Source organism: Streptomyces fuscichromogenes (assembly GCF_014645815.1).
GTDB classification, from domain to species: Bacteria; Actinomycetota; Actinomycetes; order Streptomycetales; family Streptomycetaceae; genus Streptomyces; species Streptomyces fuscichromogenes.
In genome coordinates this window covers 1-87,812 of sequence record NZ_BMML01000033.1, presented here as the reverse complement: position 1 = coordinate 87,812, position 87,812 = coordinate 1, and the positions used below count along the sequence as shown (strand labels likewise).

Below are 87,812 nucleotides of genomic sequence, written 5' to 3'. Positions count from 1 at the left end.
TGCGGCGGCCCCCTCGGCGGGTGCGGGCTGGTTACTGGGTGTGCTTGGCGTAGACGGCGTTCAGATCGTGGGCGATCGCCCGCAGTTTCTGAACGTCTCCCTTCTTCAGCGCTTTCTTCCCGAGCGTCTGAATCAGCATCACCAGAAAGTAGAAAGCCCCGAGATCCTCGCCGTGAATTCGGACGAGTCTGTCTCGCTGGCCGACCAGGTGCTGATGGGAGCGATGCGCCGTGATTTCGGACCGGAGAAGCGGGCGGCCGCTCACGCGGATTCCCGGTTCCGTCCGAGGTCGTAAATGGACGCAGGACCACTATAGCCGCGCCCGGGGGCCTGCTGTCCACCCTGCGGAGAAGAATTCTGCGCCGCCTGGATCTGCGGATTCTTCTTCCGTGCCTTTTCGAGCGCCTTTTGCTGCCGCTCGCCGGGGAGCTTATTGACCTTGTCGGCGAATTCGTTGCGCTTGTAGGCGGTGGTCTCCAGACCCTGCGTCAGGCCGTCCAGGTTCTTCTGCACGGCTTTCAGGGCCTTTTCGACCGGCTGCGCGCGCAGCTTGGCGTGGTACCAGCGGTCACCGTCCACGTGGGTGCCGCGCAGGTGCACGCGGGTCTCACGGGCCAGCAGCTCCAGGTTGTCACCGATCTCCAGCAGGACCCGCTGAACATCGGCCAGGTATCGGGCGGTCGCCTCCGGGCTCTGCGCCACATCGCGCAGAGGGTGGTGGTTCGTCGGGTCGGTGCTGTTCACGGTAGGGATTCCTCCTGGTGTACTGGGGGATCTGCGACTGCTTCCGGCAGCCGCAGCGAGGGCCAGCCCAATTCGGATGGGCTGGCCCTCACTGGCGTGTGCCGGACGGCGGGTCAGGCGCGCAGGTGCTTGTCCGCGTCCTCGGGACGCAGCAGGCCGGCCTCCTTGAGCAGCCGGACGGCGCGGGGCTGGTTGACGGACAGCTCCGTACGGACGCGGCTGATGTTGACGTAGCCGTCCGTCTCACGCGGCAGCGTCCGTACGAGCGGGAGCAGTTCGGCGTCCGTACGGGGCGCGGTCGCCGTACCGGTACGCCCGGCGGGGACCGACTGGGACGGGGCCGTACGGGCGGTGACCGTACTGGTACGCGTCCCGCCGCCGTGTCCGGCCGCGCTCGTACGGACGACGCCCGGCGTACTAGTACGCGCCGCCCCCGGCGGGGCCGCCTGTACACCGCCCGTACGGCCACTGTTCGCGCCGGTCACAGCCGCATTCGCGGTCGCCGGGGCGGCGGTGTGCGGGCCGCCGTGTACAGGCTGCGTACCGGCCGGGCCGGAGGCTGTACGGGCGGGCGCCGTACCGGCCGCAGCCGCGTACGAGTGCGCCCCGGACGGTGCCGTACGGGCGGGCGCGGTGCCGTCCGTACGGGCCGCTGTACCGGTCCGCCCGTCCGTCCGTACGGGCGCGCCCGTACCGTCGTGGCCGTCCGTACCGGCGTCGTGCATGAGCGAGTGGACGCGCCAGATGACGGCCACGAAGATCGTCACCACGAACGTGGTGAGCGGCCACGGTGCCGCGTGGCCCGGCTGGACGATCCCGGACTGCTCGGTCAGGTGGTACGTGATGTTCGCCGATGCCATCAGCAGCAGCGCCCACGGGATGTCCTTCTTGGTGCGGAACGCGGTGACGCAGTAGACGTCGATGCTGATCGGCAGGAGCGGGGCGACATAGGGGTGGATGCCGACCATGTGCGCCAGCTCGTACTCGCCGGACGCGGCGAGACCGATCCCGGCGAGCAGAGCAATCCACGGGGCCGTCTTCCAGCCCGCGCGGCCGATCCGGCGGTGCCAGCCGCTCCAGCGGGACGACTCCCGCCGCGCCTCCCGGAGTTCGTCCAGGAGCCGGCGGGCCCGGGCTTCGTCGGCCTGCGCCCGCTCGGCGAGCGCGTCGGCCTTCTTCTTCGCATCGCCGACGATGCGGGCGGCTTCCTTCTCCGCGGTCTCGCGCAGCCGGTCGGTGACGGTGGCGGCCTCCCGCTGGAGGCGGGCGCGCTGGTCGTCGCACGCCGCCCGGAGCTTGGCAAGGTCGGCGTCCAGCGCGGCCCGCTTGCCCGTGGCCTCCCGGTCGAACGCCTCGCCCATCTCGCGCAGCTGCTCGCGCAGTTCAGCGCGGGCCCGCTCCGCCTCGCCGTGCACCGCGGTGACGGCCTGGTCGGCCTCACGGCGGCGGGTGTCGGCGGCGCGGGCCGCGTCGGCGTACAGCGTCTCGGCTTCCGTGCGGCGGGCGTCGTAGGCGGCGGCCGCCGCCTCGGCGAGCTGCGCGGCCCGGGCACGGGCCTGGTCGGCCTCCGCCTGCGCGGCGGCCGACAGCTGCTCCGCCTGCTCGTGCGCCCGGGCGACGATCTGCCCGGCCTCCGTACGGCGCCGTTCCACCAGGGCGCCGAGCTCGGCGAGGTCGGCCTCCACCACCCGGCGCAGCTCGGCAACCTGCGCGCGGGCCATGTCGTGGTCGGCGGCGGCCTGCCCGGTCAGGTCGGCCACCTGCGTGCGCGCCTCGGCGAGGATCACGGTGGCGCGGTCGCGGGCCTCGGAAAGGATCCGGTCGGCGTCGCCGCGTCGGGCGGCGGCGTCCTGGTCGGCCCGGTCCCGCAGCGCGGTGGCCTGCTGGCCGGCCGTGGCCCGGAGTTCGGCGGCGTCCCGGCCGGCGTCGGCCGTGATGCCGGCCGCGCGCGCTTCGGCGTCGGCGAGCATCGCGGCGACGCGGTCGTGGGTGTCGGCGACGGCGCGGGCGGCGCGGGCTTCGGCCTCCGTCTGGAGGTCGGCGGCCTGCTCGCGGGCGGCGTCGATGATGTCGGCGGCCCGGTCCCGGGTGTCCGCGGCGAGCACCGTCTGCGGCGCGGCCTGGTCGGTCGCGGGGACGGCGGGCGGCGCGGCAGCGGTCGTCTTCCTCGGGGTGGGGGGCCTCTTGGTACGGGTCCTGGCGGCCACGCCGCCTCCTTCCTGGTCGGGTGCCGCCCGTGCGGGCGGCCGGGGTGAGGGGAGTTCAGGCCTCGGTCGGCCGGTGCGGGGCGACGATCTGCCCGTCGGGCAGCAGGTCGCCGGTGTCGTCGAACACGACGATGTCGTTGCACAGCAGGCTCCAGCCCTGCTCCGGGTGGGAGACGACCACGGCGGCGGCCTCCCGGTCCGGGCTGTCCGCCGTCGGACACAGCACGGAGTGCCGGCACAACGAGCGGGGCAGGCGCGCGGTCGGGACGGGAACGGTGGGGGCGAGGGTGAGCATCAGTGCCTCCCGGCGGGGGTTCGGTCGCGCGGCTGCGCGGCTCCCCTGGACACCGCACCGCCCGGCCCCGCGGTGTTCGGCGGGAGCCGGGCGGTGCGGGTCAGGCAACCGGCAGAGGGGACTGATCAGTCGAACCGGAAGCCCTCGGGGATCTCTCCGGCCCGCAGTTCCGCAGCCATTTCGCGGTACTCCCTCGCGTGGCCCCGGGCGGACTCGGCGGCGCGGGCGGCGCACGCCTGGATGTTCGGCGAGTTGTCCGGGTCGGCAGCGGCCTGGTCGCCGGAGACGGCCGCTCGGTCCGAGCGCGGCGCGGCGACGTTCTCCAGGTAGTCAGCCTCTTGGTTCATGCGGGCGCGGGTGATCCGGGCCATGAGCGGGTCCTCCTAGTTGTCAGGTGCGCGGGCTGCGCGGCTCCCCTGGACAGCGCCCGGCCCAGACCACCGGGGGAGTGGGGCCGGGCCGGGCGGGTCAGGCAGTCGGCAGACGTGGGATCAGCCAGGGAAACCGGACAGGCGACCGACCTTGGCCACGTGCGCGTCCTGCTGCGCGACCAGGCGTCGTGTCCGTTCCTGGAGTGGCACGGAGGTGTTCCAGTCGCTGAACCAGGTGTTGCTGTACTGGTCCGCCGACACGATGTGCCAGTCGCCGGCGTCGGGGCAGCCAGCCCTGGCGAGTGCGGCGGCATGGCCCAAATCGGCGTAGAGATGCTGGTCGTGGACCCGGGCGATCTCCTCGGCCCGCTCGTCGAACGCGACGGCGGCCTCGCTGGTGCGGTCCTGCGCGTCAACCAGCCGAGAGAGGGCGGACGGCCATTCCTTGGCGGCCTCCGGAGTGCGCAGATAGGAGTAGGCCGCCTCAAGCGCCTTCAGCTCACGCTCGTAGGTCCGCCACCGGTCGGGAGCGTTGCCCACGACCGCCTTCAGGTCCGCGACGTGCGCCGCGTCCCTCCATTCGCCACGAGCCGCTTCGATCAGGTCACCCATGATGGTGCGGGCCGCAGTCCGCACCAGGTGCTCCGTGGGGTCGTCCGACTGGGACGCGAAGCGCAGCTTGGGGTCGTCGTAGAACGACTGGGGCGTGGTCGGCTTGTTCTCACGGCCGGTGAACGGTGCGAACTCGAAGGACAGGCCGTTGTACGGGCGCGGGCCGATCTTCCGCAGGTACGGCGGCAGGTGGGGCGACAGGCGCGCGAACACCTCGCGCAGTTCGTCGCCCTCGATGGTGATGGTGGTCCCGAGGGACATGTCGGCTCCCTGATCGCGTAAGGGGGTTGCGGCCTGCAGCGGTGCGGATGCGGTGTCCGCAGCCGGTCGCCGGGGCGGCGGCGCAACGGCCGACGCCGGATGCGGCACTCCGGACTCGTCCAGAGGAACGCGCAGGGGGATAGTGCGAGAGGCCATGAATACCTCCTGGTAGGTCAGCGGTCGCGCGGCTGCGCGGCTCCCCTGGATGCCGCCCGGACCGGCGACCACGGGGGCCGGGCCGGGCGGGTCAGGCAGTCGGCAGAGATGGCGGTGCCGGACTGGCAGATCCGTCAACTCCGTAGTGGGCGCGGGCGGTTGGAGCTGGGGTGCGGTGTCGGCGCGGGTGGATGTCGGCGACGTGGTGTCCCGCGTCCCACGCGGCAGCGGCCGCGCAAAGGGCGGTGGTCATCAGCCGGCGGGCGAGGGGGTGAGCCGGGCCGACCCGAGCGACGGCCCGGGCCGCGCGGTGCTGCGCGGCCCGGGCTGCACGTATGAGATCGCTCATCCACGCGGGCGGTTCTCGCTGCGCTTGTTCTCCTCAGCGACCCTGCGGGACAGTTCGGCGCGCTCTTCGTCGGTGAGGGGCAGGACGGCGGCCCTCAGCTGGTGTCGCATCACGCGGACCCCGATCCCTTGCAGCTGTCGCAGCGCACCCAGTTCTGCCGGGTGACGCCGCCACTGCTGGTGGTCTCGGTGTGACCACCGCTGCCCTGGCACGCGCCACAGGACTGCTCGTCCCGAACCTCGGCGAGGCGGGCCCGCATCTCGGCGACGGTACGCGGGGCGCGCCTCCTGGCGGGGATCCGCGTGTCCTGCGAGCGGACCACGACCGGGAGGTGCTCGCCCAGCCGACGGTCGGCGTCCGAGGCTGCCGGAGCGGGGCGGGTGCGTGTCATGCTGTCGATCACAGGGACTCCTCTCATGAGTTCCTGTACTGGCGGCCCGGAGCTCTGACCTTCCGGGCCGCCGCCTGTGACTGGCCGGACGGCCAGCCACGGCCCGTCTCCCACCCCCACCCGCCGTGGGGCGGGAGACGGGAGGCGGACCGTGGCGGATCGTCAGGCCGCCGACGCGAACGACGACGGGGTCTTGCCCTCGCGGACCAGGTGGTCCGACGTCGTCCACACGTCACCGACCGCGTACGGCTCCGTATCCGGACGCAGCACATTGCGGATGATCACCGCCCACCGCGCACTCCGCTTCAGCAGGCCACTCGCGCACTCGGAGTCGCGGACCACCGCGAGGACCTCGTACGCGCCGGTGCTGTTCTGGTAGAGCGCACCCGCGGTCCGCGGGCCGATCTCGGCATCGACGCTGGCAGGCCGGGAGATGAAGGTCGGCAGGGCTGTCATGCTGGGCATACGGGTCGTCCTCTCACGAAGGGTTGACCTGCGACAGGACCCCCGGGGCGGCCACCCCGGGGGTCCATCGCGTGAGTGCGTCCTGCGCACTCCGCCGACCACCAGACCCGCGGTGAAGCGGGCCGGTTGACGACGGGCAGCACAGGCTGCGGATCAGCGCTCCTGCTTCCGACGCTCGTCCAGTTCGTCCAGAACCTGGTTGATCTCACCGTGTGGTCCTGTCCGACCTGCCAGCGCGCCTCACCCCACTCCCCGGCGATCTGACCCATGGCCTTCAGGGAGGTCTCCAGTTGCTCGGTAGTGAGTCGGTCGTAACGGCTCATCTGCGTCCCTTCGTCGGCAAGGGGAAGGCGTGCGTCCTGCACACCTCGCCGACGACCGCACTCCAGCACCTGGCGGGCGCGATCGACGACGAGCAGCGCAGGGCTGCGAAGGTGCAGAGTTGCTTAGGCCGTGGCCCGACGGGCGCGGTTACGGGCCGCGCGGCGTTTCATGGCGCGGCGCTCGTCCTCCGACAGGCCGCCCCAGACGCCGGAGTCCTGACCGGACTCGAACGCCCACTGCAGGCACTGGTCCATCACCGGGCACCGGCGGCAGACCGACTTGGCCTCCTCGATCTGCAGCAGCGCGGGACCGGTGTTGCCGATCGGGAAGAACAGTTCGGGGTCTTCGTTTCGGCACACTGCGTTGTGACGCCAGTCCATGTGATTCCTCCGTGAAGTCAACAAGGAGTGCTGGCCAACAGGTCTGCCAGCACGGGGAGTTGGGGTTGCTGCTGAGCCCGCTCGGTCGGATGGGGGGGCGGGCACGAGGTGATCTCCGGCCCCGTCGGGCGCAAGGGCTGCGCCGGAGGGGGCTGACCTTCCTCGCGCCCGCCCTCCATACAGCGGAAGTGCTACTCAGCTCGGCTGACGAGGCACCTGATCTGCTTCGCGAAGGACGGTTCCGTCGACGGCTCGACGGTCCAGCCGTCGGTGAGCACGTCGAGAATGCCCAGTCCCCGGCCGGACTCCGCTTCGGAACTGTCCAGCGCGGTCTCACCGCGGTTCGGCTGCTGCGGAACGGTGTCGTGGACGATCACCACGATGCCCGGTTGAGCGACGTACACCTCGACGACCAGCGCAACGGCTTCAGTCGAGTTGCTCGCGCGGACCGCGTTGCCCATCAGCTCGGACACCACCAGCTCAGCGGCCTCGGCAAGGCCCCTGTTGGTGCCGTGCATCGACGGCACCTCCCGGGTCAGCGCGCGCACACCGCTCACGGCCTCCCGGGACGCCGTCAGGTCGGCGCGGAAGCCACGTTCGTACTCGTGCACCACCAGGCCTGGTACCAGGGCGGAACGCGAGGGCCTTTCGTCTACCGCCACGGCGTGGAGGGTGCCGGTGCCGTAGACGGTGGCGTTCACCGCCTCCCGCCCCTCTGGTCCGCCTCGCGGGCCCGGCGCAGCGCCTCGTCTTCCTGGCTCGGGTTCTCGTCCCCCTGCGCACTGATCGGCCCTCGGGATGTCATGATGTTCTTCAGCAAGGTCGTTCTTCCTCTCACCTGAGATGGCGGACGATCGGGAACGGCCCCGGGATGCGCCCCGGGGCCGTTTCGTTGTTCGGTGTTCGGTTGTCACGACTGGGTTGGCCTCCCCTGGCGGAGGCCAACCCAGCGGGACTGCTGACCTGGGAAGGTCCTGCTGCCCCCTGCCATCGCCGCTCGTCACGCGGGCGGCGATCACAGGTAACGCAGGTCGCATGGTGCGCGTGGATCAGTCGGGGAGGTTCTCGCACTGTCGGTAGGCGTCCTGAGCCTGCACGAGGTGGTACAGGATCGGTTCAGTGCCGGGTTCGACGAATTCCATGAAGCCCCTCCGTGTCAGCCGAGAAGTGGACCGGTTCCAGCGGAACGCTGGTGTGATCGTTCGGGGAGTTGGTACCCACCGGACGCTGCTCACGGACCCTGTCGGTACGCCGAACCGCGGGCGCTACGCGCCGCCAGTCCGACCCCCGCCGCCGGGCAAGGCGACGATCGCGGTCACGCTCCCAGCTCTGCTCTTCCTTCTGATCGCGGATCTGCTGACGCTCCACGTCCTCGCGGGTCTGCTCCGTCCACGCCTTCCGTTCGGCCAGCTCGTAGCCCATCGGGCAGAACTGGCCCCGCCGGCAGTCAGCACAGCCGACACGGTGCCGGGCGACCGCCTGCCGCGCACGCTCAAGCGCCTCCAACCCCGCCCGGCCAGCCTCGTGTTGGGCCAAGACCACAGGCATCCGGCACTTCTTGCCACCCGAGCAGATCTTGCAGTCGACCTGGTGCCGGGCGACCGCCTGCCGCGCACGCTCAAGCGGCGCCGTCTGCCCCGTGTACGCCAAACGGTGAATCGGCTGCCCCGCCGGCGGAGTCGGCTTGCTGAACTGCTGCGCACTCCGACGGGCACCAGCCTCAAGCGCGCCCTCGACCAGCGCGGCACCCCACTCCTCGACGGTCATGTCGAAGACGATGCGCCGCGCGCTCCCTAAGCACCGCTTCCCGGGCTCCGGGTAATGCGGAGTGAGGACCCTACGACGGATCGAGTGCCATTCCTCGCACGCCGGGCACTTCAGCGTCGGGACTTCCCCGTCACGGAGGTTCACGTGCTGGGGTCGGAAGCTGCTGAGCCGGTACGGGGGGAGCGTGCTGATACGCAAGGCGGGCTCCTTGGCGGGGGAGTGACGTGGGCTGCGTTCCCTGCCGACCAGGAGCCGTCAGCGGAAGTCCGCTGGTCGGATCGTGGAGGACAGGCAGCGCAACTGCTGTCTGTGCTGCCCTGCTCTGGCCCACCGGGGGACATCGTGTCGGCTCTGTGGCCGGTCACCCCGGTGCCGCATGTAAGCGACGGCGAGCAGGCTGCGCTATGTGGTTGGTCGTACATCGGGATCAGAACTCGCGTCCGTTCCCTAGCGGCCCCGCCTACGGCGGATCCGGGCGGAGGTCCGGCCACGAGTCGACGCCAACTCAGCGCGTCGAGACGGGAGCCCGGTTCTCCCACTTCGATATCGAAGCTGCGTCCAGTAGAGGGTATGCTCACTATCGAAGTCAATAGCTTCGATATCGAAATACGCCCGAGGGGTCACAGATCAGCGACCGAGGCCCACCACGACGCTGGCGCCTGACATCGAGGCGCCTAGGATCGCTAGCGAGGTGAGGAGTCCTATGGCGGATGAATCGGGCGACGAGCAGCCCAAGTACCTGCAGATCGCTGACGCCCTGAAGGCAGCAATCGAGCTGGGCACGTATGGCCCTGGGGCCCGGTTGCCGGGGGAAAACGTCCTCGCGCCGCAGTACAGCGTGTCCCCGATGACCGCTCGCCGAGCACTCCGCATGCTCACGAGCCAAGGACTCGCCGAGTCCCGGAAGGGCGCCGGCTTCTTCGTCCAGGCCTTCCAACCCATCCGGCGACGAGGCATTCAACGCCTCGCGCGGGACCAGTGGGGGAGCGGCAAATCCATCTGGACCGCCGACGAGAGCCGCCCGTTGGACGTCGATCAAGTAACCGTCGAAGAGCTCATCCCACCGGCTCACATCCAACGCATGCTGGAGCTGGGAAATGGGGAAACAGCCTGCGCACGGTCGCGGCGCTACACGCTCGACAGACGTCCCGTCATGATCGCTACGTCGTACCTGCCGTACAGCCTTGTGGCGGGGTCGGCGATCACTCAGGCAGACACCGGACCGGGCGGGGTGTACTCGCGACTCGCCGATCTTGGGCACCCGCCCGTGCACTTCCGCGAGGAGATTCGCGGCCTTCTGCCCACGAGCCAAGAAGCAGCAGCCCTTGAAATGTCCCTTGAGCGGCCTGTCCTCAAGATCTGCAGGACGGCGTTCGCCACTGACCAACGCGCAGTCGAGGTGAACGAGATGACACTCGATTCGGCTTCGTACGTCCTCGACTACGAGTTCGACGCCTGACGACATGGGGGCTACCGACCGATCGCTGAATGGCTGGTTACGTCACCAAACAGCTTCCGGGGCAAGGACTGTGAGCGAGATGCCACCGCGTAGCAGTGGTGTGGACTCAGCGTGGCAATACGGCCTCGTCCGCCTGGTCAAGGACCGTCTGGGAGGTGTGTAGTGATCGCTGTGGATCGGTGGACAGGTGAAGAGGGACTGCTGCTGCGGTCGGTGAAACGCCAGTCCGTCCGCGAGTTCGCCGAAACGCTCGGCATCAGCCCCCGGACGGTCTCTCACTGGCGGGAGAACCCCACGCGCGAGTGCCGTCCGGCAATGGCCCAGATCCTCGACGCGGCACTTGCCCGGTCCACGCCAGAAGAGCAGGAGTCGTTCCGCCTCCGGCTGGCGGCAATGCGAGGTGAAACGGCTAGTAGCGCAGGGATTGAGATAGCCCAGCCAGCGCCATGCACTGTTGTCTCGTACAAATTCCTGCCGGTGTACCTGGGCGAGCGACTTGGCCCGCTTTACGCTGCCGGCGCTCCCCGACCGTCGGGACCCGGAGGCCTTGAGCAGCGTGTTCTGTCCGGGGAGCATCGGACAGCCCACGCCTCCACAGTCCACGTCTTCGCATGCGGGATCGCGTTGGCGCTCCTGGAAGAGCATCAACGCGTCGACTCTCTAACCGAATTGGCGCTATGGCGTTACCGGTCCTATCTGACGGACCGGGCCTGGGCCGGTCAGCGTATGACGCACTTGTTGGAGCAGCACATCTCCGCCGGGAAGGCCGTCAATCCGTCACCGGATCCGGAGTACGTCCTGTCCGTATACGAGTTGCGTGACCACTCGTGGACGAAGGCCGGGCTCGATCCGGCCTTGCAGTTGCTGACCACGCCGTCGGTCCTCGTCAACCGGCAAGACCCGGAGAACATCAGGCCTCTCGGAGCTGGTGTTGAGGACGCGAAGTTCCGCGACGGCTGGGAGCACCCGGAAGCGGTGGCGTTTGACGGCGGTGCTTCTAGGGGTGTGGCTGGTTGGTCTGGGGTTTCCTACCACCCGAAACCCGACGAACGTGCCCTGACCACGAGCCAGATCCTTGCCCTGGAGTTGGACGTACAGGCGCTGTGGGCGCTGTCGTCACACATCCTGAGCATGATCGAAGAAGGGCAGGACCCGGTGATGCCCCCGGCGTTCGGGTGGCGCTTCCTGCGCGGCGCGTACGTCCGGCTGACGACCGCGAGGCCGACGGAGACCGCTCAGCATCGGGTGATGCGCGAGGCGATCCTGGCCACGAGTGAACTCCCTGATCGGCTCCGCGCCGCCCAGGATGCACTGCGAGACAGTAACCCATAACTGACATATGGAAGGCGGACTGGGTGGAACCTCGTTCGACAGCGCTGCTGGTCATCGACGTTCAGCAGGGCTTCGTCAACCGGCACAGCCGTGGTGTTCTTCCCGCGATCGCGCGGCTCGTTGAGGGCTGGCGCGCAGCGGGCGCGCCCGTGGTGTTCACCCTGTTCCACAACGCACCCGGTTCTCCGTACGAAACGATCACCGGCTGGACTCGACTACGCTCTCCCGAGGAGCAGGCTCTCGCCGCCGAGCTCGCTCCGTTCGCCGATACCGCGGCCGCCATCATCGACAAGGACCAGGCATCCGTATTCACGCCCGCGGGCGCCCAGCTCATTCGGGACGCGGGGTGGACCGACCTGGTGCTGTGCGGCATCGACACGGACGCGTGTGTGTACGACTCGGCCCGAGACGCCTATCACCACGGGTTCCGGCCGTGGATCGTCACTGACGCCTGCGCATCCACGGGAGGGCCCCAGTACCACGACGCGGCGCTGCTAATGGCAGCCCGAAACATCGGCACGGATCACTTGCTCACCAGTGACGTCGTCCTGTCACGAATCCACGGAGCACCAGGAGCGCTGTCGTGAACACACGGTCATGCGACACGGATGTACTCGTGGTCGGCGCGGGCCCAGCCGGGGTGGCGGCCGCGGTCATGGCGGCGAGCCTCAACTTGCGGACCATGGTCATCGAGGCTGGCCCGGTGGGCGGCAAACTACACCGAATAGGCGCCCTGGAGAACGTCCCGGGCAGCTGGTCGACCGGACCCCAGCTCGCCGAGGCCCTGGCCTCGGACCTTGACCGCCTGGAGAAAGCCGGACGATGCACGGTCGTCCAGGGCCTCGCCGCGAAGGTGGGCGGGCATGACCACCGGGCCGAACTCACCCTCGCCGACGGACGTGTGCTCACCTCGAAGCTCATCGTGGTCGCCACGGGCGTGAGCGACCTGGTGCCGCCCGACGCAACGTGGATCACCGCTACCGCCGAGCTCTCCGCTCCACCGCTCTGGCGCGCCGCGCCGCAGGACCTCACCGCGCGTACATACGTCCTCGGCGCTGATCGTCCGCTCGGAACCTGGCTACGCTCTCACCCGAATGTCAGGACAACGCTGCACGTACTGTGCCCACCGTCCGACGCATACAAGGCGACCGAAATCGAGGCCGACGGCCGCGTACGGCTCGTGCCGATCTCACACGCCGCAATTACCAAGCCCACGTACGGCGGCGGCTGGACGATCGAGGTGGAAGAACACGATGGGACCAAGACCATCTACGCCGCCACGTCGGTGCTCAACAACCTCGGCAACAAGCCGGCAGCTGTGACCGGTCTGGTGTCCGGCGACGACGGCTACTGCCCGCCCGACAGGCAACACCGGCGCATCCGGATCGCCGGCGACCTCCGGTCCGCGCGTTATCAGCGCATCGCTACCGCACACGGTTCGGGCGCCGAAGCTGTGCTCGCCTACTACTACGACATCTCTCTTTCGGGCGGAGGTGGGATTCGATGACCCTCCGGCGGCGCTCGGTACCACGGTGCCCTCGCCGGCGGCGGTCAGCTCGTGCCTGCGGCGAACGGAGCCAGCAGGTGACCCTGCGCAGTTCGGCGCGGTTCAGGTTCCTGCATAGCGGGACCGGTTGGCCGAAGAGCGTCCAGGGCGGCGTGGAGCGTGCGCGAGTCACGGTTCCACCGCTTGGGCGCAATCAGCTTGAGCCGCGGTGCATCAGCCGGGGACATGACCTGGCTCATGCAGTCGACGACCGGGATGAGGCCGAGGTTGTGTGTGAAGAGCAAGACAGGCTTCTTCGCGACCAACGATCGGAGTTCGAGACGGGCAACCGGGCCGAGGACGTGAACGCGACTGCCGAGTCGTTTGGGGCGTCCGATGACGACGAGGCCGTCGAGTTGATCTGCGAGCGTGTCCCAGTCGTACGCGGATTCCCCAAACGCCGACCGGTAGTGAAGGAGATCCACGCCAACGGGCAGGTCCTCGGTGATGCGCGCGAGCCATCGCTCCCAGTTGGAGTCGTTGACCGTCTTGGGGCTAGCACTGATGTAGACACGGAGCGGCGTAGCGGGGCGCCGGTCGGCGGCGAGGCGATCCATGGCCGCGATGTAGCGGCGCTGCTGCTCAGGACGAGCGAAGGTCTCCACGTCGAGGGGATCGGCCGGCCTGGGCTTCTGCGTCGCATGCATACCGCTCATCATGCCCGGGCGTTGGGCCATGCGTGGAGCAGGGCTGGTGAGCGAGGGGGGGCTGGCGCCCCGTCAGGAGTCCTTTGTCTGTGGGCGACACGAGAGGTACCGGGGTGTCGTTGCGGGATCTCTGAGGGGTAGCGTGTCCCTGAATAAGATCCATATGGACATGGTTAAGCCCCGCGAGGCTGCACTCCGGGGCACGGCCGCAGACCTATCCAGGGAAGGTCTCGACGTGATGAAGGGTACCCGTACCCTCCGACAGGCACACACCAAGGCACCCGCCGTGGCAGCGACGGATCGTACGTCGCTCCGGTCAGGCGCCTTCTTTACCTTCCCGCGCCGATCCGGCTGCGGGCGCACCTCTGCCCCACAAGGGGGCGAGATGGAGTAGTTGCGATGGGCGGCGCCCGCGAGGCGGGCCTTTTAGCCGCCGGGACGCCCGGCCACCCAGGTGATTCACAGTCACCCCGGCTGATGGCGTCCCATCTGCCACCGGGCGGGCTTAGCAGGCCCTCCCGAAGGAGTCGACCAGGCAGTTAGCAGCTGTCCGGTCGGGTCGAACTCGGTTCTGCCCAGAACCAGCGCCAAAGGCGCCTTTTTCATGCCTCCAGATCCATCCAGGAAGGCACGACCTATGTTGCAGCATGCTGCTGCTCTTTGTCAGCCCATCCATGCCCGATTGGCGCATTTTGCGCCGTCTTCCCGGTCACACTTTCCCAAGCAAGCGCCCACTCCGCCACGTGAGCGGACCAGCGCGACGCCCTGTACTCGCCTCTTCGGGGTGTCAACGTGAGCGCCGTTGCAGCGCCGGCCACTATGCCGACGGCGTTCATCGACGGTTCCGTGGTCGACGCTCCGGTGCTTCCCCCGCGGCGGGATGGTCTGCGGTTGCTGTCGGGCGAGGGGCAACCGGGGAGCGGGGGCCTGGACGACGCGCTGAGGCTGGGGCGGAGCATGCGCCTGCGGCTGCGGGCCGCGGTTCTGGCGCTGCTGGCGGACCCGTCGATCGCTGGGCTCAAGGACGCGCCGAAACTTGCGGCGGTGGTGCTGTACGCGAAGTCGCGGGCGCCTCGCGGTCGTGAGGACGACAACCAGTCGTCGATCTGGGGTGCGGAGCTCGGCAGGTGGCTGGGTGTTACGGAGTCCACGGTCCACCACAAGGTGCTGCCTCCGTTGCGCGGTTCGGACGGGCTGCACACGAGGGTGGTGACGGACGCGAAGGGGCACCCGACCGGGCTTGACTGCCTGATCATGCCGCTGTGGAGGGCCCGTAAGAGGGGTGGGAGCACGGATCCGCTGGCGTTGTCGAAGGCGGAGCTGGCGGTACTGCTGCGCCTGATCGAGGCGTTGTTCGGGCCGGGCTGGACGCCGAAGGACCGGGAGCCGGTCCCGGCCGGGCTGCTGGCCGGTCGTACGGGCAAGGGGGCGGCGACCGACCGGCTCGGGCTGCTGCTGATGGTGTTGAGCACGCGGGCGTCGGGCTGGCTGCAGTTGTGCGGTGGCTCGGTGCGGAAGAAGGAGGGGCGCGGGGCGGCGACGCTGTCCCGGCTGCTGGGGTGCTCGCCGTCGGGGGCGCGGAAGGTCCTGGCCCGGCTGACGGCGGCCGGTGTCGTCGCCCGGGAGCGCAAGGCGACGGTGACGCGGATGAACGGCCGTGGGCGGGTCATGCTGCTGCCGATCGCCCGTGCGTACGGCCGGGTCCTGGTCCCTGTTGAGGATTCCCAAGCCCCCGAGGCTGGCTTTTCGCAGCGTCCCGATGGTGCAGTCGGAGATCATGCTCCCGGCCAGGGTGCCGATGCCCTTGGCGCATCTGGGGTTTGTGGTGCGAAGGCGGCCCAAGGGGCTGGAAATCCGGAGCGTCCCGATGATGCAGAGCTCCACGCAGACCACGCTTCTGGGGTTACTCACGGCTCTTATCCGCAGGTCTCTGGTGGTTTTCCCGGCGAAGGCGGTGGGGGTGAAGACCGTCGGCCGGAGCGCGTGTGTGCGCGAGAGAACCAGGTCGTGGACGGCGAGGATGCTCCTGCCGAGTCGGTGTTGCCGGTAGCGGAGGTTGGCCCGCTTCGCGGGGAAAAGCCTGGTGAGTCCGCGGTCGATGAGCAGAGTGGGCAGCGTCCTGCCCGGATCCAGGCCGGTGACCGACCCGAGGCCGTGGGACGTGGAAAGACGCGGCAGCAGGGGAGGGTGGACCTCCCTGATGATCTTGGTGTGCGGGTGGCTCTGGGGCCGGTCTCATGGCTGTGGGCGGGGCTCAGCAACTGGCAGCAGGACCGGGTCGTGGCGGCCGTGGAGGCAGAGCTGAAGCGGCTGAAGAACCTGCTGATGTATTCGGAGGGCGCGCCACGGTTGCTGGCCGACCGGCTCACCGACCGGCTGGAAGAGGTCGGCGGCGAGGCCCGAGTGACCAGTCCCTTCGGCTGGATCACCCGGCGGGGCCTGGTGCAGCGGCAGGCCTGCTCGGACGGGCGCTGCGACGACGGGATCCGGCTGGACACCGGCGGCGACTGCGAGAACTGCGGCAACGTGATCCACATCCGCCGCGCTCGCCGGGCGCGAGTCGCGGCCGGCGTCGACCGGGAACTGCCCGGGCTCGGTGTGGCGGAACGCCGCCAGGTCGTCGAGGACCGGATGCGCGAGCACGCTGCGGCGGAGGCGGAGGACTTCGTGTGGCGGCGTGAGCAGGCCCGCGCGGAGCAGGCCCGGCGGGAGACGGCCCGTGCGGCTGCCCGGGAGCGGGCGGAACTCGAACGCCAGGAGGAGGCGGCGGCCGACGCGGTCCGGCAGGCACTGTCGTGTGTGGGCTGCGGTCAGCAGCGGTCGGCGGGACTCTGCGAGGCGTGCGGATACCGGCGCCGGACCGAGGCAGCGATCACGGAGGCCGAGCTGGTCGTGGCGACCTGGGCAGCCGACCCGACCGACCAGGGCGACGTCGCTGCGGTGGCCACTCATGTCCGCGCCACGCTGGACGCCGGCATCGAGGTCGCCCTCCAGCAGTTCCTGGAGCTGATGGAACCAGGCGAACTGGAGGCGGACCCGGTCGCGGCGGCGTCCGTGCTCGCCTTCAACGCCCTCCAGGCCGTGCAGCAGGCCCTGCCGGAGTACCGCAGCAGCGCCCTCGGCCAGCTGGGCAACACTCCGGAGGCCGACGCGGAAGCCCGCCGGGCGTACAAGACCGAGCAGAAACGTCGCTGGTTCCGGCACAACCCGAATGGTGCGGACGCCATCGCCGCCGCGACGAAGGCCGCGGACGCCGCGCGGGAGCGCACTGCCGAGTACCTGCTGGCCACGCGGCTGGAGCAGCTACGCGCGCGGAGGACAGATCGCACCGCGACGGCCGTGCCTGCGCCGTGGTCGGCCCGGCTGGCCGGGCTCGCGGCCCGGCCCCTCAACGGCGTCCAGTCCGGGGCGGTGATCGCGTGACCAGTGAGCTGAGCGGGGTCGACCTCGCGCGCCAGACCCTAGCCGCGGCCCCAGGAGGCGGCGACGAAGAACGTCGGCAGCACCCAGAAGGAAGCCGAAGCGGTCCCGGACGCACGTGGTGCGGCGCGATGGACGGGAGCCGCTCGGCTCACCGCCACGGTCACCGGGTTCCAGATCGCCGCGATGCGGGAGCCCAGCCGCCACGCCTTCCCCGAGACCGAGACCGCGCAGACGACGGGCCGGCCGTGATCAAACAGGCCCGTGCCCAGCGCCGTCGCCAGGCCGCGGCAGCCGAGGCCGCCGCCCCGCGCCGGGCCCGGAAGGAACGCGCGGCCCGGACGGCTGGGACGTCGCCCCGCTGCCCCGCCACCGTGGCTGCTCGTCTCCGCGCTGGTAGGACATGGCGGTGCCCCGAGCCAGTGCGGCGCTTCGTACGACACCTGGTGTCTCTGAGAGGGGGCGGCTGCGCTCCGCTCTGAGTTGCTTCGAATGACATTGCGTCGATCGACTAAACGTTCTTGCCCTCTCGACACATGTATAGGTGTACGCGTTTTCAGGGCAGAGGCAGAGAGGGTAACTGGGAGATGTGGACGGAGCTGGGGCTGGATGGTCCCACCTGGCCCGCCGTGGGCGCTGTCCTGCTGTTAGGCAGAGTGCTGAGGCTGTTGGTGGAGCTGGCTCGGCGCAGGACCCTCGTCGACGTCACGACGCGCGCGCCGGCCGGAACGCAGGTAGTCCAGGGCGGTGGTTCGGGCGGGCCTGCCATGTGGATCAGTGTGGGGAGCGGCACCTCGGCCGTTTCCGGGAGCGAGGAGTCCGGGTGAGCCGTATCCCACCGACGCACCAGGCGGAGGTCGCCTCGTTGTACTTGGAGGTCGGCCGTGAACTGACGGAATACGCGGGCCGGCTGCTGGGCAGTTCCCATACCGCCTCCGATGTCGCTCAGGAGGCGTTCGAGGGGGCGGCGATCCGTTGGGGGAGGCTCAGGTCTCTGGACCGGCAGGCCCAGCGGGCTTGGCTGTTCCGGTTTGCCAAGCTCAAGGTATTCGAGAAATGGCGTTCTGCGGGGCGCCGAGCTCCGCTTCCGGATATCCCGGATTCTCCTTCGGAATTTGATACATCGCGGACCGCCGCAGCAAATGTGCTGCTGGAGCGGTGCTGGGATGCCATAGCCGCATTACCGCCCACGCGGCGGCGTGTTGCGCTGCTGCGGTGGCAGGGCGACTGGACGGTCCGCGAGATCGCCGCGCATCTTGGCATGACCACGGGCACGGTACGAGTCCACCTGCACGGGGCACGCAAAGTGCTCCTCGAAAAGTTCGGGACAGAGATCCTTTTTCCATCCGATTGGTGGGAGTCGCTCCAGGAGGAGGTGCCCAGTGAGCAGCGCTGACAGGCCCCATGACCAGCTTTGCCCTTCCGAGGGGGTGGCGTACGACATGATCACTGTGGAGGAGCTCCTCCGCCAGCTTGATCGCGTCGCTCCGTCAAAGCCGGGCTACGACCAGGAGGGCCTGGACCGGTTGATGGCCTGGATGGCGGAGGACGACCCGGATGATCACGATGTGGCCGAGGTCGAGACAGGCGCGCGCAGCTATGAGAGTCCGACGACCGGCAAGATCCTCATCGTGGGAGAGCGGGCAGGATCTGCCGAGTTCATCAAAAAGGTCTGCGAATTCAGTGCACCGACGGAATTCGTGGTATCGGAGCAGCAGTTGGCGATCAACGCGTTCTTCGGCCGGATCACGCTGTCGGAGTCCCTCCACTTGTACAACATCGCCCCGCCCGACTCCGTTGCTCCGCCAGTGTGGGACGTTCTCAGGAAGGGCGCGGTAGGGGCCGTAGTGCTGGCCGATCCGCGGCGCCTGGTGGACTGCCACGACGCGCTGGACTATCTCGACGGGTGCGGCATGCCGTATGTTCTGGCCCTGCGCGGCAGTCCGGGAATTTGCCCCTACGATCTCGCTGAGATCCGTGAGGCGCTGCAGCTGGCGGGAGATGTCCCCGTCCTGTTCTGGGAGCCCGACCGGAAGGTCAGCGCCGCATCTGCCCTCATTGCCCTGGTGGAAGCCGCGTTGGAGCAAAGCAGAGCTGCAGCCTCAGCAGGGGACATGGCTTTCGATGAAGAGCTCGCTGCCCTGACTCTGCTGGCACAGCTGGAATCACACCTGAAGCCGACGCCGACATAGATCCGCTCCCGAAACCAGGCGGTCGGTGCCGGAATCGTGACCGTCCCGGGCGCCACGGCCGGCGCGCGGATGCCGGGGCAGCGTGGGCGGCGGCGGTGGTGGCGATCAGAGCGAGGGGCGCGAACAGCGCGGGTGCGTCGGGTGCGGGCGAGACGCACGTCGGGTCTCCGTTTCGAAGGTCACGAACAGGGTTGTGACCTTCGTAGCGGCCCCGATGGGGCTATGCCGGCCGGTCGGGTACGGGTTCACCTGACCGGCTAAGAAGTCACATCTCCACGGGGACCGGCGCCTGTCTCCGCGAGTTCCGGCACAACGCCTGTCCCCTCGGTTCTACCGGCGGTAGAATCGGCCGCATGAGCAAGCCGACCAGCATCAAGACCAGCGAGGAAGTACGCGACCGGCTGCGCGTTCTCGCTGACGAGCGCGGCACCAGCATCACGGAGTTGCTGGAGGAACTCGCCGCCCGCGAGCTCACGGCAGCCGAGCGGGAGCAGCGGGCTGTCGAGGCGGCCCGGGAGCTCGGGATCGAGTACACCGACCAGGTCCAGCAGGCCGGCCAGGACGCCTGGGCGAGGATCCGCGCTCATCAGGGCGACGCCGCCGCATGAACCTGACGGCTGTACTGGACCACACCGCTCTGGCCGCACTGTTCCGCGCCGACCCTTTCTTCACCGGCCTCTACATCGAGGCCTCGCGCGGCACCGGCCGAGTGATCATCCCGTCCCTGTCGGTACTAGCTGCGGAGCGGCAGATTGCCGGGGCGGGCAAGCATGCGGCGTCCTTGCGGTTCGCGGACAACGTGCCGTTCACCGCGGCGCATGCGGTGGACGCCCTGGAGTGGGGACACGTCGACTGGCCGGTGGCGCACGCTGCGGCGATCGCCTGGCAGGCCGTGAAGGCGGGGGACCCGCTCACGGTGCTGTCGCTGAACCCCGAACTGTACGCGGGCACCGGCATCACGCCGCTGAACCCAGCCTGACCTGGCCTGACAGCCGGTCCACCTCGTGATCTGGAGGGACTCGCGCGTGACCGAGGATGCCATGGTCACCATCGCTGAGTCCCTGACCGATGCTGTCGCCGCACCGGGGGAACGACCGGTCGTGGAGCGTCTGGACTCGATCGAACGGGTCCTGGTCGCTCTCGCCCGCGCGCAGGGCATCCACCCGGACGCCGTCTGAGCCTGCGGACCTGGAGCGCCAATTCGACGACCCGGCCGGCCACGTCCACCCAGGAGCCGCGGAGTGACCGTGCGCGTCGACGAGTCCTGGATCCGGGAAGTCGCCGAACGGGCCAGCCACCGCGATCCGGGCATGGACGACTACGGCGTTCCGCTCGCGGCCGTCGCCCGTCACGGCGGCGAGTTCTTCGACCGCCCCTACGCGCACGCCGCGGCGCTGCTGCACACACCCTGGGGCGCTGACGGTGGCTGGAGCGCCCCAACCTCACCGTCGCGTGCGCGGTGGCCATCATGTACCTCGTGGCGTCGAACATCCCGGTCGACCCCACCCGCGAACAGTTCTCAGCGCTGGCACGCGAACGGAACAGACCGCGCTGCACCGCCGAACAGATCGCCGTCCTCCTGCGCACCTGCAAGCCCTGACTCACTGTCCGGGCAGCTGTCCCAGGGCGTTCACGCTGACGTCGGGCCAATGCGAAGGAGTTCGTGACGGGCGGTGACCAGAGTGCGCCATCGCTGCCGGACGGCTGGCTCGCCATCGATCCACCGCGTGCCAGACGGATGAGCGGGAGCCGCGCCGGCCATGAAGGCGGCGATGTCGCTGTAGTAGGCGAAGTCGCCGCCGCGGGTGTTCTCGCGCAGCCGGGTGATCGTCGTGGCCGCCTGGTCCTGGTCGCCGCGGACGGCGTGGTGGAAGGCGAGGGCGAGGTCCAGGGCGAGTTCGAGGTAGGTCACGCCCGCCGTGCGGATCTCGGCGCGCAGTACCTGGGCGTGGTCGTCGACGTCGGCGTCGGTGCGGCCGGCGTCACGGGCGAGCGCCGCGATATGGGTGATGAGGGTGGTGGCGCGCAGGTCCACGCCGGCCAGGAGCTGTTCGGCGAGGGCGAGTTCGTCGTCGGCGACGGCCGGGTTGGTGAAGGCCAGGGCGAAGGCGCGGTGGGCCTGGCTGTTGCCGCGTTCACCGGTGACGCCGTGCTGTTCGGCTTCGTCGCGTGCGGCGGCGTACGCGGCGGCGGCGCGGTCCATGTTCCCGTGGGGCCACCAGATGTCGCCTTCGACGCGGTGGTGGCGGCCTTCCCAGCCCAGGGTGCGGGCGGTGGCTAGCGCGGTGGGGAAGTCGCCGGCCATCCGGGCGAGGTGGGCGAGTCCGCGGCGGGCGGCGGGGGCGAGGCGGCCCTGGCCGTCGGCGACAGCCTGCATGCCCGTGCGGGAGGCCGGGCTGTCCCCGAGGTCGCGGTGGGCTTTGGCCCGGTAGTACAGGGCCATGTGCTGCAGGTCGTCCGGGAGCAGACGGCTGTCGATGACGGTGGTGAGGCGGGCGACGGTGTGGGAGCGGTGCTGGTGCTGGCGGCGGGCGAGCGCGCTGAGGAGTTCGACCAGGGCGTCGGCGGCCGTGTCCAGGCCCGTGTGGTCGGTGTCGGGCGGGGCGAGGGGTTCCCACACGGAGTCGCCGACGTAAGCCCAGGCCGCTTCGGTGAGCCAGCCGAGGTCCAGGCGGTGGTCGCGGGCCAGGCGTAGGCCCTGGCGCAGGCAGGCCACCAGCAGCAGCCGGTCCGGGCCGGAAGCGGCCTGGTGCTGTTCGCCCAGGGCGGTGAAGGCCCGCTGGGCGGCCTGCTGCCAGTCGTGTTCGGTCCAGCGGTCGTCGGTGGTGTCGTCGGCGTTGCGGACGGCGGACCGGATCAGGCCGTGGAGGTGGAAGGGCCACAGGCCGAAGGGGTTTTCGCGGATGAAGGGCCGCTCGGTCAGCCGTTGGGCGGGTGCTTCGTGGGCGAGGCCGGCGGCGCGCGTGGCGAGGGGGACGTCGAAGGCGTCCAGCAGGCTGACCGAGCGCAGGGTGTGCCGTTCGTCGGCGGTGAGGTCGGACAGCGTGCGGGAGATCAGAGCGGGGAAGTCGTGGTCGAAGTCGCCCGGCTGCGGGGTGCGGCCGCCGCGGCGCAGGTCCAGGAACCGGGCGACGGACAGATCGAGGTACAGGGGCAGGCCGTGCGAGCGCGCGGTGATGACCTGCCGGACCGCTTCGCCGATGAGGGGCCGGCCGTCGCGGGTGAGGCGCCGGGCGAGGTAGTCGTCGCAGTCCTCGGGGGAGAAGTCGCCGATCAGCACCTGCCGTGACGCGTCGGCGCCGGTGGGGGTGCGGGCCGCGGGTACGGTCGTGTGGACGAGTCCGGGCCAGGCGGCGGGCCCGGTGTAGTCGAGCTGGCCCTGCAGGGCCGGATCGGCCCACTGCAGGCGGGAGCGCCCGGTGATCACCCAGAAGGCGTTCGGCAGCAGCCACACCGTCCGCTGGATCAGCCGCTCCAGATCACGGCGGGTGCGGTCGCCGATGTCCTCGAACGTGTCGAGCAGGATCACCGGCACGACCCTCTTGCCCTCGGGGATCCGGGCGAGCTCCCACGCCAGCAGGTGCGGGTAGAAGGACAGGGCGTCCAGGTCGGGTTCGGCCTCCAGCAGGTCCGCCAGCCGGGCGCAGCCCGCCAGGGCCCGCACGGTCCGGCGGTGTTCGCGCAGCGCGCCGATGAGGGCGCCGGTGACCTGGCCGACGACCGAGCCGACGGTGCCGGGCAGCATGAGCGCCTGGGCGACGTCGGCGAGCGCGGACTGCATCTGCTGCGGCAGCGCCTGCCCGAACCTGAAGCCGAGCCCGCCGCGGCGCAGGTACTCCTCCAGCGGCTCGCCGGGGTGGTTGACCTCCCAGTACCGGCGCAGCGCCAGATCGAACGCGGGCAGCGGGCGCCCGATCCTGGTGAGCGCGGCCCGGATCGTCAGCACGATCTGCTCGAAGTCGGTGCCGGCCGAGCGGGCGAGGTCGATGCGCACGGGCAGGATCCGGTCGGCCGGCCAGCCCGGCGCGCCCCACTGGGAGGGGCGGCGGCCGACGTCGGCGAGCGCCGCCTCCAGCGTCCTGGACAGGGTGGTCTTGCCGATGCCGCCGACGCCGTGGAAGACGAGCACGTGACTCCGGGGCTCCTCAAGGTCCTCGGGGTCGAAACCGGGGGCACCGACGTGGAGGAGGTGCTGGGTGAGCGCAGCTGCGACCGCCTCCCACTGCGCGGACCGGTTCGTGAACGCCTCTGCGGCCTGCACGCTGCGGTCGTTCGTGCTGAACAGCGCCCTCAGGTCCCGATCCTGGCCTGCCACATCCACCCCCGAAAGATGATCACTCGCAGGTCAACCTATGCCCGCCCTAACGGATTTGGGGAGCCCGCCTCGCTGCCACGGCCCGGCCGGGCGACGGATTCAGGCCTACCCGCGGCCCGCAGCGCCGCGGCGGCACCGAACCGGGCAGACGGGACGGGAGGACAATGACCCATCCGATCAAGATCAGAACAATGAGGGGTTTTCCATGCCCGGTACACCGGATCAGCCCGATTTCTCCGGCCTGGGCGGGGGCGAGGATCAGCATGCGGCCGACATCGTGCGCGAGGTAGTGCACTGGTACACCGAGCAGATCGCTGCCGAGCGGCGGGCCCCGCTGCCCGATGAGGAGCGCCTCGCGCAGCTGACGGCGGGCCGTACGGCCGCCTACCAGGACCTGCAGCGTCTGGAGAACGCCGACGCGGCGGAGGAGGACCGCCTTGCTGCGCTCTATGCGGCGCGGCTGAGGGAGCTGGAGTCGTAGACCGTCCGCGGCAGGGGCAGCAGCCGCATATCCGGGCGGTGCGCGGCGATCCGCAGCCGCTGGAACCCGGCGGGCATCAGGGGGCGGGCCAGGGCGACGATGCCGTCCAGTTCGTCGCGGTGCTGAGGCAGGGCCATGCGCAGTCCTTGGTAGAGCTGGATGAAGTGGGCGGCTTCCTGCTCGGTGTAGGGGCGCTGCCGTTCGGCGGCCAGCGCCCATGAGACCCGGCCGGGTGCGGCGGGCTGCTCCTGACGCAGCAGGGCGTGGCCGTCGCGGCGGATCACCGTCACCGCAGTGATGGCCGGATGGGTTTCGGCGGCCGCCGTCAGGTCGGCGACGGCCCGGTAACAACGGTCGTGCCCGGCGCGGGTGGTGAACCGTCCGGTGATGCCAGCTTGCATGGCCCGGGCGTAGCGCAGGGCGGTGGCCAGGCGGCTGTCCGCTTCCCGCACGGCCAGCACCACCAACTCCACCTGGTAGCCGAACCGGGAGCAGGCAAGGGCGCTGTCGAGGACATCGTCCGCGCCGCCCGGGGCGGACTCGATGAGCAGGTCGCCGCGCCGCGTTCGCACGTACTCTTCCGCCTGAGCGAACCACGCTTTGTAGTCGGCTCGGATGGCCGCGCCGGCACCCCGGGGATCCTGACGGAGCATCTGCCGGTAGTCCGGATGCGCGGCCTTGAAGTCGTCACCGACCAGCCTGGTCGTACCGGACCGCATCACACGCCGGACCATCCTGGCGGCCAGCAGCTTGCCCGCCCCGGGCTGGCCGATCACGTATACGGCGCGCGGATCGTCCCGGGGCGTAACGTTCGCCAGGACCGTCGGCGTGATCAGTTCGTCGAAGATCCACCGGTGCTCAGATGACGACAGCCGGTGGTAAGCGACCCCGGGCGGCACCGCGACGGGCTGGGCGATGCGACGGACCGGCTCGGACCAGGCGGCCGCACGCTCGCTATCGCGCTGCACCGCCAGGCGCCGGTCCTCACCCGCCAGTTCGGCATGCACCCGCCGGTCGGTGCGGGCGAGAGCGCGGCGGAAGAGGGCGGTCTCGGGCGCGGTCCACGGCCGCGCCCGCTCCGCCATCACCACCCGCTCCGCAGCTGGCCGATGCCGCCAGCTACCGTCGGAGGCGCGTTCGTTGGAGTAGAGAACGGAGCCGTCGCGCCGTACGACGGTGACACGGTCGGCGAGCTGCTCGGTCTCGATGACGGCCAGCGTGGAGAGCAGGCCCGTCGCGCACGTGTCGTGGTTCTCCCACGACACGTACCGGCCGCCGCCGGCAGCGGCCTCGGCGAGGAAGCGGTCCACGATGCCGAGCTGGCTCAGCGCCTGAGGGACGGCCAGCACCACCACCTCGATCCGGTGGCCGACCGCCCGGTAGGCGCGGGAGGAGGCGCGGAAGTCATCCGGATCGGCGAGCGCCGACTCCACCACGGCGTCGAAACCCATCTCGCGGACGTGGGCTTCGACGGCGGCCTGCCACCGCGCGGTGTCCGGGCGTACCAAGGCTCCGGCCGTACGGACGTCGGCCGGCAAAACGTCGGCGTAGTGACGGTGGAGCGGCTTGTACAGGTCGCGGCGGACCCGTACTGCGCCACCGCGTCGGTCCAGTACCGCCTGGACGAGGTCGGCGATCCCCGTCTTCCCCGCGCCAGGCTGCCCGGCGACGACGACCACGACGGGCCGGGCCTGTGCGACGGCGCTTCGAGTCGCAGCCGGGAGGATCAGCTGGTGCAGCGCATCGAAGCTTTCCTGCTCGGACAGCATGACTAAACCGGTGCCCTTCCTGCCACCCGTCGGCCACCTGGGCGGCCCCGCTATCCAGCACACGGTCGGCTTGAATTCCTACATCTTCGGGATGCGTTCACGAACCAGGCGAGAGCAGCCCTTCGTCCCTCGCCCAAGGGCCTGCGGCTACTGCACGTTGCGTGACTCAAGCTCGCGGCGCAGAGCGTCGAGCGTAGGCCCAGGACGGCCGTCGTCCTCCACATGCCACAGCGTCCATCCGTTGATCACGTTGCCGGTCACGGCCTCGGCCGCTTTGGACGGTGAGGGGAACGGGGCGGAATGTCCGTCGACCACCAACTGACCGTCGGGTGTCACCACAGCCCGCCCGGATCGATTGGCCCGGCGCTGATAGAACCTCAGCACAGTGCCCGCCTTCAGCAGCTGCGCCTTCATGAGATCAGCAAGCGGGCCATGCGGGACCACAGGCCTGCCTGCTGGTGAGGCTGACGGGTTCGCAGCGCCGAGGGTGAGCGTGACGTGGACGGTGTCATCACCGCTCGCGCTCGTCAAATGAGCGATGACGGCTGGATCGAAGTTGATGCTGAGCGTAGGCATGCGGCCTCCCGGGGCAGTAGGTCCGACCACCCGAACCACTCGACTGACTTCGACCATATGCTATCCAGGAGACTTAGTTTGCCTTCAGTGCTCAGTGATTCAGGAGACAGCTGTTTCAGACGCCACGCCGGCCAGACCGACGTCGCCGACTACCGTGCCGACCTCCCTGGCGGAACCCTGCACGTATTCGTTGCAGCCGAGGGCGCCATGGCTCCGACCGGCCCCGCCATCATCACCTCCACGGGCACGATCCGGCTCGCCGACACCGGAGAGGCCGTCGGCTGACGCGAGCAGCGGAAACGGCGCGGTCCTTCGGCCTACTCCAGCGAGCCGTCCCGCTGACGCCTGACACCGCTGATCAGGGCGTTCTGACAAACCTCGCGCGACGGCACACCTACGTGGCGGGCGGCGCCTGGTCGCGGAGTTGTTGCACGGCGTCGCTGATCCGGCGGGCCCGGATCGCCCGCTGCTTCGCGGCGGTCGCCGTACGGATCGCCGTCCGAGCGGTGGAGAACGGGGTACCGGTCACACGGATCCAGTAGTCAGTGTCGTTGTACTCACTGTCGGGTGCGTAGCAGTGCGCGGCGCGGTGCGTTGTCTCGTGTCTCGCCGACAGGAGTGCCGTCGTAGCCGTGGCTGTGCCAGGCGCAGCACCAGCGACACCAGACGCGGAGGCTGTGTCCGTGGGCGTGAGATTTCAGGAAGCCGGGAAGGACGGGAGTTCCGTTACTCGGACGGGCCATCAGTTCTCCGCGTGTCGTGGGTCGTGGAACATGCCCGGCGGCAGTGTCCACCCGAGTGCGGTTCGCACCAAACGGCGCGGTCAGGGCAGATCCGGAACGTACAGGCCGGCCGCCCGGCCGATCTGCAGCACGTCCATCGCCGGCTGCAGCGGAGACGGCTTCCAGCCCGTCACCTCCTGAATGAAGCCTCCCTTGTCGCCCGCCGTGGCGTTCCACCCGCGGTCCATGACCGGTAGCCGAACCCAGTTGACCGGCTCCCCAGTCTCGGCGTTGACGGGCGTCTTGTAGTGCGTGAGGAAGTCCTCGGGCTCGTAGGGGCCGAGCGTCTTGACCATCTCGGGATCCTCCGGCAGGGACCGGACGTGCGGCGCCGCTTCAAAGATGCCGTCGAAGGAGGGGGTGGTGACGGTCCACAGGATGGTGACCTCACCCGGCCGATACAGCTGGGGCCACTGCTCGTGAGCCTTGTTCCACACCTTGTCCACCCACAGCCGCCACAGCTCGTGCGCGCTGATCTCTTCGGGCAGGTAGTCGTCGGTGAGGGACGAGTAGTTCGGCTCGGCGTAGAGAACGAGTTCCTCGGTCTGGGTGTGCCCATATCGGCCGATGATCGTCCACTTGGTACCGGACGGGTAGGGCTTCACGGTGGTCCTGGTGGAAGGCATGAGGGCAGTGTGCCGGGCAGTGACCGGGCAGAGCGCCCAGTTTGCACGAAAGGCCACCTACCGGGTAGAACGTGCCGCAGGCATCCTGACGGGGCTGCTGTATGTCCGCGTCCTCAACTCCCCGCGGCACCCAGGTCATGAGATGGCACACCTAGGGCTCAAGTTCCCGGTGGCTGCGGCAGCTGCTTGTCGATCCAGACCTTGGCCTTGCGCCGTTCGCTACCCGAGAGCGAGCTCCCGGCTGCGCTGGCAGCTACCGTCAGTTTTTTGATCAGTCGGCGTTCCTCTGTGACGTCGGCTGCGCCATTGAGCTGGAGGAGGATGCTTCGGACCTCCCGTAGCGCTGCCCGCCGTGACGCCGGGGCCGAGAATAGGAACGCGACCGTGGAGGTCAGCGATCTCCGTCGTCCTCAGCGGAGCAGCGAGCCCGATCGAGGCTACGGTTCGACGAGCTGTCCCGTCTGGGTGGTCTTGCACTGGTAGAGGAAGAACGGGCCGCCGAGCTGGGAGAGCACGGTGGGGTGTTCGGTGAGCGCGAGGACCTGCCGTCGGAAGCACCAGCCCGTTCCGTACCGCGAGGCCGGTACGGCCGCGGGGTTGGTCTCCCATTCGGCAAGGTGCTGGACCAGGGCGGCGAGCGCCTCCTCGTCCTGCACCGTGGTGGCCGGGGACGCGGGAACCTCTCGTAGCACCGCGACAATGGTGTGCACGGTCTGAGTGCTGAGCCAGGTCGTCGGTTTTCCGTCGGCGGCGCTGGTGCGCAGCCGCACGACGGTGTTCTCCAGCGGATCCGCCTTCCACGGCTTGCTGTTCGACAGGGCGGGATCTGCGGTCAGCCATTCCAGCAGCAGGCCGCACTCGATCCCGTTGAGACCGACGCCGTCACCGGCGAAGAGGGCGTGGAAGAAGCGCAGCAGCACGTCGCGGCGGCGCGGCTGCCGGCGTCGCTGCACGAGACAGTGCCAGCACAGCCAGCCCATCGGGACATAGGGGAGCTCGTCCGGTGACGGCATCCGTCCGATCAGGTCACCGACGTCGTATCCGTCCGCGCACAGTCCGCAGGCACCCGCGCTGCTGGCCGGCTTGACCGATCGGGGCCGCGGGAGCTGGGCGATACCAGCTGGCCGGTCCACTCGGGTGACGCGTTGTAGGCGGGCGCGATAAGCGGCCTTGCCCTCCTGCTCGCACACACGGAGTTCCCGAAGTACTTCCCGTAGGTCGTGGTCGTCGGTGTCGGACAGGCGGGGGAGGTTCACCAGCTTGAGGAGACGGCCCCGGAGGGCCTGTGGGTCTTCACCGACGGTCGCGGACAGCGCGTCGGCTGCCTGGTCCACCTGCTCGCGCAGCCGGGGCCCGGCCAGTTCCGCCTCGTTGCCGCGGGGGAGAACTTCCTCGACTCCGAACAGGGTCATCAGCTGGGTCCGTCTCTCTGCGCGGGCTCTTCGCCCACACCCTGCACCTGCTGCCCGGTGGCCGTTCGGCGTCGCCACTCATTCGGGGGAGCAGCATTCACCCAGATGGCGCAACGTGGCATCGCGCTCCGAACCGCCGGGGCTTGAGGTGTTGGATGGGCGTGCGTCGCTGGGAACGGACAGGTCGCGTTCGGCAAGGATCCGGGCGCGGGCACGGGAATGAGGGCCGAAGGCCCAGGCCGCCGACCAGGGCCCGGATGGACAGAGGCGGGCTGCGTATTTCCGGCCAGGGAAGCAGTGTCCCAAGGCAGGAAGCGGGGAGGGGCGGCCTGCCGGAACCAGCAGCGCGGTGCCGCTGTGTGCCGTTCGTGCTCGTGCCGCAGTGTCGGGGGTGATGTGACAACTTCTCGCCAATCAGACCGACTTGGGTTAGCTGTAGATTCCGAAGCGGTACGCTGTAGATATCTACAGCGCTACAGCGGGAAAGGACACAACACACCTCGTGTACACGCTGCGCCCCTTGGCCAACGGCCTGCGAACCGACCACCCCGTCCCCGACCTGCCGTTCGTCGACGACTCCCACATCCCCCTCGAAGACCCCCGCGAGCTCGAAGCAGTCGGCCGCAACCGCGGCGGCGGCATGTGGGGCCGCTACGACCTCGAACGCTCCGCCGGCGGCTGGCGCGCCTTCACCACCGACCCCCTGCGCAGCGAGTTCGCCTGGTGCGTGCGCTACCACCCCGACCACGGCCGGACGGTGGTGCTCGTGCGCGACGAGGACGCGAGCGAACTGCACGCCGAATGGCACGGCGGCCCGCTCCTGTTCCGGGCCGGCGGCTACTGGTGGGACGGCGCCACCTGGTACCGGCCCGGCCAGGTCTGGGACGCGGCCGACGAGGACTTCGTCCGCACACCCGTCCCGGCGGCGCGCGCCGTCACCGCCGACCAGCTTCTGGACGGCACCGCCGACCCGGACGCCGGACGCCTGCTGAAGGTCGTCCCCTTCGACCCGGACGCCTCCCTCTCCGGACGGTGGACCGACCACCTCGCCCTGTGGGCGAAGCACCGCGCCGACCACGGTGACGACTTCCCCCTCGACCAGTGCGTGCTCCAGGTCTCCGCGCCCGAACTCGCCGCCGACCAGCTGCTGGGCGTCACCGAGTTCGCGGGCCTGGCCGGCATCGCCGCCTCCACCCTGCGCTCGTACGCCTCCCGCGGCGAAGGCAATGTCCCCCTGCCCCAGGCCACGCTCAGCGGACGCAGCGCCTGGTCCCGCCCGGTCGCCCAGGACTGGGTCACCCAGCGCAGCCGGGAGAACGTCGCCTCCGCCGTGGCCGGGCCCGACCCCGAGGCGCTCCCCGCCGGCGTGAGTGACTTGCGTGAACGCCTCACTGCCGCGTTCCAGAGCCTGCTGTGGGGACGCCCGCAGACCCGCAAGCGCTGGGTGCTGCGCCACCGCAACGAGCCGGACGTCCGGGAGATCTCGAACGACCTCGCCCTGCACGTGGCCACGCGCCTGGACGACATCATCCCCACCGAGCACCTGGCCGTCACCGTCCGTCACGCCGTCCTCGACGAACTGGCCGAACAGCACGGCTGGGACACCGACGAAGGCGACGACCGCACGCACCATTACGCCCTGACCACCCCCGTCGCCAAGACCCTGGACTGGCTCATCCGCCATCACCCGGACTACGGCCAATACACCCTCGGTGACATCGTCCGCGAGGCCCAGAACCGCCTCGACATCCCTCGCGACGCCGTTGCCGACGCGCTGCTGCGCTCCCTGTCGATGGACGGCAACCTCGACCACGCCAGCCTCACCAAGTATCTGGACCTGGCCCTGCCTCCGGAAAAGACCCGCTGACAAGGGAGCGTCGGCAAGACCCCAGTTGCCCGCACGAACCCCCGTGACGGCCTACGCAGACAGCGAGTCCGACACCCGCAACCGACAAGGAGGATCCCGTGCTTGACCGGTTCGCCATCGACGACGGCCTGCACCTGCCGAGGATCGTCATCAGCGAAGACGCATCCGCCGCCGCGGGCGGCGACGCCCGGTTCCGGGCGGACTGCTCCTGCGGCCGGATGCCGCCCCATCCGGCAGGCACCCGCGACCAGGCCCTCGCCGCCCACATCGCTCACGTCAGCACGCGCACCGGCCCCTCCAAGGGGCCGGAGTGGCTGCCGCTCGACGCCCGCGTGATCCTGCTGCTTCTGGGCTGTATGGCCCTGTGGGCCGGTTCCTACACCGGATCCCTCGCACTGACCGACGCCATGCACCTGACCGGCGTCGGTGCTGCCGGCATACGGATCGGCGGAGTCCTGACGGGATTTGCTGCGGCCGGCTGTCTCATGGTCGCCGTCCGGCACTACATCGCACCCACACGCGCCTGACCAATGCGGTGCCCGACGCCATCGGGAGGGGCGTCGGGCACCGCTTCGACCGTAGTCACACCCTCCCATGCAGCGTTGAATTGATTTCAAGGAGTAGGCGGCAACTTGCTCCGCACCACCTCACCCGCCTCCCCTCGGAGGCCGACAGGAGGAGCCATGACCTGGTACCTGTGGATGCTGCTCGGCGTCGTCGTCTATGTCGGAGTCAGCTACTACCTCACCGAATCGCTGATCGCGCTCAAGCCCAAGCCCCCGGAGGCCTGTTCCTGGTGCACCAGCACCTCCGGGCACACGGTCACCGGCCATTCGTACGCGACCTGCCGCGGCTCCGCCGCCGCCCAACGTGCCGAGGAACAACGCCGCGCCGACCTGAAGTCCGAGAAGGAGCGGCGCACCGAAGCGTCCCAGCAGCGGGCCGCGCACGACGAGGCCGAACGCGCTCGGCAGGCCGGCAAGCTGCGGATGCTCCAGATCGGGACCATCACCACCCGGACCGGGTCACGCCGGAACGAGATCCACATCACCGGATGGGGGTTCGATGCCCTCTCGGGGCCCTGCAGCGGCCCCAGCGGCGGTGCCTTCGAGCCCTACAGCGGCACCGGGGCGCCCGAGAGGACCTGCGGCTGGACCGTCCAGGAGCTCCATGCGATCGCCCACGGGGGTGCCTGCCGGTGCGATGTCGCACGCCTCACTCAACGGTGAGGTGGCTGCCGCCGTTGGGGTCAAGGTCTCCTCTTCCCGGCGGCGCCGTCACCGCTGCACCACGGGTGCCTGCGCCTGATGGCCACGGCCTTGAACCGTGTCCGCTTTGACCCCTTGGACCGCCTGCCGCCGGCACTGCCCGGTGGCGCGGACGCCTCGCTGCGTACTGACGAGCTACTCGTTCGGCAGGCGGTGTTCGCGACTCCGGCGGGTGATGAAGGACCGCAGGTTGCTGTTCGGGCGGGTGTAGACGTACCGGCGCGCGGCGCAGATCTGCAGCGTGTTCAGCTCGTCGACCTCGGCGGGGGAGGCCTGCAGATACTCCGGCTGCGGGCCGGTGGACAGCACGTACCCGGGGCCGATCGGCAGGACGACCGAGTGCGCGTCGCCGATGGCCATGTTGTACGAGAGCCTCGGTCCGTCGCGGCGCACGGTCAGGGCCGGGTTGTCGCCGATGAGGAACTCGCCCTGTCGGGGCCGCAGGATCTGCACGGCATGGTTGGCCAAGAGGCTGCGGGCCTTCGCGAACGCGGCCTCGATGCGGACGCGGAACAGCGCGCCGCTCTCGTATGCGTCGGCCATGGGCTGCAGGACGCGTTCGGCGTGCAGCGCCAGGCCCTCGCGGCCGGTGACGATCAGGCCGGTCCTCTCCCACACGGCCTGCTGCAGCAGGACCTGGTCCTCGTCGAGGAACCGGCGCAAGCGTTCCTCGTAGAAGGCGCGGAAGATGACCTTGTGCAGGTCGCGGTAGTGCTGCGAGCGCACCCAGTGCAGGGCGATCGCATCCTGCAGCAGGGCGACTGTTTCCGGTTCGTCCAGGGCGGTGCCCGCGGCGACCGAGGCAAAGGCCTCGGGCAGGTGCTGTTCGACCTGTTTCCACACCTGTTCGATGGATGCGGAGGCGTAGGGGACGAAGTCCTCGATCCAGCCGACCCCGCGCGGCGTGCGGGCCTTGGGCACGCGCTGCGGATTTCGCAGGTCGTACGGCCGGACGTGGAGGCCGGCGGTGTGCCGGATGGGCGTGGCGAACTGGGCGAGCAGCACCTGGGAGATGAGGTGCTGCCGTTTGATCGGCGCGTCGGACTCGGAGGCGAGTTCGGCGATGCGGGTCATGTCATCGCGTCCCGCAGGCGGCAGTTGTGCAACCACGACCCAATGGTCCCAGAGTGCCTGGTGCCGCCGCCTGCCCATTTGCGAGGCGGTCGAAGGCCGCCGACGCCAGCCGGGGGAAAGGGGTTGACCCCCACCCGATAGAGAGTATTATTGATTTTAGAATCCAAGCGGCAACTTGGTTCGCGCCAACTCAACTCGCCTCCGTCAAGGGGATCGCATGACCACCAAGCCGGTCAGCACCGAACAGTCCACTCCTTCCACCCCTCTCGCCCCCGGGGACCTGATCTTCGTCTACAGCGGTCCCCGCTGCGGCCTGGTCACGCGCCTGGAGGGCTGGGCGCTCAGCCTCCTGGAGATGCACTTCGGCGACGGGCCCGAGGCCACCCGCCAGCGCAGGGTCGCGGTCTTCCGCGACGCCGCCGGGAACCTCGACATCAGCGCCTTCGTCACGCCCTTCGCCGCCGCCGCATCGGCCTGGCACCTCGTCAGCCCGGACAAGCGCATCGTCAACGGCGGCCCGCGCGGCCGTCACAGCGAACTGCCCTCCCAGACCCCGGAAGAGCTTGAAGCCATCCGCGACTCCGGCCGCTACGAGTCGCACATCGGCGCCGTCCCCGTCTACGGCATCCCGGACACCGCGCTGCGCTCCCCGTCCGCCGACACCGACTGGGTGCCGGACGAAACGCCCCGCGAGGACGTCTTCCGCGCGTCGCGCGGCGGCCTGTACCGCTGGTTTGACCTGGAGGCGGCCCCCAGCGAGCCCGCCGACAAGCCGGCCCGGGCCACCACCAAGGCCGCCAAGGCCGGTGACAGCCCGTACGAGAAGGCCCTCGCGGCCGCCAGGAAGGCAGGCGCCAGCCACGCCGTCGACGCCGGCGTCATGGCCCTGTTCTGCGCGGACACCCTGCAGATCCTCCTCGGGGCCCTCTCGCCCCGGCTGGTCTGGGAGGGAGCCCAGCGCCGCGGGCTGTCCGCCGCCGCCCTGGTGAGCCTGTGCGCCAGCGACCCCCAGGCGGTCTGCGACCTCCAGTGGACGACCGACTGACGCCGTCCGGGACGAACCCCGCCAGATCCGTCAGCACTTCCGAGCACGAACCAACCCGCCCCGGCCGCCCGGCCGGGGCGGCCCCACGGCTCCTGCGAGGCGATCACGATGACCACCACAACCACCACGACCCCGCACGCCGGCCGACCGGAGCGGCCGACCCTCAAGGCGACCCCCCTCGCCCTCGCGCGGACGCGCCGTCCCGCCAGCGCCACCTACCGCCTGTCGGCCTGGTACGACGAGCACCACATCCGCGAGAACGCCGCCGCCTTCCTCACCCGCACCGAGGTCGAAGCGACGATCCGCCGCTACCTCCAGGTCAAGCAGGACAGCGAGCCCCTGCGGCACACCACCGCCGACCAGCTGACCCGCGCGCAGTGGCAGGCCATGTGGGACGCGGACGACGAACTGAGCCACCTCTACCGCAAGCTCGACCTCACCTGCGCCTTGATCTACCTGCCGGACGCCTACCGGCCCGAGCACCTCGACCACCTCGCCGAGGCCTACCGGGCGGGCAAGATCCTGCCGGGTCCGCGCCAGCCGGTGCCGATGCCGGGCGGCCTGCTCGTCGAGCGCCACAACAGCGTTGGTGCCACTCTCCTGCCGCTGTCACGGATCCGGGCCGGCGAACGCGTCGAGGCCACGGTGACGATCGCGGCGGTACGGCGGTACGGCAACCACGTCCGTCTGCTGCTGGAGAGCTGGGACGGCGAGACGGCACACGCCCGGGTGGACGCCCGCCGCTTCACAGCGGCCGAGGAACTGCTCGGCCGCGCGCTCAAGGTCGGCGACGAGGTCCTGGTCCGCGGCTACGCCGAGCAGGATCCCGCCCTGCGTGCCGGCGTCAGGAGCGTCGACATCTGCTCGGTCCGGACCGAGGGCTGAAGGCCGGCCCAGCTCATCCCTCATCAGCCCGTCCACAGGAAAGGAAGACAAGCATGACCCACCAGGTCATAACGGTTCCGAAGATCGAGGTGGCCCGCTATGCGGCACCCCGCGTCACCATCACGCCGGTGACGGATGTGATCTCCGCGGAGCCGATCCCCGGCCGGCCAAAGCCCGGCCACTACCAGGGGGTGCTGCTGAACATCAGGACCGGTGAGCTGCAGTTCCACGAGTCGACGGCGCACCTGGAGCCGTGGAACAAGGCCTGGACGGCCATCAACGACGTGCCGCACCAGGTCTGGTCGCGGTGGAACCCGGGAGCCCTCTTCCAGTCCACCGGGCCCCACCAGTGGTTCGAGCCGGTCCCCGAGTTACTGTCGTGGACGATCGACTCCGGCATCCCGGAGTGGCCCTACCTGAATGCTGCGGCCGCCAACGCCCTGCTGGAGGAAGTAGCGCCGGTCTCGCAGGAACTGCTGGGCAGCCTGTTCGACGGCGGCGGCGACCTCGACTGGTCTGCGCAATCCGCCCGTGCCGGCCGCAACATGAAGCGTCTTTTCTCCCGCAGCCGGAAGGCCGCCGGGTCCGAGACCGACGCCGACCTGGTCGACTTCTTTGAGATCGTGGCCCGCTTCCCGCAGGTCTACCAGCCCGAGATGCTGTGCCGCCCGTTGGACAAGCTCGCTGAGGAATGCGAGTGGCCGACCCGGTACCTGGGCGTCAACGAGGACTGGCACGGGGAGATCAGGTCGGAGTTCGGGAAGCCGTACAGCGACGGGAGCGGCATCGGGCTGCAGGTCCTGGGGGTGCGGTCCTGGTACCGGACGATCCTCATGAACGGCGATCCGCGGCCGCTGAAGGAGTTCGAGGTCTGGGACGGTGAACATGACCGGCTGACCGGCAGCAGGATCACCTCCACCTCCACGGACACTCAGGTGGACGCGTGGGTCGAAAACGAGGAGGAGAACGCCGCACGCCACGGCTGGCGCCTGCTGAACGTGCAGGAGGCCGCCTACCAGTACCGGGAGCAACTGCGCTCCCGGGACTGGGACCGCCTGGCGGTGGTCGGCGCCGACATCGCCGCTCTGGAAGAGGACACCGTTCCGCACGCGGAGAAGCAGCTGGAGACGAGGTGTGCCGAGCGCACCCAGCTGGTCGCCGCGGCAATCAGCTGGGGCTGCAGCGACAGCGAGGTCGCCATCCGCGCCCGGGTACCGCGGTTGGCGGTGCGTCAGCTCCGAGAAGGGACCGGTCCGCTGACTGGCCAACTGAAGTAGAGCGTGTCCGGGACTGCCGTCACAGCCCCGGACACCAGATCACCCTCCAACGAGAGCGGCCGGCATCCGTGATACGGGTGCCGGCCGCTCCCATGCCGAACATGTGCCTCGAAGGCCTGTCCCATCAGGCTTCCGCCGCGGCGACCGCCGCACGGAATTCCTGCGTCATCAGGGCCACCGAGCCGCGCTCGACCGGCGCTTCATCCGACTCGCCCCACGCTTTGGCCAGCGCCGCACCCATACGCTGCTCCATCGCCGCGTCGATCACCGGCCGGTACTCCTCGGGGACGTCCCTGGTGTCCTGGATGGCGACCATTGTGCCGAAGCGGGTGCCGATCCACCCGATCGTGGTGACCTTCCATCCGAGCTGACGTGCCGCCTTGCGCATCGCGGCCCTGATCAGTTCAACCCCGCCCAGGCCGACGGCCTCCTCATCGTCGAGGTTCACCTGGTACGAGCCGCCGTAGCCGCCGGTATCCTCGGGACAAGAACGGCGCAGCAACGGGACGAGGGCCTCGGCCATCGCGGTGCAGCGACGGTCCTTCGCGTAGGAAGCCATCTCGGCATCGTAGAGCCGCACCTGTGTCCCGGGCCGCCGTACGGGGGACTGCTCACTCCAAGAGGTGGCGCCGCCGAGGGTGGCTTCCGCGCCTGCCGTCAGACGGGTTCCAGCAGGTCGACGACCGAGAGCCCGGTCTCCCCGTTGACGAGTTGGAGAGCGACCTCGGCCCGGGCCGCGAGGTCGAGGGGATCGAGGTCCTCGGCGTACGCCGCGTGCACGATGCGGTCCAAGCCCGCGCCGACCAGCGGTGCAGCGGTGCGCAGCGAGGCCTCCAGGGCCACGCCCTGGGTGGCGCCGCCGTGCAGGATGATGTTCCGGGTGCGGTACAGACGCCGCAGCGCGATCCGGAAGGCGCCGGCGACATCGCCCAGCACCGGGCGGGGATCCTGCACCAGGTCGGCCATCCGCTGGGCCGCGGGACGGTCGCTGTACTTCGTCGGCGCCCGGGTGAAGTCCAGAGCGGAGGCCCCGCCCGCCCGTAGCGCGTCGGCGACGACACGGGCGCGTTCCTGGTTCGTGGTGCAGGCGGCGATGCTCCGGCCGAGATCGTCCTGAGTGCGGGGCTTGTGCCGGTGAGCGAGGGCGGTGAGTTCGGCCCGGGGCCACGAGCAGGCGATGACGGCCGCCATGCGGTCGGCCGCTACGGCTTTCCCGGACCGCTCGCCGTCCCCCTTGGGGTCGTCCGGGTGGGTCAGCAGCGATTCGATGGCGGCCCAGGCGCCGGCGACGGCTGGGGCCATCGGGCCTCGGTTGACCGCGGCCGCGAGCTCCAGGGCGTCGTCGATCCGGCTGCGGGTGCCCGCGACCTGGTAAAGGTGCCCCTCGTTGACCAAGGTCAACACGTCGGCGCCCCGTGCCGGGGGTTCGAGCGGGATGGCCTCCGCATGCCCGGCGACCCAGATGTAGGGGAGGGGCGCGACTCCGCCTCGGTCCTTGCGCAGGAACTGGGAACGGGCGGTCATCCGCTCCAGCATCTGCCGGGCCTGTTCGGCGGCGCTGAAGGCGTCCAGCGCGTTGAACCGGTAGACGAACCCGCCTCCGGGCCGGACGCCGGCGGTGTCATGGCCGTGTTCACGGAGCCAGGCGATGACCTTGCCCTTGTCGTACCAGTGTTCCAGCGGTTCAGCGAGATCCCGCCGCGGCACCTTCTCCAGCGCCACCAGCACCTCGTACCCGCGGGCCGGCGTCCGCGCGAGCGCGGCAGCGCTGTCCGCTATGTCCGCCGTGGTGGCACGCGCGTCGTAGAGATCTTTCGCCCAGGCCTTGAGGAAACTCGCGCTGTAGCCCAGGTCAAGAAGGTGGGAGGCCACCGTGCGGGAGTACCGCTCCGGCTTCGTACGTTCCTCGACGGGAACGTTGACCGCCACGGCCCACCGCTCCAGGTAGCCGACCCGGACGTGCCCGATGATCTCCTTGAGGCGGCGTCGCGCGGGGCTGGGATCCGGCAGTGCGTTCTTCAGCAGGCCGGTGAGCTCTTTGCGCAGGTCCCTGTCTCCGAGGCCCCGGTCGGGCCCGACCAGCGCGTTGAGCTGGATGCGCTGCCAGTCGCACGCGGTCTGCGACAGCACCCCGTGTGCCTGCCAGTACCCGGCCTCGAAGAGCTCTTCGAGGGCCAGGACCGAACCTATGTCCCACAGACGGCGCGCCCATGGTGTGCCCTCGTCGGTGAAAAAGTCCGACATACGGGCCAGCACGTGCCGCGCGTACGGATCAGATGGAGGAGCGGAGGCCATCGCAGCACCCTAGCCGAGCCCACCGGAAAGAACTCGGCCGACCGCGATCACGTGATACTGTCATCACAGACTTAAAGGGGCACCCGCCGTTCAACGGCCGCTGCCCCTTTCTTCTTGCCCGAACGCCTTCGGCTGGAGCCGATCCCACTGGTACCGTCGCTCGTATGGACCAGAACGGACAGGTGCCGCCCTTCGAGCCGGAAGAGTACGAGCGCGTCGAGGCGGCCGCCCACATCGTCGGCAAGTCCCCCGAGGACTTCGTCCGTGACGCGGCGCTCGCCGCCGCCGCCGACCCGTTCATCAAGGCGCTCGGTCAGGCACGCGACCGTGTCCCGCAGCTCGCCGAGGTCTTCGCCTCCCAAGACGCTCCCGCAGCTGGCACCAGCACGGCATCGTGGCCTGACCCGGCTCCGCTGAGCAGCCGCGACCTGCACGACGTCCGTCACGGTCACGCCGCGTGACCCGGTTCCTCACCCCGCAAGAGCTTCTACAGATCGCACAGACCCTCCCAGGCGACCCGGCCTGTCTCGACCTGGGCATCCTGGATGCCGTCTGCGCCCGGGTCCAGGCCCACTACATGGGCCGCGACGTGTACGCCAGCGACTGGCTCAAGGCCGCGGCCATGCTGGAGACGATCGCGCTCCACGAACCGCTCGAAGCGAAGAACGAGTTTTTCGCCTGGCTGGTCGCCGAGGCGTTCCTCAACACCAACGGCATCGTCCTGCACTACGAGCCGGAGGAGGCTCTCGCGCTCGTCATGCGGGCCAAGCACAAGGGTGCCCGGGTGCAGGAGATCGCCGCGCAGCTGCGCAGCTGGTCGACAAGCTGAGGATTCCCGCCCGCGGCGGCCGGCCACTATTCGTCTTCGACCGGTACCTCGAAGGTGATGGCCTGCTCGTTGTCCGCTTTCTCTGCGGCGCTCAGCCGTTCGATCTTGTACTTCTCGTTCAGGACTTTCGCCTTCAGCCCCCAGGACAGCGCACGTGCCCGCATCCCGTTGTCCCCGGTGACCACAGTGACCGGAGCCGGGGCGATGGCCTGCTGCAGAAGGCAGGCGCGGGCGACGATCTCATCGTCGTTGTTCGGGAGCCGCACGTGCCCGGGCTCGTCCAGTAGGACGTCGACGACGGTCTCCCCGTTGTTGACGACGGCACGGCCGGCCGTCTCGATCTGGGCGAGCGTCTGCTCCAGGAGCGCGAAGACTGCACGGGCCCGCTTCCGGACGCCGGTGTCGTGGGTGTCGTACGACTTCTTGTCGATCTCGTCGATCACGACGTGCGGGATCATCACCGACGTACCCGGGCCGAAGAGCCGATGCCAGGGAATCTTGTCGAAGCGCATGCAGTGCAGCAGGTCGTTGGTGTCCAGGACCACCGTTCGTACCCGGTGCCCGGTGAACCGGTCCTGTACGCGGCGCAGTTCATTGGCCATTTCGGTGAAGTAGGTGCGCAGGTCGTTCAGTTCGGTGTTGATCAAGAATGTCCACCGGTCCGGAGTGAACTGGCCGTGCACGATGGCGTTGTAGCGCTCCCCGCGTAGCCGCGCGGCTACGGCCTGGTCGGCGAACGTCTCCAGGAGCTCGGCCGCGGCCTGAGCGGTCCATTGGTCGTACTGGCGTACCACCGGGATGATGGCTATCTCCCAGGCCTTTGCTTCGTCACTCTCCAAGTCCCGCACAACGGGCACGTGCCTGGGGATATACGGGACAGCGTTCTGAACGTCGGTGAGCCCATGCCAGGTCAAGCTTTCTAGCAGCTTGACCGCCTGATCGCAGGTGGCGCCGGGCCTCAACAACATGCAGTGCTCCTCACGGTATGGCCGTCCGCAACCGAACGGACCTGAGCTTAGGCTCCGTTTGGCGGAGACGCTCTGAGCCATCACGGCAGCCGACCCGTGAGACGCCAGCACGGCCTGCCCACACCGCGCGCCGTCCGCTCACGCCACGCCACCGCCAGACCACTATCCTGCTCGGCCCGGTTCTTCTGGTCCGTTGTGGTCAGGAAGTCCTCGTTGTGCTGAGGACGATGGCCTGATGGGCGCGCTGGGAGAAGCCGGCGACTCGGGGGTCGCGACGCCATGGCCCCATGGTGCGTACGACATCGCTGAGATAGTCGGCGGCGCGGGCGGAGCGCACGCTGCTGAGGATGACGATCGCTCGCTGTCCGTCGGCGAGAGCCCGGTCCAGTTCGCCGCGCTGGATGTGGGCAGTGGCTACTAGGGTCATGCGCAGGCCGACGGAGCGGGTGAAGTCGGTCGCGGACATGGGTGTGGCGCGCTCGTTCCACCGCAGAGCGGCGTCGGGCAGGTTCAGGTCGCGGTGGATCTCGACGGCGTCGGCACTCATCCGGGCCGGCGTGTAGTAGCGGATCCATGAGGGCTCGTTCCCGGGGACGGTGTCCGCACGTTCGAGGAGCCGTTCGGAGTGGGCGAGGGCGGCCGCGGCGGAACGGCGGTCCCCGAGGCGGGCGTGCGCGCGGGCCTCGATCAGCTTGGCGAACGCGAGGACTCGGGGGGCCGCCTTGTGGCGGGCGCGCTCGAAAGCGCCCTGCGCCATGTCCACGGCCGCGTCGGGGTAGCCGCGCAGGGTCGTCTGGAGGGCCAAGTTGGTCAGGACGTGGCAGCCCACATTCATGCTGCCTGCGGCTTTCGCCATCCGCAGGGCCTGGATGAAGTGGCGTTGAGCGAGGGCATGGTGCCCCATGTCGAGTGCGCTCCACCCGGCGACGCGCGCGAGTTCGGCGGTGCCGGCGTACAGTTCCCGGCCCACGGCGTCGGTGTAGCCGCCGTGCAGGAGGGGGACGGCGCGCTCGCGCAGGATGCGGTCGACCTGGGAGGCCTCGCGGGTGCCTCCGCCGTACCGGGAGTCCTGGCGCTGCGCGTGGGCGGCGGCCTCCCACAGTGCGTCCAGGTCGTGGCGGCCGACGCGGCGGTTCCCGGGGTGGGAGGCGTCCGGGTCCTCAGGGACGGCGAGCCACCGGCTGAGCGGTGTGGTGTAGGCGCCGAGAGCGAAAGCGCCGGTGAGGAGGCTACGGCGGTGCACGGTGCTCCAGAACTGGGAGGCGTTGTGGACGGCGGTGTGGGTGTCCCGGTGAAAGTCCAGGCCGACGTCGGCGGTCTTCCGGCGGGAGGCGGGCATGCCGATCTCGGCCGGGTCGACGGGCCGGCCTAATCGTTCGGCCAGTGCCTGGGCTATGAACCGGGGCACGGGCTCGCGGGGGACCATGCCCCGCGTCCAGTTCTTCACGCTGGTCTGGGTGTACGAGCGGGGCTCGCCGGCTTCCTCGGCCAGGGCGTTCACGCGGCGGGCCAGCGCATGCTTGCTGATCTTGGCGGTCTCGATCAGCTCGGCCAGGGCCGTGTTCGCCGTCTCAGCCGAGACCTCACTGAGCGTCATGCCGGATGCCTCCTCAGGGGCCGGATTCGGCTGGATGTTCCACCCATCAGAACGAGCCAGGGCAACTGAGCGTAGTGGCGGGCGCGGTCAGACAGGGGCCGTTATCCGTTGTGAGCCCCCTTTGTGAGCCTGTGCGGGCTGGAGTCCCGGTCTTGTATTTCGGTATCGCAATCCCGTTCGAAAGGGAGGGGTGCTCGTGGATCAGCTTGTGCCCCGCCGTGAGTGCCTCCTGGTGTCCTCTGGTCCGCTGCCGAACCTGGACCTCGTGAAGGTTGCCAGCGGTCCCTTCGGTGCGCAGGTCGGCCTTCAGACGACCCGGGCGGCGGCCGCCGCCCGCATCAGGATGTGGCGTGCCTGGTGTGCGGTGTTACGCGGCGGCGGCAAGGAGTTCGGGAACTCCCTGGGTCCGGGTGTAGGGCTGGAAGCGGGGGAGGAGGTTTTCGACGAGCTTGATGCAGCGGGGGGCGCCGATACGGCGAGCCAGGAGCAGCGCCTCCGTGGCGGCCGCTGCGGCAGGCTCGGGTTCTTCCTGGTCGAGGTAGCTCGTGGCCTGGTAGGTGAGGAACACACCCTTCGTCTTGTCCCGCGAGGCGGGCAGGAGGTGTTCGCCCTCGGTGATGAGCTGGTGGGCGCGGCGGGTGTCGCCGAGATCGAGGAGCGTCTGGCCGGAGTCGACGGCGACGTCGGCCTCCGATACCCAGGCGCACCAACTGGGACGGTCAGTGCCCGCGTCGTTGAGGTGCTGTTCGGCCGCAGCGAGGGCGCGCAGTACGGCCCGACGTTCGGCGGGGTCGTGGCGTGCGGCGAGGGTACGGGCGAGGCGGAGTTGGAGGAGGCAGCGGGCGGCGGGGCTCTCAGCGCGGGTCAGGGCGTGTTCGAGGATGTCGGCCGCCGTGGTGTGCTGGCCGCGCCAGGCGGCCTGGTAGGCGAGGTCGCCCAGGAAGCCGGCGCCCATGTCGCGGTCACCGACCGCGTGGGCGTTGTGCAGACCGGCGATCCAGAGCTGGCTGGCGTCGGTGTGGTGCCCCAGGTCGAAGCGATGCCAGCCGGTCGTCTGGGCCAGGGAGGCCGCGAGGGTGTGCAGGCGCAGCCTGAGCCCAGCCGTGCAGCGACCGTGTTCGAGGAGTTCGGTCACGGTCGCCAGCTGCGCGTCCAGCAGAGCCGGAGTGTGCTGCCGCTGCTCAGTAGGGAGAGCGGCCAGGTACCGGGTGGAGGACTCCAGGAAGGCGACGAGATCCTCGCTGACCTGTTGCTTGCCGTCCCGGGCCCGAGCGAGCGTGTCGTGGGAGCCGCCGGCCCAGTCCGCGGCCAGGGCGGACAACGCGGTACCGGAGATCGTCAGGAAATTTCGGCGTTCCATGGCGGTCAGCAGGGCCTCTCTCAGGGCGGGCACGGAGCTGTGGGGGCCGAAGGGAATGACCCCGTTGGCGGTGAGCGGCAGCCAGTTCGGCCAGTCGTCGGCCCGGACGATACTTTCGGGCCAGCCCAGGGCCTCGGCGATGTAGATCTGGGATTCCGCGTTCGGTTTGACGCCGCGCTGCCATTTGCGCACCCGCGCCTCGTCCGTACCGGAGTGCAGGCCACGCCGACCTGCGGCGGCGTGGATGCCGGCCACGAATTCGTCCATCGTCTTGTCGGCCGCTTGGCGGGCAAGGACGAGCGGGTGCGGGGTGGATGCTGCCACACCGCCAGTCAAGCACTCAGCGTTCATGAACGGTTACTGCTTGACGCAAGGGGACCCCCTGCGGGACCCCCCTCAACCTGTCGACTGCATCGAACAGTTGAGCCCAACCTTGGGTGTGCAACGCACCGCCGCCGGACGACACGGGCCGGCGGCGCCCGGCCCGCCCGGCCCGTGAGCGCCAGGCAGAAGCCACCCGTCACAACTCCTTCTTCGGCGAGGTCATAAGTGACAGATGCCCTGGTCTTCGCACCCCATCCCGATGACGAGACGCTCGGGTGCGGGGGAAGCATCGCCCATCACACCGCGATGGGCCGCACCGTACACATCGTGTTCCTGACGTCGGGAGAGCAGGGCGTTCACGGCACCGCTCCGCAGCAGGCGGGACCGGTGCGCGAGCGTGAAGCCGAGTCCGCGGCCGGCAAGTTGGGCGTGGCCGCCGGCAACGTCCACTTCCTGCGCCTCCCGGACGGTGGTCTCGACCCGGGGGACCGGGCGCAGTTCCTGAGCGTGCTGAGCATCCTGCGGCAGACCCGTCCCGAGGTCGTCTACGTCCCCCACGCGGCCGATGCCGCCCACGATCACAGGCAGGCCCACCTCCTGGTGCGGCGCGCGCTGGAGAAGGGTGCGAGCCGCAGCTACCCGGATGCCGGGCCACGGCACTGGGTTGCCACCGTGCTCGGGTACGAGGTCTGGTCGCCGATATCCGTCCCCTCGCTCTTCGAGAGCCTCCAGCCGTCGGACGTCGAGGCCAAGCTGTCCGCGCTCGCCTGCTACTCCACGCAGGTCAAGGGGGAGGGGGAGGCGGACTACGCCGGCGAGGGTGGGGTGGCGCTCGCCCGGTTCCGCGGCGCGATGACCACCGGCAGCCACCGCGAGGCCTTCGCCGTACTCCGGCTCGGCGCCCTGCCCTGGCCGCCCCCGTGTGGCCAGCCTTCGGCCTGATCCCCCGGTCGGCTGCCCCTGAGAGTGGGCCGCCGATCCCCTCGGTCCTCCCCGAACTCCGCAGAGGAGCGCACGCATGACGACGCCTCACCCTCCCACCGCCGATTCGCCCGTACCGGGCCACTGCCCGCCCGGCGGCGCCGAAGGACGCGACTGGCCTCCGGTATTCGGAGCCCTAGCGGTCTTCACCTCTCCCGGCCGGCTCCAGGACGCCGGACTGACCGCGGCGGCGAGCGACCTGCTGGCGGCCGAACGCTCCCGTACGACGATCGAGCACCTCACCCGCCGCCGCCCCGGCCTGACCCTCGATGACGCCTACCGGATCCAGTGGACCAACGTCCAGCAGCGGCTGGCCCACGGCGCCCGGATCGCCGGGCACAAGGTCGGGCTGACCTCGCTGGCCATGCAGCGGCAGATCGGGGTGTACCAGCCCGACTCCGGTGTCCTGCTCGACGACATGCTCCTGCCCAGCGGCAGCACCCTGTCCTTGGGCCAGCTCGTGATGCCCCGGGTGGAGGCGGAGATCGCCTTCCGTCTCGGCGCGGACCTGCACGGCCCCGACGCCGACGCGCACACGGTCCAGGCAGCGGTCGGCGAGGTGCTCCTCGCCCTGGAAGTGATCGACACCCGGTACGGGGACTGGCGGATGACGCTCCAGGACAGCGTCGCGGACAACGCCGCCGCGGCCCGAGCCGTACCGGGCCAGGCGATCCCGCTGCACGCCGGTCTCGACCTCGACGCCGAGGAGATCACCGTCCGCGTGGACGACGAGGTCGTGGTGCGCGCGCCCGGCTCCGCGGTTCTCGGCGGCCCGCTCAGCTCCGTGGTGTGGCTGGTGAGGCAGCTCGGCCGCCACGGCGCCGGCCTGCGCCGCGGCGACCTGGTCCTGGCGGGCGCCGTGCACGCCAGCCTCCCACTGCACCCCGGCACCGTGATCGAGGCCAGCTCGCCCCACCTGCCGCCCGTCAGCGTCCGGACCATGTGACCCGGACACCTCTGCACACCACCACTTTCGAGGAACGGTGATCATGACCACCAACTCACTGAACGTCGCGGTCCTGGGGGCCGGGCTGATCGGCCTCGACCTGGTCGAGAAGATCCAGGCCTCGCCGCACCTGGACTGCGGCCTGGTCGTCGGACGCGACCCCAAGACGCTGGGCCTGCGCCGCGCGGCAGCCCTTGGATGCGCGACCTCGGCGGGCGGGGTGATGGCCCTGGTCGGTGCCGGGCCCTTCGACGTCGTCTTCGACGCGACGTCCGCCGCCGCCCACACCACGCACTGGTCCGCCCTGTCGGGAGCGGCACCGCTGCTGGTCGACCTCACCCCGAGCAGCCTCGGCATCCCGGTGGTGCCGGCCGTCAACGGCGCCGACGCCCCGGACTACGGCCACATCAACCTGATCAGCTGCGGCGGGCAGGCCTCCATCCCACTCCTGCACGCCATCACCCGCGACGTGACGGCCACGTACATCGAGGTGGTCACCACCGTCGCCAGCCCCACGGTGGGCCGGGCGACCCGCATCAACCTGGACGAGTACATCGCCACCACCCAGGCCGCGATCCGCACGTTCACCGGCGCCGCGCAGGCCAAGGTCCTCGTCAACATCAGCCCCGCCACCCCGCCGCCGCCGTTCCGGGTCGCGATGACCGTCCAGGCACCCGGCCTGGACCCGGCCCGCGTCCACGCCGCGCTCAAGGACGCCGAACAGCAGGCGCAGGCGTGGTGCACCCCCGGCTTCACCCTCACCTCCTGCCACGTCACCGACGGCCAGGCCACGGTGGCCGCCGAGGTGACCGCCACCGGCACCCGGCTGCCCGACCACGCCGGGAACCTCCACATCATCAACGCCGCCGCCGTCCTCCTTGCCGAGCAGCGCGCCACCGGAAAGGCCCTGTGACCACCATGACCCACACACCCACCGCACCCGCCCGGGTCCTCATCTACGACCCGACCCTGCGCGACGGCCACCACGCCGCACGCCACCAGCTCGACGCCGCGCAGCTGCGCGCCTACGCGGCGGCCGCCGACGCGGCCGGCGTCCCCGTGGTGGAGGTCGGACACGGCAACGGCTTAGGGGCGTCGTCGCTCCAGATCGGCCGGGCCCGCCTCAGCGACGACGAGATGCTCAGCACCGTCCGCGACGCCCTCACCCACAGCAAGATGGCCGTATTCATGGTCCCGGGCTGGGGAACCTCCGACGACCTGCGCAACGCGGTCGCGCGCGGCGCGGACGTCGCCCGGATCGGCGCGCACTGCACCGAGGCCGACATCACCGAACGGCACCTGGGCGAGCTGCGCGAGATGGGAGTCGAGGCGCAGGCCGTGCTGCTCATGAGCCACATGGCCAGCCCCGCCCAACTCGCCGAGCAGTGCGCCCTGATGGCCGGGTGGGGAGCGCAGGCGGTCGGCATCATGGACTCCGCCGGCCACTACCTCCCCGCGGACGTGACCGAGCGGATCAGCGCGATCGCCGCGGCGGTCGGCGTGCCCGTCATCTTCCACGGGCACAACAACCTCGGCATGGCCGTCGCCAACTCGGTTGCCGCGGTCGCCGCGGGCGCGACCGTCATCGACGGCTGCGCGCGCGGCTTCGGCGCTGGCGCCGGCAACACCCAGCTGGAAGTCGTCGTCGCGGTCCTGGAGCGTCTGGGCTACGCCACCGGTATCGGCCTCAAGGCCCTGCTGCACGCGGCGGACATCGCCCACGAGAAGCTGATGCCCGCCCCTCCGATCATCGACTCGGTGAGCCTGGTCAGCGGACTGGCCGGGGTGTTCTCCGGTTTCAAGAAGCCGGTCCTTCAGGCTGCCGAACGCGAGCAGGTCGATCCGGTCGACCTGTTCTTCGCGCTCGGGCAGCGGGGTGTCGTCGCCGGGCAGGAAGACCTGATCGCCGAGACCGCGCTCCGACTGAAGCCCCAGGCGGGAGTATGACCACCCCCCAGGCGAGCCAGGCCGCCGTGCTCTGCGGGCTCGGTGCCGTGCTCCCGCCCCGCGTGGTGCGGAACGACGAGCTGTGCGCCGGGCTGGACACGACCGACGAGTGGATCCGCTCCCGGACCGGGATCCGGGAGCGGCGCATCGCGGCCGCCGAGGTGTCCACCGCGGACCTCGCGGTCGCCGCGGCCGCCCGGGCGCTGGAGTCCACCGGCAGCACCGACGTCGACGCCGTGGTGCTCGCCACCACCACCCCCGACCACCTGATGCCCGCCACCGCCCCGTCGGTGGCCGCCCTCCTCGGCCTCACCGGCACGGCGGCCTTCGACGTCGCCGCCGTGTGTACCGGGTTCGTGTACGCCCTGGCCACCGCCGCCGGACTCATCACCACCCGCACGGCCCGCACGGTCCTGGTCGTCGGCGCGGACCGCATGTCCCAGTTGCCGGCCGCCGACGACCGCACCACCCGGCCGCTGTTCGCCGACGGCGCCGGTGCCGTCGTGCTCCGCTCCGGCACCGCCACCGAGCCCGGCGCGCTCGGACCGATGGTGCTGGGCAGCGACGGCGCCCACCGCGACCTCCTGGTCGTCCCGCACGGCGGGCACATGCAGATGCAGGGACCGGACCTGTTCCGGCACGCCGTCGACCGGATGTCCGCCGTCACCCGCCAGGCGGTCCAGCTCGCGCGCTGGCGCCTCGCGGACGTCGACCGGATCGTCCCCCACCAGGCCAACGCCCGCATCACCGCCGCCGTCGGCCGCCACCTGGCGATCGACGCCGACCGGCGGGTGCAGAACATCGAGTACGTCGGCAACACCGGTGCCGCCTCCATCCCCCTCGCCCTGGCCCAGGCCTCCGCGGACGGCACCCTCCAGCGCGGGCACCGCGTCTGCCTGACCGCGTTCGGCGCCGGACTGACCTGGGGCGCCACCACCCTCACCTGGCCCGACCTCAAACCGGCCGCCCACCCGGCCCACGACACCCCCATGGAGCGCACATGACCACGAACGCCACAAACCCGCAGCTGGTCCGGATCCTCGTCGAGGACCTGGGCATCGGCGAGGACAACCTGCGCCCGGACGCCAGCCTCAACGACGCCGGCCTCGACTCCCTCGCGCTCGCCGAACTCGCCGAACTGCTGCCCGAGCGGCTCGGCTTCCGCCTCGGCGACGACGTCCTCAACAAGGCCGCCACCGTCGGAGCCCTGAGCACGCTGGTCGAGCAGCAGCTCACCGGGCAGGAGCAGCGGTGAACCGGCCCGCACCGCAGCCACTGAGGGCCTGGCTGATCACCCCCGCGCTGAACGCCGACCGGTTCGAGAAGGCCACGTCGTGCGGGGCCGACGTCGCCCTGGCGGACTTGGAGGACTCCGTCGCCCTCGCCGACAAGGCGGCCGCCCGGGCGAGCGCCGCCCGCTTCCTGTACCCGGCGGCCGACGGCGGGCCGGTGCTGGGACTGCGCGTGAACGCGCCCGTCACCGCCGACGGCGTACATGACCTCGCGGCCATCACCGGCTACCCCTGCCAGCCGGGCATCGTCCTGGTCTCGAAGGTGGAGTCCGCCCGCGACATCGAGGTCGTCGCCGGCGCCCTGGACACCGGCGGACACGCCCCCGTCCTCTACGCGCTGATCGAAACCCCCCGCGCCATCGACCGGTTGCCCGCGATCGTGAAGGCCGACCGGCTCGGCGGCCTGCTGTTCGGGGCGGCCGACTACGCCGCCCTCACCGGCTGCGCCCGCACCTGGGAGGCCCTGCTGTACGCGCGGTCCGCCGTGGCCAACACCGCCGGAGCCGCCGGCATCCCGGCGATCGACAGCCCCTACTTCGACGTCCAGGACCTCGACGGCCTCCACCGGGAGGCCGAGCGCGCCCGCTCCCTCGGCTTCCAGGGCAAGGGCGCCGTTCACCCCCGGCAGATCCCGGTCATCACCCGCGCGTTCACCCCGTCCGCAGAAGAGGTTGCCGCGGCACAGGCCGTGGTCGCCGCCGGCCACGAAGCTTCGGCGGCCGTGACCACGGTCGGCGGCCAGATGGTCGGCCCGCCTTTGCTCACCGCCGCCCAGGCCGTCGTCGACCGGGCCGCCGCCTCTCGCAGCTGAAGGAGCCCTCAATGAACAGCAGCACTGCCATCACGACCCCGCAGGGCTACCGGGAGGTCGGCGAGGGCCGCTTCCGGGAGAACGTCGGAGCCGGACTCGGCGACTTCGTCGTCGGCCGCATCTTCGAGCACCGGCCCGGACGGACGGTCACCGAGACCGACCACGTCCTCAACCTCGCCCTGACCGGCAACGTGGCACCGATCCACTCCGACATCACATTCTGCGAGCACCTCGGCAGGGACCGGGTGCTGGTCTGCGGCATGGTCACTCTCGGGATCGTCATGGGCGCCAGTGTCCGCAGCACCAGCGGGCTGACCACCGCCAACCTCGCGCTGGACGGACTGCGCCTCGTTCACCCGGTGTTCGTCGGCGACACCCTCTACGCCGAGACGGAGATCACCGAAGCCCGGCAGTCCCAGAGCCGTCCCGAGTACGGCGTCGTCACCTGCAAGATCAGCGGCTTCAACCAGGACCGCCAGAGGGTCATCGTCTTCCAGCGGACCTTCTTCGTCCCCGCCGACGCCTCCGCCGTCCGCGACGCCACCACCTACTAGGAGCAGCTCATGGGTGAGGCCATCACCGTCGTCCCCGCCGACGAGGACCTCCTGACCGAGTACGACACCCTCGCCACCCGGGCCTTCGGGCGCCGGGTCGACGACATCAGCCAGCTTGCCGGACACGCCGACATCCGCGTCGCCCTCCACGGCGGCCGGGTCATCGCCGGCGGGCTGGGCATGCTCATCGCACAGCACTTCGGTGGCCGTCCGGTCCCCAGCGCCTGCGTCGGCTCGGGATGCGTCGCCCCGGAATACCGCGGCGACCGCCTGACCGTCCGCATGCTCAACGAGAGGATCCGCCCCCTTGCCGAGCAGGGCGCCGTCCTCGCCACCCTGTGGACGTCCTCCAACGGCTACGCACGCCGCATGGGCTGGGAGGCACCCACCCCGGTGTTCTCCTGGTCCGTGCCCGCCGACGCCCTCAAACGCGACTTCGCCCCCGGCGACTTCGACATCGAGCACGGCCTCACCCCGGGCAGCGAGGAACTCCAGCGGCGCCTCGCCCCGCGCTGGAACGGCACGCTCCTGCGACCCCCGTGGTGGACCACCCACAAGCAGCGCCAGCACGACCTGACCTTCTACCGGTTCAACCGCCCCGGCCAGCCCACGGCCGGCTACCTGTCACTGGCCACCCGCCAGCACGAGCGACACGGCGCGCACCTGGACGTCCACGACTTCTGGGCCGAAGACGACATCGCCGGTTCCGCGATGCTCGCCTTCCTCGGCCGCCACAACACCCGGATCGCCACCATCGGCTTCCACCGCACCAGCCTCCCGCCCCATCCGCTGCTCCTCCACGGCCTCCACCGCTACGGCAGCGCCACCGCCGAGTCCTGGCACCCCTGGATGCTGCGCATCCTCGACCTGCCCGGAGCCGTACGGCTCCGCGGCTGGCCCGCCGACCTGGACACCACCCTCCCCATTGGCGTCGACCAGGGCGACGGCACCACCGAGCGCTACCTCCTGAAGATCGCGCACGGCGCCGCCGAACTCCAGCCCACCCGCACCGAGCCCCGGGTGACCGTCAACCGCCGCCAGGCCACCCTCTGGTACGCCGGCGGCTACCGCAGTACCGCCGCCGCCCGCATGGCGGGAATCCACGCCACCGACGAACAGAGCCTGACTGCCTTCATCCGCAGCACCACCGAACACGAACTCTGGTGCGCCGAGCACTTCTGAACCATCACCCGGTCAGGAAGCACCACGCCGGGTTCGACTTCCCTAACGAAACTGACAACCCCGTGTGAACAGGGTGTCCTGTGTGACAGCCTGCGGCGGTGACCCAACCCTCAACGCACCCACCCGTTGACGTCATCGAGGCCACCGAGCTCCGCCTCTTCGAAGAGCCACCGCCGCATCTGTCCGTTGAACACCGAGCGGCACGCGACCGCGTCTGGGACGAACTGGCCAGCAACAACTCCGCCCTCTTCGACGGCCCCGTCGTCGCCTGCACCAGCCTCACCCAGCCGCACCCGCACGAACTCCTCCTCGGCTGGTGCCGGGTGTCGTACCGCAACTTCGCCCTGCGCCGGGTGCCCGGCGCCACCGCCCTGCCGTCCCTGTTCGTCGACGTCCTCCAGCCCACCGCCGACGGCGCCTTGCTGGTCGCCCGGATGTCGACCGCCACCGCCCACCCCGGCCGCTGGCACCTGCCCGGCGGATCGGTCGAGCACCCCGACGCCGGCCAGCCCCTGGACGCCGCGGCACTGCGCCACAACGCAGCACGCGAACTCCTGGAAGAACTCGGCGTCGACACCGCTCCCGACGACCTGACGCTGTGGGCCGTCACCCGCGGCGATCACGGCAACATCGGCATCCACTTCGCCGCCCCGCCCCAGCCTGCGACCGTTCTCCACGAGCGGTTCGCCGCAGTCGTCTCCGCCGCCACCGCCGTCGGCCAGGCCCCCGAACTCGAACAGATCACGTTCGTCCACAGCCCGGCCGACCTCAAGGCCCTCGATGGCCCGCACGCCGACTACCTCGAACCCCTCGTCGGCCGGTACGCACGGATACTCCTGTAGCCGCACGTCGTGGGGAAGAAGACTCAACTAAAGGAAGGATGCTGATGGACACCGCAGACCACTGCGCGGAAGGCACCGACATGGCCGGGACAGTGCTCGCTGCCCAACTGACCTTCATCGGCGTAGTGCTCTTCACTGCGCTGTACGCGCCCCGCGAGAACAGCGACCGGGCATTCCGGCTGCTGGACTGGATGAAGAGCAGCTAGGCCGTGTCTCTCAACTTCGTAGCCAGGTGATGACCGCAGCCAACACGGCTGCTGAGCGATAGACGATCGCGAGCTTGTCATAACGCGTGGCCAGCCCCCGCCACTGCTTGAGCAGGCTAAAAGATCGTTCCACGATGTTCCTGCGCTTGTAGGTCTCGGCGTCCAAGGTGCGGGGTCGTCCGCCGCTGCGGCCCTTTCTCTTACGGTTGGCCTGCTGATCGGCGCGTTCGGGGATCACCGCTCGGACACCTCGGGACGCGAGGTCTGCGCGGATCTGCTGGGAGGCGTACGCCTTATCTGCGAGCAGAGCGTCCGGTGTAGTGCGCGGCCTGCCGCGGCCGAGTCGCGGGACCCGGATGTCGCCCAGCACGAGGGGGAAGACCTGCGCGTCGTGGACCTGGCCCGGAGTAACAACGACGGCCAGCGGACGGCCGTTGCCGTCCACGGCGTGATGGATCTTGGTCGTCAGGCCGCCGCGTGACCGGCCTATCGCGTGGCTCGCCGGCTCACACAGGGTCGCAGGGGCTTCGCTCTTGCTTCGGCGGGTGGCGGCGCCGGTGTCCTTCTCCGGCCGGGCCGTGTTCGTGGCGTGCTGGTGGGCCCGGTTGATCGTTGAGTCGACCGAGACCGTCCAGTCGATCCCGCCGGTCGAGTCCGCCTGGGCGGTCAGCTGCGCCAGGACCGTGTCCCAGGTGCCGTCCGCTGCCCACCTGCGATGGCGCTTCCACACCGTCTGCCAGGGACCGAACGCTTCGCGGGGCAGGTCTCTCCAGGGGATTCCGGTGCGATATCGGTAGATGATCCCTTCGACGATGCGGCGGTGATCGGCGAACGGCCGCCCTGCCTTCCCCGTGTTGCGGGGAAGGCAGGGCGACAGACGCGCCCACTGCTCGTCGGTCAGCAGGCGTATGCGCCCGCACGTGGTCACCGAGGCTGGTAGGCGGTGGCCAGCACGGAGACGGTGACCTCATCGGGCAGGAGGCCGTCATCGTTGAGGTCTGCACGGCTCACGTGGCGTGCGCTCGGTGTCATCGCCACCAGGTCCAGGGCATCCAGCCTGGTCAAGGGTGCGGTGTACTCCACTTGTTCGGTGACGGTGCCCTCGAAGAGTGGGGCCAGCGCCCGGTGCAGGCGCTCTTCCTTGGCCGGGTCGATCGTGACCATCGCGGGCAGCCGGTCGCGCAGCTCGGCCAGGTGCCGCCCGGTGGGACGGACCACGATCAACCGGCCAGTCGGACGCAGCACGCGGTGGAACTCGGCCGGGTTGCGCGGGGCGAACACGTCGAGCACGACATCGGCCACCCCGTCGGCCAGCGGGAAGGTGCGGAAGACGTCCCAGGCCACCGCCGCAGCTCGGTCGTGGGCTCGGGCTGCCGAGCGCAGTGCGCGCACCGACGTGTCCAGACCCAGTCCACGGGCGCCGGGCAGATGGTCGAGTACGCCGGCCAGGTAGTAGCCCGTGCCGCACCCCACGTCCACGACCGTGGCCTGGTCAGCGGCAGCGTCGGCCGCCAGGCGGGCCCCGACGTTGCGGATGGGCGCGTAGGTACCGGTGGACAGGAACCGGTTCCGGGCTTGGACCATGGCCGCGTCGTCGCCGCTGGTGGCGCGGGTGCCCGTCAGCAGGCCGGCGTAGCCGTGGCGGGCGATGTCGAAGGTGTGGCCTACCGGGCAGCGCAGTGCGCCGCGGTCGGGGTGCAGCTGGCGCGTGCGGCACGTTGGGCAGCGCAGCAGGCCGAGGGAGAGTTCGAGGGCAGGGGGAAGCGACACGGGCACGAGGCACTCCTGGCAACGGTGAGGGGAAGAGACCGTGCCTGCGCGTGCTCGGAGCGTGACTGCCTCGGGAAGGAACGGGCAGCGTCGGGAGCGTGGTTCATGCGGCAGGCACACCAAGGAGGGCGACGCCGTCCGGCATCGCCCTCGGTGTCTTCCGATCACAGGAAGCAGCAGTGCGGGGTGCTCATGAATGCCACGTCATGAGTCTACGAGCATCGGCGAAGCCCCTGATGCCCCAACGAAGTTGAGAGACACGTCCTAGCCCGCGGCGCCGAGCCCGTACCGCCGGTCCGGCGCCGCACCCCGCGGACACGGCATCGGGGGGCGCGGCTCATAGGCTGCTCGCGGTTCCCGCCCGCTGCGCATCACCATCGAGACCACAGCTTTGGACGGCACCACCGTCACCACCGCGTATGAACGAGGCCTCGCCCGGCTCATCGCCCACGAGATCGACCACCTCAACGGTCTGCTGTATCGGAGCCGGATGCGCCCCGGTGTCGAGCCCTCCCCGTCGAGCAGTACCGGCAGACCGGCCGGAGCTGGGCATACGACTCCTGACCTGCCGCCACGACGCCGAGCTGCTCAGCCGCGAACCGTACCGGCCGTCACGGGGTACTCCCTCCCGTGGTACGGCGGGCGGCCTTGACGGTGCGGGCGGTGGGCGCGATGAAGGCGTGCATCAACTGCAGGGCGCCGTCGCACTGCGCGCCGACGGCCGCCAGGTCGCGGTGCCGGCGCCCGCGGGTGCCCTTGCCGGAGGGGTCGACGAGGTCGAGTTCGTGGACGACTTCGTGGCGGGCGTTGAAAAACGGCTGGTGGCCGGTGAGTATCGCGTCGTCGAGGGCGGGGTCCTTCTTGAGGCCGAGGGCATTGCGGCAGCGGGTCAAGTCCTTGGCGCCCTGGATACTGGAGCCGGTCAGGTCCTCGACGTAGAGGTCGATCAGGGCGGAGCGCGGGTCGATGTCGGTGACGGCGGTCTTGGTGGCCTTCGTCAGCTCGCCGGTGAGGCGGTTGGCCAGGAAGTGCGCGTCGCCGGGCGTGGCCAGCAGGGTCGGCAGGGAGTCGCGCAGGAGGGTGCGCAGGCAGGCGTCGATGCCGGCCGCGGTGAACACGATCGCGGCGCGGGCCTGGTCGGAAGGTCGGTCAGATCAACGAGGGTCAGCTTCGACAACGTCTTCTCCTTGCAGTTCCCCCGCGCGGTGCCCGCGGCCTCTCTCGCGTCGAAGTATGCGGCCCGAACGTGGCGGAGCCCCCAGCCGGGTCGGGTGGGCGACCGGCCGGGGGGCTCCTGGCGGCCCGTGCCCTCGGGGGAAAGGCATCGGGCTGTCTGGGTGGTGGTCAGACTGGGGACGGTTCCGGGGCGCACTTGGCCCAGTCGTACAGAGTCACGATGGCCCTGCACTGGACAGCCATGTCCCAGAGGTAGGTGGGTGTGTTCCTCGGGAGCTGCAGGCGTCGTTCGGTCTCTGCCAGGACGTGCGCCGCGACGTCTTGGTCGTCCGCCGAGAGGTGGGAGGTGACCGAGCTCAGCTCAGGCACGAGCAGCTGGATGTGCCCGAGGACCAGGCTGTTCAGGCGTTCGGTCTCTTCTGTGGAAAACCGGCTTGGGCTCCAGAGCACGCGCTCGCACGTCGCCCGGATCGTGGCGATGTCGATTGCGTCCGCGGGCCGGGGCGTCGTCGCGGTCACCGCAGGGCCCCCTCGGTTTCCGAGGTCCCTATGGCCATCCTGTACGCGGCCGTCACCTCGCGGCCGACGTCCTCACCGTGCATGAGGGGGTGCGGGGTGTTCGTCGACTCGACCCAGGGCTGTGTGTCCCAGATGGCGCCGTTGCTCGGCGGGAGGGCGATCCACCCTTCGGGGCCCGTCCGAACCTCGACCCCGTCATGGACGGCCGCGTACCGCCCTGTTGCCGGCAGCACCAGCAGAGCCGCGGTCCTCCCGTGCGTGACCAGGCACGGGACCCGACCAATCCGGTCGAGCTGCAGCATGGCCACCATCCCGACCCGGAAGGGCATCAGCACGGCGTCGAAGTGGGTGGTGGACGCGATGAGCGAGCCCCCGGGCGTTGACTGCAGCATCTCCTCGACCGAGGCCTCGACGAGCCGGGGACCGGGAGAAACCACCGGATGGGCGCCCGGGGTCGGGCAGTCTCGGTTCTCGCAGGTGCAGCCCTGGCGAGGGCGTAGGCGGTGGCCTAACGACACCGGCCAGCCGAGTTGGACGTAGGCGCGAGCGGCAGCAGCCGGAGCGCGGGTGTTGATCGGCTCCATCGGCCGACACCCCCAAGTGATCACCTAGGTACGGATCGTGACGATCACGAGGATGGAGCCCGGAACGCACCGCGCCCCCTAGATTTTCTAGGGGGCGTTTCAGCAACGGGTGACGACGGGTCAGTGCACCAGCTCCATGTGGCGGATGAGCCCGGAGAGCGCGCCGGCCTGGGAGGGGACGCCGACCCGGGCGAGGTCACTGACAAGAGCCCTGGCCATGGGGTCCGAGTGCACATAGAACGGTGCCTCCGCCGCGGCCGCCCTCAGCTTCGTGACCGCGCTCCCGCTCCTGCCCATGCGATGCAGGGCACGTGCCTCATCGATGGCGAAGTGCGTGCGCCGTTCGCGGCTGGGGACGTCGCCGACGTTGACGTTCGGCACCTTCCGCAGGCCCGTGTCGGGCTGGTCGACCTCGACGCCGGCCTCCGCCGCGTGCACGGCCACGGTGCCCCGGCCGAACACGGTGTGCGCATCGACGTCGTACCAGCGGTCGCCGAGCCGGTCGGCGTCGTCGAGGGCCGCGTCGATCCGGGCCCAGGCGTCCGTCTGCTGGTTGCCGCGCGCGTGAGCGATGGCGCACCGCAAGTGGAGAGCGCCCCGCAGGGAGACCGCCGCATCCTGGGTCGCGCGACCCGACGTGTACGGCTCCAGGTCCTGCAGCGCGGCATCGGCGACCGCCACCGTCTCCCGCAAGCTCGCCTGATGAAGCAGGGCCCCGCATCGGTCCCACGCCACCGAGGCCTTGACGACCGGGTCGTCCAGCTGCGCGGCGGCGCCGGCCGCGACCTCGGCAGCGATCCACGCCAGATCCGGGTAGCCCAGCTGGTTCAACGCCATCCGTGCGGTGCGGGCCGCGTCGACCAGGAGGCGCAGGACGTCCTCGCGGCTCCGCTCGTCGGCGACGAGCAGCGCGGTGTTGAGGTCCTCCACCGTCGGGGGCAGCAGAGTTGCGACCTTGGGCAGGTCGGCCGCCTGGCGCGCGACGTTGGTGTTGCGGGAGCGGACCCGCAGGGCGTCGAGCTCCACCTGCGGACCTTGCGGGCTCAGACCGGGGTGTCCGGACAGGATCAGTCCGGCCCGGCGCAGGCCGGTACGCAGTGCTGGAATGTGGGCATGGGCGAGATTGCCCTCGTTGCGCTGGAGACGGTAGGGCTGGCCGAGAAGCCAGACAACATCCACGTCGCACCGGTCGGCAATCGCGGTGATCACCGAGTACCGGTCGAGGGGCTGGCGGCCCGACTCGACGTTCGCCATCCACCCTTCGGTGTGGTTCACGAAATCGGCAAGCTCAACTTGCGTGAGTCCTGCGGCGTTTCTGGCGATCCGTACACGTGTCCCGATGTGCTCGTCACTGGAGAGAGGCATACTGGGCTCCGTTCTGACTCGACACTCGGAACGGTACGCCGAACGGTGCCTCGCTTCCCTTGGGAAGCGAGGCACCGTTCGGCGTACTCACACCCGGATTGGGCTCGTCACAAAGTCCAGCGCCCGGGGCAACACCGATTCCTGTCGTCCGCGGGCATGGTCTGCCCGCCCGAGTAGTCCGGCGCAGTAAGCCGCTTGCCTGGCGATTCGTGCTCGGCGTGGTCGGCGGAGTCGGGACCGCAGTCGGGGGTTCCCTGTACTGGTGGATCCAGTCCAGGTGACTCCAGTCGGCACGTGCGGAGGCCGTCACCCCGATCTGGGGGTGACGGCCTCCGTCCTGCGGTGTGCGCTTATCGCTGTCCGTACCGTTCGGGGAAGTGCGCCTTGAGGGCGGAGCGGGTCCACAGGATCCCGCCAAAGGAGCCGAGGACGATGCCGATCGGGAAGCCGATGGCCCAAGAGGTGAACACGTCGTCGGGTGCATGGCCGTCGACGACGTGGGAGAGGGCCCACGGAGCCAGGGACACCGCGGTGAGCACGAGCACCCACGCCACGAGGAAGACCCGGCCGCTGGACAGACCCTGTTCCTTGCGCATCCGCGGGCTGTAGATCAGACCGGCCGTCATCGCGAAGGCGATTGCTCCGGGGCCGGCGGAGCCGAATGTGACTGTCTCCCTGAGCGTCTCCATACGCGGCGTGCCGTCCCCTCCGGAGCGATGCGGTCGAGAGAGAGTGTGCCAGCCCCCACTGACAACCGGCCCCGGGTTGGATAATGCGTGGGAGGGGCGGGGCGCCGTTCCGCACTGTCCGTACGGCACTCAGCCACCTCATTGCTCTTGGTGGCGGTGGCCGGTCTGTTCCTTACTGCTCGGCATCGCGCGCGGCGGGATCGATACCGGCGCCGCGGAGCGCTTCATAGACAGTGGTGCGCGACAGGCCAGTCGCACGCCGGATGTCCTGGACGTTCTCCATGCCGTCGTTCCACAGCTCGACCGCGATGCGCTTGAGCGCCAGAGCGGCACCGAGGCGTTGGGTGCGCCAGTCCTCGGCCGAGGCAAGGAGCTGCTCGCGGCCTGAGGTCTCGTTCCCTCCCCACCCGGTGGCCCGCGACCACACATCTTCCGCGACGTCGCCCCCGAGCTGGGCGTGCAGGCGGGCGTACAGACTGGGGAAGACGTCCTGGTCTTCCTCTTGGTCGATCAGCCTGCCCAGGGTCCAGGGGTCGGTGGGCACCCGCGGGTCCAGGTACTCGCGGCCCGGGTGGGCGACCGCGACGAAGGCCTCGACTTCGCTCGTCGTGCGTCGGCTCTCGAACGCGGCGATCCGCCCGGCGTAGCGCTTGGCGTTGCTCTCGGCGATGAACGGACCGATGAGGGCAGGGGGATGGTTCTGCGGGGTGACGACCACGGCATAGGTCTTCAACATGTCCACTACTGTACATGTCCAGCATTGGACACTTTGCCGGTGGGGCCACAGGCCCCGCGGGGCCCCGGGGCCAGCCAGCTGCCGTGTCCGGCGGGAACCTTTCACAGGATTTCGCCATGCACCGGCCGGAGCGGGAGAATCCCGACGGCATCAACTCCGATGAGCCGCTTCACCGGAGCGCCGCACACCACCGACACCGAAGGAGACGCACATGGGGCGGGTCAAGGCGCGCAAGGGGGAAACGTCGGGCGTACGCCCGGCTCGTGCCGGAGAAGGCGACGCTGTCCGGAACCTGCTCGCGGAAGTGGCCCGGGACGAACAGGACCGGGTGCAGCTGGCCGTGTCCTGCCAGCTCATCGACAACAAGGTCGACACGGCCCGGTTCGACGAGCCGTTCCGCATCCTGGTCTTCGAGCGGCGCCGCACCCTGCTGGGCGCCGCGCTCGTACAGGCCGGCAGCCTCGGCTCGAAGCCGGGCGAGCACCTGGACGAACTGAAAGCCCACCCGAACCTGCATGCCCAACAGGTTGGCATGCAGCGCAAGATGTTCGACCGGGTCAACGCGGTCACCGCACATCTGGCCTTCATGGCGGTGGCGCCCGCCTCCCGCGGGCAGGGCATCGGCCGACAGCTGGTGTCGGCGGCCGCCGACATCGAGCGCCAGCGCGGCCGCCGGATGCTGACCGGCTACGTGTGGGACGACGATCTGGCGAACATGTACGAGCGGTGGGGGTTCATCGTCTCCCCGCCGGAGAGGGTCGGGTTCTTCCTGCGGGAGAAGGTCGGCAATCTGTACGCGCCCTCCGCCGCCGCGCTCAGCCTGACGGAGGGCTCCCGCATGATCGTGCTGCCGCTCGTCCCGGAGGTCCGCGCCTACGACATCGGGACCGAGGAACAGCCGTTCCCGGCAGTGGTCGGTGTCGAGGAGCCGTTCGACCCCTCGCACCTGGACACTCCGCAGGAGCTCACCGAGATGAAGGAACGCATCGAAGCCCTCATGCAGCAGCAGATGACCCTCTACGGGCCGGAACGCGCCCGCGCCATGTTCGATGCCTTCCTCGGGAGCCAGGCCTGGCCCCGTGGCTGAGCGCCCCGCCGCCCGCAGCCCCACGGCATCCGCTCCAGAAGGTGGCGCGATGAACTACGCGACGCGCGCCCCGGACCCGTACGCCGTTCTCACCGGCTGGCTCTCCGGGGCGTACGTACGGCCCGACGGCCAGGAGGGCATCGGCCGGGTCTGGGACGAGGACACCAAGTACCGTTACGGCCTCCGCCTCGCCGGGCGGGAGGCCCTGCCCGGCTGGAAGCAGGACTGGTTCCGCTACATCGGCGATCTCGTCTGGCACTTCGAGCCCCTACACATCCAGGACTGGGCGTCCAGGCTCACCGCCTTCGACGGCACCGGGACGCCTCCGGGTTATCAACCGCCTCACCCGAAACCCGAAAGAGTGTTCCATTTGTCACAGGTGGCGGGTTAAAGTCGCGCCAACGGATCTTGCACAGATGCGGAGGTGTCGGCATGGATGACAGCACGACCCCTCGTCGGGGCCGGCCTCCGGGCCCGCGGACCGCCGGGGGAGAACTGACGGTCCGCCAGGCGGCGATCGTCCGCTACATCACGGAGACGGTCGCGCGGCAGGGCTACCCGCCGTCGATGCGGGAGATCGGCCAGGCCGTCCGGCTCGCCAGCACGTCCTCGGTTGCCCATCAGCTGACGGCGCTGGAGCATAAGGGCGTCCTCTACCGCGACCCGCGGACCCCGCGCGCTTACCGGGTCCGGACCTCTTGGGCTCCCGAGCTGAGCAGCGGAGGCGACACGGCCGTCGAGGTCCCGCTCGTCGGGACGATCGCCGCCGGTGCCCCGCTGCTTGCCGAGGAGACGTTCGAGGACGTGCTCGTTCTGCCTCGGCAGCTTGTCGGCGACGGCGAGGTCTTCGCCCTGACCGTCTCCGGCGATTCCATGGTCGATGCGGCGATCTGCGACGGTGACATCGTCACCGTCAAACGCCAGGACAGCGCCGATCACGGCGACATCGTTGCCGCGCTCCTGGACGACGAGGCCACGGTGAAGGTGCTGCGCCGGCAGGACGGCCGGGTCTGGCTCATGCCGCGCAATCCTGCCTACGACCCGATCCCGGGCGACGACGCGCGAATCCTCGGCAAGGTCGTCGGCGTCCTGCGCGTGCTGTAAGAGTCTGGCATCGCTTGCAGCAACGGCACCCCGGATACGAGCGGGCCGATACCGCGCGTCCGTGAACGCCGCCCTCACCCTGCTGCGGGCCCGGCCTTCTAACGAAGTCACATCCCTTCCAGGGGCACTTCACCTGCTGTGCCCGCATACACGGGGCTGGTGTGGCACCGTGGATTCAGGCGGGTCCGTCACTCCCCCCGTGGTGGCGGACCCGCCTCTCTACGCGACCGTGTCATCCAGAGGACGTCTTCCGGTCGTGTCTGTTCGACGACCGGCCGGTCCCCGGTGCTGGGCATCTCGGTGCGGGAGTTGGTGGCGAGGGCAGCGGGGTAGAGCACCTGGTGCCCGAAGCGGGCGCGGGCACGGTCAGCGACGGCTTCGATCGCGAGAGGCTTGTCGTCGACGGCGTCGAGGGTGAGCTGACGGGTGGCCAGGTCGACCGGCCGAAGGGCATCGGCGCGCAGCGCGATGCTGCGGACCCGCGCGCGCTGAAGCCCGAGGGAGTTGTAGATCGCGTACGCTGCGCGGGCCAGGAGCACGGTGTGCTGAGTGGCCTCTGACAGGACACGGTTGCGTCGGGTGGAGCTCCGGTCGGCATAGTGGATGGTGCAGGTCAGGCCACTCGCGATCTGGTTTGAGGTACGAAGCCGGGCACCGAGGTCGTCGGCAAGGGCGAGCAGGGCGCGTCGGTGGGTGGCCGGGTCGAGCTCGTCGCGGTCAAAGCGGTGCTCGCTGCTGATGCTCGCCGGGGTCGGGGTGGGGTCGACGACCTGAGTGTCGCTGCCCTGGGCGTGCTCGTGGAGGGCGCGGCCGGCCCGGGCGCCGAGCAGACGTTGCAGCGTCAGCTGGGGGACATCGGCGACGTCGCCGACGGTGTGCAGACCATACGCGGCGAGCGTCGCGGCGGTCCGCGCGCCCACACCGGGCAACTCGCGGACCGGACGCGGACGCAGGAAGACGGAGATGGCTTCGGGGGAGTCCTCTACTACGGTGAGCTGCCCGGGCGGGGTGATGGCGCAGGCCATCGCGGCGAGCATCCGATTGCCTGCGCAGCCCGCAGAACTGCGCAGGCCCAGGTGCGCGAGCACACGCAGCTGTACTACCTCCGTCAGGCCGCGGGCGTCGCGCCGCCAGTATGGGAGGGCACCAGTGAGATCAAGAACGGCGCTGTCCGCTTCGATCATCTGTACGCGCGGCGTGATGGTCTCCAGCAGACGGCGCAGCCGCTCCGGGAGGCTGGCATCAGGCTCGGCCGGCAGGTCGACGCGGAGGTGAAGGATGTGACGGCCCATGGTCATCCTGCGCTTCCTGGACTTCGGTGGCCGAGTCGGCGCAGGTCCGCCGAGCGGCTGCCGGCAGGCTGGAGATCGGCGTACGGGTGGAGCAGCGCTCCGGCGGTGCCGTCGGCGAGAGTCCGCTGTGGCGGGGCCTGCTGGGCCGGGGTGGGGGCGGGCGCGGTACGGCCGAGCAGGTCGAGGGCGGCCTGGGGGCCGTGGTCGCGTCGGGCGGCGGCCACCTCGTCCAGGTCCCAGACCATGGTGCCGACCACGGTGCGGCGCGGGCCGCGGGCTTCGACGGTGCCGCGGACCAACAGCAGACCGGAGTGGAACACGGTGTGCGCGCAGGCCTCGTGGGAGTCCTCGAAGAAGGCGATGTCGACGAGTCCGGAGCCGTCTTCCAGCGTGCAGAAGATGATCCGCTTGCCGCTCGGGATGGGCGGGGTCTGGGTGGAGGCCCGGACGCCGGCGACGAGGACCTGTTGTCCGGGGACCATGCCGCGCAGGTGGGCGGCGTCGGTCGCGCCGAGCTCGCGCAGGAGTCGGTGGTGGAAGTCCATCAGGTGATGGGTGACGTCGATCTGGAGCGTTTCCAGTTCCGCGCCGAGCTTGTCCCGGCTGGTCATCTCCGGCAGGCCGCTCGGGGCGGCGGTCACCAGTTCGCCGCCCAGGGGCAGTTGCCCGTCGGTGGTACCGCGGCTGCGGGACTGGCGGTGTAGTTCAGCGGCCTGGAGCAGCAGGTCCCGTCGTGTGAGCTCCCCTGCGAGAGGGCCGAGCGCGCCGATCCGGATCAGGCGCTCGGCGAGGGGGAGCGAAGGGCGGGCCCGCTGCCACAGGTCCTGCAGACCGGTGTACGGCTGCCCGTCGACCAGCCGGTCGCCCTCGGCGGCGGTGATGCCCTTGACGGTGGACAGGGCGAGGCGCACGCCCCAGCCCTGGCCGGTCTGTTCGACCCGGTGCTGGGTGTGGGAGTGGTTGACGTCGACCGGCAGGATCGGCACGCCGTGGCGGCGGGCGTCGGCCACGATCACCCGGCGCGGCCACATCCCCGGGTCGTGCTCCAGCAGCCCGGCGTACAGGAAGGCGGGGTAGCGGGCCTTGAGCACGGCAGACTGGAGGGCGGGTACGGCGAACGCGACCGCGTGCGCCCTGCAGAAGCCATACGCCCCGAACGAAGCGACGGTCTCCCACACCTCGTCGAGCACGGCCGTGCTGTAGCCGCGCTCGCCCGCGGTTCGGCGGAACCAGTCCTCGACCTTGGGCAGGCGGTCGGGATCGGCGAGGGCGCGGCGGGCGACGTCGCCGGCGGCCCGGTCGCAGCCGGTCATCCGGGCGAGGATCGCGATGATCTGCTCGTGCCAGATCACCACGCCATACGTGTCGGCCAGGATCGGCTCCAGGTCCGGGTGCGGGTACCGGGGTGCCGCGCCGTGCCGAGCCGCAATGAAGATCGCGGGCATGCCGCCCGATACAGGGCCTGGTCTGAACAGCGAGATGTCGGCGATGACGTCCTGCATGTGCCGCGGCTGCAGCCTCCCCACCAAATCCTGTTGCCCAGAACTCTCCAGCTGGAAGAGGCCGACGGTGTCGCTGCGCCGGATGAGGTCGAAGGCCTTCGGGTCGTCGAGGGACACGTGGTCGGGGTTGTCGAGATCGAGGGCCCGCCCCGTAGTACGACGGATCTCGGCTACGGCGTGCGCCATCGCGCTCTGCATCCGGACGCCCAGCACGTCCAGTTTCAGGAGCCCGAGGTCTTCGACGTCCTCCTTGTCGGCCTGCACCATCGGGTAGCCGGCCGGCGTCGGCTGCACCGGCAGCCGGTCCAGCAGGGACATATTGGAGATGATCACCCCGCACGGGTGCATGGCGTACCCGCGGGGAAGCGCGTCCAGGCCCTCGGCGAGTTCCCACAGCGGTCCGAACTTGGCTGCCCGTGCTGCCAGTTGCCGCAGCTCGGGGAGCTCGTGGAGGGCTGAGCGGATGTCGCGCGCTCGGATGTGCGGGAAGGCCTTGGCGATGTCGCCGACGACCTGGGGCGGCAGTCCGAGGGCGAGCCCGGCATCCCTCAGGGCGTGGCGGGCCCGGTAGGTCTCCGGCATACCGGTGACCGCCGTTCGTTCTTTGCCGAACCGCTTGATGATCGCGTCGTACACCTCCAGGCGTCGCTCGGACTCGACGTCCAGGTCGATGTCCGGGAGTGACCGGCGGCGGTCATTTAGGTGCCGTTCGAACAGCAGGTGATGCTCAAGGGGGTTGGCGGTGGCGATGAAAAGGCTGTGGTTGACCATGCTCCCGGCGCCAGAACCCCGGGCGGCGACCCGGATCCCGAGCGCCCGGGTGTCGGCGACCACCTGGGCGACGGCGAGGTAGTACGGTTCGAACGAGTTCCGGCCGATGACCTCCAGCTCGTAGTCGAGCTGCCGTACGGCGTGCTCGTCCCTGTCCAGGCCGCGCACGACCATCCCGGCCTCGCACCTTTGCTGCAGCAGCCGCATCGCCGAGTCGGCCTCTTCGCCGGCGCCCACGACGGCGGGTTCGGGGAAGTGCCGCCGCCCGATCCCGAGATCGGCCGGGGCGAGGGTGCAGGACTGGCCGGTGGTCTCGGTCTCGGCCAGCAGACGCGCAGCCCGGGCGGGATCGCCGCCGGCGGCCCGGGCGATCTGCTCGGCGGCGTCGGCCATGGCGGCCGGGCCCTTGAGCCACCGTTCGCCGCTGTCCAGCACCCGGCGGTCGACGGGCCGCAGCAGGCGGGCCGCGTCCAGGACGTCGGCCATCCGGTGCTGGCTGGGATCGGCGTAGCGGACGGCGTTGGTCAGCACCGTACGCACCCCGACCTGGTCACCCAGGCCCATCGTGCGGGCGGCTAGCCGCAGTGATCCCGGCCCCGTGCCCTGCCGCCCCAGATACACGGCGTCCAGCCGCAGCCGCTCCCCAGCCAGCTCGCGCCACGGGGCAAGCAGCTGCTCGGCGACGTCGGAGCGGCCGACGGACAGCGCGCGCAGCGGTTCGGAGGACGGGCCGAGCAGTACCACCAGGTCCTGGTCGGCGTAGGTACGCAGAGCGGCCCAGGAGACGACCGGCGCCGCGCCGTCGGCCTCGGCGTGCGCGGCGGACACCAGGCGGCACAGCCGTGCCCACCCGGCCGAGCTCTGCGCGAGCAGGGTGATACGCAGCGGCGGCTCGACCACGTGTGCACCGCCGCGCACGGGCGTACGCGGCCGGCCGGCTGCTGGGTCCGGCGGGGTGAGCGGGGCGACGGCGACGTCGACCCCGAAAACGGGGCGGATCCCGGCGGCCGCGGCGGCCTTGGCGAAGCGGACCGTGCCCGCGACGGTGTCCCGGTCGGTCAGTGCGAGCGTCGTCATCCCGCGCTCGGCGGCGCGCTGCACGAGGGCGCCGGGGAGGGAGGCGCCGTAGCGGGCGCTGTAGCCGGAGGCGACGCGCAGATGAGTAAATCCACGGCCTGCACCTCCTGTCTGTCGCGCCCCTCCCTGACCTGCGTTCTCTCCAGGTATCCACCATAACTCTAATTCGCACAGGTGTGCGAACAGCTGTGGTGATGGTGTCCCAGGCGCACGCCGACCGAAAGGAGCGGGACGGCAGTGGTTCAGAGGCCGGAAATCGCGAGTGTGACGTGCATCTCACTTTGTCTTTCGATCCTGTACGGCGGCTGCTTCTCGGCGGAAGGGGTGAGGTCGGCGACTGTCCGGCCCGGAAAGGCAGTCATGCCACATCCGTTCCAGCACCTCGCGCTGCTCGCGGCGCTCGTCGTCCTCGCGACGATCGCCCTCACCTCGCTTGCCGTCGATGCCGGTGACGAGCTCACCGAGCACCAGGCCCGCGTTCTGTGCGCCGCGATGAAGGCGATCGAGCACGTCGCGATCGCCTACGGCACCGCTCTGGCCGCCCAGGACACACCGGTCGCGCTGATCGTGAAGACGGTGATGCCCCTGCTTCGGTAGGCCCCCTCCACGTGCATCCGGACCGTCGTGGTCGGAGTCTGAGGCTGTGGAATTCCCCGTCGACGTCGCGCTCGCCGAACTCGTCCCGACCTTGCCGGTCGGGACGGGCTGGCGGTACGAGATGAAGTTCGACGGCCACCGGACCGTCGTCTGGCGGGAGAGGAACACCGTGCGGCTGCAGGCCCGCTCGGGGCGCGACGTCACCGCGGTGTGGATGGACCTGGCCCGGGCGGCCTTCGACATGCTCCCGCCGGGCACGGTTCTCGACGGCGAGGCCGTGATCTACGCCCACGGGAGGATCGACTTCGGGGCGGCGCAGTCGCGTGCCCTGTCCGCTCCGGCCCGGGCGCGCCGCCTCGCCGAAGACCTGCCCGCCCACTTCACGACCTGGGACATCCTGCTCCACCCCGAACAGGGAGACGTACGGGCACGGCCGTACGACGACCGGCGTGCCCTGCTCGCCACCCTGCTGCGGGAGCACGACGTCCAGCCGCCGATCCAGTTGGTACCGATGACCGACGACCCGGCGGTGGCCATGACCTGGTACCAACAACTCCCGGAGCAGGGCATCGAAGGCGTCGTCGCCAAGAGGGCCACCTCCGTCTACAAGCCGGGCCGGATCTGGAAGAAGATCCGTCACGCCGAGACCGTGGACGCCGATGTCGTCGGCTACACCGGCCCGGGCGCCCGGCCGCGCGCACTCGCCGTCCGGCTCCCCGGCGGACGTATCGCGCTTACCCAGTCCCTGACGGCGCCGCTCGCGGCGCAGGTCGCGGCGCACCTGGCCGCGACCGGGCCGCCACGCTCCGCCCGCACCAACTCGGGGGAGTCCTACACCACCACGACGTCCGGGCTGGTGGTCGAAGTCCTCGCGGGGACGACCCGCCACGCCGTGGTCACGGTCACCCGGCTGCGCAGTGCCTGAACCAGGCCGGGCGGCTTGCGCGGGCCTCGTTCCGCGTCGCCGCCGTGCTCTGCCATGTACCTCCATGTGCGTGGGGGGGCGGACGGCTGCGTGCCGCCCGGCCCCCGCGCGGGCCAACCTGCGTGCCCTTCAACACCCGCCAGCGGTGGAGGATGACGAGCACGTGGGGACGCCACCGCCGGTGGCGGGGCCGACCGTGCTCGGAGGCACGGCCGCCCACCCGAGCGCCACGAGGAGCCCCGCCACGACCACGGCGGCACCGATCGCGGCGCCCAGGTCTCCCGTGGCCGGGAGCCTGGTGCTGTTCTTCTTCGAGTTCTGGTAGACGCCGAACCCGACGGCCCCCGCCACCATCACGATGAGCAGCAGACCGGGGGTGATCACGAGCATGGTCATCGGACGGCCGGCATCCCCGTCCGCTCGGCATCACCGTCGCCGGGCGGTCCGTAAAGGCCGACGACGGCGACCACTGCCGTTTTCCCTGTTCGGGGGCGTTGTCCGAGGCATCGTGTAGCTTCGGGAATGTCAGTCAAGGGTTTCTCCTTCTGCCGCTACCAGTGGGGGTGGAGAACCCGGGACACACCGGGAGCCCTGGTGTGCGGCCAGCCGGCAAGCAAAGTCCGCGCATCCAGGGCTCCTTTGGCGTGTGCCGCGAGTCCCTGAACACGACGCTACAGGCAGGGTCTGACAATGCGGTGTCCGTGCCCGGCACGGCACCCGCGAGCAGGCCGGTACCGCCCCTCCGAGCTCGCCGATCGCGTTGTTGTCACGCTTGGTGAAGAGCGAGAAGTCGAAGGAGACGGCGGTGGTGCCGCCCTGATGTATCCACTGCCAGAACTATGCCGACGTTCTCATTCGCGTGCGATCCGCGACTTACCGACGCCACCCATGCCGTGCAGCGCCCCAGGTAAACCGGCGCGGTGTCCCGTGCCGGACGGGTGCGAAGATCCCGGAGCCGGCATGCGCCAGCTGCGGGGCTCAAGCAGCCGACTCGACGTCGTCCGGACCGAGGGCGGGTTCGTCGCCCTTGGGGGCGGGGACCGCGCCCTTCGCGTTCTTGAGAGCCTGCCGCACGGCGACCAGGGCGGCACCCTCGACACCGTTCTGCATGCACAGCTTCCAGTGCCCGTGGCCCTGCACGATCGCGGCCGCTTTGCGGAGTTCTGCCCACAGTTCGTCGTACGTCGCGGCGTCGGCCTCTTTCCAGCCGGGCGTCTCCGGGCGTCCGTGCCGGTACCACCGCTCCGGCTCGGCCGGCCACCCGCCATCCGCATCACGTGACCAGGGAAGCCGCGCCTGGTGAGCATGGAGTGCGGCGTACAGCTCGGCGAGCTTGAGCTGGGCGGCAAGCAGTTCTCCGGGGAACTCCTTCGGGTTGAACTGTTTGTCCTCGTTTGCGGTGGCGGGAGTGCTCATGCCCTGGATGTTAGTTCGACCCGCTGACAGCGGGTGCGTACCGGGTCTCCGTGACGGTCCCGGTTCGACCCGCTGACAGCGGGTGCGTACCGGGTCTCCGTGACGGTCCCGGTTCGACCCGCTGACAGCGGGTGCGTACCGGGTCTCCGTGACGGTCCCGCGCTTCGGCCACTTCGGCAGCGTCGGGCGGCCCGGAGATCTCGCGGGGAACGGGCGGTAGGCGCGGTCTCCTCGAACTTCCTCGTGACCGCGTCGCACCAGCCCCGCCAGCCACGATTTCGCCCGACCTTGGGCATACGCCCTGTCCGCCATCTTCTTCCCGAAGAGCAGGGGAGAAGGGGGCTCATGCCCGGCTCCTCGTTCGAGCGGATCTGACGGGTATTCGCTGCCTCTGTCAGTGGGCGCCGGTATCGTCTTTCGTACGGCCGCGCACGGGCCCAAGCCAGCCTCTAGCCCATGACTGGGGCGATCTGAGGATGAAGGTGCCAGGACTCCGGTCCCAGCGCATCAGTGCGGAGAGCACCACCGACGTCGTCACCGACGCACCACTGCATGCCCGCGTCTGTCACCAGTTCCCTCGCGTGCATCGGGTCATGGGTAACCGCTGCACCCCTGATGGGAGAACTGCTGTGGTCCAGAATCACGGGAAGAAGAAGCGCGCCAAGCAGAGGGCGCAGCGCACGGGGGCGGGACACCAGCCTTCGGTCACCAACACCCTGCACACGCACGAACCGCTCCCGGACATGACCGTCCTGTCCCTGGTGCCGCACGGCGCCGGGCGGGTGCTCGACCTCGACCTTGCCGCCCGGCTCGTCGCCGCGTGCCGTGCCGGGTGCGGGCCGTGCCAGACGTCGCTGGCGGCGAAGGCGAGGCAGGACCGGCCGACGCTTGCGGCACTCGCCGGGGTCGCCTTCGATCTGGCGCCCACCGCAGGGGTGTTCGCCTCCGCCACTACGCGTGACTGGGCTCCGCTGGCCCGCGACGCGAAGGCCCAGAACAGCGGCATCGAGGCGCTCGCGGCGGTTGAGGCGATGACGGATGCGCAGGTCTCGGAGCTCCTGGAGGACGCGCTCGACCACTGGGCCGCAGGCGGTGTGCCCGAAGAGCAGATCGCCGACATGATCAAGTTCGTCGGGACGGACGGGCCGGATGCTGCGCACGCCCATGCCGAGCCCGACACCGGGCTGATGGAGGGGATGCTGCCGTACGTCGACGGCTGGCAGATCAACCACACCCTGGCGACCAGGGTGGTCAGCGCGGTCTGGGCCGGATGCGCGTCGTGCCAGGCGGAACTCACCCCGCAGGTCGTCGACGACCGGGCCACCCTCGCTGGGCTCGCCGGCGCCGTCTTCCTGACTCCGGCGCACACACCGCTCCAGGAGACGGCCGCCGGTCCGGCCGCCCGGGCGTGGATCGAGCAGGCGCACGGCAAGTTCCGCACCTGCGGCGCCGAGGCCGTCCTGCGGGCCGTCGCCGAACTCGACGAGGATGACGCCGAGGACCTGCTGGAGGAGGCGCTCGACCTCTGGGACGACTCCGGGGCTGCGCTGGCAGGTGCCCCCGCGCCAGCGCCCGGCCGGCCCCACGGACGCCCTCCGTGAGGCCGGGATCAAGACGTTCACCCTGGCCGACCTCGCCCCGGACCTGAACGGCATCGACACCTACCACCTGGCGGAGAACTACGGGCTCTTCATCGGGGAGACGGCGACGCCCGAGGGCCAGCCGATGCCGATGCTCACCCTGTACTCGGAGACCGAGGGAGCCGGCATCCAGGACCTGGAGCGGCGCACCGACTGGGAGCACTGGGACCTGCACGGGATGCCGGGCATGGACCCGCACTGGCGGCTGCGCGCCAACATCGCCGACCGGTCCCTGAAGGGTTTGGTCCACGTCGGCCCGGACGGCGAGGACGACATCGAGCTGTGGCGGGCTGCGGAGATGGTGAGCCTGCCGGCGGAATGGTGGTCGCTGCTCGACCAGGTCCAGCATGTCCTGGTCGTCGGCCCCGTCAAGGAGGCCGACCCGCGAGCGGTGGAGGCCGCGGGCGACGCGGGCGAGTTGCTGGCCGTCGTCGCGCGCGTGACGTTCGTCTGATGGCCCGCCGTGAGCGCCGCCCGCGCCAGCACCTGCCCGCGGCCGCCGGCATCCGTATCGGGGCCGACGGCGCCACCGTCGCCCTGGTCGTCGACGTCCTGTGCCGGGAGTCCAACGTCACCGAGCCGGACGGCGACTGAGACCGCCTCAGTTCCGGTCGGAAATCAGGAACTTGTCCAGGTCAGGGGCTACGGCCCCGGTGCCGTCCGTCCGGCGCGCACGCACCCGCTCCACGGGAGTGCCGACCGCGCCGGTCGGCACCGGGGAGCGAGCGCCCGAAGGCCGCGAAGGACCTCAGCAGCCGCCCGGCCCTGACACTGCACCCCCTTTTGAACAGGAGGCGAACCGTGCCCAACCACGACGTCGTGAACCTCTCCCAGATCGCTCGCATGGCCGGTGTCGGCCGCGCGGCGGTCGTCAACTGGCGCCGCCGCCACGGCGGTCTCGACGCCACCGGCGGCACCGCCGAGAGCCCCACCTTCCCCCTCGCGGCCGCCGAACAGTGGCTGCGGGCCCTCGGCCGGCTTCCCCAGGCCACCCCGGCTGAGCCCGCCACCCTGACCTTCGAGGGCGGGCAGATGGTCACCGCGTACGTCCCGGACCTGCGCGTGCCCGGCCCCGGGGACCGGTACGACCGGTACGAGGAGTTCGGCGGCTACATCGCGGCCGAGGGCCGCGACGGCATCCCGTGGCCCCGGGCTTCGGTGCGGATCGACGTCCCCGGCCAGACGCCGTACGAGGTGACCGACGCGAACGTCGACATCAGCTATGCGGGCGGCACCTGGCAGTACCTGAGCCTGACCTGGCCCGCCCCGCGCCGCCAGCTGCTGGCCATCACCCCCACTACCACGCCGACGAAGGAGCGTTGATAACCGGGACGACCACGCAGACCGCGGCCACGGAGACGACCGCCGAGGAGACGCCGGCACTGCCGGAGGCGCTGGGGGCCCGCCGGATCGCGGGCTTGCTCTCCGACCACACCGGCGAACAGGTCACCGCCGCCGACGTCGACGAACTCGTCGCAGCCAAGCACCTGGTCGCGTCCGACTCCTACAAGGGGTGGCCGCTGTACGCGACGGCGGCCGCGCTCGCCCTCGACAAGGACCTGGTGCGCGGCGTGGTCGCCGAGCGCCTCGCCTGGGAGGCGGCGAGCGTCTCCAGGGACGCGGCGGCCGAGCGGATCGGCTGGCACTGGCGGGACATCAAGCGGATGGGCGCGGAAGGGCGCATCACCCTGGCCAAGGGCCGCCGCTACCTGATCATCGACCTGGAGACGCTGGCCGCCGAGGCGGACGGCGAGCAGTACATCACCGCGCAGGCCGCCGCCGACGTCCTGGAGATCCGGCACCCGGCCGACTGGCGATACGTCGAGGCCGCCGGGTGGATCACCCCGGCCGACACCTACGAGCGCGAGGTCGGCCGGCACCGCACCGTCACCGTCGCGCTGTACCGGCTCGCCGACGTCCGCGCGGTACGGGACATGCCGGGCGTGGACTGGGAATCCGTGCGGGGCCTGCCCAAGGGCACGGCCTCGCCGCTGCGCGAGTACGCGGCCCTCGCCCCCACCCGCTCCGCCGTGGTGAAGGGCTTCGCACAGCAGCTGGCCGACCGGCACCGTACGACGGTGTGGGCCTGGAACTCCCCGTACTCCGGCGGCTGGGAGCCGGACTGGGAGCGCGTCGACGGCGGGCCGACCGAGCAGGAGGTCCGGCGGGAACTGCTCGCCGACCCGGCCACCGCCCCGTACGCCAGCGAGATCACCCTGTGCCCGGAGCGGGGGAAGGTGACCCGCACCGCGCGCGAGCTCCTGCAGCCGGACGCCGCGGTCATCCTCGACACGGAGACCACCGACCTGGACGGGCAGACGATCGAGGTCGCCGTGATCGACGCGGCCACCGGGAAAAAGCTGATGGACACCTTGGTCAGGCCGACCGAGCCGATCAGTGACGGCGCCCGCTCACTGCCCGAAGGCTGACGCCGTATCGGGGTCACCACTGGGTGGTGGCCGACACCTACGTGGGTGTCGGCCACCATCCCGTTAGGCGACCAAGGACAGCCAGTTCGTCGCCGGAGGCCAGCGGCGCGGCTTCATGCTCTGCCGGACGCCAAGCAGGTCCGCGCATCGCCCCTCGACGGCGTTCAGGGCCTCGGTGGGCGTCAGGTCGTCCAGATGCAGGACCCGCACGCAGGCGAAGACGGCCCTCTTGGCCGGATCTCGGTCGTGCCCGTCGAGGCGCCCGGGCAGACCGTCGAGACGGCTTGCCTGACCGAGCCAGCGCAGCCGCCCGGCGATGTCGGTGACCAGGTAGATCCCCGTGAGGACACCCAGGTCGTTGAAGTGCCCGCGGTCCGCCCACGGGAGCGGCCTCAGGTACGTCGCTTGCAGGTAGCGGCCGCCGACGAGCGCCAAGCCGGCCAGGAGCGGCGCGGTCAGTACCGGCCCAGTCGGCAGCACGGAGCGGCTCACCGCCCGCCCTCGGCGTTGGCGACCTGCTCAGTGGCCGAGTCGATGGTGACCTCGGTCTCGCCCTTCATGTCGGTCAAGCCGGCCTGCATATAAGCCAGATCCCGCTTGAGCCGGATCAAGGCCTGCTCCATCACCTCCACGCTGTAGGAGGGCGGATCGGCCAGCGCGGGCTTGCCGACCGCCGCGCCGGCGGCGATGGCCTCGCGAGCCACGGCCAGCGCGGCGAGGAAGGCCTGCGGCAACTCACTGGACAGGCTCGTGACGAGGCGCAGCTGGGCATCGAGGAGGACCTGCTCCGGGCTCCTCTTCGGCTGCTGGGGCGGGGCGCTGTCCGACGCGCTGGGGCGGTCGTCCACCTTCTTCTTGGCGCGCCCGGTCTTCGGGAAGGTCACGCTGAACCAGATGCGGTCGGCGACAGTGCCGTCGACCGGAGCCCCGGTCTCATCGATCTGCCGGGGCGGGGTGCCGGCGTCGTTGGCGCGGGCGATCTCGCGCATCAGGGCGATGGTCTGCACGGGCTTCAGCAGCAGGGCGTTGCGGGCGCTGACGCCGCTGCGCCGGCCCGGTCCTTGCTGGCCGTCGGCCGACCCGCGGTCGGCCTCGACCATGCCGTGTTCGGCAAGCCAGTGCAGACCCCGCGTCACGAGGAAGTCGTACAGCTCGGTCTTGTCGGCCTCGGCCTGGACCAGCGCGGTCCGCCAGTCCGGCAGGTCCGCGAGGGTGCCGCGCCTGGCAATGAAGTGGGAGTAGAGCGTGCCGTCCAGCAGGCGCGGGTTCCACCGGGTCCGGTAGCCCTCGGCGATAGCGGCGGAGACCATGCGTAGCCGGAGGGTGACGTTCTCCTCGCGGCTGTCGTAGTGCCGCTCGGGCTCGCCGAGGACCCGGGCCACCGCGCGGTCGTTCCCCAGCTCCTTGGGGAAGGCCATGCCGAGCAGCGCCCGGTCGCGGCGGTCGCGGGCGTCGGTGACCGATCCGGGGAGGGCGTCCGGCTCGCTGTCCTCGCCGGCGAGCCAGGCCCGTACGGGCTCGGTGATGAGGCCTGAGGCCTTCACCTCGCGCAGGACCGCGCGCATGTCGGAGGTCGACTTCTCCGCGAGCGGGTAGTCGAGCTGCGGGCGGCGGTGGTCCGCACGGTTCGGGTCGAACACCGTGTTGTGGAACTCGGCGGGGTTGTCCGTCCCGACGATGATCTGCATCTGAACGACGGCGACCTCAGCGGCGGCCTGGGCGGTTTCGTGCAGGCGGTGCCCGGTGGAGGCGAATGCGTTCCGCAACGTGTTCGCGAAGGCGGGGACCCAGATGACGGGGTCGGCGATGTATTCCGGCGGCGCGGGCTGGCCGGCCCTCGGCTCCGGCAGGTCGAGCTTGTCGATACGGACACCGAAGGCAGTGCTGCGGGCAGTCAGCCCGTGGAGCTTGAGACGGGCCCGGGAACGGTTGCTGCCCTTGATGGCCACCAGGTCGACGACCTTGCGGATGACGGGGGCGCCCTGGTGGTTCTCGGTGATCGTCCGCACGAAGGGCACGTGCATGGTGCGGTTGGTCTGTCCGAAGACCGTCATGTCCTCGGCGAGGTCGTAGTCGCGCTTGCGGTCGGCCTCGGTGAGGGCGACGTCCATGATGCCCAACAGGCTGTTGAGGACGGTGGGCTCGACCGGCTCGGCGGTCGTCACGAACGGCAGCGCGGTGCCGTTCGGGCCGGACCCGGTGGTCAACCTCGGGAGCACCCGGTCAGGGGAGGCGTCGGGCTGGGCCGGGCTGTCGAAGGCGCTGCGCACACGTTCGTTGTATTCGGTCGGGGTGCCGGCGAAGCCGTGCGTGGTCACCGACAGGACGTGCAGGCCCGTCTGCTCGTCCTTCACGATCACTCCGGAGCGAAGGCGGTGAACCGTCTCGGTCCGCGCCTTGGTGAGGTAGCGCTTCGGGCGGATCACGTAGGCCGCGATGGCGTCGGTCACCAGCGGGGGCAGGCCAGTGTCGAGGGCCAACGCCTCGGAGAAGGCCCGGGTCCAGCTGTAGGTGTCGGCGCCCGGGAACGGGTTGGCCCGGGCGGAAGGCTCCGCCTCGGAGACGATCGCCTGGTTGATGGTCGTCATGGTCAGACTTCCAGGAGTGGGCTAGTCGGCCCGGGCCGGTCGGTCCGGGCAGAGCAAGGGCCCGGACCCCGGTGGAGGAACTCCGGAGTCGCTGTATCAGTCACCGCACGCCGAAGACGATCTGAGCGACTGTCACACGCGGCCGACTCCCGACCGCGTGGTGCGCGACCTACCGAGCCTGCTCGACGAAGAGAATCGGGGAGCTGAGCTGGGTGGCCATTGCGCTTCCTCTGCCCGTACAGGCCATGAGGGGTGATGGAGAGCCGGCACAAGCCGAATGCTGGCGCGATCATACGGCACCAAATGGGCCTTCAGGCACCAAATTTGACAGACCGTCGGCGCTCCAGGGTCGGCGACCGATTGGGAACCGAGCGGGGGGACAACCCGGTGACGTGAAGTGTGCACCTTCGGGATGATGATGGTCCTGCGGTCCCACGGGGTGGAGGAACCGATGCCAGAGATGCAGCCGGCGGAGGCGCTGGCGACGTGTGAGCAGGCGTTGCGGAGCCTGATCGCCTCGGTGTTGGCCAAGAAGCTGGGCAAGGACTGGATCTCCCAGGTGTTCCCCGAGGAACGAGCGGTCAAGATCCGGGCGATCCGGTCCGAACGGTCGTCGCGGTAGGCGTCACATCGGGGCGCCTAGCCGTCACGATGGATCATGGTCCGGGAGGGCTGTTCCCAGTCCCCTTCGGGGGATTCCCGCTGATTACGCATGACTCGTCCGCTGGGGTCCGGTTCAGCAGGGTGTGACACGACGACGATCGACAACGGCGGCCGCGGTGGCGGTCTTGTTCGCGGGGGCGCTGGTGCCGTCCGCGGCGGCGGCTGCAGCCGCTGGGGAGCGCGCGGCGGGTGCGGCCCGGGAGTGCACGTCCCTGTGGCGGGCGGTCGAGCGGGTGCCGGTACGGCGGCCGGCCTGGAACGAGGGACCCATCGCCACCTCCCTCTCGCCCGTCGACCACTACCTCCGGAGGGGTCAGGTGGTCCGGTCCTGCACGGTGGCCGTGGCGCGGACGGAGGGCGGGCCCGCGTACCGGGCGTGCGGCGGGGAGGGGAACACGTACCGGATCGTGCCCGGCGGCCAGGTCCCGCAAGCCTGCCTGCGCAGGGTCTGACCTGCGCAGATCCTGGTAACGCGCTTCGCTGCCGACTTTGGTGGCGGACTTTTCGACTAATCCAAAGTTGCTGTGGAAGTCTTTCCAAAGTGTCCACGAACGACTTTTGGAGACTTTCCCATAACTTCCACAGCTGTCAAAGATGACAAAGTTGTGAGACTTGATTCCACAGAGCTATTTGCCAAATTAGACTTATTGCTGTGCTACCGTAGCGGTTAGTCGTCCACATATAAGTGTGGGCCCCGCACGGCGCTCAACCTGCACGGGACCCACACGAGGCTGACGTGGACCGAGGGCTCACCCCGTTCCTGCGGGGTGGGCCCTTCCGCTTCTCCGCAGGTCACCCCTACAGTTCGTGCACTAGCCGTACGGCGTAGTAGACGATCTGCAGGACGGTGGCCACGGGCCGCAGCTTGTGGGCCAGGGCCCGCATGCGACGGCGGCGGTCAGTCCGCGCCGGCCTGTCCTTGCGGGGATCAGGTCGGGGCATACGTCATAACCTCCCTTCTGGAACTCGGGCCGCAAAGACGGCCGTCCATCAGGGGCTTTGAGAACGCTATCACCAGCGAAGTGGGGCGTTCGGGGATCCGTACGGACATCGCTATCGGGCCCCCTATTCGGCAGGGGCCGAAGCCTGTATACGCCGCGTGGAGACATGCAGGTCAGGGGCTCCGCAGGGGAATGGACCCCCCAATTACGCGGGAAAGGCTTTTTTGCTTTTTCGGAGGCTCCCGTGACGCACGTCACAGCGCGTGTACTGCTTGGCCGCCTGAAGGGGTCCGGGCGGTCCCCACGGTGGACAGCTCCGGCGGCTCCTACAGCACGCCGTGCAGGGCGTTCTCCTTGAAGCCGTCGTCTTCCTCGCGGTAGCGGCGCATGACCTTGGAGCCCTTGGCCCATCCGCCCTGCTTCTCGGCCACGGCGTCGGGGTTGCCGGCGCGGGAGGACTCGGTGACCAGTCCGCGGCGGGGCTGTGCCCGGTGGGCCGGATGTCGAGCTGGGCGCGGGCGCCGATCCGGGTGAGGACGTCGCCGACCGACTCGGGGTCGAGCCCGCTGTCCAGCACGGTCTTCCATCGGTTGTGCACGGCGCGGAACGCGTACGAGTCGGGGTCGGCGTCCTGGCCCAGCTCGTCCTTCCAGCGGCGCCAGGCCCTCACCGGGCAGAGGTGGGCGCGGGAGCCGAACGGGACCTCGACCTTGCGCGGGGCGACCTTGGAGACGGGGACGTCCACGATGAGCCCGCGGCCCTCGGGGTCCTCGGTGATGTCGCGCACCCGGAGGTGGGCCAGTTCGTGCTCGCGGCCGGCGATGGCGAAGTGCAGCGTCATCAGCGCCAGGTCGCGCACGCCGAACCGGTTGCGCGGCAGGGTGGCGGCGGCCTTCTCCATGTGGCGCACGAGCAGGGCGGGCGCGGGCCCGCGCCCGCGGTCCTCCACGTCCTTCTCCATCACCTTCACCTTCACCTTGAGCAGGGCGCGGGCCTCCTCGGCGATGTCCTTCTGCAGCTGCATCTTGAGCTGGCGGCGGGCGGTGACGACGACGCCGGAGATCCGGCGGTCGATGGTCGAGGGCACGGTGAGCTTGCCGTCCCACGGGCGGCCGGGCTGCGGCGGCCGGGCTGGAGCCAGCACCACTCCACGAAGAGCACCTCGGCGTGCAACAACCGATCGGTTTGTGGGCACGCGGGGACACCGGCTGCAACAACCTCAACCCAGTGCCCAACAGAGGTGTCTAGCGTGCGCAGGGCAGATGAGTGAGACCGTTACGAAACTCTTCTCCCTGCTCCACAACCCAAGTAACCTGCCCAAACAAGGGGATTGACGGGCAATTAGGGATGTGAGATCCTCCCTCCGGGACGCCATTCGTGCGTCCCGCTTCTGTTTGAGGCCCTCCTTCTCGTCGAGAAGCGGGAGCCTTTCTCGTTTCCGCTAGGCCCCCGGCGTCACGCCCCCGGGGGCCTTTCTTGTTTCCGGAGGCTTCCGCCTTGCTGTCCGCTCTCTCTCCCGGCACTGTCTTCGGCGTGCCGGTCTCGCTGGCCCTCGCCGCCGCCGCTGTGCTGGTGTCCATCCTGCTGCTGATCGGGATCGTGGCATGGGTCGCTTTGCGCCGGGTCAACCGGGCCGACCTCCCGGTCGTTCTATTGGGGCTGGCCCATGTAATTTCCGCGCTGTGCGGGCTCCTGCCGTGGGGGCGGCCCACGCCACCGCCGGCACTACCGCAGCAGTCAGCCGGGGAGACGGAACCCGTGGCCGGGTCGACCGTAGTCCTCATGCGTGCCGAGCCCTCGGAGCCCGCTGTCGTACGGAGGGAGGAACGATGAAAGAGCGTGTGTCAGGCAGCAGATATGTCGACCGGCCTCGCGTCGAACGCACTACCGTGCTGGCGGAGGTGCTCCGCGGCCTCGGCAAGGATCGGGCGATCATCTTCCTGGCCGTCGTGCTCTACAACGCCTCGGACGAGTTGGTGGCCGAGAAGCTCCAGATCGATCCGAAGCAAGTGCGACTGTCCTTCAGCAAGACTGTCTCGACGTTGCGTCATCCTTCGCGGGCCCTGGAGCTAGCGGACTACGCATACGAGATTGATGCTTTTGATCCCATAATTCTGATTGATAGTGATTTGCGCTCGCTCATCCGGGAATGGCGAGTAGAGGAGATGTTTGAGCCGCTTTGTCAGCAGTGCTGGCGCCCCATGGACGTCCCGTGGTCCGCTCGCGGGCCGTCACGAACGGGGCGCCCGCGCCGGTACTGCTCCAACGCCTGCCGCCAGAAGGCGTACCGGACGCGCCACCCTTGATGCCGCTACGAGGTGCGCGCCCGCTTGGGTTCCTTCGATTGGCGCCCGACCGCCGCCCAGCAGTGGCCACAACATCCCGACTTCCACGTTTACAGCACGCCGAGCAGGGCGTTGTCCTCCCACTGGTCGACGACTTCGAGGTAGCCGGCGAGCACCTTGGAGTGCGGGGCCCATCCGCCCTGTTTGGCGATGACGATCTGGTCGTGGCCCTTGAGCCGGGAGGACGTGGCGAGGCCGCGGCGGGGGCTGTGGCCGGTGAAGCGGATGTCGATCCCGGCGCGTTCGCCGGCGCGGGTGACGACGTCGCCGATCGCCTCGGGCTGCAGTCCGCCCTCCAGGACGGTGTGCCAGCGGTTGTGCAGGCGGCGCCATGCGTAGCCGTCGGGGTCGGTGAGGCCGGCGGCTTCCTTCCATGCCTGCCAGGCGCGGACGGGGCAGATCGAGGGCCGGGAGCCGTAGGGGACGGGTACGACGCGGGGGCGGACCTTGGACACGCGCAGGTCGGCCTGGATGCCGTCGGGGGTCTCGGCGTAGTCGCGGACGCGGTTGAAGGCGAGTTCGTGCTCGCGGCCGGCGACGGCGAAGTGCATGAGCACCATGGCGCGGTCGCGGATGCCGGTGAGGTTGTCCGGGCAGGCGGCGCTGATCCGCACCAGGTGGTCGACGAGCAGCGGCGGGGCCTGGCCCCGGCCGCGGGTCTCTCCGGTGGCCTCCATCTCCTTCACCAGCTGCTTGAGGCGGTTGCGGGCGAGCCGGGCGACGCCGTCCTCCGGCCGCACGCCGTGCTCGGCGCGGGCGGACACCACGGTGCCGGAGATCCGCCGGTCGATGGTCGACGGCGCGGTGCACGTCCCCTTCTTCCCGCCGGGCTGGGTCCACAGCCACTCGACGAACATCACCAGGGTGCCCGGGGTGACGGCGAGCACGGGAACCCCGGAGTCGGCGCAGAACTTCGTCCAGCTCGCCCAGTCCTGGGCGTAGCTTCTGCGGGTGCTCGACGGGCGGCCGTCCGCGACGGTGCGCACGGCCTGGCGGTCGATGTGGTCGAGCACGGCCCGGGTCGCGGTGTCGTACTCCGCCGGCCGAGCTGGCGCGGCCGGGATGACGACCGGTTCGACCGTCTTCTGACTGTCTGACATGAACCGCCCCGTTCATCGGATTTGACCGCTTCCATGGAACCTGGATATGGGGAGCTTATCGGGGGTCCATGGGGCTGGCGGGGTCGCGACGGGTGCGCCGGACGGAACGGGCCGCAACCGGCGGCGGGAGCGGGAGTGTCTCAAGGGGATGTGACCGCACATCTGCCCCGGCGCCGGACGGAACGGCGCGGCCTGCGCCTGTGGCCGGTCGGCCCCGTCCTTGCCCTGACCTTCGCCACGGCCGTCCTGGTGGCCGCCGCGGTGTTCTACACCGGATGGGACCTGCTCGGCGCCCGGGGACTCAAGCCCGAACACCGCCTCGACTCCAGCACGCTCTTCGACCTGGTCAAGCTGTCCTTCGGGGTGGTCGCCGGGGCCGGCGCCCTGGTCGCCCTGGTGGTGGCCTACCGGCGCCAGCGCGTCGACGAGGACGGCGCCCTGCGCGAGGCCACCCGCCTGCACACCGAACGCTTCACCACCGCCGTCGCCCAGCTCGGCGACGCGTCCCCCGCCGTGCGCCTCGGCGGGGTGCACGCCCTGGCCGGCCTCGCCGACGACGCCCCCACCCGGGCCCTGCGCCAGACGTGCATCGACGTGCTGTGCGCCTACCTCCGCCTGCCCTACACCGCCGAACCCGATCTGCCGGCGGACGATGCGGAAGCCCGGCACGCCTACTTGTCCCTGCGGGAAGTGCGGCACACCGTCATCCGCCTCATCCGCGACCACCTCCGTCTCGCCCCCGAGGACCCGCACTCCTGGCAGGGTCACGACTTCGACCTCACCGAAGTCACGTTCGACGGCGGAGACTTTACTGGCGCGCACTTCTCCGGCGGCAGGGTCAACTTCACTGGTGCAGAGTTCTCCGGCGGCAGGGTCGTCTTCTCCGGCGCGGAGTTCTCCGGCGGCAGGGTCGTCTTCTCCGGCGCGCGGTTCTCCGGCGGCAGGGTCGACTTCCATGGCGCGCGGTTCTCCGGCGGCAGGGCCACCTTCGCCAGCGCGGAGTTCTCCGGCGGCAGGGTCGACTTCTCCGGCGCGGAGTTCTCCAGCGGGCCGGTCGACTTCCACGGCGCGCGGTTCTCCGGCAGCACGGTCACCTTCGCCAGCGCACGGTTCTCCGGCGGCATGGTCATCTTCACTGACGCGCGGTTCTCCGACGGGACGGCCAGCTTCTACAGCGCATGGTTCTCCGGCGGCACGATCATTTTCTCCGGTGCGAAGTTCTCCGGCAGCACGGTCAACTTCTCCGACGCGCGGTTCTCCGGCAGCACGGTCACCTTCGCCAGCGCACGGTTCTCGGGCGGGAGGGTCACCTTCACTGACGCCCGGTTCTCCGGCGACAGGGTCGCCTTCACCGGCGCACGGTTCTCCGACGGGACGGTTGACTTCAGCCAGGCGTGGTTCCCCGGCGGGACGGTCGACTTCACCGGCGCGGATGGTGTGGCGCCCACTGGCCTGGTCCCGCCGAACGGGTCCCCCTTTCCCGCCGGACTCACCCTGCCTCGTACGTGGGACCCAGCCCGGTCCTGACCGAGGGGACACCGCGGCGCGGACGGCGGGGGACGGGGCGAGGGCCCGGAGGTGTCTCCGGGCCCGGTGCCCTACCCGACGGAGTTGAGACGGTCGGCCAGCTGGACGGCGCCGACGCGGACCATGCCGGTCCAGACGGTGCCGGTGTGGGTGTCCTCGACGCCCCAGCCGCTGCGGAGCTTGATGATGCGGTAGCGAGTGGACATCGGGTCCTCCTGAAGGGGTGGGGCGGGTCGTCCTGACGGGCCTTGGCCCGAGCACGGGTTCTCGGGGGTGTCCAAGGCTCGCCGTAGGCGACCGCGTAGCGGCTCGGCCTTGGATACCCCCGGGGTTCCGTGCTTGCCTCCGGCGGCAGGACGACACGGGCCACCCCGGCGACGGCCCGCACCCCACGCCCCAACACGGTCCCCGCCATGAGCGGACCGCCCATGTCCCCCTCCACGGCGGGGCGCCCCCCAACCCGCACCGTGCGCCGCCCCACCCTCTGCACGGCCTCGCGGGAGTAGAAACCTGTTGGGTGCGGTTCCTCTGAAGTGAAGGTCGTGGATCAGGCGGTCAGCCTGAATGTGGCCTGGTCAGGGTTGGGGTAGAGCCGTTCGTGTTCGCGGGCGATGTGGAACGTCCAGTAGGTGTCGAGGTCGCCGTTGCTGGTGACGGCGCGGAGTTTGAGGACGGCTTCGGCGCCGGCGAGGCCCCAGCGGGCGCCGGTGATGTCGAGGCGGTCGGCGATCAGGTGCCGGCAAGCGCCTTCGATCGCGCCGGTGGCGATGGGCCAGCCGGCTTCGAGGGCGGTGTCGTAGTGGAGTTGGTCGAGGTGGCCGGTGAGGTAGCGGTGGCAGGTGATGACCGCCTCGCGGGGTGAGGCTGTCAGGTGGGCCTGGTCGGCCAGGGCGAGGAGTTCGTCGGCGACGCGGGCGGCGTGACCGGCGAGGATCGCGGTGAGCCGGTCGGCGGTGAAGGCTTCGGCTTCGCGGCTGCCGGGCTTGTGGAAGGCGTGCGCGGCTGCCCAGACGTATTCGGTGACGTGGACGAAGTCGATCAGGACGTGGATCGTCACGCCTCGGTGGGCGGCTTCGGCCTGGATGACGTCGAGCTGGTGACGGGCGCCGTCGACCAGGACGATCCAGTCGCGCAGGTGGTGCCGGTCGCGTGCCTGGGCCTGGTCGAACGCCTCGGCGATGACTTCCTCGGGGGTTTTGACCAGGGAGGCGGTCAGCCACTTGTTCTCCGCCTTCGGGCGCGGGCGGCGGGTGCGGTTGGCGCTGCGGCCCTCGGGCGGCCCGATCACGTCGTGCGGGCGGCGTGAGGCGGGGCGGGTGTCGAAGACGCAGGCGATGGTGGCCATCCGTTTCCGGTTGGGCTTCTCGCCCGGTGCCAGCCGGCCCCGCCGCCCCGCGGCGGCGGCCTGGGCCGCCTTGCGGCGGGTGGCCTCGCGCAACGCTTCGGGCCGCATGACCACACCCTTGCCGTCCGCCTGGATCACCAGCGGCATCTCCCGGCTGCAGGGCAGCGGAATGCTCGCCCAGTAGAAGCCGTCGACGTCCGCTGCGGCCTCGGTGACGAGTTCTTCCAGCCGGCGTTTGCCCACCACCGGCCCGCACTGCCGCTCGACGGCGGCCAGGGCCTGGTCGAAGGAACCGCGCACGGCCTCGACGACGGCCAGGCGGCGCAGACCGGCCGAGTGCCGGCCCGCGGGCAGCGACAGCAGCACGTCCGAGGGATGCACGTTGCTCACCCCGGGCCCGCGATGCGCGATGCGGCGTACCCGGACGTGGCCGAAGACGGTGGACAGCCACCGCTCATGCTCCTTCTCCCGCCACGGACGCGGCCGGCCGTCCGGGCCCGTCACCCGCAGTCCGGGACGGGCGGCCAGGTGTTCCTCCTCGCGTATCGCGCGCAGGTCGAGGTGGTCCTGCAGCAGCTGGCGCATCAGCGCGCGTCCCGCCTCCTGGAGGTGTTCCTCCAGCTCACCGTGGGTCCATTCTCCGGCCGCCGGGCCTGACAGGGTGGCCGTCAGCAGGTGGAAGGCACTGACCGAGCGCGCGAACGCCTCAGGCGTGCCCCGGGTGTCGTAGTGTTCCATCCGGGCTCTTCTCTCAAGGTTCGTTCTGGTTGGCACCTACGAATCTAGAAGGAAGAGCCCCTCTTTCAGGGCGAGTTGGACGAATGAGTCTTTCTGATGCGAGATGGGGTGAACAGGCCGGGAGTGGTCTCGTCCAGCCAGCCCCGCACCACCAGACGCTTCAGCTTCGACCGCGTCACCTCGATCTTCCCGTTCTCCACCGGCAGACCGATCCTGGGCACGATCTGCTTGGCCCGCACCGGCCCCGGCGCATCATCAACGACCTCGAGAATGTCCTGGTAGACCCGCGGCAGCACACTCGCTTCCATGCCCGGCTGCCACTTCGGCACCGACAGCAACCCCACGACCCGGCGCTCGGCTCCCTCAAACGGCGACCCCTCCTCCACCGCCGCCGTCGGCGGCGTCTCGAGCACGGGCCCGTTCACGGCACTGCCGTCCGTCATTCTCGCCAGGAGCTCACCAACCGTCTCACGGGTGATCACCAGCCGCGAAAGTCTCTCCCGCTCGGCCACCAGCCGCTCGGTCAACTCGGCCAGTCGGGCCTCGAGTTGTTCCACCCGCTCCCGGACCTCGGCCTCCTCGGCCTCGATCGCCTCGAACAACGAGCCCATCGACACCGCCTCCTCCCCTCAGGAAGGAGACCTGCCCACCCAGACGCCAATCAACGTCTCCCCAGGTCAGCTCATCCCTCGAAACGAGCCGCACCCAAACCTGTTACCGGCGGTGGGGGCAGCGCTGCCAGAATCCGGGGCCATGAGCGAGACCTCTGAACTGCCCTGGCCCGTACCCGACACACGCTTCTGGTGGGCTGGCCAGTTCGCCGATATGCACGACCTGGTCCGCGACCTGGTCATCCCGCCCGGCCTGCCCCAGGGAGCGGAGAGGGTGCTGACCACGGCCCGTGAGCTGATCCGCATGAGCTACTACCGGTACGAGTTCATGATGGTCGGCGCCGCGACCTCCATCATCGCCGTCGAGGCGGCGCTCTCCGACCGCTACGGCAGGGGGACCCTCGCCGACTACCTGAAGAAGGCTCTCGCCGATGACCTGATCACCGATGAGGAGTACGACCTCCTCGACAGTTGCGGCCGGCCGATCCGGAACAAGTACGCCCACGGGGATCTCGCCCCCGCCGTGATCACCCCGCCACTGGCCGTCGGGGTCGTCCGCACCTCGATCACGATGCTCGCCCAGCTGCACCGGGTGTGAGTAGTTGGGGTGTTGGTAACGGCTGTGTCATGAGCCCCAATCGGGGTGGTGTGGGGGCGGGGCGGTGGGTACGGTCGGTGTGCTGTAGGTCCGTCAGGTCAAGGGGGGCGTGGTGACGGGTGTGGAGATTGCGGTCGGGTATGCGTTCGCGTGGTTGGTCCGCAAGGCGAAGCGGGTGGCGGGGCCTGCGAATGCGGAGGTTGACCGGGGTCTGGATGCGGCGATGGGCCAGCTGCACGATCTGATCAGTGCCAGGCTCGGTGCGGATCCTGCACTGGAACGGGCGGGGGAGGAGGCCGGGGAGGGCCGGCAGGAGCTTTCGGAGCGTACCCGGCGGCGGCTGACGGACTCCCTGGAGGACGCCGCCGAGCGCGACACCGTCTTCGCCGAGGCTCTGGGCCAGCTCGTGGAGCACCTGGAGTCCCTGCACGGTGCCGGTGCGGGGGGTGACCATGTCGATTTCCGTCAGGGCACCTTTCATGGCCCGGTGCAGGGCAAGGGTGTCCAGCACATCACCTACGGCAAGGCCCCGGAGTGACCGAGGGCACCCGGCAGTCCGGGGACGCAGTGGCCGGGGACCATGTCGATTTCCGCGACAGCGTCTTCCATGGCCCGGTCCTGGGCAAGGGTGTCCAGCACGTCTATGTGGGTCCCCAGGTGCGGGCGGTGTGGCCGTGTCAGGTGGGGGTGGTCCCGGGTAGGGCAGGGTGTTTCCAGGACCGGGCCGAAGTGGCCCGGCTGCGGCAGGCTCTGGCCGGCGGCGGGACGGCCGTGGTGGGGCAGGTGCTGGCCGGGATGTCGGGGGTGGGCAAGACCCAGCTGGCCGCGGACTACGCCCGCCACGCCCAGGAGACGGGTGCGGTGGATGTGCTGGTGTGGATCAGCGCTGGTAATGCCGCGGCTGTCGTGTCGGGGTTCGCGCAGGCCGCCATGGAGGTGCTGGGCGCGGACCCGGGCGACCAGCAGGCCGGAGCACGGGCGTTCCACGCCTGGCTGGAGTTCAAGGCCGGGGCGGAGCCGTGCCGGTGGCTGGTGGTGCTGGACGACGTCGCCGACCCGCAGGATCTGCGCGGGTGGTGGCCGCCGGCCAGCCCGCACGGCCGGACCCTGGTCACCACCCGCCGCCGGGACGCCGCCCTGACCGACGGCGGCCGGCAGCTGATCAACGTCGGAGTATTCACCGAGGCCGAGTCCCTCGCCTACCTCACCGCCACACTCGGCGCCCACGATCACGACGAATCAGCCGACGAGCTGACCGCCCTCGCCACGGACCTGGGCCATCTGCCGCTGGCGCTGTCCCAGGCCGCCGCCTACCTCGTCGACTCCGGCCAGAGCGTGGCCGCCTACCGGGAGCTGCTGGCCGACCGCACCAGGACCCTGGCCGATGCCGCCCCCGACGTGCTGCCCGGCGACCAGACCGCCACCGTCGCCGCCGCCTGGTCGCTGTCCATCGACCGCGCCGACACCCTGCGCCCCACCGGTCTGGCCCGCCCCGTGCTCCAGCTGGCCGCCTTCCTCGACGCCAACGGCATCCCCCAGGACGTACTGACCGGCAACCCGGCCCTGGGCTATCTCGCACAGCACCGCACCAGCACCGGCCCGGCCCCAGCCGGTGAACCGGCCCCGGTCTCCCCCCAGGACGCCGTACTCGCCCTGCGCGCCCTGCACCGCCTGAGCCTCATCGACCACACCCCCACCACCCCTGGCGGCCACGACGGAAGCGTCCGCGTCCACCAGCTCGTCCAACGCGCCACCCGCGACACCCTCACCCTCCACCAGCACGACACCACCGCCCGCACCGCCGCCGACGCCCTCATCACCGCCTGGCCCGCCATCGAGCGGGACACCGACCTCGCCCGGACCCTGCGCACCAACACCACTGCCCTCACCCAAACCGCCGGAGACGCCCTGCACCGGCTGGCCGCGCATCCGGTGCTGTTCCACACCGGCACCAGCCTCGGCGAAGCTGGCCAGGCCGCTGCCGCCCGCGACCACTACCAGCACCTCACCCACACCACCACCTCCCACCTGGGTGAGGACCACCCCGACACCCTGACTGCCCGGCACCACCTCGCCCGCTGGCGGGGAGAGGTGGGGGATGCGGCCGGGGCCGCGGCCGCCTACGCCGAGCTGCTGCCCCACATGGTGCGGGTGCTGGGTGAGGACCACCCCCACACCCTGAGCACCCGGAACAACCTCGCCTTCTGGCGGGGGGAGGCGGGGGATGCGGCCGGGGCCGCGGCCGCCT

The 87,812-nt window shown here is 70.3% G+C and carries 95 protein-coding genes and 1 pseudogene; 52 read left to right on the top strand and 44 right to left on the bottom strand.

Features of this window, described 5'->3' with window-relative positions:
• Positions 1 to 295 (top strand): phospholipase D-like domain-containing protein (locus IEZ11_RS51540; protein WP_229713738.1); only part of this gene is annotated, 295 nt, incomplete at its 5' end.
• Here IEZ11_RS51540 and IEZ11_RS43950 read toward each other — a convergent pair.
• The 10 genes from IEZ11_RS43950 to IEZ11_RS43905 form a co-directional block, all read right to left on the bottom strand.
• Positions 262 to 744 carry a hypothetical protein gene (locus tag IEZ11_RS43950; RefSeq protein WP_189268692.1) on the bottom strand — a complete coding sequence of 161 codons (483 nt, stop codon included), beginning with the start codon at positions 742 to 744 and terminating at the stop codon, positions 262 to 264. The two genes, IEZ11_RS51540 and IEZ11_RS43950, sit on opposite strands and share 34 nt — an antisense overlap.
• Positions 745 to 857: 113 nt before the next feature.
• The gene (locus IEZ11_RS43945) at positions 858 to 2,951 is read right to left on the bottom strand and encodes a coiled-coil domain-containing protein (protein WP_189268691.1); all 2,094 of its coding nucleotides are present in this window, start codon (positions 2,949 to 2,951) and stop codon (positions 858 to 860) included.
• A gap of 55 nt (positions 2,952 to 3,006) precedes the next feature.
• The gene (locus tag IEZ11_RS43940; RefSeq protein ID WP_189268708.1) at positions 3,007 to 3,192 is read right to left on the bottom strand and encodes a DUF5999 family protein; all 186 of its coding nucleotides are present in this window, start codon (positions 3,190 to 3,192) and stop codon (positions 3,007 to 3,009) included.
• A 179-nt stretch (positions 3,193 to 3,371) separates the two neighbouring features.
• The gene (locus tag IEZ11_RS43935; RefSeq protein WP_189268690.1) at positions 3,372 to 3,617 is read right to left on the bottom strand and encodes a hypothetical protein; all 246 of its coding nucleotides are present in this window, start codon (positions 3,615 to 3,617) and stop codon (positions 3,372 to 3,374) included.
• Between the two features lie 120 nt (positions 3,618 to 3,737).
• Positions 3,738 to 4,490, bottom strand: coding sequence for a hypothetical protein (locus tag IEZ11_RS43930; protein WP_189268689.1), 753 nt, complete (start codon positions 4,488 to 4,490; stop codon positions 3,738 to 3,740).
• 614 nt (positions 4,491 to 5,104) lie between these two features.
• Positions 5,105 to 5,386, bottom strand: coding sequence for a hypothetical protein (locus IEZ11_RS43925; protein ID WP_189268688.1), 282 nt, complete (start codon positions 5,384 to 5,386; stop codon positions 5,105 to 5,107).
• 162 nt (positions 5,387 to 5,548) lie between these two features.
• On the bottom strand, positions 5,549 to 5,851 hold the full coding sequence (locus tag IEZ11_RS43920) for a hypothetical protein (RefSeq protein ID WP_189268687.1): 303 nt from the start codon (positions 5,849 to 5,851) through the stop codon (positions 5,549 to 5,551).
• Positions 5,852 to 6,297: 446 nt separating this feature from the next.
• Complete coding sequence (locus IEZ11_RS43915; RefSeq protein ID WP_189268686.1) at positions 6,298 to 6,555, bottom strand: WhiB family transcriptional regulator; 258 nt, start codon at positions 6,553 to 6,555, stop codon at positions 6,298 to 6,300.
• A gap of 191 nt (positions 6,556 to 6,746) precedes the next feature.
• Complete coding sequence (locus IEZ11_RS43910; protein WP_189268685.1) at positions 6,747 to 7,256, bottom strand: ATP-binding protein; 510 nt, start codon at positions 7,254 to 7,256, stop codon at positions 6,747 to 6,749.
• A 415-nt stretch (positions 7,257 to 7,671) separates the two neighbouring features.
• A complete protein-coding gene (locus IEZ11_RS43905; RefSeq protein WP_189268684.1) occupies positions 7,672 to 8,322 on the bottom strand; it encodes a hypothetical protein in 651 nt (216 codons plus the stop codon).
• A gap of 703 nt (positions 8,323 to 9,025) precedes the next feature.
• On the opposite strand from IEZ11_RS43905, the gene IEZ11_RS43900 reads away from it, so the two are divergent.
• From IEZ11_RS43900 to IEZ11_RS43885, 4 genes are all read left to right on the top strand, one after another.
• On the top strand, positions 9,026 to 9,781 hold the full coding sequence (locus IEZ11_RS43900) for a GntR family transcriptional regulator (RefSeq protein ID WP_189268683.1): 756 nt from the start codon (positions 9,026 to 9,028) through the stop codon (positions 9,779 to 9,781).
• Positions 9,782 to 9,943: 162 nt separating this feature from the next.
• A complete protein-coding gene (locus tag IEZ11_RS43895) occupies positions 9,944 to 11,113 on the top strand; it encodes an XRE family transcriptional regulator (protein WP_189268682.1) in 1,170 nt (389 codons plus the stop codon).
• Positions 11,110 to 11,700: a cysteine hydrolase family protein gene (locus tag IEZ11_RS43890; protein WP_189268707.1), complete on the top strand. Its 591-nt coding sequence runs from the start codon at positions 11,110 to 11,112 to the stop codon at positions 11,698 to 11,700. The genes IEZ11_RS43895 and IEZ11_RS43890 overlap by 4 nt, the downstream gene beginning before the upstream one ends.
• A 68-nt stretch (positions 11,701 to 11,768) precedes the next feature.
• The gene (locus IEZ11_RS43885; protein ID WP_373295054.1) at positions 11,769 to 12,620 is read left to right on the top strand and encodes an NAD(P)/FAD-dependent oxidoreductase; all 852 of its coding nucleotides are present in this window, start codon (positions 11,769 to 11,771) and stop codon (positions 12,618 to 12,620) included.
• Between the two features lie 44 nt (positions 12,621 to 12,664).
• On the opposite strand, the gene IEZ11_RS43880 is transcribed toward IEZ11_RS43885, so the two are convergent.
• Positions 12,665 to 13,306, bottom strand: coding sequence for a hypothetical protein (locus IEZ11_RS43880; RefSeq protein ID WP_189268680.1), 642 nt, complete (start codon positions 13,304 to 13,306; stop codon positions 12,665 to 12,667).
• Between the two features lie 792 nt (positions 13,307 to 14,098).
• Here IEZ11_RS43880 and IEZ11_RS43875 point away from each other — a divergent pair.
• The 7 genes from IEZ11_RS43875 to IEZ11_RS52300 all read left to right on the top strand — a co-directional run bounded on the left by IEZ11_RS43875 (position 14,099) and on the right by IEZ11_RS52300 (position 20,518).
• A complete protein-coding gene (locus IEZ11_RS43875) occupies positions 14,099 to 16,729 on the top strand; it encodes a hypothetical protein (protein ID WP_189268679.1) in 2,631 nt (876 codons plus the stop codon).
• Positions 16,730 to 17,549: 820 nt separating this feature from the next.
• On the top strand, positions 17,550 to 18,122 hold the full coding sequence (locus IEZ11_RS43870; protein WP_189268678.1) for an RNA polymerase sigma factor: 573 nt from the start codon (positions 17,550 to 17,552) through the stop codon (positions 18,120 to 18,122).
• Positions 18,109 to 18,918 (top strand): hypothetical protein, encoded by an 810-nt coding sequence (locus tag IEZ11_RS43865; protein ID WP_189268677.1) that lies wholly within the window; start codon positions 18,109 to 18,111, stop codon positions 18,916 to 18,918. The genes IEZ11_RS43870 and IEZ11_RS43865 overlap by 14 nt, the downstream gene beginning before the upstream one ends.
• A gap of 353 nt (positions 18,919 to 19,271) precedes the next feature.
• A complete protein-coding gene (locus IEZ11_RS43860) occupies positions 19,272 to 19,526 on the top strand; it encodes a hypothetical protein (protein ID WP_189268676.1) in 255 nt (84 codons plus the stop codon).
• Positions 19,523 to 19,897 carry a PIN domain-containing protein gene (locus IEZ11_RS43855; protein WP_189268675.1) on the top strand — a complete coding sequence of 125 codons (375 nt, stop codon included), beginning with the start codon at positions 19,523 to 19,525 and terminating at the stop codon, positions 19,895 to 19,897. Before IEZ11_RS43860 ends, IEZ11_RS43855 begins: the two co-directional genes overlap by 4 nt.
• A 46-nt stretch (positions 19,898 to 19,943) precedes the next feature.
• Complete coding sequence (locus IEZ11_RS43850) at positions 19,944 to 20,096, top strand: hypothetical protein (protein ID WP_189268674.1); 153 nt, start codon at positions 19,944 to 19,946, stop codon at positions 20,094 to 20,096.
• A 299-nt stretch (positions 20,097 to 20,395) separates the two neighbouring features.
• Positions 20,396 to 20,518, top strand: coding sequence for a hypothetical protein (locus IEZ11_RS52300; RefSeq protein WP_308426591.1), 123 nt, complete (start codon positions 20,396 to 20,398; stop codon positions 20,516 to 20,518).
• A 30-nt stretch (positions 20,519 to 20,548) separates the two neighbouring features.
• Here IEZ11_RS52300 and IEZ11_RS43840 read toward each other — a convergent pair whose 3' ends face one another.
• The gene (locus tag IEZ11_RS43840) at positions 20,549 to 23,233 is read right to left on the bottom strand and encodes a tetratricopeptide repeat protein (protein WP_189268706.1); all 2,685 of its coding nucleotides are present in this window, start codon (positions 23,231 to 23,233) and stop codon (positions 20,549 to 20,551) included.
• Positions 23,234 to 23,438: 205 nt separating this feature from the next.
• Between IEZ11_RS43840 and IEZ11_RS43835 the strand changes: the two genes are divergently transcribed.
• On the top strand, positions 23,439 to 23,714 hold the full coding sequence (locus tag IEZ11_RS43835; protein ID WP_189268673.1) for a hypothetical protein: 276 nt from the start codon (positions 23,439 to 23,441) through the stop codon (positions 23,712 to 23,714).
• Here IEZ11_RS43835 and IEZ11_RS43830 read toward each other — a convergent pair.
• Both IEZ11_RS43830 and IEZ11_RS43825 read right to left on the bottom strand, forming a co-directional pair.
• Entirely contained in the window at positions 23,681 to 25,483 is a 1,803-nt protein-coding gene (locus IEZ11_RS43830) for a zeta toxin family protein (protein WP_189268672.1), read from the bottom strand. The genes IEZ11_RS43835 and IEZ11_RS43830 overlap by 34 nt on opposite strands.
• 147 nt (positions 25,484 to 25,630) lie before the next feature.
• Complete coding sequence (locus tag IEZ11_RS43825; protein WP_189268671.1) at positions 25,631 to 26,059, bottom strand: DUF4357 domain-containing protein; 429 nt, start codon at positions 26,057 to 26,059, stop codon at positions 25,631 to 25,633.
• A gap of 78 nt (positions 26,060 to 26,137) precedes the next feature.
• Here IEZ11_RS43825 and IEZ11_RS43820 point away from each other — a divergent pair, with 78 nt between their 5' ends.
• The gene (locus IEZ11_RS43820; protein WP_189268670.1) at positions 26,138 to 26,344 is read left to right on the top strand and encodes a hypothetical protein; all 207 of its coding nucleotides are present in this window, start codon (positions 26,138 to 26,140) and stop codon (positions 26,342 to 26,344) included.
• A gap of 109 nt (positions 26,345 to 26,453) precedes the next feature.
• On the opposite strand, the gene IEZ11_RS52120 is transcribed toward IEZ11_RS43820, so the two are convergent.
• The 3 genes from IEZ11_RS52120 to IEZ11_RS43810 form a co-directional block, all read right to left on the bottom strand.
• Positions 26,454 to 26,588, bottom strand: a complete 135-nt coding sequence (locus IEZ11_RS52120) for a hypothetical protein (protein ID WP_268239965.1) — start codon at positions 26,586 to 26,588, stop codon at positions 26,454 to 26,456.
• Positions 26,589 to 26,882: 294 nt separating this feature from the next.
• Positions 26,883 to 27,467, bottom strand: coding sequence for a hypothetical protein (locus IEZ11_RS51535; protein ID WP_229713735.1), 585 nt, complete (start codon positions 27,465 to 27,467; stop codon positions 26,883 to 26,885).
• Between the two features lie 437 nt (positions 27,468 to 27,904).
• Complete coding sequence (locus tag IEZ11_RS43810; protein ID WP_189268669.1) at positions 27,905 to 28,879, bottom strand: hypothetical protein; 975 nt, start codon at positions 28,877 to 28,879, stop codon at positions 27,905 to 27,907.
• 502 nt (positions 28,880 to 29,381) lie between these two features.
• Here IEZ11_RS43810 and IEZ11_RS43805 point away from each other — a divergent pair.
• The 3 genes from IEZ11_RS43805 (at position 29,382) to IEZ11_RS43795 (ending at position 31,975) form a co-directional block, all read left to right on the top strand.
• Positions 29,382 to 30,746 carry a hypothetical protein gene (locus IEZ11_RS43805; RefSeq protein WP_189268668.1) on the top strand — a complete coding sequence of 455 codons (1,365 nt, stop codon included), beginning with the start codon at positions 29,382 to 29,384 and terminating at the stop codon, positions 30,744 to 30,746.
• A 98-nt stretch (positions 30,747 to 30,844) separates the two neighbouring features.
• A complete protein-coding gene (locus IEZ11_RS43800) occupies positions 30,845 to 31,273 on the top strand; it encodes a hypothetical protein (RefSeq protein WP_189268667.1) in 429 nt (142 codons plus the stop codon).
• A 156-nt stretch (positions 31,274 to 31,429) separates the two neighbouring features.
• Complete coding sequence (locus tag IEZ11_RS43795; RefSeq protein ID WP_189268666.1) at positions 31,430 to 31,975, top strand: hypothetical protein; 546 nt, start codon at positions 31,430 to 31,432, stop codon at positions 31,973 to 31,975.
• Positions 31,976 to 32,149: 174 nt separating this feature from the next.
• Here the strand turns inward: IEZ11_RS43795 and IEZ11_RS43790 are convergent, their stop codons facing one another.
• Entirely contained in the window at positions 32,150 to 33,088 is a 939-nt protein-coding gene (locus tag IEZ11_RS43790) for a DUF4238 domain-containing protein (protein WP_189268665.1), read from the bottom strand.
• A 217-nt stretch (positions 33,089 to 33,305) separates the two neighbouring features.
• Between IEZ11_RS43790 and IEZ11_RS43785 the strand changes: the two genes are divergently transcribed.
• The 3 genes from IEZ11_RS43785 to IEZ11_RS43775 all read left to right on the top strand — a co-directional run bounded on the left by IEZ11_RS43785 (position 33,306) and on the right by IEZ11_RS43775 (position 36,295).
• Entirely contained in the window at positions 33,306 to 34,133 is an 828-nt protein-coding gene (locus IEZ11_RS43785) for a hypothetical protein (RefSeq protein WP_189268664.1), read from the top strand.
• A gap of 108 nt (positions 34,134 to 34,241) precedes the next feature.
• Complete coding sequence (locus IEZ11_RS43780) at positions 34,242 to 35,018, top strand: hypothetical protein (RefSeq protein WP_189268663.1); 777 nt, start codon at positions 34,242 to 34,244, stop codon at positions 35,016 to 35,018.
• 53 nt (positions 35,019 to 35,071) lie between these two features.
• The gene (locus IEZ11_RS43775) at positions 35,072 to 36,295 is read left to right on the top strand and encodes a hypothetical protein (protein ID WP_189268662.1); all 1,224 of its coding nucleotides are present in this window, start codon (positions 35,072 to 35,074) and stop codon (positions 36,293 to 36,295) included.
• Between the two features lie 124 nt (positions 36,296 to 36,419).
• Here IEZ11_RS43775 and IEZ11_RS43770 read toward each other — a convergent pair whose 3' ends face one another.
• Together IEZ11_RS43770 and IEZ11_RS43765 are read right to left on the bottom strand one after the other, a co-directional pair.
• Positions 36,420 to 36,854: a hypothetical protein gene (locus tag IEZ11_RS43770; RefSeq protein WP_229713734.1), complete on the bottom strand. Its 435-nt coding sequence runs from the start codon at positions 36,852 to 36,854 to the stop codon at positions 36,420 to 36,422.
• Positions 36,855 to 36,952: 98 nt separating this feature from the next.
• The gene (locus IEZ11_RS43765) at positions 36,953 to 38,590 is read right to left on the bottom strand and encodes an integrase (protein WP_189268661.1); all 1,638 of its coding nucleotides are present in this window, start codon (positions 38,588 to 38,590) and stop codon (positions 36,953 to 36,955) included.
• 164 nt (positions 38,591 to 38,754) lie between these two features.
• On the opposite strand from IEZ11_RS43765, the gene IEZ11_RS43760 reads away from it, so the two are divergent.
• Positions 38,755 to 39,051, top strand: coding sequence for a hypothetical protein (locus IEZ11_RS43760; RefSeq protein ID WP_189268660.1), 297 nt, complete (start codon positions 38,755 to 38,757; stop codon positions 39,049 to 39,051).
• Positions 39,048 to 39,419 (top strand): fic family toxin-antitoxin system, toxin component, encoded by a 372-nt coding sequence (locus tag IEZ11_RS43755; RefSeq protein ID WP_189268659.1) that lies wholly within the window; start codon positions 39,048 to 39,050, stop codon positions 39,417 to 39,419. The genes IEZ11_RS43760 and IEZ11_RS43755 overlap by 4 nt, the downstream gene beginning before the upstream one ends.
• Before the next feature lie 26 nt (positions 39,420 to 39,445).
• On the opposite strand, the gene IEZ11_RS43750 is transcribed toward IEZ11_RS43755, so the two are convergent.
• The 3 genes from IEZ11_RS43750 to IEZ11_RS43740 form a co-directional block, all read right to left on the bottom strand.
• Positions 39,446 to 40,258, bottom strand: coding sequence for a PIN domain-containing protein (locus IEZ11_RS43750; protein WP_189268658.1), 813 nt, complete (start codon positions 40,256 to 40,258; stop codon positions 39,446 to 39,448).
• Between the two features lie 328 nt (positions 40,259 to 40,586).
• Positions 40,587 to 41,984: an NsdA family TPR-like regulatory protein gene (locus IEZ11_RS43745; protein ID WP_189268657.1), complete on the bottom strand. Its 1,398-nt coding sequence runs from the start codon at positions 41,982 to 41,984 to the stop codon at positions 40,587 to 40,589.
• A 367-nt stretch (positions 41,985 to 42,351) separates the two neighbouring features.
• The gene (locus tag IEZ11_RS43740; protein WP_229713733.1) at positions 42,352 to 43,668 is read right to left on the bottom strand and encodes an NsdA family TPR-like regulatory protein; all 1,317 of its coding nucleotides are present in this window, start codon (positions 43,666 to 43,668) and stop codon (positions 42,352 to 42,354) included.
• 225 nt (positions 43,669 to 43,893) lie between these two features.
• Between IEZ11_RS43740 and IEZ11_RS43735 the strand changes: the two genes are divergently transcribed.
• The 11 genes from IEZ11_RS43735 (at position 43,894) to IEZ11_RS43685 (ending at position 52,429) form a co-directional block, all read left to right on the top strand.
• Entirely contained in the window at positions 43,894 to 44,610 is a 717-nt protein-coding gene (locus IEZ11_RS43735; RefSeq protein ID WP_189268655.1) for a PIG-L deacetylase family protein, read from the top strand.
• A 76-nt stretch (positions 44,611 to 44,686) separates the two neighbouring features.
• Positions 44,687 to 45,595: a 2-keto-4-pentenoate hydratase gene (locus IEZ11_RS43730; RefSeq protein WP_189268654.1), complete on the top strand. Its 909-nt coding sequence runs from the start codon at positions 44,687 to 44,689 to the stop codon at positions 45,593 to 45,595.
• A gap of 43 nt (positions 45,596 to 45,638) precedes the next feature.
• Complete coding sequence (locus tag IEZ11_RS43725) at positions 45,639 to 46,508, top strand: acetylating acetaldehyde dehydrogenase (protein WP_189268653.1); 870 nt, start codon at positions 45,639 to 45,641, stop codon at positions 46,506 to 46,508.
• Between the two features lie 5 nt (positions 46,509 to 46,513).
• A complete protein-coding gene (gene dmpG / locus IEZ11_RS43720; RefSeq protein WP_189268652.1) occupies positions 46,514 to 47,542 on the top strand; it encodes a 4-hydroxy-2-oxovalerate aldolase in 1,029 nt (342 codons plus the stop codon).
• Positions 47,539 to 48,546 carry a beta-ketoacyl-ACP synthase III gene (locus IEZ11_RS43715; protein WP_189268651.1) on the top strand — a complete coding sequence of 336 codons (1,008 nt, stop codon included), beginning with the start codon at positions 47,539 to 47,541 and terminating at the stop codon, positions 48,544 to 48,546. The genes dmpG and IEZ11_RS43715 overlap by 4 nt, the downstream gene beginning before the upstream one ends.
• A complete protein-coding gene (locus IEZ11_RS43710) occupies positions 48,543 to 48,797 on the top strand; it encodes an acyl carrier protein (protein ID WP_189268650.1) in 255 nt (84 codons plus the stop codon). The genes IEZ11_RS43715 and IEZ11_RS43710 overlap by 4 nt, the downstream gene beginning before the upstream one ends.
• A complete protein-coding gene (locus IEZ11_RS43705) occupies positions 48,794 to 49,645 on the top strand; it encodes an HpcH/HpaI aldolase/citrate lyase family protein (RefSeq protein ID WP_229713732.1) in 852 nt (283 codons plus the stop codon). Before IEZ11_RS43710 ends, IEZ11_RS43705 begins: the two co-directional genes overlap by 4 nt.
• 11 nt (positions 49,646 to 49,656) lie before the next feature.
• Positions 49,657 to 50,199: a MaoC family dehydratase gene (locus IEZ11_RS43700; RefSeq protein WP_189268649.1), complete on the top strand. Its 543-nt coding sequence runs from the start codon at positions 49,657 to 49,659 to the stop codon at positions 50,197 to 50,199.
• Positions 50,200 to 50,208: 9 nt separating this feature from the next.
• Positions 50,209 to 51,381: a GNAT family N-acetyltransferase gene (locus tag IEZ11_RS43695; RefSeq protein ID WP_189268648.1), complete on the top strand. Its 1,173-nt coding sequence runs from the start codon at positions 50,209 to 50,211 to the stop codon at positions 51,379 to 51,381.
• 98 nt (positions 51,382 to 51,479) lie between these two features.
• Positions 51,480 to 52,223 (top strand): NUDIX hydrolase, encoded by a 744-nt coding sequence (locus IEZ11_RS43690; RefSeq protein WP_189268647.1) that lies wholly within the window; start codon positions 51,480 to 51,482, stop codon positions 52,221 to 52,223.
• A gap of 44 nt (positions 52,224 to 52,267) precedes the next feature.
• Positions 52,268 to 52,429, top strand: coding sequence for a hypothetical protein (locus tag IEZ11_RS43685; RefSeq protein WP_189268646.1), 162 nt, complete (start codon positions 52,268 to 52,270; stop codon positions 52,427 to 52,429).
• 10 nt (positions 52,430 to 52,439) lie between these two features.
• On the opposite strand, the gene IEZ11_RS43680 is transcribed toward IEZ11_RS43685, so the two are convergent.
• Positions 52,440 to 53,357: an IS5 family transposase gene (locus IEZ11_RS43680; protein WP_189268645.1), complete on the bottom strand. Its 918-nt coding sequence runs from the start codon at positions 53,355 to 53,357 to the stop codon at positions 52,440 to 52,442.
• Positions 53,354 to 54,205 (bottom strand): methyltransferase domain-containing protein, encoded by an 852-nt coding sequence (locus tag IEZ11_RS43675; protein WP_189268644.1) that lies wholly within the window; start codon positions 54,203 to 54,205, stop codon positions 53,354 to 53,356. The genes IEZ11_RS43680 and IEZ11_RS43675 overlap by 4 nt, the downstream gene beginning before the upstream one ends.
• A 385-nt stretch (positions 54,206 to 54,590) precedes the next feature.
• On the opposite strand from IEZ11_RS43675, the gene IEZ11_RS43670 reads away from it, so the two are divergent.
• On the top strand, positions 54,591 to 54,851 hold the full coding sequence (locus tag IEZ11_RS43670) for a peptide deformylase (protein ID WP_229713731.1): 261 nt from the start codon (positions 54,591 to 54,593) through the stop codon (positions 54,849 to 54,851).
• Here IEZ11_RS43670 and IEZ11_RS43665 read toward each other — a convergent pair.
• From IEZ11_RS43665 to IEZ11_RS43640, 6 genes are all read right to left on the bottom strand, one after another.
• Entirely contained in the window at positions 54,811 to 55,317 is a 507-nt protein-coding gene (locus IEZ11_RS43665) for a hypothetical protein (protein WP_229713730.1), read from the bottom strand. The genes IEZ11_RS43670 and IEZ11_RS43665 overlap by 41 nt on opposite strands.
• 226 nt (positions 55,318 to 55,543) lie before the next feature.
• A complete protein-coding gene (locus IEZ11_RS43660; protein ID WP_189268643.1) occupies positions 55,544 to 55,894 on the bottom strand; it encodes a DUF6415 family natural product biosynthesis protein in 351 nt (116 codons plus the stop codon).
• A complete protein-coding gene (locus IEZ11_RS43655) occupies positions 55,891 to 56,286 on the bottom strand; it encodes a hypothetical protein (protein WP_189268642.1) in 396 nt (131 codons plus the stop codon). Before IEZ11_RS43655 ends, IEZ11_RS43660 begins: the two co-directional genes overlap by 4 nt.
• Before the next feature lie 312 nt (positions 56,287 to 56,598).
• Positions 56,599 to 57,843, bottom strand: coding sequence for a helix-turn-helix domain-containing protein (locus tag IEZ11_RS43650; RefSeq protein ID WP_189268641.1), 1,245 nt, complete (start codon positions 57,841 to 57,843; stop codon positions 56,599 to 56,601).
• A 350-nt stretch (positions 57,844 to 58,193) separates the two neighbouring features.
• The gene (locus tag IEZ11_RS43645) at positions 58,194 to 58,469 is read right to left on the bottom strand and encodes a hypothetical protein (RefSeq protein ID WP_189268640.1); all 276 of its coding nucleotides are present in this window, start codon (positions 58,467 to 58,469) and stop codon (positions 58,194 to 58,196) included.
• A gap of 235 nt (positions 58,470 to 58,704) precedes the next feature.
• Complete coding sequence (locus IEZ11_RS43640; RefSeq protein WP_189268639.1) at positions 58,705 to 59,268, bottom strand: hypothetical protein; 564 nt, start codon at positions 59,266 to 59,268, stop codon at positions 58,705 to 58,707.
• Positions 59,269 to 59,479: 211 nt separating this feature from the next.
• Here IEZ11_RS43640 and IEZ11_RS43635 point away from each other — a divergent pair, with 211 nt between their 5' ends.
• Genes IEZ11_RS43635 through lexA form a run of 3 tightly spaced genes read left to right on the top strand, consistent with a single transcriptional unit; the run spans position 59,480 to position 61,459 of the window.
• Complete coding sequence (locus IEZ11_RS43635; RefSeq protein ID WP_189268638.1) at positions 59,480 to 60,355, top strand: GNAT family N-acetyltransferase; 876 nt, start codon at positions 59,480 to 59,482, stop codon at positions 60,353 to 60,355.
• Positions 60,356 to 60,404: 49 nt separating this feature from the next.
• Positions 60,405 to 60,746: a hypothetical protein gene (locus IEZ11_RS43630; RefSeq protein ID WP_189268637.1), complete on the top strand. Its 342-nt coding sequence runs from the start codon at positions 60,405 to 60,407 to the stop codon at positions 60,744 to 60,746.
• Between the two features lie 41 nt (positions 60,747 to 60,787).
• Entirely contained in the window at positions 60,788 to 61,459 is a 672-nt protein-coding gene (lexA, locus tag IEZ11_RS43625) for a transcriptional repressor LexA (protein ID WP_189268636.1), read from the top strand.
• 188 nt (positions 61,460 to 61,647) lie between these two features.
• On the opposite strand, the gene IEZ11_RS43620 is transcribed toward lexA, so the two are convergent.
• Positions 61,648 to 62,757, bottom strand: coding sequence for a DNA polymerase Y family protein (locus tag IEZ11_RS43620; RefSeq protein WP_189268635.1), 1,110 nt, complete (start codon positions 62,755 to 62,757; stop codon positions 61,648 to 61,650).
• Positions 62,754 to 66,182 (bottom strand): DNA polymerase III subunit alpha, encoded by a 3,429-nt coding sequence (locus IEZ11_RS43615; RefSeq protein ID WP_229713740.1) that lies wholly within the window; start codon positions 66,180 to 66,182, stop codon positions 62,754 to 62,756. Before IEZ11_RS43615 ends, IEZ11_RS43620 begins: the two co-directional genes overlap by 4 nt.
• Before the next feature lie 279 nt (positions 66,183 to 66,461).
• On the opposite strand from IEZ11_RS43615, the gene IEZ11_RS43610 reads away from it, so the two are divergent.
• Positions 66,462 to 66,698, top strand: coding sequence for a hypothetical protein (locus IEZ11_RS43610; protein WP_189268634.1), 237 nt, complete (start codon positions 66,462 to 66,464; stop codon positions 66,696 to 66,698).
• A gap of 46 nt (positions 66,699 to 66,744) precedes the next feature.
• Entirely contained in the window at positions 66,745 to 67,623 is an 879-nt protein-coding gene (locus IEZ11_RS43605; RefSeq protein WP_189268633.1) for an ATP-dependent DNA ligase, read from the top strand.
• Positions 67,624 to 67,752: 129 nt separating this feature from the next.
• Here IEZ11_RS43605 and IEZ11_RS43600 read toward each other — a convergent pair whose 3' ends face one another.
• The 3 genes and pseudogenes from IEZ11_RS43600 to IEZ11_RS43595 all read right to left on the bottom strand — a co-directional run bounded on the left by IEZ11_RS43600 (position 67,753) and on the right by IEZ11_RS43595 (position 69,039).
• Positions 67,753 to 68,019 (bottom strand): hypothetical protein, encoded by a 267-nt coding sequence (locus tag IEZ11_RS43600; protein ID WP_189268632.1) that lies wholly within the window; start codon positions 68,017 to 68,019, stop codon positions 67,753 to 67,755.
• Between the two features lie 268 nt (positions 68,020 to 68,287).
• Positions 68,288 to 68,436 (bottom strand): annotated as a pseudogene (locus tag IEZ11_RS51530) (methionine synthase); the annotation flags it as partial.
• 165 nt (positions 68,437 to 68,601) lie between these two features.
• Positions 68,602 to 69,039 (bottom strand): DUF8825 domain-containing protein, encoded by a 438-nt coding sequence (locus IEZ11_RS43595; protein ID WP_189268631.1) that lies wholly within the window; start codon positions 69,037 to 69,039, stop codon positions 68,602 to 68,604.
• A gap of 629 nt (positions 69,040 to 69,668) precedes the next feature.
• On the opposite strand from IEZ11_RS43595, the gene IEZ11_RS43590 reads away from it, so the two are divergent.
• From IEZ11_RS43590 to IEZ11_RS51525, 5 genes are all read left to right on the top strand, one after another.
• Positions 69,669 to 70,640 carry a hypothetical protein gene (locus tag IEZ11_RS43590; protein WP_189268630.1) on the top strand — a complete coding sequence of 324 codons (972 nt, stop codon included), beginning with the start codon at positions 69,669 to 69,671 and terminating at the stop codon, positions 70,638 to 70,640.
• Entirely contained in the window at positions 70,594 to 71,133 is a 540-nt protein-coding gene (locus IEZ11_RS43585) for a hypothetical protein (RefSeq protein WP_189268629.1), read from the top strand. Before IEZ11_RS43590 ends, IEZ11_RS43585 begins: the two co-directional genes overlap by 47 nt.
• Positions 71,133 to 71,273 carry a hypothetical protein gene (locus tag IEZ11_RS43580; protein WP_189268628.1) on the top strand — a complete coding sequence of 47 codons (141 nt, stop codon included), beginning with the start codon at positions 71,133 to 71,135 and terminating at the stop codon, positions 71,271 to 71,273. Before IEZ11_RS43585 ends, IEZ11_RS43580 begins: the two co-directional genes overlap by 1 nt.
• A gap of 207 nt (positions 71,274 to 71,480) precedes the next feature.
• A complete protein-coding gene (locus IEZ11_RS43575) occupies positions 71,481 to 72,002 on the top strand; it encodes a hypothetical protein (protein ID WP_189268627.1) in 522 nt (173 codons plus the stop codon).
• A complete protein-coding gene (locus IEZ11_RS51525) occupies positions 71,999 to 73,108 on the top strand; it encodes a 3'-5' exonuclease family protein (RefSeq protein ID WP_229713729.1) in 1,110 nt (369 codons plus the stop codon). Before IEZ11_RS43575 ends, IEZ11_RS51525 begins: the two co-directional genes overlap by 4 nt.
• Before the next feature lie 63 nt (positions 73,109 to 73,171).
• Here IEZ11_RS51525 and IEZ11_RS43565 read toward each other — a convergent pair whose 3' ends face one another.
• Together IEZ11_RS43565 and IEZ11_RS43560 are read right to left on the bottom strand one after the other, a co-directional pair.
• A complete protein-coding gene (locus tag IEZ11_RS43565; protein WP_189268626.1) occupies positions 73,172 to 73,600 on the bottom strand; it encodes a hypothetical protein in 429 nt (142 codons plus the stop codon).
• Positions 73,597 to 75,696, bottom strand: coding sequence for a hypothetical protein (locus tag IEZ11_RS43560; protein ID WP_189268625.1), 2,100 nt, complete (start codon positions 75,694 to 75,696; stop codon positions 73,597 to 73,599). Before IEZ11_RS43560 ends, IEZ11_RS43565 begins: the two co-directional genes overlap by 4 nt.
• A gap of 451 nt (positions 75,697 to 76,147) precedes the next feature.
• Between IEZ11_RS43560 and IEZ11_RS43555 the strand changes: the two genes are divergently transcribed.
• On the top strand, positions 76,148 to 76,318 hold the full coding sequence (locus IEZ11_RS43555) for a hypothetical protein (RefSeq protein ID WP_189268624.1): 171 nt from the start codon (positions 76,148 to 76,150) through the stop codon (positions 76,316 to 76,318).
• A gap of 157 nt (positions 76,319 to 76,475) precedes the next feature.
• Entirely contained in the window at positions 76,476 to 76,811 is a 336-nt protein-coding gene (locus IEZ11_RS43550) for a hypothetical protein (protein ID WP_229713728.1), read from the top strand.
• 346 nt (positions 76,812 to 77,157) lie between these two features.
• Here the strand turns inward: IEZ11_RS43550 and IEZ11_RS43545 are convergent, their stop codons facing one another.
• A complete protein-coding gene (locus tag IEZ11_RS43545; protein ID WP_189268622.1) occupies positions 77,158 to 77,301 on the bottom strand; it encodes a hypothetical protein in 144 nt (47 codons plus the stop codon).
• A gap of 204 nt (positions 77,302 to 77,505) precedes the next feature.
• Positions 77,506 to 78,447 (bottom strand): site-specific integrase, encoded by a 942-nt coding sequence (locus tag IEZ11_RS51520; RefSeq protein WP_229713727.1) that lies wholly within the window; start codon positions 78,445 to 78,447, stop codon positions 77,506 to 77,508.
• 350 nt (positions 78,448 to 78,797) lie between these two features.
• Here IEZ11_RS51520 and IEZ11_RS43535 point away from each other — a divergent pair, with 350 nt between their 5' ends.
• Together IEZ11_RS43535 and IEZ11_RS43530 are read left to right on the top strand one after the other, a co-directional pair.
• Complete coding sequence (locus IEZ11_RS43535; RefSeq protein ID WP_189268621.1) at positions 78,798 to 79,133, top strand: hypothetical protein; 336 nt, start codon at positions 78,798 to 78,800, stop codon at positions 79,131 to 79,133.
• A complete protein-coding gene (locus IEZ11_RS43530) occupies positions 79,130 to 79,606 on the top strand; it encodes a hypothetical protein (protein ID WP_189268620.1) in 477 nt (158 codons plus the stop codon). The genes IEZ11_RS43535 and IEZ11_RS43530 overlap by 4 nt, the downstream gene beginning before the upstream one ends.
• A gap of 89 nt (positions 79,607 to 79,695) precedes the next feature.
• On the opposite strand, the gene IEZ11_RS43525 is transcribed toward IEZ11_RS43530, so the two are convergent.
• Positions 79,696 to 80,745 carry a site-specific integrase gene (locus tag IEZ11_RS43525; RefSeq protein WP_189268619.1) on the bottom strand — a complete coding sequence of 350 codons (1,050 nt, stop codon included), beginning with the start codon at positions 80,743 to 80,745 and terminating at the stop codon, positions 79,696 to 79,698.
• A gap of 150 nt (positions 80,746 to 80,895) precedes the next feature.
• On the opposite strand from IEZ11_RS43525, the gene IEZ11_RS43520 reads away from it, so the two are divergent.
• A complete protein-coding gene (locus IEZ11_RS43520) occupies positions 80,896 to 82,272 on the top strand; it encodes a pentapeptide repeat-containing protein (RefSeq protein WP_229713726.1) in 1,377 nt (458 codons plus the stop codon).
• A gap of 71 nt (positions 82,273 to 82,343) precedes the next feature.
• Here the strand turns inward: IEZ11_RS43520 and IEZ11_RS52115 are convergent, their stop codons facing one another.
• From IEZ11_RS52115 to IEZ11_RS43510, 3 genes are all read right to left on the bottom strand, one after another.
• Positions 82,344 to 82,478 carry a hypothetical protein gene (locus IEZ11_RS52115; protein ID WP_268239964.1) on the bottom strand — a complete coding sequence of 45 codons (135 nt, stop codon included), beginning with the start codon at positions 82,476 to 82,478 and terminating at the stop codon, positions 82,344 to 82,346.
• 341 nt (positions 82,479 to 82,819) lie between these two features.
• Entirely contained in the window at positions 82,820 to 84,355 is a 1,536-nt protein-coding gene (locus tag IEZ11_RS43515; protein ID WP_189268617.1) for an ISKra4 family transposase, read from the bottom strand.
• Between the two features lie 65 nt (positions 84,356 to 84,420).
• On the bottom strand, positions 84,421 to 84,966 hold the full coding sequence (locus IEZ11_RS43510; RefSeq protein ID WP_189268616.1) for a hypothetical protein: 546 nt from the start codon (positions 84,964 to 84,966) through the stop codon (positions 84,421 to 84,423).
• 142 nt (positions 84,967 to 85,108) lie between these two features.
• Here IEZ11_RS43510 and IEZ11_RS43505 point away from each other — a divergent pair, with 142 nt between their 5' ends.
• From IEZ11_RS43505 to IEZ11_RS43495, 3 genes are all read left to right on the top strand, one after another.
• Positions 85,109 to 85,564, top strand: a complete 456-nt coding sequence (locus tag IEZ11_RS43505) for a hypothetical protein (RefSeq protein ID WP_189268615.1) — start codon at positions 85,109 to 85,111, stop codon at positions 85,562 to 85,564.
• 112 nt (positions 85,565 to 85,676) lie between these two features.
• A complete protein-coding gene (locus tag IEZ11_RS43500) occupies positions 85,677 to 86,102 on the top strand; it encodes a chromosome partitioning protein (protein ID WP_189268614.1) in 426 nt (141 codons plus the stop codon).
• The coding region (locus tag IEZ11_RS43495; RefSeq protein ID WP_268239963.1) for an NB-ARC domain-containing protein at positions 86,099 to 87,812 on the top strand (1,714 nt) is incomplete at its 3' end. The genes IEZ11_RS43500 and IEZ11_RS43495, both read left to right, overlap by 4 nt.

Coding starts and splice junctions, on each gene's coding strand:
- IEZ11_RS43730 (WP_189268654.1), top strand. CDS start 44,687: ATGACGACGCCTCACCCTCCCACCGCCGATTCGCCCGTACCGGGCCAC.
- IEZ11_RS52115 (WP_268239964.1), bottom strand. CDS start 82,478: ATGTCCACTCGCTACCGCATCATCAAGCTCCGCAGCGGCTGGGGCGTC.
- IEZ11_RS43925 (WP_189268688.1), bottom strand. CDS start 5,386: ATGACACGCACCCGCCCCGCTCCGGCAGCCTCGGACGCCGACCGTCGG.
- IEZ11_RS43790 (WP_189268665.1), bottom strand. CDS start 33,088: ATGACCCGCATCGCCGAACTCGCCTCCGAGTCCGACGCGCCGATCAAA.
- IEZ11_RS43650 (WP_189268641.1), bottom strand. CDS start 57,843: ATGCCTCTCTCCAGTGACGAGCACATCGGGACACGTGTACGGATCGCC.
- IEZ11_RS43905 (WP_189268684.1), bottom strand. CDS start 8,322: ATGACCGTCGAGGAGTGGGGTGCCGCGCTGGTCGAGGGCGCGCTTGAG.
- IEZ11_RS43880 (WP_189268680.1), bottom strand. CDS start 13,306: ATGCATGCGACGCAGAAGCCCAGGCCGGCCGATCCCCTCGACGTGGAG.
- IEZ11_RS43655 (WP_189268642.1), bottom strand. CDS start 56,286: ATGCTGCAGTCAACGCCCGGGGGCTCGCTCATCGCGTCCACCACCCAC.
- IEZ11_RS43775 (WP_189268662.1), top strand. CDS start 35,072: ATGACCCACCAGGTCATAACGGTTCCGAAGATCGAGGTGGCCCGCTAT.
- IEZ11_RS43745 (WP_189268657.1), bottom strand. CDS start 41,984: ATGACGCTCAGTGAGGTCTCGGCTGAGACGGCGAACACGGCCCTGGCC.
- dmpG (WP_189268652.1), top strand. CDS start 46,514: ATGACCCACACACCCACCGCACCCGCCCGGGTCCTCATCTACGACCCG.
- IEZ11_RS43795 (WP_189268666.1), top strand. CDS start 31,430: ATGACCTGGTACCTGTGGATGCTGCTCGGCGTCGTCGTCTATGTCGGA.
- IEZ11_RS43830 (WP_189268672.1), bottom strand. CDS start 25,483: ATGCTGTCCGAGCAGGAAAGCTTCGATGCGCTGCACCAGCTGATCCTC.
- IEZ11_RS43645 (WP_189268640.1), bottom strand. CDS start 58,469: ATGACGGCCGGTCTGATCTACAGCCCGCGGATGCGCAAGGAACAGGGT.
- IEZ11_RS43825 (WP_189268671.1), bottom strand. CDS start 26,059: ATGCCTACGCTCAGCATCAACTTCGATCCAGCCGTCATCGCTCATTTG.
- IEZ11_RS43640 (WP_189268639.1), bottom strand. CDS start 59,268: ATGTTGAAGACCTATGCCGTGGTCGTCACCCCGCAGAACCATCCCCCT.
- IEZ11_RS43855 (WP_189268675.1), top strand. CDS start 19,523: ATGAACCTGACGGCTGTACTGGACCACACCGCTCTGGCCGCACTGTTC.
- IEZ11_RS43715 (WP_189268651.1), top strand. CDS start 47,539: ATGACCACCCCCCAGGCGAGCCAGGCCGCCGTGCTCTGCGGGCTCGGT.
- IEZ11_RS43685 (WP_189268646.1), top strand. CDS start 52,268: ATGGACACCGCAGACCACTGCGCGGAAGGCACCGACATGGCCGGGACA.
- IEZ11_RS51535 (WP_229713735.1), bottom strand. CDS start 27,467: ATGCCTTCCACCAGGACCACCGTGAAGCCCTACCCGTCCGGTACCAAG.
- IEZ11_RS43695 (WP_189268648.1), top strand. CDS start 50,209: ATGGGTGAGGCCATCACCGTCGTCCCCGCCGACGAGGACCTCCTGACC.
- IEZ11_RS43510 (WP_189268616.1), bottom strand. CDS start 84,966: ATGGGCTCGTTGTTCGAGGCGATCGAGGCCGAGGAGGCCGAGGTCCGG.
- IEZ11_RS43725 (WP_189268653.1), top strand. CDS start 45,639: ATGACCACCAACTCACTGAACGTCGCGGTCCTGGGGGCCGGGCTGATC.
- IEZ11_RS43930 (WP_189268689.1), bottom strand. CDS start 4,490: ATGTCCCTCGGGACCACCATCACCATCGAGGGCGACGAACTGCGCGAG.
- IEZ11_RS43935 (WP_189268690.1), bottom strand. CDS start 3,617: ATGGCCCGGATCACCCGCGCCCGCATGAACCAAGAGGCTGACTACCTG.
- IEZ11_RS43760 (WP_189268660.1), top strand. CDS start 38,755: ATGGACCAGAACGGACAGGTGCCGCCCTTCGAGCCGGAAGAGTACGAG.
- IEZ11_RS43555 (WP_189268624.1), top strand. CDS start 76,148: ATGCCAGAGATGCAGCCGGCGGAGGCGCTGGCGACGTGTGAGCAGGCG.
- IEZ11_RS43515 (WP_189268617.1), bottom strand. CDS start 84,355: ATGGAACACTACGACACCCGGGGCACGCCTGAGGCGTTCGCGCGCTCG.
- IEZ11_RS43545 (WP_189268622.1), bottom strand. CDS start 77,301: ATGCCCCGACCTGATCCCCGCAAGGACAGGCCGGCGCGGACTGACCGC.
- IEZ11_RS43610 (WP_189268634.1), top strand. CDS start 66,462: ATGCCACATCCGTTCCAGCACCTCGCGCTGCTCGCGGCGCTCGTCGTC.
- IEZ11_RS43525 (WP_189268619.1), bottom strand. CDS start 80,745: ATGTCAGACAGTCAGAAGACGGTCGAACCGGTCGTCATCCCGGCCGCG.
- IEZ11_RS43595 (WP_189268631.1), bottom strand. CDS start 69,039: ATGAGCACTCCCGCCACCGCAAACGAGGACAAACAGTTCAACCCGAAG.
- IEZ11_RS43770 (WP_229713734.1), bottom strand. CDS start 36,854: ATGGCTTCCTACGCGAAGGACCGTCGCTGCACCGCGATGGCCGAGGCC.
- IEZ11_RS43580 (WP_189268628.1), top strand. CDS start 71,133: ATGGCCCGCCGTGAGCGCCGCCCGCGCCAGCACCTGCCCGCGGCCGCC.
- IEZ11_RS43835 (WP_189268673.1), top strand. CDS start 23,439: ATGCCCGGTACACCGGATCAGCCCGATTTCTCCGGCCTGGGCGGGGGC.
- IEZ11_RS43710 (WP_189268650.1), top strand. CDS start 48,543: ATGACCACGAACGCCACAAACCCGCAGCTGGTCCGGATCCTCGTCGAG.
- IEZ11_RS43900 (WP_189268683.1), top strand. CDS start 9,026: ATGGCGGATGAATCGGGCGACGAGCAGCCCAAGTACCTGCAGATCGCT.
- IEZ11_RS43915 (WP_189268686.1), bottom strand. CDS start 6,555: ATGGACTGGCGTCACAACGCAGTGTGCCGAAACGAAGACCCCGAACTG.
- IEZ11_RS43600 (WP_189268632.1), bottom strand. CDS start 68,019: ATGACCATGCTCGTGATCACCCCCGGTCTGCTGCTCATCGTGATGGTG.
- IEZ11_RS43630 (WP_189268637.1), top strand. CDS start 60,405: ATGAACTACGCGACGCGCGCCCCGGACCCGTACGCCGTTCTCACCGGC.
- IEZ11_RS43920 (WP_189268687.1), bottom strand. CDS start 5,851: ATGCCCAGCATGACAGCCCTGCCGACCTTCATCTCCCGGCCTGCCAGC.
- IEZ11_RS43700 (WP_189268649.1), top strand. CDS start 49,657: ATGAACAGCAGCACTGCCATCACGACCCCGCAGGGCTACCGGGAGGTC.
- lexA (WP_189268636.1), top strand. CDS start 60,788: ATGGATGACAGCACGACCCCTCGTCGGGGCCGGCCTCCGGGCCCGCGG.
- IEZ11_RS43620 (WP_189268635.1), bottom strand. CDS start 62,757: ATGACCATGGGCCGTCACATCCTTCACCTCCGCGTCGACCTGCCGGCC.
- IEZ11_RS43560 (WP_189268625.1), bottom strand. CDS start 75,696: ATGACGACCATCAACCAGGCGATCGTCTCCGAGGCGGAGCCTTCCGCC.
- IEZ11_RS43780 (WP_189268663.1), top strand. CDS start 34,242: ATGACCACCACAACCACCACGACCCCGCACGCCGGCCGACCGGAGCGG.
- IEZ11_RS43860 (WP_189268676.1), top strand. CDS start 19,272: ATGAGCAAGCCGACCAGCATCAAGACCAGCGAGGAAGTACGCGACCGG.
- IEZ11_RS43765 (WP_189268661.1), bottom strand. CDS start 38,590: ATGGCCTCCGCTCCTCCATCTGATCCGTACGCGCGGCACGTGCTGGCC.
- IEZ11_RS43530 (WP_189268620.1), top strand. CDS start 79,130: ATGAAAGAGCGTGTGTCAGGCAGCAGATATGTCGACCGGCCTCGCGTC.
- IEZ11_RS43505 (WP_189268615.1), top strand. CDS start 85,109: ATGAGCGAGACCTCTGAACTGCCCTGGCCCGTACCCGACACACGCTTC.
- IEZ11_RS43810 (WP_189268669.1), bottom strand. CDS start 28,879: ATGACCCTGTTCGGAGTCGAGGAAGTTCTCCCCCGCGGCAACGAGGCG.
- IEZ11_RS43885 (WP_373295054.1), top strand. CDS start 11,769: ATGGCGGCGAGCCTCAACTTGCGGACCATGGTCATCGAGGCTGGCCCG.
- IEZ11_RS43785 (WP_189268664.1), top strand. CDS start 33,306: ATGACCACCAAGCCGGTCAGCACCGAACAGTCCACTCCTTCCACCCCT.
- IEZ11_RS43635 (WP_189268638.1), top strand. CDS start 59,480: ATGGGGCGGGTCAAGGCGCGCAAGGGGGAAACGTCGGGCGTACGCCCG.